The organism is Bartonella sp. AC329YNZD (genome assembly GCF_042196685.1).
GTDB lineage: Bacteria > Pseudomonadota > Alphaproteobacteria > Rhizobiales > Rhizobiaceae > Bartonella.
On record NZ_JBHIQS010000001.1, the window covers coordinates 230,686 to 312,660 of the forward strand.

The window sequence follows — 81,975 nt, forward strand, 5'->3', positions numbered from 1 at the left end:
ATGCCAATTGGCAAAATGGAAAATACGTATGGTTTATTGATTGTGTAGCACCTTATGGCCATACTGCTCATATTGTACGTGATATGCAACGAAATATATTTCCTGATCAGCGTTATTGTTATGCTGTACGACGTAATGAAGATGGTGGAATAAGAAAAATCGCACGCTGGTGTTGTTATAGAGCGCAAAATCCAGCCAAATAGTTTTTCTAAAGCAAGTGCGCATAAATCATTTAAGCCCCACTCTTATAAAGAAAAATCCCTAAAATAACTATTTTGACTATAGTTATAGTAAGAGCCACTCCGCTACAAACGCGTATTTCCCCTCTGACCAATCCGATATGAATGGCTAAAGATAATATAAGAGGTTTAATCCACTCTCAACTCTATGATTTCTCAAGTTTATGATTGATTCATTTCACTAAAGGCTGGCTGGGGTACCTGGATTCGAACCAGGGAATGCCGGTACCAAAAACCGGTGCCTTACCGCTTGGCTATACCCCAAAAAAACACGCTTTATAGCGACTCCTGCACCTTATAGCGATTCCTGTGATTGGACGCAATATCTGAAAATCAAAGACCTTACTTTTTTATCATAAAATTTCTGAGTCTTGTATGGCATTGCCATCGATACAAATTCGTAGCAGAAACTGATATACAATTGTGATTTTAACATAAGTAGCAACCATTTATCCACCAATTATTTTGCTCTTTGTATTGAGGTCTTAGGAACAAAACATGAAAATCTTTCAGTTTACTCATGTATCTAATAAATTTGCATATGATTTACTTTTCTTGATATATTAAAATCTCATCTTGCTCAATTTAAGAAAAAAGCTGTCACCACATTGGCAACCGGTAAGTGTATGATAGTGTTGCTGTGCTCTTGCATTAAGCATAAAGATGGTAATGTCCACTAATTTTTACATTATATTATTCATGGGTAGCACCATAAAATAAAATCAAGCACATTGAAAAATATTTCCTAAAAAATAACACTTAATATTCTGTTGAAAACATTATGATACACCAATAAACTGGAAGAGTTTTGCAAAAATTAAAAACATTTTATATGGTATTTGAAAAAATAGATATACAAAAACAAGGAATAATAGCTATTTCCATTTACTTTTTATTCAAAAGATAATGATATTCATTACCCGCTCATAGATGTAAAAAATCTTCAGAAGCAATCTTTATGTAGACCAATACCCTTTTTGATTGATGAATATACATTTCCTAAAAGCTTCTTTTACAAAAAGAGAGACATTAAAACTATTTCATACAAACTAGGTATTCAACATTTGCTTTTAAATTCGGTAAATGGCAAATTAGGCTTATGAAATAAGCTTAACAATTAGAATCGAGGAGATTTTTAAATGGCTTTTGAATTGCCCCCGTTGCCTTATGATTACGATGCCCTTTCGCCTTATATGTCACGCGAAACGCTTGAATATCATCATGATAAGCATCACCTTGCTTATCTTACCAACACCAATAATTTTGTGAAAGAGTTAGGCTTAGAAAATGAAAGCCTTGAAGATATTGTTAAAAAAAGTTTTGGAAAAAATATTGGTTTGTTTAATAATGCAGCGCAGTATTACAATCATAACCACTTTTGGCTTTGGATGAAAAAAAATGGTGGTGGCCAAAAACTTCCTGAAAAGTTAGCAAAAGCTATTGACGCTGATCTAGGTGGTTATGACAAATTCCGCGCTGATTTTATTGCTGCTGCTAGTGCCCAATTTGGTTCTGGATGGACGTGGGTTGCTGTTAAAGATGGCAAGCTTGAAATTATGAAAACCCCTAATGGTGAAAATCCCTTAGTGCACAATGCTCGCCCTATTTTGGGTGTCGATGTGTGGGAACATTCCTATTACATTGATTATCGCAATGCTCGACCGAAGTACCTCGAATCCTTTGTAGACCATTTAATTAATTGGGACTATGTTTTAGAACTTTATGAAGAATGTGAATTTTAAACTATCTAGATAACTTTTTAGTGTATGAAAGTCTCTATAATCCAATAAATTATCGGAGACTTTCATACAGAAGTATTATGGATTAGCAAAAGTCTTTTCCTGCTATCTTTAGAATATATGCATAGATATAGGCAACTTCTTCTAGCTTTGAAAAACGTCCAGCTGCACCAGCGTGCCCTGAATCCATATTAATACGTAATAAAACTGCATTATCGTCTGTTTTTAGGTCTCGTAATTTTGCCACCCATTTTGCAGGCTCCCAGTAAGTTACACGAGGATCTGTTAATCCTGCCATCACAAGTATAGGGGGATAGTTTTGAGCTTTGACATTATCGTAAGGGGAATAGGAAGCAATAAGCTTATAATCTTCTTCTGATTCAAGAGGGTTCCCCCATTCACCCCATTCTGGAGGTGTGAGTGGCAATGAAGCATCTAACATTGTCGCTAAGACATCAACAAAAGGCACATTCGCTACGATCCCAGCAAAATCCTGGGGAGCTATATTGGCAATGGCTCCCATCAACATCCCCCCTGCTGAACCACCATGGGCAATCAGCCGGTCGTGAGAAGTGAATTTATTGTTTACAAGGTAACGCCCACAAGCAATAAAATCTGTAAATGTATTGTACTTAAAGAGATGTTTTCCTTTCTCATACCACTCTACTCCCTTTTCTTTTCCTCCGCGAATATGAGCAATAGCGTAAATAAAACCTCTGTTTACTAGAGAAAGTACATTACTATTGAAACTGGCAGGAATAGAAATCCCATAAGCACCATAACCGTAAAGCAGACAAGGCGCACCACCATCAAGGGGAGTGTTTTTGTGGTAAAAAAGTGAAATAGGAATCTTCTCGCCATCGTCTGCTATTGCTATAATCCGTCGTGTTACATATGCATCTTTATTATGCCCAGAGGGAATTATTTGCGTTTTTAAAAGCATTCGTTTACAACTTTTCATCTCATAATCAAACACTTGATCAGGTGTTGTCATAGACGAATAGGAAAAACGAATAGTTGGACTGTTATATTCTGCAACTCCTTGCAGACCTAAAGAATAAGCCTCTTCAGTAAAAGCGATGGAATTAACTTGTTTAGTGGTACGTTCCATTACTTTTATACGTGGAAGCCCCTCAAAACGTTCGATCCAGACAAGAAAATCTTGATAAGCATCATGGGATAATATTAGGCACCCAAGCTGATGTGGGACAAACTCAGACCAATTTTCTGATTGTGGAGATGTATATGGCGCTACCATAATTTTGAAATCTTTTGCATTATCTAAATTGGTTAGAATATAAAAGACATCACCACCCTCTGTAAGTGAATATTCAATACCTTGTTGTCGTTTCCGTACACATTGGGGAACAGTAAAAGGCGCCTCAGCAGGAATTAACCAGATCTCGGATGTTTCATGATCATGAATATTAATATAAATAACATCATTAAGCTTAGAACCGCTTACATCTAAGAAAAAACATGGATTGTCTTCACGAAAAATAAGCTTATCTTGTGATTGATCTGTGTTTAATTGGTGATAATAGAGCTCTGAAGGTCGGTGGTTTTTATCCATCTTAGTATAGAAAAAACCTTCAGACCTAGCATCCCATACAATTTGACCAGATGTATCAGTAACTGTGTCCGTACAGTCAGACAATGTCTCAAAATTACGAATTTTAGCTGTATAGAACTCTGATCCTTTGTCATCATAGGTCCATACCACATGTGTATGGTCAGGAGATTCTTGAACTGAACCAAATTTAAAATATTCTTTGCCTTCTGCCAAGACATCACCATTAAGGTACACGTTTTTTTCTCCGCCATTCCTTGGTGTCCGAAAATAATGTGGCTGTTGGCCTCCGGTAACATAAGAGAATCCGTAAGCAAAAGGACCATGTTTTATAGGAACAGAACTATCATTCTCTTGGATCCTGTTTTTCATTTCTGTAAAAAGCAAATCTCGTAATGGTTTTGTATCAGCCATTTGAGCTGATTGATAAGCATTTTCTTTTTCAAGATGCTGTCGAATATTGGGGTCAAGACAGTTAGGATCTTTAAAAACATCTTGCCAGTTAGACGCACGTAGCCAATGATAGGGATCATCACGAAAAATACCATGATATATTTCCTTATGAGTGATTCTAGATGCTTTGGGAGGAATTGCAAAAGTGCGAGTCATACACAATCCTATATTAAAATATGTTAATAGCTTCAGTTATATGTTAGAATCATACTTATTTATGCAAGTGTAAAAATCTATAAGTCCTACTCACTTGCAAAAATAGTGCTATGATAATTTTACAATTAATATCCTTCTATTCATTACATATCACTGCTATTGTTTTCTAGGAATATAATACCATTTTATAATAAAAGAGGTTGGTAAGGTAATTATGCTATAAAAAGAAGAAGTTGATTTTTAAAAAACAGTATAACTGAACACTTTTATAGAAAGATATAAATATAGAAAGATATATATATAAAGATTTTTCATTATATTATGAAATAATGAAAAATATTCCACGCCATTTTAATGAAATAATTTTATATTGTAATATTAATAATTTTTATTTTTAAAATTTAATAACTTATAAATTAAAATAATTATTTATATGGTGTATTTTTATAGTTAACAATTTTATTTTTATTTTCTAAATAAATAATAAATTTTATCCTATATTTTTTTATATTTGTGATATATTAGCTATTATGTAGGATATGTTATAGAATAAAACTATCTTCTAGCATGTAAGGGGGGTGTTTTTCTTATTGTATATTATGACGAAAAAGAGGTATTTATTTGATTTTTTTGTGTTTTGGCAATTTTATAGAATAATTTAATTGACAAAAAAGATTTTTGTACAATATGAAACCCATGTGCATGAGATCTTTATATTATGAGTATATGCACTATATCTCGATTTTGAATTACTCGATTTTAAATTAAAGGAAACAAGAATGGAACATCGTCCAGTCTTAGAGACTGAAAGCAATTTAGTTATTACATTGGTTGCTGATATTGTTGCTGCCTACGTGAGTAATAATTCTATTCGACCGACTGAAGTGCCAAGTTTAATTGCTGATGTCCATGCTGCTTTTCGTAAAGCAGGAAATCTAGAGCTAGCAGAAGTTGAAATTGAAAAACAGAGGCCTGCTGTTAATCCAAAGCGTTCAGTATTTCCTGATTATCTCATTTGCCTTGAGGATGGAAAGAAATTTAAATCTTTAAAGCGTCATCTCATGACACATTATGGAATGCTGCCAGAGGAATATCGTGAAAAGTGGCAATTGGACAGTTCTTATCCTATGGTAGCGCCTAATTATGCAAAAACACGATCAGCTTTAGCCAAAGAAATGGGTCTTGGACGTAAAAGCAAGCGAAAAAAAACTAAATAATCATATTTTGCAAAAAAATAGTTTCGTGTGTAAATTTGATTTTTAGTATACATGTTTCCTGTGAAGCCTTGGTATGTATAGCCCTTTCTAAAGGAGAGGTTATATATAACTTTCGTTACGAATCCGTTTGATCATTGATTTCAGACCATTTGATCGTTGTGGTGTAAGATTTTCATTTAAACCAAGTTTTTCAAAAAGTCCGTGAGCATCAGAATTGCGAATTTCAGAAGCTTTTTTTCCTGAATAAAAAGCAAGAAGAATGTAAATGAGTCCACGCACAATATGGGCATCGGAATCACCTTGAAACGTTAATATTGGATCTTCTGAATTATTACGTGAAGATAAAAGCCACACTTGGCTAACACAACCACGAACTTTGTGGGCATCATTTCGAGCATTTTCCGGAAAAGGTGGAAGTTCGTAACCAAGCTCAATTACATAACGATAACGATCTTCCCAATTATCTAGAAGCGAAAAGTTTTCTATAATATTATCGATTGTTTCCGCCATCATCTTAATCCTGTTTCATTTTAATCATCATATTAAATACACTTATTGGATAGATAAATATTTATTATCCTAATACAAATAACATGAGGAACGTTAAAATTTCTTATTTCAAGATAACATTGTATGGTTGTGTAAGAATTATTTTACTTCCATTTTGCGAGAAACGTTTGGGGAAGGCTCTGTATTATTTTTGTTGCCTAATATGTGCCCAAAATACTCATAAGCAGCTCTTGCACCGTAATATGCGCGTTCTCCAAGTAAACTTAAAAAGGACTTTCCTACTTTGCAGGCTTCTATATTACGGTCACAAAATGTTCCTAGGTCATTTAAAGATTCCTTAAAAGCAATAATTACATCGCTCGTTGTTGTTTCATTATTTTGGGGGCTAGAAGAATGATTATTGCTTGGATTGGCTACAAAAAATGAAATAATGACAAAAACAAAAAACAAAAAAAATGATAATTTAATTAAAAAACGTATCATGAGCAATCAATGTACCGCAGTTGTAAATACAATAAAAGGAGCTTTTTATACGCTGCTTCTTTATAAAAAATTGATACAATGAGCTTTTTATAAAAAATAGAGTATTCATTTATTAGATCTATATCATTGGCTATCTTATAAATATGATACAACGCAGCTGTATAAAAGTGAGATGCATAATCATAATAGTGCATAATGATTGGAAGTGTACAACGCGCATTTGCAACTTTCTATTCCCCAAAAAATGTATCTATAGGATAAAGATTAAACGGATAGTTCAATCTCTTTCCCATTTGTATACATATTTATCTTAAATAATAATTCATCACTCTAAACTTAGCTGAAAAAGCTAAATAGAGTCCAACTCTGTTATTTTGACTCTATCATCTATAAAATTTTTATTAGCATATCATAAACATGATCAACATTCGATCAAAATATTAAACAATAGATGCATCTCTTATAACTCCATCTCAAGGCAAGTTTTTTCTATAACATTGTAAACATCAATTTAATTGATACGAAGGTGTTTACCCTAAAATATAATAACATTAAGAGACTATTATTCTCACCAAACCATTTACGGAAAAGTAACTCTATATATGTAAATTGTAAAGAATATAATGACTGTCATTTTTCTAACGTTATAGGAAAATATTCTTAACTTGATTTTAAATAATTAAGCAAACATATGCGCCAAAAATGAAGAATAACGTGATATTATTATTGAGATGATTATATGTGATAATGCAGTTTGCAAACACTAAAATGGTCTTGAACGTTAATCATTTGATGTTCTCTTTATACGTATTAAAGATTTGTAAAATCTGAAATTGATGAAAGTTGATAAGAGCTCTTGTTGATTGATCAACTTATAAATTGATAGAATTAATCAATTCATTTGAGGAGTTTGAAAGGAAAAAACAATAATGTAAAGGCATTTTTCTTTAGCAAAAAGTAAGAATTAATTTACATTCGTTTCTTTATGAAGAATAAACCCAACTGAAAATAAAAATAATGACAACAAAACGAAAGAAGTCACGAAAAAAAACTGTAAAACACCGTAAATACTATAGTAGTATGGTTATCACACTACTTCTTATAATTTTTCATTTTATTTTTTGGAGTGTAAAAAGTATTTATTTTTATACGCGAAAAAATACTTTATTTTTTATTGGATCTGTTCTTTTTACCATTAGTTTTTTATTTGTTTCATTTAATGCTTTATTTTCGCAAATGACAACGCATCAAGATATTTTAACTCAAATGAAGTTTTCCTCCGCTCAAAGTATAGGGAAGAGCACTACTTTATCCGAAAAAGAAGTAAGATCACAAGAACTCTCTCGTGTGACTTCTCTACATTCTCAAAGTCATCACTACACAAATTTACCTTTCGCCCCTCAATCAGCAAGTATACTGGAAAAGCAAAAAGAACTCGCAAAATTAGGACTTTATGATGGACCTTTAGATGGACTGGAAGGACCTAAAACACGCCGTGCCATCACTCTATGGAAACAACAAACTGCTCAGAAAATGCAAAACAATGTTTTACCTCATCCTACAACAGATGAAATTGCGCTATTAATTAAGCAGAGCGAAATAGAAATGGAAAATAAAACAAAAAGAAATATAACACACTCAAAAGAAGCTGTTTTAGAGCCTTCTGTTGAAGATATTATACGGGTACAAAAAGCTTTACATATTTTTGGTCATGAGGAGGTTATTGTCACAGGAATAGAAGATCAAAAGACGATAGAAGCCTTAAAACAGTTTCAAAAAATGTTTGATCTTCCTGTAACTGGTAAAATTAATCATACAATTTTAATAAAAATGCGTGAAATTGGTTTATTAAATTGAAGATAATCATCAACATTATAAAACAATCTCTTGATTTATAATGATAATTTTCTTGTTGAATACCCTCTCCGAATACAAAAAATTTCCTTCATCTCAAGCCCTCTTATACTCAATCAATCAGAATGGTTTTCTTACATATTACATATTGAGCCATACAATTTATGGCAAGGGGATCGAGGCTTCTAGCAGAAAAAAGAAATCATTGCGAGAAAACAAACGCGTTTATTTTAAAATTTCCAATGCTTCAGATGATAAGGACACGCGAAATTCTATTGTAGCATCACGCCTTCCTTTTATATTCTCGAGCCAAGAATTATCCAGATATTCCCATCAATCTGATCTTCACATAACGCAAAGAATTCGTGCATCTGTAAGAATAAGCAAACGCTAAGCCAAATTGTATCATTGTTATCGTTTGACTGAGTATCTAGACAAAAGACGGAAACCTCTTTCCAATCCATTGCTGGTCTATTTTGCATTTTATGGAGTTGTTTTTCTCAGAAAATATGTGCTTTTGTTGTTGCCTGTAAATCAACATCAAAACCTAACGCTGCAGTATGTTTGAAACAAATATTAAGGTGGTTCAGTGCTTTTTCTGCTGTTGCAGCTTTTGGTATGCCAGATGGGAGAAAAGGTATTGCGTATCTCTGTTTGCCTAATCTCTGAAACGAGGAGGCAGCCTAATTTGGGGAGAATATGAAGTTTTAAAAATAGAAACCACTTCTCACCTTTACCATTTTCTCTTAATTTTGCTTTACGTCTTTCAAAAGCATCTAAAGCAATGTTCTTTTAGATAATGGAGATGACGCATTGCTTCACGCTTTTTTTCTCACTTTCTTTAATGAAGTCACGTCCCTTCATGTAAAACAGAACGCCCCAAACCAAATATACTTGAGTTGCACATTCACGTGCTTTCTTTAAAGAAACAACTCTCAAGGCATCCAAACCTATTTCACAATGATATGCGTGAATGGTATAAATAATAAACCCACTGTGCGCTACCATCTTGACGCTTGAGCAAACCCGCACCATCCACTTTGCCTCTAATGTTGCTCCAACTCTTGGCACTTGAGACAGTTCATTATAGGCATTGTTTAGTCTTTTCTTTAATGTTTTCCCCGCATACATCGATATTCCTTATGTGAAAGCGAATGATTTTGACTGATCCAGCATGGAATAAATTTGAAATGAGAGAATCTTATGATATTCAAAGCTCTCATTCAAGATGAGAAATTAAATTTATTATTATAAATCAATTCTTTGTATAATTATGATATTCCTTCATAAATGTAAAAGATGGTAGCGCACAGTGGATTTTATAAACTCTGAGGGTATAAACTTACGAGAAACTTTACGTAATTCCATTCCACGAATACCAATATGAAATGAGTTTTGCACTGAGAAATGTTTCTTCAAAACAACAGATGAATGTGCAAAACAAATGCATTTGTTTTGAGTGCTCTGTTTTGCGTGAAGAGAGTTCATAACCCTATTAAAAAGAAAACGTGTAAATTAACTGCACACAATAACACGCTGCTCTCTATCAAAGAGGAAGCCCCTCAATACTTGAAAGTGTATTAATAATACATCTTTGTCTATCCTGCTTTATATTTTCTCTCATAAACCTCTAAAAAAACACTTTTTCGCGTAACACAACTTATCGTGCATTTTAGAAGCATTTTTATTCCCTTTATTAAAGAAAATAAAAAAATATTAACCCATTACATCCTTTTTGCTATTGCGGCCTGAGCTGCTGCTAAACGAGCAATTGGTACTCGAAAAGGAGAACACGAAACATAATCTAGGTTATTTTCTTCACATAAAGCAATAGAGGCAGGATCGCCTCCATGTTCACCGCAAATTCCCAATTTTATTTTTGCACGCTTTGAACGTCCACGCTGTGCAGCAATGGTAATAAGTTCCCCTACTCCATCACGGTCAATAGATACGAAAGGATCTTGCTCTAGAAGACCTTTTTGAAAATAGGTTGCCAAAAAAGGAGCAGCATCATCACGGGAAATCCCAAAAGTAGTTTGTGTCAAATCGTTTGTTCCAAATGAAAAAAATTCAGCAGTTTCAGCAATTTCATCTGCTCGAAGCACTGCCCTTGGAAGTTCAATCATCGTCCCAACCATATATTGAATAGTACCTCCCTTTTCTTTCATCACTTCCTCAGCAACCTGATCAATACGCGCTTTTACAAAATCGAGTTCAGATTTAAGCGCAACCAATGGCACCATAATTTCAAGCATAACAGGAGATCCAGATTTTTGGGCAGCTTCTGCTGCTGCTTCAAAAATCGCCCGCGCTTGCATTTCTGCAATTTCAGGATAAGTAATAGCTAAACGGCATCCTCGTAATCCAAGCATAGGATTAAATTCGTGTAACTGCTGAGCACGTTCAGCCAGCACTTCAGCAGAAACCCCCATAGCTGTTGCAACATCAAGAATTTCTGCTTTCGTTTTAGGCAAAAACTCATGGAGTGGCGGATCTAACAAACGAATGGTAACAGGTAAACCACACATAATTTCAAATAATTCACTAAAATCTGAACGCTGCATTGGCAAAAGCTTATCTAGTGCTTTACGACGACCATTTTCATCATGACTTAAAATCATTTCACGCATGGCAACAATACGTTCTCCAGAAAAAAACATATGCTCCGTACGGCAAAGACCAATACCTTCAGCCCCGAAAGAACGCCCCATACGGGCATCAGATGGTGTCTCAGCATTGGCGCGAACTCTTATACGTCGCATCCCATCAGCCCATTCCATTAATTTTGCAAAGTCTCCGCAAAGCTTAGGCTGCAACATTGCAACTTTCCCTTTGAAAATTTCCCCACTTCCACCATCAATCGTGATAACATCGCCTTTTTTAAAGCTTTCTCCTGAAGCAAATAGCGTATTTGTATTATAATCAATCCGCACACTACCAGCACCAGAAATACATGGTTTTCCCATTCCCCGCGCAACAACAGCAGCGTGACTTGTCATGCCGCCACGCGTTGTTAAAATTCCTTCTGCAGCATGCATACCATGAATATCTTCTGGGCTTGTTTCCACACGGACCAAAATAACTTTTCGCCCTTCTGCTGACACAGTTTCTGCCTCTTCCGAAGTAAAAACAATTTCACCGGTTGCTGCTCCAGGAGAAGCAGGTAAACCACGTCCTATAACAAAACGCTCTGCTTTGGGATCAAGTGTTGGATGTAAAAGTTGGTCAAGTGACTTTGCATCAATACGCATTACCGCTTCTTCACGGCTTATTAACCCCTCCTCAACCATTTCAATTGCCATCTTGAGAGCTGCACGAGCCGTACGTTTTCCCGAACGAGTCTGCAGCATCCATAATTTACCTTTTTCAATGGTAAATTCGAGATCTTGCATATCCCGATAATGCTGCTCAAGCTTCTGCGCGATCTGACATAACTTCAAAAAAGCCTCAGGCATAATTTTTTCTAAAGACGGCTTATTTGAACCAGCAACAATACGCGCATTTTCTGTAATATTTTGAGGCGTTCGAATACCCGCCACAACATCCTCTCCTTGCGCATTAACTAAAAATTCACCGTAAAGTTCTTTTTTTCCTGTCGATGGATTGCGTGTAAAAGCAACACCTGTTGCCGAATCTTCACCCATGTTGCCGAAAACCATAGCTTGCACATTAACTGCCGTTCCCCAACTTTCAGGAATGCTATGTAAACGACGATAAGTGACTGCGCGTGCTGTCATCCAACTTGAAAAAACGGCTCCAATTGCCCCCCATAATTGCTGTTCAGGATCTTGTGGAAAAGGAATTCCTAATTTTTCTTCAATATATGCTTTATAAGAAGCAATAACATGTTTCCAATCATCTGCTGTCATTTCTGTATCAATAGTGTAACCATTGCGTTCTTTTACCTCATCAAGAATCTCTTCAAAATAAGAATGGTCTACCCCCAAAACAACGTTAGAATACATTTGGATAAAACGCCGATAACTATCATAAGCAAACCGTTCATTATTAGCTTGTAAAGCAATAGCTTTTACAGTCTTATCATTCATGCCAAGGTTAAGCACTGTATCCATCATTCCTGGCATAGAAGCCCTAGCCCCTGAACGAACAGAAAGCAAAAGTGGTCTTTGCTCATTACCAAATTCACGTCCTGTTTGTTCACCAACGCGTCTTAATGCTTGCTTAACAGATTCCTGTAGCTCTTCTGGGTATGATTTGTCATGTGCGTAATAAAAATTACAAACTTCTGTTGTCAGAGTAAATCCTGGCGGTACGGGCAAACCAAGACTACTCATTTCTGCTAAATTAGCCCCTTTACCTCCGAGAAGATTACGCTCGCTTGCACTTCCTTCTGCGTTTCCATCTCCAAAACTATAAACCCATTTTTTCATTGTACAAATCCTCCCATATCAGCATCAAAACACCATTCAACCTAGGCTTAACTTAAATGATTCAAAATCGGCGAAATAAAAAAGATCGCTTCATAAATGCATAATACCTAACCTTCTTAAACGAGATAATGACCACATCACCATCTATCTTCTAGAAGATTAAGATTCAGTTTTTAAGAAAACTATCAATCACCGAAAAAAAGTCTTCTACTTTCATAGCACCTTCATATTTATTACCATTGATAAAGAAAGTAGGCGTTGCTGTCACACCAAGTTCTTTACCACGCTCAAAAGATGCATTCACTTCATCTAAAATGGTCTGATTTTTCAAACACGCAGTAAAACTTTCATCTGAAAAACCCGCCATTAAGCTAATTTTTTTCAATGGTGTCAGAGCATCTTTTCCCCAAACCCACTCATTTTGTTTTTGAAATAAAACTTCTATCAAAGGGAAATAGCGATCTTCTGGTGCACACCGTGCTAACATAAAACCTGCTGTTGCCCGAGGATCAAAAGCATATTCTCGGAAAATCAGTTTCACTTTTCCTGTTTTGATATATTTTTTACGAATTTGAGGAAGTATATCGTTGTAAAAATGTGCACAATGAACACATGTTAACGAAGCATACTCAACAATGATGACTGGTGCATCCGCCTCTCCCTCAAAGCGATCCTTTACTTTACTTGATTGGAGAAGCTCAGCCATATCAACTGTTGCCACTGGTTTGAGATCACGCGCTAAAGCAACTGTTACACTATTTTGTACAATCGTTATGAAGAGAAAAATTATCCCGAAAGATAAAAAAGAACGAAATTTTACCATAAATAATACTTTTCTGTTGTTATTAAACGAATGGGAATCCAATACTTTCTCATATATTAAAGAAAATATATATAAAATATCTTGCTATTTATTATTTTTTTCCGAGAAAATGCAACAGCCAAGTTTATAAAGTGATTGGCGTAAGCTTTTATCTTCAATTCCTTCAAGCATTTTCTCCACGCATTTTTTGTCTTGTTCACTCAAAGTCGGCTTTAGAGGCAAATGATTCATAAAAACCGACAGACTCCTTTGCTCAATCTTGATGCGATCAATAGCAATATAGCCAAAAAATCCATTAATTTTATGAAGAAATTCCTCTGTTTCATGCATTAATTTCAACGCCGCAAATCCTTCACATGCGACAACAAGTGTTGCTGGCTGAAAAACTTCATCTTGATGTGCACGACGTTTCCAAATAATTTTAAGCGGCATTGTATGTTCACTGATATCATGGCCCACAATTTGTGGCCAATGCTCTATAAGCTCTACATTTAGCCCTGTCCGTTTGCGCAAAACGGGATCAAGTATTTTGAATACCGTCTCAGAAAGAGAATAAAAGATACGTTTTTTTAGTTGTTTTCTCATTTTTAGATCATTGTTCAACCGTTTACTTAATTACAATAATTTGTTTTATCTAAAAATAATTGTCTCCCTAATTTATAAAATATCAACAAAATAAAAATCCACTCCTCACCAGGGTCTCGACAATAAAAGAGCAAAAAAAGAATTACAAAATAAATATTTTTTCTTTTGCATTTTACATCTCTCTATGCTTGAAAACAATCATGTATGAAATTTCTTCGCACCTCCTTTCTTGGTACGATCAAAATCATAGAAACCTCCCATGGCGGATTACCCCCGAAGAGCAAAGACAAGGTATCCGTCCTGATCCTTATCAGGTTTGGCTTTCTGAAATCATGCTGCAACAAACAACCGTTGAAACGGTTAAGCCCTATTTTAAAAAATTTCTGAAATTTTGGCCTGATCTTCCTTCTTTAGCAATAGCCTCACAAGATGATATTATGAAAGCATGGGCTGGACTTGGTTACTATTCACGCGCACGTAATCTTAAAAAATGTGCGAGACAGCTTGTTGAAAACTACGCAGGACAATTTCCACAATCTGTAAAAGAATTGCGAACTCTAGCCGGTATTGGAGAGTATACTGCCGCAGCCATTGCCGCAATTGCTTTTAACCATCCTGTGGCAGTGGTTGATGGTAATGTCGAACGTGTAATAGCGCGCCTTTTTGCTATCGCTTCAATATTACCAAAAGCAAAAGCTGAAATTAAAGAAAAAACACAAAAAATTACTGCTTTAAATCGTCCTGGCGACTTTGCTCAAGCAATGATGGATTTGGGAGCAACCATTTGTACTCCACGCAAACCATCTTGTTATATCTGCCCTCTTCAAAGTTTATGCAAAGCGGCAAAGATGCAACAACCGGAGTCTTTTCCAGTTAAAGCCCCTAAAAAAGAACGCCCTTCAAAAACAGGTAGTGCCTTTGTGGTTCTTAATAAAAACAAACAAATTTATTTGGAAAAACGACAGACGCAAAAACTCCTTGGTGGAATGACCCAAATTCCTAACAATATTGATATAAACAACAAAAATGGGCTCCAAAACGCCCCCTTTCCTGCCAATTGGCAATTCAAAGGGCAAATTACGCATGTTTTTACTCACTTTTCTCTAAAACTCGATGTCTACTATACTGAAGATATTCATGAAATGAATTGTGAAAATGGTTGGTGGTGCAACATTCAACATCTTGCCAAAGAAGCGCTCCCTACTGTTATGAAAAAAGCCATTTCCGTAGCACTTCCCAATTCTTTCAGATTTAAATAACCTTGTTTATTCGTAAACATGTTTGCTAATGGAGACTTTTGTATCCCTAATGACCATTTCTTAATCTTTACAAAGAAAAATTTAAACACGTAGAATGTCTCATTTTTTCTATCAATGAGAATTAAGAAGGAATAGAAATCTTAGATTTAAATTTCAGGATCTATCCTTTGTTCGCTTATGAAGAAGCAAATCGGCACCATCGTTATATTTACCCACCCCCTACGACACCCTTGGCACTTGAAACGGTTCATAAGGGGTACTTTTAGTTCTTTCTTTAACAATTTTTATTCACACGCCAACCCCGCTTATGACATGCAAGTAAGTAATTTTTATTGATTCAATATGAAACAGGTTTGAAATAAAAGAGTTTGACGATATTCCGAGGGAAATTCAATATGAGTTGCACTAAATTATCTTGATAAATCAATATATTTTACGCACTTTATAGATGCACGTACAAAAAAGCACTTAATTTTGAACTTCTGAATGAACCTTTTAATTCTGATATTTCATTTTTATAAGATTATATTGAAATTTTACTATTTTGGAACTAAAATCAGAACATAGAGTAGAAATTTCTCGTTTTAATTTTTTCTACAAGAAGCGAAAAATACTCGCTTGCCGCTTACAAGCGAGGTGAGTATTTCAATATAAAATATCTAAGAAAAGCATAAAACGCGCTTGCATCCATCCCAATCGAGATCAGGTACATTGGTGATTAATAGAATGAAGCGATCAGCTTAGTTCATAAAACACCCGTTTTTAACATTTGTGAACGTATGATCATTCTTAAATGATCTATGGACTTTAAACGTCCATTTTCCTCATAATACCAAAATGTCCAACCATTACAACTCTGCGAATCTTGAGCCTTTCTTCCCATTGCGTGAATTGAACCCGCTTCACCACCATGCATAATCGTACCATCAGCTCTTACAATAGCAGATACTTGCTTTTTTCGATCATAAAGAACTTCTCCAGGATAAAGTAAACCTGCTTCAAGCAAACTGTTGAATGCTATGCGCGGTTCTGCTTTTTTTCTATCTAAAATCGCCAGCTCTGGTTGTCCTAAAGGTTTAACCGCCGCAATCCTTTCACATGCCGCATCAATGTAATCTTGCTCGCGTTCAACCCCAACAAAATCACGCCCTAAAAGCTTGGCAACAGCACCTGTTGTTCCCGAACCAAAAAACGGATCAAGAATAACATCACCAGGTTTACTAGAAGCCATAATAATACGCGCTAATAACGCTTGCGGTTTTTGTGTTGGATGTAATTTACGCCCTGAATCATCCTTTAAACGTTCAGCTCCAGTGCAGAGAGGAAAAAGCCAATCTGAACGCATTTGTAGATCTTCGTTTGCCGCTTTTAAAGCATCATAATTAAATGTATACTTTTTATCTTTTTGATCTCGCACAGCCCAAATAAGTGTCTCATGAGCATTTTGAAAGCGTCGCCCTCGGAAATTAGGCATCGGGTTATTTTTGCGCCAAATAATATCATTGAGCATCCAAAAACCTAAATCTTGTAATGCCGTACCAACTCGAAAAATATTATGGTAAGATCCGATAACCCAAAGGGTTCCATTAGGTTTTAACACACGACGACAAGCAAGCAACCACGCACGGGTAAAAGCATCATAAGCAGCAAAACTCTCAAACTGGTCCCATGCATCATCAACCGCATCAACAAGCGAATGATCTGGACGATATAAAGCACCATCCAATTGCAAATTATAGGGTGGATCCGCAAAAATCATATCAACAGAATGTTTTGGAAGTTTTTCTAAAACGGAAACACAATCTCCTTTAAAAATTTTATTGCGCCATGGCGTCTGGGAGGGATTACGAACGAAATCTTTTTGAAGCTGAATAACTGTCATGAAAAACCCAACAAAATGAACTGAATTTGCCCTATAATCAACCAAAATAGTTTATAGGCCCGCTTTACCAATCCATATTTACAAAATAGAGTAAACGTATCGTTAAAGTTCCGAAAAATTGATTATTATTTTTTGTTTTTTAAAGTAAAAAAACTTCCATCTGAATGAATTTTTCTTTTTTCAATATACTGTTCCCCTATCTTTTATTTCGTAAAATGAATAAGAATCATTTTCAAAATATATTTTTATGAAATAAGATTCTCTCAATGTCGTTTTCATGAAAATTGTTCATCTCGTAACATGTAAAGGAATATTTTATGCCTCAAATAGATCTTATTATTTTTGATTGTGACGGAGTTCTCGTCGACTCTGAATATCTTGCAGCAAAAATTGGATCTCAATTGCTCAAACAAACAGGATATGAAATCTCACCCGAAGAATTGAGTGAACGTTTTGCAGGGCTTATCTTTCGTGATATTCTTAAACAAGTTGAACAGGAAACAGAAAAACCAATTTCTGCTCATCTCATAGATCAGATGTCAAATATTTTTCGTACACAAATAAAAACTGAATTACGTGCTCTTGATGATGTAAGAGAAGCAGTAGAACTTATTCAAACACGTCATCCCTACTGTATCTGCTCTAATGCAAAAAGCGTAGATATAAAAGAGATGCTCACTACGGTTGATCTCTATGACCTTTTTGGAGGTAAAATATTTTCAGCACCTGAAGTTGGAACAAAAAGAACGAAACCGGCCCCTGATGTCTTCCTTTTTGCCGCACAACAATTACAGGCAGAGCCCCAAAACACTATCGTTATAGAAGATTCACTTCATGGTGTACATGCGGCCAAAGCAGCAGGCATGCGTGTCATCGGCTTTACGGGAGGATCACATAGCTATCTTGGCCACTCTAATGCACTTGCAGAAGCTGGTGCAGAAACAGTTATTGCAAAACATGCTCATTTAGGAGAAGTCTTAGAAGCAATGGCAGTATGGCGAGATCTATTATAAGAAATCTCTTGAATATATCAGTTTGTAAACTCTTGTAAGAAGCACTTTTATTCAAATGTCCTTCTCTTCTCGCTGCTCCTTTTATAATAACTTCAATAAATGCGTAATTCACGACACGGGTGAATTGCATCTCAATGTGAAAGAAAAATATAGCACCTCATTGAGATCATAAGTCTGTTAACCATTGCACGTGCTTTAAAAAAAAGCAAAAAACAGGGGTGCAAACTCATAAAAATTAAACCCTGCTTATCTATCTCAAATCCGACATCCCACTCCCAACCACAGCAGCTCATCCTGATAAATTATGAGATTTGTCAAAAAAGGAATATCACAACTCCCTACCGATAAGATGTGAAAATCGCTATGCCTCCTTCATCTGATCAAAGAAATCACATGTCATAGTAAAATTGTATGGTATGTGCGCCTTAATCATGGAGAAACATATTAAAATTCGCAGAACCTATGGAACCAAGAGTTTGTTGAAAACAACAAAAGCACCCCTGCTGAGTTATAAGGGCTTATACTTCCTTAATCTAAATTTAGTAAACTTGTTGAACGTTTATTTATATTGCTGTTTAAACAATATTTTAACTGCATCAATAAGTCCTGCCTCTCTGAAATTACAAAAGATAAAGAAAAGACATCCTAACAAAAGGGTGTTATTGCATAGAAAAATTCCATACCACGCAATTGATAAGCAATATATTGATTTACAACAATAAACTAGCGTTATTTAAATTAAAAAACAAATATCTTAAGAAGCTCTCATTTCAAATCTGGATATGTTGAATCAATGAAAAATAAGGAATTAAAATGCCTCTTAATGAATTATTTCAAGTGCCAAAGACTGTGTTGTAATATGAGGAACGCGCAAAATGTATGATGGTGCCATTTTCCTCCTTTATAAACGTAAAGATGGTGATGCCCTATGACTTTTATATTATAGGGGGTTATCATTATAATACTATAAAAATCATAAGGCATCATTATGAAATAGGCTTAAAATCCTTGAGAAAGTTTTTTTAAACAAGCACATAAATATGAAATAGTATTGAATGACGTAAAGAGATAGCAGCAAGCTTCAAATTTTTTTGAGAGCACTTCATAGACTTTTTTAATAGGCAATGAAACCAGACCTTTTGGAAAACAATCCAACTTTTTAAAAATACTCTTTCTAAAAAATAAAAACATCTTTTCAGGTTGGATAGAAGAAAATGTTGAAAAATATTATCCCTTGCTGGTCTTTCGGCACGCATAAATATGTCTGAATTGATATTCTTCTATACACTGTCTTGCACCGTGGTAATGCTGTTCACCTTAGTGAAAAAGATGAAAGATAATATCATTTATCTCTATCCAACTCACACTCTACTTCACACTATAAGAGAACTGTACATCTTTTAGGATCTATAACATAAAAGTAGATATAATTAAAAATAACTATTGAATAAACCATCTACAGAATACATATTCTATAATAATAACTATTTATAACATTCCTATAGCGAATAAAATTTATAGAATTTTCCTTAATACATTAATTATTAAGAATATCTTCATGAACAAATCACCATTTTTATATATTTTTATTACAAAATAGATAATAAAAATATAATTTATATATTTATTTCATAAAAAATTTTAATAAATTGTATTGTATCTAAATTTATTAAAATAATATCAATTATATTAATTATATTATTAAGACTTATTAAAAATAATATTAATATTATTTTATAATAAGATACGATATTTAGGTATTATTTTATATAATTATATCATAATGAAATATTTAAAATATGTCTTACAATATTATAAATTATATTAATACTATATGATAATTATAAAATAACATATATCAATACATATATAAATTCTAAAAAATATTTTTTGTAATTATCAGTGTTACTTTTTTACAATAATTTTTATAAAAACTATCGTTTTATTTTTAATATGTGTTTTTAATATTGACTAAAAATACATAATGACATAAGATTATTATCTATAAAGTAAATTATGTGCACATATTGTATGTTTAATTGTATATCTAAATTAAAAATATTTGAGGTAAAGTTATGGTAAAATTATTTAAAAATTATGTCTTAAGCATTTTTATAACAAGCGCTTTTTTTCTTTCACAAACCATAAATGTTAATGCAAACTATTTAAAAAAAGAGGTTCCAAAAGAAGAGTTTTCTATTGCCCTAATGGAACAAGTAAAGAATGTGAAATCTGACGCAGTTTCTATGACTGCTTTCCATGTTCCATCTGTAAGTTATGGAACAGAAAATGGGACAACCTTTGAAGGAAAAGTTGAAAAGGTTATTGAACCCATGACTGTAGGAGTGGGACTATTGTTCGCTGGATATACAATAAGTTTTATAGGATCGATAATAAGTTGGATAAAGGACATAGTATTGATGTTCAAGTAATTCAATCTATTGTATAAATATAGAATATATAGCTTCATTATGTTGTTATTAATTATTATAAATTTATTACATAATGAATCTTATATTACTATAACTATAAATGCTGTAAATTACATCAAAAAATCCAAAATATAATTTTACACATATATATTGAATAGTATAAAGTATTTGAGGTAAATGAATGATTAAATTTTTTAAAAATTATATGTTAAGTATTTTTATAATATCTGCTTTTTACATTTCACAGACTGTAAGTGTACATGCCAACTATTTGCAAAACAATATTCATCGTGAGAATAGTTTTATTTCTGTAACAGAACAGAACAGAAAGGATGCAATCAGTACGGTTTCTTTCTATACACAAAATCTAAATCGTGGTATGAAAAATGAAATTACCATTGAAGGAAAATTTGAAAAAGTCGTTGAACCTCTTACACTCGGGACTTTTGGTATTGGGATGGCTCTTGGTTATGCATCAAGTACGGTAGGTATGTTTTTAGGATGGATAATCAGCAAAATAATATCCTATTTTAAATCTCGTTAAAATTGAAATTTTATAAGCATAAGATCTTCTCATATAAAATATAAACTATAGATACATTCTGTTTTTATCTATTATTAATGATAAAAAACTAATGAATTATCACATTAAGCATGAAGAAATCTTTAAATACTTCTGTTTCTTTCAATGGGCACTAATTCTGTCAATGTATCAATTTATCCTAAAACAACAGTAAAAGTATTGGAGGTAAATGATGATTAAAGTATTGAAAAACTACGTATTAAATATTTTTATAGCGGTCGCTTTTTTGCTTTCACAAGTTATAAATGTTCATGCCAATCATTTGAAAAATGATGCTCCATGGGAAGCTATTTCTTTCATGGAACAAGGGGAGACAAAAATGATCAATATAGCTGCTCTTTATGTACCGAGTTTCACTCATAAAACAAAAAGTGAATCTGCCATTGAGGGAAAATATGAAAAAGTATTTGAACCCATTACTCTAGGAGTTTTTTCTACAATGGGAGCTTTGGGATTTGGATTTTTGACCGGATCTGTTATGTCCATATTTAGTGCGATAATCGGATGGGCAATAGGAAAAATTAAAGGCAAATAATTCAAAGCTGCTCAGTTATTTGTTCTATTTTTAATAAGGGTATTTTACAGCCTGCTTCACATCATTTGGCAGGCTGTTTTTATGCTTTCTATGGATAAACTTTAGGTTCCCATATGTATAGCACAAATATAATATCTATTAGTATACAAAATGATCAATTAAACTCAACAAAGATTATTTAAAATATACATTTATGCACGAAATGTCATAAATTTACCTTATAAATCCTCCAGTATGAATCTGGGAATGTATCAGCTCAACATTCATTTTAGAAGATTTATTTTTCATAAAGTATAAAAGCATAAAATAACTATGAACAATTGAATTTTACAAAAAAGTTATTCAATAAATACTATTCTATATATTTGATTTCATTATTGAGGAAGGTACATAAGTGAAAACACGCTGTAAAATTTATAATAGAAAGAAATTTTTCGATTATAACAGATTTTCTGTGAAAATGTGGCGTTTATATCTCAAAAATAAAAATGCTTAAAACTATTTCTTTTCATTATTGAGTTAAAAAGAAGAAAATAAACTTCTATCCATTTAATAATTTAAATATTATGAAAAACGTAAAATGAATGGCTGCATCAATTTGCCAGAAATAAAAAAGGATAAGACTTATGAAATATATCAGCACGAGAGGTGAATCTCCTGCTTTAAGCTTTACGGAAACTATCATGACAGGGTTGGCGAGTGATGGTGGACTTTATCTTCCAGATAAATTTCCGCAATTATCATTTGATGCGTTACGAACACTTCGTGGACAATCCTATACAGAAATTGCTAAAACTATTCTTTGGCCCTTTGTGAATAACGAGATCGAGTATACAGCCTTTGAAAATATAATCGCTGAATCTTATGCAACCTTTCACCATCCAGCAATCTGTCCATTACGACAAACTAAAGCAGATGAATTTATCCTTGAACTCTTTCACGGACCTACTTTAGCTTTTAAAGATGTCGCAATGCAGTTTCTTTCTCGGCTTATGGATTATATTTTGACTAAAAAAAATAGACGTGCAACGATTGTTGCTGCAACATCGGGTGATACAGGGGGGGCTGCAATACAAGCTTTTGCTGGAAAAGAACATTCAGATATTTTTATTTTATTTCCTAAAGGACGAGTCTCACCTGTTCAACAACGGCAAATGACAACCAATCAATGTTCCAATGTTCATGCCATTGCCATTGAAGGAAATTTTGATGATTGCCAAGCTCTTGTCAAAGTAATGTTTAATGATCATAATTTTCGTAAAAAAACAGCGCTTTCAGGTGTTAATTCTATAAATTGGGCGCGTATCATGGCGCAAATTGTTTACTATTTTTCATCCGCTCTTTCCTTAGGTGCACCTGATAGAGCTGTTTCCTTTACTGTTCCTACCGGAAATTTCGGTGATATTTTTGCAGGTTATGTCGCTGCTCGTATGGGATTACCCATTGCTCAACTGATCATTGCAACGAACGATAATGACATCCTTGCACGTACATTGACCAGCGGTACTTACGAAACACAACCAATCGTCCATACAACATCACCTTCTATGGATATTCAAATCTCATCTAATTTTGAACGTTTACTCTTTGAAAGTAGCAATCGTGATCCAATGTGGATTCGCAATGCAATGGAAAATTTGAAAAAAATGGGGGTCTTTTCTCTTGATGAAAAACATCTCAAAAATATTCGTTCCCTATTTTCCGCTGGGACAAGCAACATGGATGAAACAGCACAAACAATTGATAGTGTCTATAAGGAAAGTGGCTATCTTATTGATCCACATACAGCTGTCGCCCTTAAAGTAGCGCGTGAAAACAAAAAACAGCATATTCCAATGATCGTCCTTGCCACAGCTCATCCAGCTAAATTTCCTGATACTCTCAAAAGTGCTTGTGGACTTCATGCCCCATGCCCCCCCCATCTCAATGATGTAATGGAACGCGAAGAACACTTTATAAGTCTTGCTAATGATGAAAAAATAGTAAAAAATTATATTTCTTTAAAATCGCATGCATCTTATTAAAGTTAGCAGCATTAATTTAAATCAAGAATATTCTAATGCCCTTAACAATGAGGTATTTAGCTTTTTAATGGAGTTGTAAATACATGGATGTAGATATCTGTCGCCTAAATAATGGTTTGACTATAGCCACACATACAATGCAACAAATTGATAGTGTTGCCCTCGGAATATGGGTTAAAGTGGGCTCACGCAATGAAACCTCCACACAGCATGGTATTGCCCATCTACTTGAGCATATGGCTTTTAAAGGAACCGAAAATCGTAGCGCTTTTCAAATTGCAACCGATATTGAAGATGTTGGCGGTGAAATTAATGCCACAACCGGTATTGAAACAACAGCTTACTTTGCACGTGTACTTAAAAGCGATATCCCGCTTGCTATCGATATTTTAGCCGATATTTTGATGCATTCAAAATTTAACGAAGATGAACTAGAACGAGAAAAACAAGTCATTTTTCAGGAAATTGGTGCCGCGCATGACACTCCTGATGATATTGTTTTTGATCACTTTACAGAAACAGCCTTTCGTCATCAATCCCTTGGTCGCTCTATTTTAGGAACAGCTAAAACTATTCAATCATTTACATCTACTGATCTCCATGATTTCATCAATAAACAATATAGTGCAGATCGTATGATTGTCGTTGCAGCTGGAGCTGTAAAACACGAAAGTTTCTTGCGAGAAGTTGAAAGTCGTCTTGGTACTTTTCGCTCTCATTCAACCGCACCTCTTATTAATCTTGCAAATTATGTCGGCGGCGACTTTCGTGAGTATCGTGATTTAATGGATACACAAGTTGTTCTAGGGTTTGAAGGGCGTGCTTATCACGCGCGTGATTTTTATGCAGCCCAAATTCTTTCAATTATTCTTGGTGGTGGTATGTCCTCACGTCTTTTTCAAGAAGTAAGAGAAAAACGTGGATTATGCTATTCTATTTATGCTTTTCATTGGGGATTTTCAGATACTGGGCTTTTTGGTGTTCATGCAGCTACTGGACAAGAGGGGCTCAAAGAGCTCCTTCCTGTGATTCTTGATGAACTTTCCAAGGTCGGCAAAAATACTCACGCCAATGAACTTCAACGAGCACAAACACAATATCGTGCTAATCTTGTAATGTCACAGGAAAATCCCTCTAGTCAAGCACATCTCATTGCACGCCAAATACTCCTTTACGGTCGCCCCATTCCAATATCGGAAACAATTGAACGCCTCAATCTCATCACTCCTACAAGATTAACTGATTTAGCGCATCGTCTTTTTACAAATTCCACTCCAACACTAACCGCTGTAGGACCTGTAGGACCCCTCATGAATTTTGATGATTTAACGTCAACTCTTTCATACAAGCTAAAATAAAAAACTACTTTTCAAAGCAGCATCACAATAACATAAACATATTTTATCATAAAATTTACCACAAAAGCTCTCCTCATTAAATAAGTTTTGGAAATATTGGGCAAAGAGGTGTACAAAACTACCCAATTCATACTTCATGTGATAAAGATTCTAATCAGTAAAGATATATCCGTGAAATATGGAAATTCATGGTTTAACTTTGCCCTTTTAAAATATAAAACTTCATTCGCTTCAGGTTCCATTGAAGCAGATGGGTATGTGGTCTATTTGTATATAAAATCACATAACTTAAGAAAAAGTGATAACAATTTATTATGTAAATAAATTATAAAAGGTGGACGTTTTTTCTCAAAAATCGAAATGAAAATTAAACATCCTAAAATATTGAGAGTGGGACATTGTGAAGAGTTTGCGTAAAATAATTGACATCATTTTCATTGTAGTCGTTAGTTCTTTTGTCCATCTTACATTAGCACAAGCAATTGAACCAGTTAAAATTTCTTCTCAGGATGCTGCTCTTGATCTCTCAAAAGCAATTGAAATTCACCATACAAACAATTCTATTTTTCAAACAAGTACAGCACCAGGACCAGATGGTATTGTATGGCGTATTGAAGTGCAGGCAAAAAATGAAAAATTTTCCGGAAATTGGGCCGTTTTTTCTCTTGCAAATCCAACAGATGAACAAGTTGATCGTCTCATCGTTGCCCCCCATTACCGCATGGCACGTTCTGGATTTTTTTGGCCAGACCTTGGATCATCAAGGATTCAATCCATAACGCCAAGCGAAGGTTTTTCCCTCGATCGTCAACTTAGTGCAAACTCTGATATCTTTCGTATTACCCTTAACCCTGGTGCTGTTATTACATTTGTGGCCGAACTTAACTCTGCAAATCTACCGCAAATCTATTTATGGCAACCTGAAGCTTATAAAGATGCAATTAATTCTTATACGCTTTATCATGGTATTCTTCTTGGGATATCAGGTCTTTTAGCGCTTTTGTTAACTGTTCTCTTCGTCGTCCGTGGAACAGGGCTGTTTCCTGCAACAGCTGCTGTTGCTTGGGCAGTACTTTTTTATATTGGTATTGACTTCAATTTTTTAAATAAATTCTTTGCTGTTACACTCACAACCCAACCAATCTGGCGTGCTGGTACAGAAGTAGCACTTACTGCTACACTCTTCATTTTTCTTTTTACCTATCTCAGCCTTAACCGCTGGCATTATCATTTTAGTTACGGGGCTATCGCTTGGACCATTGCCTTTTGCAGTCTAGGAGCCTTTGCTATTTATGATCCCATCAGAGCCGCTGGAATTGCGCGTTTGTCTTTTGGCCTTACCGCTGTGCTTGGTATAATATTAATCATCTATTTCTCAATCAGAAGCTATGACCGCGCCATTATGCTTATTCCAACATGGTTGCTCATTAGCTTTTGGTGTGTTGGAGCCTATGCCTGCATAGCTGGACATTTAAACAATGATATTATCCAGCCAGCATTAGCGGGGGGATTAGTGCTCATTGTTCTTCTCATTAGCTTTACTGTCCTGCAACAAACTTTTTCTAATGACGCTTTCCATGAAGGAATATTTTCCGACCTTGAACAACAAGTACTGGCAGCAAAGGGAGCTGGAAATATTATTTGGGATTGGAATATTGAGCGTGACCGTATTGTTGTACATCCAAACATGGCAACCCTTTTTGGTACTGAAATTCATAACCTCAATGGACCTATGCGCAACTGGATTTCAGCCTTGCACCATGATGATCGTGAACGCTTTCAAGCCGTATTGGATATCATTCTTAAAAATAAAAAAGGGCGCATTGATCAAATTTTTCGGCTTTCTTCCGGTGGTGGTTATTATCATTGGTTTTCTCTTCGTGCACGTCCGGCTATGCAAAAAGATGGAAAAATCACACGTGTCATTGGAACCATTGTCAATATTACTAACCATAAAAAATCCGAAGAACGCTTATTGCATGATGCAATCCACGACAGCTTAACCGGACTTCCTAACCAACAAATTTTCTTTGATAGACTACAAAATTATACCTCTTTAGCGAAAGCAAATATCAAAATTAGACCAACCGTCTTTATGATTGATTTTGATAATTTTCGCCAAATTAATCGCAAATTAGGTATCGCTGTTGGGGATACTGTACTTCTTATAATTGCACGTCGTTTAAATCGTCTCATTAATTTTCAAGATACCTTATCGCGCCTTTCTGCAGACCGCTTTGCAATTATTTTACTCAGTGAAACAGAACCACAAAAAATTGCAGCATTTGCAGATCATTTGCACAAAACAATTTCAGCACCTATTTCACTTTCAGAAAATAAAATAATCCTTTCAACCTCTATCGGATTGGTTACATGGAGTGAAAGTCGATCAACTGCTAAAGATATTTTTAATGATAGTGAATTAGCAATGATTCGCGCAAAACAAATGGGGGGAAATCATATTGAACCTTTTCGTCCTAATTTTCGCACTCTGGGTCTCGAACATAATACTCTGGAGAAAGATGTTCATTATGCAATAAAACGTAATGAGATGAAAATCCTCTACCATCCTATTCTTAATTTATCAGACGGACATATTATTGGTTTTGAAACAATTGTAGAATGGCATCATCCCACTTATGGAAATTTAAATGTCTCTGATTTCATAAAAATCGTAGAAAATGAACAAATTGTTATGGATTTGTCACAATTTATCATTGATAATGCCATTATCGATCTTATAAATGTACAAGAAAAGTTTTCCCAACAATCTTTCTTTATTTCAATTAATTTACCAAGCGCAGAAATGATTCATCCTCGTTTTATCAGTCAATTGCGTGCCGCTTTGCTTCGGCATCCGCTCCACAAAGGACGCTTAATGATTGAAATATCTGAATTTGTCTTAAGAAAAAATCCTGAACAATCAGCGCACTTTCTTGAACAAATTAAAATACTTGGAATGAATCTTGCACTCGATAATTTTGGAACAGGTTATTCGTCTCTGACCTATCTTGTACGTTATCCATTTGATATGGTTAAACTTGATCGCTCACTTATCTCAATCGACTCTCTCAAGAAGAAACTTGTTCTCAAGTCTATCATTAATATGGCAACAGATCTTAACTTGCAAATTATTGCAGAAGGTGTAGAAAGTGAAAAAGAAGCAATCTTCCTCCGTCAAGAAGGCTGTAAATATGTTCAAAGCACACTTGTCACGAAACCAATTACCATAGAAGAATTAATCACTCTCGTTCAGAGCCATTTCCCTTATAAAATAAAAACATAAGGAATAGAATAACGTGTAAAGTTAAAAAACTCAGAAAATAACAAAACTCTATGCATGTCCCATTTCAGAAGCAAGATAGGTTGGATTGATCCCCATGCGCGTTAAGCTTTCGTCATACTTGCGACTTAAATCACTTTCAAAAAGAAAACTAGGTGATGTAGAACTGATTAGCCAACCATTCGTAGAAATTTCAGCCTCAAGTTGTCCTGCTTTCCATCCAGCATAGCCTAATGCTACTAGTGCATGCTGCGGACCTTGTTCACAGCTAATCGCTTTTAATATATCAATTGTCGCAGTAAAACAGACCTTCTCTGCAATAAAAACAGTTTCTTCACAAGCATAATCATCTGAATGAAGGACAAAACCACGTGAAGGATCAACAGGACCACCATAGCGAACTGGAAAATTTTTTATCGGTTCAGAAAGACATTTTTTTTTGCCACTGTCTATTACTCCTAAGTGAAGCAAAAGCTCTGGAAAATCAATATGGTGTAATTGATTGAGAATAATGCCCATCGCACCAGCATCAGAATGCGCGCAAATATAAATAACAGAACGAATAAAGCGTTTGTCATTCATTCCAGGCATTGCTATGAGTAATTGACCATCCAAAAAGCCATTACACTGCTTCATTAATCTGTTATTCTCCATAATTTACATGATAAAAGTTTGTTCATTTAGTACACTAGGAAAATAAAACTCCAATGAAAAAAAGTCATATATTTACAAATTTACAAAATATCGCAACTTTCTTTTATAAAAAGCTTTTAGTTACTTTATGCTTAACATTCTTAGTTTTAAAATTACTTAACATTCCTGTAAATGCTCAAACAGAACAAAAACTCCAGCTTTTCGCAACATCTTGGTATGAATCAGAGGGTGGCCGTATCCGATTAGCAATCACTGAACCTTCTCTTTCTGGAATAAGAGAAGGTATTATTGAAATTGTGCTTAAACCAGGATGGAAAACTTACTGGCGTAATCCAGGTAATTCTGGCATGGCACCATTTTTTAATTTCAATCAACACGTTTCTTATGAAATCTTTTATCCGACGCCACAGCTTTTTGAAACAGAAAATGATTGGTCATTAGGCTATAAAGATAAAGTGACATTGCCCTTCAATCTTTCTAGTTCAAGCAAAAATTTAAGTGGGGCTTTCACTCTCGGACTATGTAATAAAATCTGTCTTCCATTGACTATTAACTTTGATTTTTCGCCATCTGTTCTTAAAAACAAACATCTTCCCCTTTCCTTCTTAAAAAATGCCCAAGATTCTTTGCCTCGCATGATGCAGAATGCACTCAAAATAAGCGCCGAAAAAAATAACAATACTCTTCTTCTAAAAATAAAAAATAACGACAAAACAACTCCTTCCTCTCTCTTTTTAGATGGAGGAGAAATGCAAATTGGAGCAGCAAAAAAAGTCAGTGATAACGCGAAATATACGCTCTTTAGTGCTCCAATCTATTTCGTACCAGAAGAAATAAACCAAAAAATTTTTTACACTGTTTCTTTTAAAGATCACGCCTTAAGTGGAACATTCATATTTCATACGCAGCCCCCCTCTCTTACAACTCCGTGATAAAAGAGAAAGGCTCTCAAACAGCAATTATGCTGGAAAATGTCCATTGTTGCGATATTGCGTAATTGCTTTGCGAGCAAGTGCATCAGCGCGTTCATTTTCTGGATGTCCCGCATGCCCTTTTACCCAGTGCCACCTGACTGTATGACAAGAACAAACATCCTCAAGAGCTTGCCATAGCTCCATATTTTTAACAGGATTTTTTGATGCGGTGCGCCAATTATTCTTTTTCCAATCCTCAATCCACTTAGATATCCCATTACGCACATAAACTGAGTCTGTATAAAGGTCGACCAAACAGGGCTCTTTAAGCGCCTTTAATGCACAAATTGCCGCCATGAGTTCCATTTGATTGTTTGTCGTATGGACCTTACCGCCATAAAGCTCGCGTTCATGACCATTCCAGCGTAAAATTGCCCCCCACCCTCCAATTCCAGGATTCCCTGAGCAAGCACCATCTGTATAAATTTCAACGACTTTTTGTTGAGTTGCCATAAAATTTAAAAACCTAATTCACTTAGCGAATTTACATTACTGAAAAAACAAAGCTTTTGCCAATATTCCCATGGATCTTTCTTAATAACAAAGCTATTAGGAGGTGTATTAAACCAATCATATAGACGTGTGAGTAAGAAACGTAGAGATGCACCACGAGCTAATAAAACCATCTTGTCCAATTCTAAAGGGATCAATGGTCTTATTTTTTGATAATTTTCCAATAACTTACGTGCTTTGGTAAGATTATAGGAATGATCAGGCTCAAAGCACCAAGCATTTAAACAGATCGCTAAATCATAAGCAAAAAAGTCATTACAAGCAAAATAGAAATCTATCATCCCAGAAAGACGATGATTCACAAAAAAAACGTTATCATTAAATAAATCCGCGTGAATAATACCTGTTGGTAAATTTAATGGCCAGTTTTCTTGTAAAAAAACCAATTCCCACTCAATTTTTTGTCCAAATTCTTTTAATAATGCATCTTCTTTTGTTTGACAACGTTGCCACAATACCTGCCAATCCATAACAGAAAGAGTATTTTTACGACTGAGTGTAAAATCCTGTCCTGCTAAATGCAATTGTGCTAATCCCATCCCCACTTCACCACAATGATCTATATTGGGCTGGCGGATCCACTCTCCTTCCAGAAAAGTAATAATAGCAGCAGGACGTCCTGCTAGTTCACTGATCATCATGCCATCATTTTGAATAACGGGTTGAGGACAAGGAATTCCACGCTGTCCTAAATGCTGCATTAAGCTACAAAAAAAAGGTAAATCATCTTTTGAAATACGCTTTTCATAAAGTGTTAGAATAAATCGTCCTTGTGTTGTCTCCAACATAAAATTAGAATTTTCAATCCCCTCCTTTATACCTTGATAAGACAAAAGTGACCCTATTGCGTAACCTGTTAAAAACGCTTTTAAATCATTTGGATGAATATCTGTATAAACGGCCATTATTCTGCTTTCGTTTTAGACATGTCTGTATTTTGATGTTCATTTTTTGTACTATTTTCTTGACCATTAACAAAAGCCATATCTTGAGACGTTAAAATGATATCACGTAATTCGCGACTCACTAAAAATTTTTCCGTTTCTACCACTGTTTCAGCCAATTCTATTGTGACATCATAACGCTCACGAAATGCTGAAATAATTTCATCAATAATAATTTCAGGAGCGGAAGCCCCTGCTGAAAGACTGACAACAGAAAGAGCTTTTAGGTTTTCAAAATTAATTTCATCAGCGCGCTGAACTAAAATAGCTTGTCGCGCACCAGACTTTTCAGCAACCTCGACTAAACGTCGCGAATTAGAAGAATTTGGTGCTCCAACAATCAAAAACAAATCACTCCCTTTTGCCGCGGCTTTAACCGCATCTTGTCGATTCGTTGTCGCATAGCAAATTGACTCAGCCGCTGGGGCTGCTAATGTAGGAAAACGTTGTTGTAATATATCGATAATTCCTGCAGTATCTTCAACAGAAAGCGTTGTTTGTGTCACAAATCCTAATTTATCTGGATCCCTTGGTTGATAATGCAAAGCATCTTCTATCGTTTCAATGAGCGTCACAGCCCCTTCTTCAAGCTGTCCCATCGTTCCTATCACCTCAGGATGACCAGCATGACCAATCAATATAACATGACGACCGTGACGTTGATGCCGTATCGCTTGTTTGTGAACTTTCGAGACCAACGGACATGTTGCATCAAGATAAAACAAATTATAGCGTTGTGCTTCTTTTGATACAGATTTTGGTACACCATGGGCAGAAAAAACAACCGGTTGAGTGCGATATTCTTCTGGAATCTCATCAAGTTCTTCAACAAAAACAGCTCCCCGTTGCTGCAATCCCTCAACCACATAGCGGTTATGTACAATTTCATGACGAACATACACTGGAACACCATACTTTTTTAATGCAAGAAGAACAATCTGGATAGCACGATCAACCCCTGCACAAAATCCACGTGGACCACAAAGACGTATCGTTAAAGGAGGAAGTCCAGACATAAATCATCCTTAATCTCTATAGCTTTAGTATCATAATCAAACAACTTATCCTTATGCACGAATAATCAATGCAAAAAAACGTGCAATACCATCTTTTACATAAAAACATACTTTATAGTATCTTCTTGTAGGAAAGCTCTTTTAAAATTTGTTTTTTATATTTTCACGCTCCTAAAGAGCGATAAAATACCAAACAAGAGATTCAATCAAAAGAACCCCAAAGATAGCTGCCAAATAAAGTAATGAAAAGAAAAATAGTTTTTTTGCCATCAAAATAGTTTCATTATGTGTATCAGCTTTCCACAAACGATAGGCAAAATAAATAAAGATAATGCTTAAAATTGTTGAAAAAATACCATAAAAAATTCCGCTAAGACCAGTAAAGCAAGGAGCAGCAGCACACAATGCCATCAAAATAGCATAAAATAAAATCTGTTTTTTTGTTGAATGTTCACCTCGTACATTAGGCATCATAGGGATACCTGCAGCCTCATAATCAAGAGATGAAAATAAAGAAAGAGCCCAAAAGTGAGGGGGGGTCCACATAAAAATGATTAAAAATAATAAAAAGCTATTAATACTCACTGTCCCTGTTGTCACGGCCCATCCAATCATTGGTGGAAAAGCCCCAGAAGCACCACCAATAACAATATTTTGTGGTGTGATACGCTTTAACCAAATTGTATAGATAACGACATAAAAGAAAATCGTAAACGCAAGAAAAAATGCCGCAAACCAATTAATGAAGCTCCCCATAACCAATACCGAGAGCATAGAAAGAACCATGCCAAAAATAAATGCCCTTTGAGAGCTGATTTTACCCATGGGAATAGGACGCTTTTTAGTCCGTTCCATCACAGCATCAATGTCAGCATCATACCACATGTTCAGTGCTCCCGCACCACCGCCACCAGCAGCAATACATAAAATTGCTAAAAAACCATACCACGGATTGATAGGAACAGGCGATACAAGCAAACCAACCAGAGCCGTAAAGACCACAAGAGACATAACACGTGGCTTTAATAATGTGATGTAATCACCAATACCGGATTTTGGTGGCGTTGATTTACCATTCACAACCGATAACTCTTCTGAAACTGACATTCCACTCAAAGCTCTTTTCCATTTCTGTCATTCACAAACCCAATATTATCTGACAAATATTATCTAGCGTATGGAAATGACCAATTAAGACCAATCGTATTTTTGAGAAAATATGAAATATCTCTTTCGCACGTATCCCCTAAAAGTAAATGGAAATATTGGCAATAAAAATACATTTTTTCAATCAACGTTCTCTCCACATTACAAATGTATCATAAAAATATATCATATGAATTAATATATTTGGGTAAATACTGATTTTGTGTTATGGTTTTTTATGGGGAATTCATTTTTTTATGTAAATCTATGCATGGTTTTGGGTGTTGAGTCGGATAGGATTTTCTGTGATACTTTATAAATTACTCAAAAAAACTTTTTTTATTGGTGCTGTTCTTTACACACTTTATAGTAGTTTTATCAGTCATGCATTTGCACAAACACCCTATGCACAAGATGTCCCTGCTCCACAAACCTATGGTGCATGGACAAAGGTTTGTGCTCTACCACCAGGTACCCCTAATATGCAGTGTGAAGTTGTACAAAACGTCCATACACAAGGTCGTCATGATATTACCCTCCGCGTTACCTTTTATAAACTTCCTCAAAAGCAAGGCGCTTTGATGCGTGTTTTTGTTCCGATTCGCGTTGAGTTACGTCCTGGTGTTGGCATTAAAATTGACGATAAAGATATGGGAAGAATGGAATATCGTCGTTGTCTTGGTGATAATTGTGTTGCTGAAGCTTTTCTGAAAGAAGACATATTACAACTCTTTTTAAAAGGAAAAATGGCAACCTATTTTATCTTCACAACTCCAGAGCAAGGAATTGGAGGTCTGGTTGACCTTCAGGGTCTTAGCGACGCCTATGCAACCTTACCAACATGAATAAAATCGACACACATTGGACAATTAAAATCTCATCGTATATTTTGAGAGCCCCTTAATTTAGATCAATAAAAATCTTCTCATCCCCCGTAAAAATAGGATAATTCTTATGAAATCGCTGATTGATCATTTTGATATTGCTTCCTCTAAAGTGCAGTCTCTTGTACAGGAAACGCTTCATCATGCGGATGATGGCGAACTTTACCTTGAGTATACAGAAAGCGAAGCTCTTTTATTTGATAATGGACAGCTTAAAAACGGCTCTTTCCATCAAGATATGGGGTTTGGTCTGCGTGTCGTTGCTGGAGAAGCTACCGGATATGCACATTCTAATGAATTATCAGCTGCTGCACTCAAGCGTGCTTGTGAAGCAGCTAAAGCTGTTACCTATAATAATCATGCTGGACCTTATAGTGTAGCACCTCAACAAACAAACAAGAGACTTTATCAACCGCATAATCCCCTTGATGCTCCGTCATTTGAAGAAAAAAGTGCTCTTTTGCAAAAAATTGATGCCTATTTACGTACGAAAAATGATAAATTACATCAAGTGACTGTTTCTCTTTCCGGCTCGTTACAACATGTTGAAATTTTACGTGCAGATGGATATTTGGTTCGTGATATTCGTCCACTCGTACGACTTTCTATATCTGTGGTCGCCGCTGAAGGCAATCGACGTGAAAATGGTTTCTATGGATGTGGGGGGCGACAAGCATTTAACCAATTTATTCGTGAAGACAATTGGAAAGAAGCCGCGGATGAAGCCTTACGTATGGCTTTAACAAATTTAGAAGCAGAAGCAGCACCTGCAGGATCTTTTGATGTTGTCTTAGCCAATGGATGGCCTGGCGTTATGCTCCATGAAGCCGTAGGTCATGGTTTGGAAGGTGACTTTAATCGCAAAAAAACATCTGCTTTTGCTGGACTTTTAGGACAACAAGTTGCGGCAAAAGGTGTTACAGTTGTTGATGATGGAACAATTCCACAACGCCGTGGCTCTCTCACTGTCGATGATGAGGGGACGCCTTCAGGATATAACGTTCTCATTGAAGATGGAAAACTCGTTGGTTTTATGCAAGACAGGCTTAATGCACGGCTTATGGGAGGTAAATCAACTGGAAATGGACGGCGTGAATCTTATGCTTATGCACCAATGCCACGAATGACCAATACAATCATGCTAGGAGGAGATAAAACACCTGAAGAAATCCTTTCTTCACTTAAAAGTGGTATCTATGCTGTTTCATTTGGTGGAGGACAAGTTGATATTACTTCTGGAAAATTCGTCTTTGAGTGTACTGAAGCATACCGAGTAGAAAATGGTAAAATTGGTGCACCAATTAAAGGCGCAACTCTTATTGGAAATGGACCGGATGCTATGAAACGTATCACAATGATTGGAAATGATAGTAAACTGGATAATGGTATTGGTATGTGCGGAAAAGCAGGACAAAACGTTCCTGTTGGTGTTGGACAACCTCATCTACGGATTAATAATATGACAATCGGTGGAACTGCGTTGAAGTAAGCTTGCTCATTCCTTCCCAATATTCAATACTGCCCCTTCTCGTTTATCAAGATGGTCTTGTGAAGGATGAATTTTTGCTACAAACATTGATTTATAAAGATAATTGAACGTTATTCATATTTAAATTAGAACCTTGAACACCGTAAGATTCTCTCATTTTAAATTTGTGTCTGTTGAATCAATTAAGATTATTCGTTTGTACGTTACAAGCGGGGGGAGATGCATGGAGTAAAACTGTACAAGAAAGAACTAAAAATACCTATAATGAACCATCTCAAGTGCCAAGAGCTATAGCAACATTAGGAAGTGGCCAATATTACGATGGTGTTTGCTTAAATACACCTTCTTTATGATACATTCGTCTTTTGTATGGAGTAGTGGAGCAACTATCTTTTATGTTTCATAATAAAAAAGTTTAAAATAAAAAACACTTTCTACATTCAGTGCTCGTTAACTCAACGAGAAAAAGATTATTATTGTAGATAAATTTTAGAGAGATTTTATAATAATACTCAAATGAACTATGTCAAAAAAACTTTCAGGCTAAAGCTTCCAACTTTTCTTCTTTTTATTTTTGCTCAAAACAGCAACAACTTCGACATGGGGTGACCATAAAAATTGATCAATTGGTATGATTTTTTCTACTGTATATCCCCCTGCAACAAGAAAAGATAAATCACGAGCAAATGTAACGGGATTACACGAAATTGCCACAACACGTGATATTGTTGCCTTTGCCAGTTCATGTACTTGTTCCTCTGCTCCAGCGCGAGGAGGGTCAAAAACAACGCTTTCAAAACACTCAAGTTCCTTTACAGAAAGTGGATGGCGAAAAAGATCACGTTTTTCACAAGTGACTGTTTTTAAACCAGTTGCAAAACGTGCTGCTGTATTTAGATTTCTTAATGCATCTTCATTATTTTCTACTGCATGAACATTCATCTTTTTTGCCATACGCAAGGCAAATGTTCCTACCCCTGAAAACAAATCAAGAGCATTCTTTGCTTTTTTTAAATGAGTCAAAATAATATTGCCCATTATATGTTCAGCTTCACAAGTTGCTTGAAGAAAACCACCAGAAGGAAATTCAACACGGACATCTCCAAAATAAACCAATGGTTTTTCTTGCTCAACCAAAACTTCTCCGTCAACAGATAAACGTATAATCCCATATGAAAGAGCAGCACTGATCATTTTCTGACGAACACGCTCATCGCGTATAACACAACCGCTTAAAGCGATATCTAAACCGTTTTCAACAGATGTTATCGTTATATGAAACCGTTTGGCATGATTGCTTACAAGAGCACAAAGTGACCTGATATCATCTAGTTTAGACATAATCTCTAAACGCGTCACTGGACATTCTTCAAGAGCTATAATCTCATGAGAGAGATAACGATTAAAACCAACTTTTTGCCCCTGTGGGGTCATGGATGCTGTTAACGTCATCCGACGTCGGCTATAGGGTTTACATTCTATTAAAGGCGCAACAACATTATTAAGTCCATACTTTTTAAGTGCATCAACAACTAATTGTCGTTTCCATACGCAATAAGCATCAGTATGCCAATGCTGAAGAGCACACCCTCCACATTCTCCAAAATGCTGACAAAGAGCATCAACACGTTCTGGTGATTTTTCTTTTAATGCTATACATGTTGCATATTTTCCATGAACAGTAATTTCAGCACACTCTCCCGGTAAAGTAAAAGGAACATAAATAAAACCGTGGGACGTCTTGGAAGTACCATAACCATTTGCTCCAATATAGTCGATTATCACATTATCGTTCACTCTTGTTTTTCTCCGAATAGTAAATATTCCACATTGCCATCACCACCTGTAATGGGTGAAGGAAGTAAACCTTTTGCACGCCACCCTGTTTGAGTATCTAACCAGATAAAAAGTGCCTCAGCGGTTTTTTTAGCACTTGATGGATTTAATATTCCTCCCTTTCCAAGGTGCTTACGACCAACCTCAAACTGAGGCTTTACCAATAAAACAGCTTGAGCACCCTTCTTGGCTAAAGATAAAACGGGAGGCAATGCAAGTTTAAGAGAAATAAAGCTGACGTCGGAAACGATAAGATCAATTTCCCTACCGCCTAAATGTTCCTGTTGAAAATCTCTAACATTTAAGCCTTCTAATAACGTTATAGCCCTGTTGCCCAATAAACGTGCATCAAATTGATGATGCCCAACATCAACAGCAATGACATGGGCCGCTCCACGCTCTAAGAGAACTTGTGTAAAACCACCTGTTGATGCCCCAACATCAATGGCTGTCACTTTATCGGTTACAATCGGAAATGCATCAAGTGCAGAAATCAATTTCAATGCCGCACGGGACACATAATTTTGCGCTGGATCACAAACAAAAATTTCTGCATCATCAAAAACAATTTGCCCAGCTTTAAAAACTATTTTGCCATTAACTTTAACAGTTTTGCGTATAATTGCATCACGTGCACGTGAACGTGTCGTAAAAAAGTTTCTTTCAACTAAAAGAATATCGAGCCTTTTTCTGGAAGCCATCTCATACTTGAATTTTCTATCCCGTTCGAATCTCGCGTCCCAGAGCAGTAAAAACCGTATTTAAAATACCCATAGCATCAAGTCCGACACGTGAAAGAACTTTTTCTGGTGAACCATGACTCAAATATTCATCAGGAAGTTTTAGTGTACGAACTTTCAAACCATGCTCTAAGAGCCCTTCTTGCGCTAAAAATTGTAATATGTGTGCTCCAAACCCACCGATTGCACCTTCTTCAATTGTCACCAAAACTTCATGCTCACGTGCCAAACGACGCATCAAATCCTTATCTAAAGGTTTTGCAAACCGTGCATCTGCAACTGTTGTAGATAATCCTTCAACCTCCAACGCATCAGCAGCTTGCAACACTTCTGACATCCGCGTTCCAAAACAAACCAAAGCAATCCTATTTCCTTCACGCAGAACGCGCCCTTTTCCAATTTCTAATAACTCACCACGTTGCGGTAAATCTATACCAAGACCTTCACCACGTGGATAACGAAAAGAAATGGGACCCTGATCATAGGCTGCAGCTGTACGTACCATATGCATCAATTCAAGCTCATCTGAAGGTGCCATAACAACAAACTCAGGAAGAGTGGACAAAAAAACAATATCAAAACTTCCAGCATGTGTTGCACCATCTGCCCCCACAAAACCTGCTCGGTCAATAGCAAAACGTACCGGTAATTTTTGAATTGATACATCATGAATAATTTGATCATAAGCACGCTGTAAAAAAGTAGAATAAATTGCAACAAAAGGCTTATACCCTTCACAAGCAAGTCCTGCCGCAAAAGTTACGGCATGTTGCTCAGCAATACCAACATCAAACATTTTTTCAGGAAATTTTTCTGCAAAAGCATCAAGGCCTGTCCCTGTTGGCATCGCTGCTGTTATGCCCACAATCTTATCATCATGGCGCGCTTCTTCTGATAAGGCTTCAGAAAATACCTTGGTATAGGGTAGAATATTACTTGATGCTTTAACCTGTTTTCCTGTCGTAACATCAAAACGATTAACACCATGATATTTATCAGAAGATGCTTCTGCAGGTGGATATCCCTTTCCCTTATGGGTGACGACATGCACCAAAACTGGACCATTAGGACATTCACGAATATTTTTTAAAACGGGTAATAAATGCCCTAAATTGTGCCCATCTATGGGTCCCACGTAATAAAAGCCAAGCTCATCAAATAACGTTCCCCCAACCAAAAAACTACGCGCAAATTCCTCTGAACGACGTGCCTTATCCAAAAAAAACTTTGGCAATTTTTCGCTCAACATCTTTACGCGTTCACGCAAATGACGATAAGCAGGACGAGAAACTAGTCGTGCAAGATGTGCACTCATAGCACCTGTAGGCGGTGCAATAGACATATCGTTATCATTAAGAACAACAATCAAGCGCGCATCCAAAGCACCAGCGTTATTCATTGCTTCATAAGCCATGCCCGCAGACATTGCACCATCACCAATAACAGCGATAATATTGCGTCTTGTCTCTGCCTTCAAAGCACTCGCTACCGCCATGCCAAGACCCGCCGAAATAGAAGTAGACGAATGGCCCGCTCCAAATGGATCATACACACTTTCTGAACGTTTTGTGAAACCTGATAATCCTCCCTCTTGACGTAATGTACGTATTTTTTCTCTACGCCCCGTTAAAATCTTATGTGGATAGGTTTGATGACCAACATCCCAAATAATCCTATCCTCTGGTGTATTAAAAACATAATGTAATGCAACAGTGAGCTCAACAACACCAAGTCCTGCCCCAAGATGACCACCTGTTACAGAAACCGCATCAATTGTTTCTGCCCGCAACTCATTAGCCAACTGTACCAAATCAGACTCAGGCAAAGCCCGCAAATCTTGCGGGAAACAAATACGGTCAAGCAATGGTGTTAAGATATGAGACAAAAAAACTCCCTCCTATCACCTTAACTTAAGAGAACGCAACGATAAAAATACATCTTCTCTACTCTTTCATTGACAGTTTTGCATCTTTTTTACTGAAAAATCTCTATTTGAGATGATTTATGATTTTTCTCATTTTTAACTTATTTTATAAAAAAGAAACCAATAAAATTTGCTTTCTATAAATAAGGTTATTGCACTGCTTAATCCCGCAATAAATATCCAAAAATAGTTTAATACTATTGAGCATCAAGTGGTTCTACTCCTTCTGGAGAACCTCCTTCTGAAAGTTGAATTTTTTCAACTTTAGCTTCAGCAACTTTCAAGAGTTTTTCACAATGTTTTTTAAGCGCTTCACCACGTTCATAAATATCTATGGATTGTTCCAAAGGCACATCGCCACGTTCCAAATTTTCAACAATAACTTCAAGTTGCTTCAGCGCTTGCTCAAAACTTAAGGTCGTAATATCCCCCTCTTGTATTTCTTTTTTCATATGAACCTCACAAAATATCTATTCTGGATATACGAATTCCAAAACCTTCTAAATCTAAATAATGACGTTCTTTAGAAGTGTAAACAATAACAGAACTGATTCCTAAATGTTTCAAAATTTGTGATCCTAAACCAATTTGTCGCCATTCTTCTTCACGTTCAATTGCCTGTATATGGTTTTCTGAACCGTCTTTTGCCATTTCCTGAATGCTCATAGCTGATTTTTCATCAATACCAACTGATCCTTCACGTAAATAAACAAAAACACCCCGTTTTTCTTTTTCCATCATACGCTGCATGATAGCGGTAACATCTGACGCTTGACCAAAAACATCATTCATAATGTTTTCACGATGCAAACGTACAGGAATATCTTCACCATCACCAAGATCACCAAAAACGATTGCAACATGCTGAACTGTTTCCCAAGGGAGTTGATAACTCTGAACAATAGCAGGTCCTACTGGTGTTTCAATAGCCATTTCTCCAACATGCCTGATCAACATTTCTTTGCGCTGACGATAAGCGATTAAATCCGCAACCGTTATCATATGCAATCGATGTTCTTGTGCAAATTTTGTAACTTCATCTCCATGTTTAACACTGCCATCATCATTGACCAACTCACCAATAACACCAACTGGCGGTAAACCAGCTAATTTACATAAATCAACAGCCGCTTCCGTGTGACCTGAACGCATAAGAACCCCGCCTTCATGCGCAATCAAAGGGAAAATATGTCCTGGACGAATAAAATCGTGAGCACCAGCATTTGGATTAGCAAGATTGCGAACCGCCAATGTGCGGTCGTGTGCGGAGATACCCGTCGTTATCCCATGTTTAAAATCCACAGTAACAGTAAACTGGGTCTGATGTGCTGAATTATTATCTGGCACCATAGGAGCAAGATGAAACCGTTGTGCTTCTTCTTTTGGCATAGGTGCACAAACAATCCCTGTTGTGTGGCGAATGATGAATGCCATCTTTTCTTCTGTACAATGGACAGCAGCAACAGTTAAATCACCTTCGTTTTCACGGTCATCATCATCTGTCACCACAACAATTTCACCGCGTTCAAAAGCTTTAAGTGCAGAAACAATTTTTTCTTCATCATACACCATTATTCACCTTCTCACTCACCCAACTTGACCGCGATGTCTTAGATAATGGTCCGCAATAGCACAAGCAACCATCGCTTCACCAATGGGAACAGCGCGAATCCCAACACATGGATCATGACGTCCCTTCGTTATAACATCTACATCATGACCATCAACATCAATAGAGCGACGAGGCGTTAAAATTGACGAAGTAGGCTTGACAGCAAAACGTGCAACAATTGGCTGTCCACTCGATATTCCCCCTAAAATACCACCAGCATGATTGGATAAAAAAAGTGGTTTTCCATCATTTCCCATCCGCATTTCATCGGCATTTTCTTCTCCCTTCATGCGGGCTGCCGCAAAACCATCCCCAATTTCAACTCCTTTTACTGCATTAATCGACATAAGGAAGGATGCAATATCTTGATCTAGTTTTGCGTAAATAGGTGCTCCTAAACCTGCCGGAACATTTTCTGCAATGATCTCAACAACAGCACCAACAGATGTCCCCTCTTTACGGAGTTTACTGATATAATCACTAAAAATGTGAACCATCTCTGCGTCAGGTGTAAAAAAAGGATTATTATCAACCTCTGACCAATCCCAACGATCACGATTAATATTATGAGGACCAATTGCTATCACTGCTCCTCGAACCACCAAACCAGGAACAATTTTACGTGCAAATGCACCCGCTGCAACACGTGCTGCTGTCTCCCTTGCCGAAGAACGCCCTCCTCCTCGAAAATCACGAATGCCATATTTAATATCATAAGTATAATCCGCATGTCCTGGACGATATTGATGGGCAATCGAGCTATAATCCTTCGAACGCTGATCTGTATTTCTAATCAACAGAGAAATTGGTGTACCTGTTGTAACCAATGCCGTCCCATTGTCCTGAGCGATAGCTCCTGAAAGAATTTCTACTTGATCCAATTCGCGTCGCTGCGTTGTATATACGGATTGTCCTGGTCTCCGTTTGTCAAGATAAGCTTGAACTTCTGCAAGAGTAAAAATAATTCCAGGCGGACAACCATCAATGACACAACCAAGAGCAGCACCATGACTTTCTCCCCATGTGGTTACACGAAACAAATGACCAAATGTATTATGCGACATGAAAAAAGATCCGTTTCTCTGTCAAATATACGCCAACGACAACATATGTTGAGTTATACACAAGACAGCTCTTTGTTCCAAAATACTCTCAGCCGCTTTTAATTTGGTCAAATTACCGCTGTTCAATAAAACCCTATAAACCAAACTTTATTCTTTAACGACAGAAATGTCTGGTGCATCAACTGCTTTCATACCTATGATATTATAACCCGAATCGACATGATGAACTTCACCAGTAACAGAACGAGACAAATCTGAAAGAAAATAAAGAGCAGAATCACCAACCTCTTCAATTGTTACTGTACGGCGTAATGGAGCATTATATTCATTCCATTTTAAAATATAACGGAAATCACCAATACCTGAAGCTGCTAACGTTTTAATCGGTCCAGCAGATATCGCATTAACACGAATATTTTTGGGACCTAAATCTACCGCTAAATACTTCACGCTCGCTTCAAGAGCTGCTTTAGCAACCCCCATGACATTATAATTGGGAACAACCTTTTCTGCACCATAATAGGTCAGTGTCAAGATTGAACCGCCATCCGGCATCAACTTTTCTGCACGCTTTGTTAGAGCTGTTAGGGAATAAACGGAAATATTCATGGTCATCATAAAATTTGATTCGCTGATATCAACATAACGACCACTTAATTCATCTTTATTAGAAAAACCAATAGCATGAACTAAAAAATCGAGTTTGCCCCATTTCTTCTCTATGGCTCTAAAGACTGAATCAATAGAAGCACTGTCAGAAACATCACAATGTCCACAAACAAATCCCTTTAATTCTTCAGCCAAAGGCTCAACACGCTTTTTCATGGCTTCACCCTGATAGGTAAAAGCAAGCTCTGCCCCTGCGCTACTCGCCGCTTTAGCAATTCCCCAAGCGATGGAGCGATTATTGGCCAACCCTAAAATTAAGCCACGCTTACCGTACAATAAACCATTACCCTTAGCCATTAGCACTGCCCCATTGTTACTTAAAATTAATATTATTCATTTGCCTATGACACAGGTCAACTTTTTCTTCAAGTAATTGGTTTAAAATCAAGCAAAAACTATGCTTTATATATAAAAAAAATTAAAATTTAATCTTTTTGCATTTGCAAAAACTGTTCTAGCGCAACATTTTTACCTTCCGGCAACATAATACGAACATGCACATAAAGATCATCTCTTGTACCACTTTTTAAACGAAGTCCTTTTCCTTTCAACCGTAAAACGCGATCAGAACTTGACCAAGCAGGAATCGTTAAAACCACACGTCCCTCCAATGTCTCAACTTCTTCTTTTGCTCCCAAAACAGCATGTTTAAGAGAAACTGGTAAATCAAGATGAAGTGCCCTTCCTTCAACCCGAAAACGAGGATGTTTTTGAATCTGAATGGTTATTAATGCATCTCCTGCTTGCCCATGAGGAACCTCTTCTCCCTGACCTTTTAAACGAATAGTTTGCCCGTCTTCAATATAATCTGGAAGTTTAATTTTTAACTTTTTTCCATTAGGAAAAACGGCTTCCACCTTTTCTGCGCCAACCATCTGCTCTAATGTTATGGCAAGATTAGCACGAATATGTGCTCCTTGTTGAGGGCGATTATAGTGTGTGGAATTCGAAAAGCTACCGCCTCCCCCAAACAGATCGCGAAAAATATCACTCGCATCAAAACCTGCACCACCTGAAGAGGAAAAATCAAATCCTCTCGCTCTTCCTGAAAAAGGATTTTGTTTATTGTTAAAATTCTCACCAGCACCATAGGCTTGATAAAGTGGTTTTCCTTCCATATCAATTTCACCGCGGTCAAATTGTGCTTTTTTATCTTTATCACCTATAATTTCATAAGCTTGATTAATTTCAGCAAACTTTTCTTTAGCCTTTGCATCATCTTTATTGTGATCTGGATGATACTTCTTTGCTAATTTTCTAAATGCTGATTTAATCTCTTGCGATTTTGCGGTACGTGCCACACCCAGAATCGTGTAGGGATCACGCATATTGCCCTCTTTTCAATTTTTTGGTTTTCAAAATATCAACGGATATGTTTTCAATATCCCTCATAACTTTATCAATCTATTCTAGAGAATAATTTCTTCTTTCTTTATATGTCTATCAATAAACTAAAATACCAGATAAAATGAGATATTTATTTAATATAGCTCATTATCGTCTATGCTAAAGACAAAAATAATGGAACCACTATAAAAATACACGATAGCATTGACTTTTTGAAAATAGGAAAAAATGCTACTTTACTTCGAGATGACAAAGTAAATAAGAAAATGCCTTACCCATGCTCGCTGACATTTGGAGACACTATGAGCAATAAAATCCCAACAGATGATCATTTTATGCAAATGCAAAAACCTTTTGAACTTTTTGCAAAATGGCTTGAAGAGGCAACAATAAGCGAAATAAATGATCCGAATGCTATGGCACTCGCAACAGTAGACGAAACAGGACTTCCTAATGTTCGTATGGTTCTCCTCAAAGACTACAGTCCCCAAGGATTCGTCTTCTATACCAATTATGAAAGCTGTAAAGGACAAGAAATTTTAAAATCAATGAAGGCATCCTTAGGTTTTCATTGGAAATCGCTCCGTCGTCAGGTCAGAATTAGAGGCATTGTTGAAAAAGTAAGTCAACAGGAAGCGGATGCCTATTTCCAATCGCGACCACGTGGGAGTCGAATTGGGGCATGGGCATCTAAACAATCTCAACCATTAGACAATCGTTTTGTGCTCGAAAAAGCAATTGCTCAATATACTGCACGTTATGCAGTAGGCAATATTCCACGACCACCTTATTGGTCTGGTTTTCGTGTTAAACCCCTTTCTATAGAATTCTGGTGTGATCGCCCATTTCGTTTACATGATCGTCTGCTTTTTACGCGTGATTGTGTTGAACACAGCAATTGGAAAAAACAAAAACTTTATCCCTAATCCTTCAAGCTTTATCGTTATGAAGACTTTGTCTTCCTAAGGGTTCAATGACTATTTTCTATTTGCAAATTTCTAAAACAAAATGATTAGTTTCCTTTCAATAGAAAAGTTTTATTTTCACTATAAAAGTTGGTTGATAATATCTCCTACTGCATTGCTTGAAGACAATAGATGCGCAACAAGCTTTTTTAAGAGAAAACACAGTATTCAGCAAAAATTATGATTTTACTTTTGTAATTTCTGATAAGAGAAAGTGCACTTTCAATTAAAAAAGTTGTTCATTCCTCCTAAAGTCTATTTTTATTTCAATAAAATTTGAAAAAATCGTTATTTCAAACCAGAAAGATCTGGAATAAAACTAATCATAAAATACAAAAAGCTTTGAACATGAAAAAATAATACACTTTAAAATTAATGAAAGTATCTTTGTATTTTCATTCCTCTCCTCATCATCAGAATATATGATTTTATCTAATTTGTTGTTAAGCTGCAGGATAAAACATCATCCATATACCACCACATACTAAACCAGCAAAAATCACAAGACCAATAAGCGAATTAGATTTGAAAAGCCTGAGGCATTGCGCACTGTCATCTATATCAATAACTTTAATTTGAATAAACATATGGATACTTGCCACAAAAACCCCAAAAAAACTAAGAACAGGGACTTCAGCTAAATAAAATGCTAAACTCGCGAACAGTACAAAACCACCATACAAAAATACTAAAGCACGCTTGGTTTCTTTACCAAAGAGAAGTGCTGTAGAACGCACACCAACCGTAGCGTCATCTTCTTTATCTTGATGGGCGTAGATTGTATCATATCCTATGGTCCACAAGATTGATCCCACATAAAGCAAAATCGGTGACCAGCTTAAACTTCCAAAGACAACAGCCCACCCCATTAATGCCCCCCAATTAAATGCAACGCCTAAAAAAAACTGCGGCCAATATGTTACGCGTTTCATAAAAGGATAAAATGCAACAGCTATCAATGACGAAATACCTAGAAAAAAACTAAACCTATTAAATTGTGATAAAACGCCTAAACCAACCAAACATTGCACAAGTATAAAAACTCTTGCTTGAAACCGACTCACATGACCTGTCGGCAATGGGCGAGAACGTGTTCTTTCTACCTGAGAATCGATTTTATGGTCAATAAGATCATTCCAAGTACATCCTGCCCCTCGCATAGCAATGGATCCTAGAAAAAAAAGAAAAAGATACCAGCCCCAATAAAGCAACATTGATGAAAGAGTATCATAATGCATTTCATAAGAGAGAAAAGCCATTGTTGTTGACCAAAAACAAGGCCACATCAACAATTGCCATCCGATAGGCCGATCCCAACGCGCTAATTGCGCATAAAACCATAAAGAACAGGGAAGTAAACTGTAGACCCATTGTTTGGAAGATGCATCCATAACCCGTCCTTGGCTATTATAGGACTGAACAGGTGCGATATTTTTATTTTTTTTCATCAAATGATTTACCTTTAGTCTTGCGATAGAGACATTTCATTCTTATGAGAAGGAGATGAAATTAATCATCTTCTATGAGAGGAGCAAGCAATGAATATTCTTCTTATTGGCTCAGGTGGACGAGAACATGCTTTAGCATGGAAAATAGCAGCATCACCACTGCTAACAAAGTTATATTGTGCTCCTGGAAATCCTGCAACAACAGAATTTGGTGAAAATATTAATTTAGACATTGATGATCACCCCCTTATTATTGATTTTTGTAAAGCACATTCTATTGATCTTGTGATTGTAGGACCAGAAGCACCATTGGTTGCAGGTATAACAGATTCTCTTAATAGCGCTAACATCTGTGTATTTGGTCCTACTCAAAAAGCTGCTCAACTAGAAGGTTCAAAAGCTTTTACAAAAGATTTATGTCATAAGAATAACATTCCTACAGCAAGTTACCAATGCTTTAATGATGCAGCTAGAGCCAAAGCCTACATTCATCAACAAGGTGTTCCCATTGTTATTAAAGCTAATGGCTTAGCTGCCGGCAAAGGTGTCGTGGTTGCAACAACTATAGAAGAAGCATTTAACGCTGTTGATGCCTGCTTCAAAAGTGCATTTGGGGATGCAGGAAACAAAATTGTTGTAGAATCTTTTCTGGAAGGTGAAGAAGCAAGCTTCTTCTGCCTTTGTGATGGTAAAGTTGCTCTTCCCTTTGGATCTGCTCAAGATCATAAGCGTGTAGGAGATGGAGATACTGGAGCAAACACCGGTGGTATGGGTGCTTATTCACCAGCGCCCATCATGACCCAAGAAATAGTGAATCGTACCCTTAAAGAAATTGTTGAACCAGCTTTAAAAAGCATGAACGAAATGGGCGCCCCCTTTAGAGGTATTCTCTTTGTCGGCTTGATGATAACGCAAAAAGGACCCGAATTAATTGAATTTAACGTACGATTCGGTGATCCTGAATGTCAAGTTTTAATGATGCGCCTTAAAGATGATATTCTACCAATTTTTCTTGCCGCAGCTCAAGGAAATCTTGAAAATAAACCTCTTCAGTGGTCTGAAAAGACTGCTCTCACCGTTGTTATGGCTGCTAATGGTTATCCAGACTCTCCCCAAAAAGGGACTGTTATTCGTAACGTTGATAAAATAGATACTCTTCCCGATGTGAAAGTTTTTCAAGCTGGTACAGCATTACAAAATGGACAACTCATTGCAAATGGTGGACGTGTTCTCAATATAACAGCAACAGGAAAAACGATTACGCAAGCACAAAAACGTGCTTATGAAGCCGTTGATTATATTGATTGGCCAGAGGGTTTTGTTCGTCGCGATATCGGATGGCGAGCTATTGCGCGAAAAAACTAAATCCTTTGACTATTCTTTTTTACGATTTGATGATTTCACGTAAGAGCATGATACACAAATTTTCTCACTGTTTTACGTTGACCATAATTTTGAAAAAATGAGTGTGCTTTACTTTGAACAATCAAATATTGTAAATAGGATACTTACTCATGATAAAATAGGAAAAATTTCTGAATCTGGAAATGTAATATAAAATGATCATTTTACTGTTGTATTTACTTTAAACGTATTTTCTCATCATTTTTATAAACACTTTCTTTCTTATAAAAATCCTGAAGAAAAACATATATACTATCATTTCTTTTATCTATCGCGTTTTTTAATGAAATTCCGCTTTTACGAAAAATAAAATGCCCAAAAAAGATAGTTATGTTATTCACATACAAATTCTTAAACAATATCTCTCATGCTCATCACTCCCATTTTACGACACTACCTGCAAATAGTATAAATCCATTCTGCCATCTTTCTGGAATAAAAATAAAAACCGATACCATCTTTGTATTTTCCAACTCTCAATATTACGATAACCCTTTCTATCTAAATGATTTTGATTATAAAAGAGAGATGAAATAAGAATGTTCTGCAATATTCAAAGCTCTCATTCAAAATGGAGAAATGATTTATTAAAAAAAATTTAAAAACACTTCCAGTAATTTTCTGATGTTTTAATAATGTGGCAAAAACCCAAAATTATACCGCAAAAAACAGTTTCTATTGTTACAAAAGCCGTTTTCACCTCTCCGAAAAAAGCGTTTTACATAATAGATTCCTGCTGCCAATGTATGGTGTCAAAAAACTCTCATTTACAATCATTGACTTCCTCTTTGTTTTCAAGAACCAAAAGTCACACCAAATCCCGTCTGTAAAAGTCTGGATTCTCATTGAGCGGGGTCCTCTTGCTTTCCACTCATATGCTGCACTTACACAAAGACCTACAAGCAAACTTAAGAATATTCGCCATATCTTCTAAAAACACTTCATGTGTGAAGTTTACACCCCTTATGTTACCGCCCCAAACAACGATGTTTTACGGCACAACAAGATAAATGCTGATGGTAGTACAACAATGAATGCATATTAATATCACTGGAGTGCGATTCGATTCGCAATCACCAAACGCAAGCCTAACGGATTGCTATAACGAAGTAAAAAACGCTTTTGTCTAGAATACGATGTTGTACTAAAAAATCGATGTAAATCAGAACGATCTTTTACAACCAGAATGCGATTATCTTCATTGATCATAAGCATGGGAAGGCCATAAGTATCCGCCCATAACCGCCAATCCAGAAGAACATTATTCAAATCTCTGGAAACCAAAAGCGGTATACAAGCTTCCTCATCTGCATGAAGTAATTCTAATGCAACAGCTCTTTCTCCTGAACGCGTTTTTACGGTACGTGCTGCAATTCCTTTGAAATGATAAGGAGGTATTAAATGCGATAAGCTTGAAGGCATATCCGTTTTAAAAGAAACACCACGCTCATTTAACGAACAAATTACCTTATTGCCTGTTTTGGATGAAAAATATGTCGTAGTTTGTGGCAAATGGCACGGATCTAACCGAAATTCAAGCACCGCTTTTGCCTGATTAAAGCATTGATTAGCCATATACATTATCCCAATTTATCTTAAATAACATACACCCTTTAGCAGCTTTTTCTCATTGGATTATTAAAAGTTTGAATAAAAAACAACTGGTTTCTTTTTTGGTTATTAAAATCTAAACAAATTAGCAGCTTTTTCTCATTGGATTATTAAAAGTTTGAATAAAAAACAACTGGTTTCTTTTTTGGTTATTAAAATCTAAACAAAAATGCATGATCACCATTCTTGAATTATAATACTTTTCCAGGATTCATTATCCCTAAAGGATCGAGCGTTTTTTTAATCCCTTGCATAATATCCAATGCGACAGGCGATTTAAAAGAACGAAGTTCTTCGCGCTTAAGCTGACCAATTCCATGCTCAGCAGAAAATGCACCTTTATAATTCATCACTAAACTATGAATGCGATGGTTCATTGTTGACCACAACTGCAAAAATACTGTCGTATCAGCCCCTACAGGTTGTGTAACATTATAATGCAAATTTCCATCACCCATGTGTCCAAAACAAACCACCCGTGCTCCTGGAGAAATATCTTCAACAATAAGTGCAGCTTCAGCAATAAAATCAGGAATGGAAGCAAGCGGTACTGCAATATCGTGCTTAATAGATCCTCCCGCCAACTTTTGTGCCGATGATATACTTTCTCGCAATTGCCAAAAAAAATCTTGCTGTTTTAAAGATTGCGCAATAACTGCATCTTCTATCACCGCATTCTTTAAAGCTTCTTCTAAAATACTACTCAATACCGATAACGCCTCATCATTGCCTTGCAACGATGAAATGTTCATTAATACATACCATTCATGTTTCTGCTGGAGAGGAGGCTTCTCACACATCTTATAATCTAAAGCCATTTGCAAACTGAGCTTTGACATAAGCTCAAAACCTGTCAACATCCCTCCTCCATATTCTTGAGCCAGAGATAAAAACTCTAAAGCCTTCGCCGGACTATATAATCCCACCAAGGCAACTGCTTTTCCTTTTATTTTTGGAAAAATCTTCAAAACAGCTGCGGTTATAACGCCTAATGTGCCTTCTGCACCAATAAAAAGATTTTTTAAATCGTAACCGCTATTGTCTTTTTTAACAAAACGCAAATCATCTAAAATACGCCCGTCCGGTAAAACAACTTCCAAACCAAGGCAAAGATCACGCATATTGCCATAAGCCAAAACAGCTGTCCCTCCAGCGTTCGACGAAAGATTTCCCCCTACTTGGCAAGAACCTTCAGATGCCAAAGAAAGAGGGAAAAAACGACCTGATTCATCCACTTTTTTCTGCAAATCCTGTAAAATAACACCAGCCTCTACAACAACAAAATTTCCTTCAAGATTTATAGCTCTAATCTTATTTAATCGCTCCATGGATAAAAGAACACCCTCTCCTCTTTCATCTGGTTGCTGTCCCCCCACAAGCCCTGTATTCCCCCCCTGTGGTACAATCGGTGTGTGCGTTTTGCTCGCTAACTGCATAATCGATGAGACCTCTGCGCAAGAAGATGGACGTAAAAGTAAAGGTGTTTTTCCATGAAAAAGCCCACGCTCTTCAAGCAAATACGGTGCAATCAACGTCTGATCTGTTATAGCATACTTGGCTCCAACAATTTCCCTAAACCCCTCAATTAATTCCTGCTCCATATTCATTTCTCCTTTGGAGCCGCAGCCCGTATAAGACGATCATTGATAGCCTCCCCTAATCCGTATGATGGAATAGGTTCTACTGCGATACATCTCACTTTAAATGAATCTAATTCCTTCATATATTGAAATAAATGAGAGGCTGCCTCTTCCAATTTTCCATCTTCGCTAAGGTTTAAAATAGAAACAGCATTTTCAGCCCCCATAACACGCTTTGAACCAAATGCTAAAAGCGCTTCACCACTTTCCACCTTTTCTACATTCAAACGAACCGTGGCATTGGGAGCATAATGCGACTTTAACATCCCAGGAGCTTCAATTGCCGCCCTTTGATCTATCCGTTTTAAAGGCTTCCCCACAACTTCTTCAATTTCATCAGCCGCAAGCCCCCCTGGACGCAAAAGATAAATATTTTCACCACAAATCTTAATAATCGTTGATTCAAGCCCTATTCTAGAAAATCCTCCATCCAATATCAAAGAAACAGATTCCCCCAAAGATGCAAAAACAGCCTCAGCGGAAGTAGGACTAAGACGTCCTGATTGATTCGCACTAGGAGCAGCAAGTGGGCGTCCAAAATATTGTACAACTTCTGCAAAACGACTGTCTGGAAAACGAATAGCCAATGTATTCAAACCGGCAGTCGTTAAAGGATGGATATTATGCTGTTCCTTTAAAGGCAAAACCAATGTCAAAGGCCCTGGCCAAAATTCCTCCATTAATTGGCGTGAAAGAAAGTCGATTTTAACATAACGTTCCGCCATTTCGATGCCGCTGACATGCGCAATAAGAGGATTAATTTGCGGACGACCCTTTGTAGAATAAATAGAAGAAATTGCCCTCCCATTGGTCGCATCGCCTGCTAATCCATAAACAGTTTCCGTTGGTAACGCTACTAACTTTCCTTGTTCAAGAAGCGCTATTGCCTCTTTTATTGAAGCGCTATTGAGTGGTAGAATCGTCATGATACATCATTCCTATAACGTTCTTTTAGTGGTGCAAAACTATAACGATGTAATCCTACGATTGGACCATATTTATTAAGAGCCGTACGATGAACTAACGTTGCATATCCTACATGCTTCTCTAAACCATAGCCTTTATAAACTTGTCCTGCACATTCCATCATCCGGTCACGCGTTACCTTCGCAATAATAGATGCGGCTGCAATTGAAACCGAACGCTGATCGCCCTTAATCAACGCAATTGCGGGACAAGACAACCCAGAGGGAATATCACGTCCATCAACAAGTACATAGTGGGCTGAAACAGCTAATCCTTTAATACAGCGACGCATTGCTTCTAAAGTTGCTTGTCTAATATTAGATTGATCAATTGTACGAGCGCAAACACTAGCAACTGAAACCGCCAATGCACTTTGCAAAATTTCATGATAAAGTCTACTTCGTTGAAGAAAAGAAAGTTTTTTTGAATCATTTAATCCATCAGGAATATGACCTTTATCCAAGATAACTGCTGCCGTTACCACCGGTCCAGCGAGAGGTCCTCGTCCTACTTCATCAACACCAGCTATATGAAAAAAACCCTGTTTCTGCAAATTCAATTCACACAAGAAATTTGGCTGAAGCGGCAAATTAAACATCTTTGATAAATCACAAATACAACAAATATACACTTATTTCTGTAACCTGCTTATTTTTTGCAAGCATTACAGTTTTAAATGGCTTTTCAAACATTCTGCGAATTCTTACACAAAAGATAAAAACAAACCATGAGATAAAGAGTATCCTATTGTCCATTTTTCTTCTAAAAAATTATTCTAGCATGTATTCATTTTGTTTAAAAAACAAAAAGTAGATTTCTTTAGTTACCCTTTTCATTATGTATAGTAGAATCAAGACAAAATAAAAGTTTTTATTTCTCAAATAGTTCCTAAAGTCATGATCGGTTTTACAAACCAATTTGGGTACATTGATTTGATAAAAAGAGCTGCCTTTTGCGCTGCTTGTTGATTTTTAAAAATGCCAAAACAAGTTGCCCCCGTTCCAGACATACGAGAAAAAAGAGACCCACATTCATCTAATACAGATAACACTTCGGCTAACTGAGGTGCCATTTTTAATGCCGGAGAAAAAAGATCATTACGCGTTTCTTGTAAAACCTCAACCAATGAATCAACAGTCTTTAAAGCGACTGAATCAATTTTTAAAGAAGGATGATGACGCTTCTCTAACGCTTTAAAAACAGCTTGTGTTGAAATTTCTTGTCCATGATTAACCAATACCATTGCCAGTGAACAAGCCTCTTGTAATCGTATAATCTTTTGACCAATCCCTTTAACCAAAAGGGGCTGCTGATATTCTAATGCAAAAAGACACATGGGTACATCAGCACCAAGAACTAAACTCATTTTTGCTAATTTTTCATAAGGGCAATCAAGATTCCACTGTTGATACAACATGCTTACAACCCCAGCAGCATCACCTGAGCCACCACCAATACCTGAGGCAACAGGTAATGTTTTTACAAGTCGAAAAAACGCAGGTTGAGCACTTTCAGGAAAAGTCTTATGCATAAAATCTCGTGCACGAATAACCAAATTATCTGAATGAGAAACAAGCCCTTTTGCAAATGGCCCCGTTAAAACAAACTGGTCACTTTCACAAGACGCATAGTGTAAGCAATCACCGCTAAGACTAAAATAAACCAAACTTTCTATTAAATGATAACCATCAGCACGTTGCCCCACAACATGCAAAGCCAAATTCAATTTAATGGGTGTAAATACATAAGAATGTCTTTGGATCGAAGCTTTTACATGTGATATCATATGACGTAATATTAACCTATACAGAGTTCTTTTATAAATATGCCCCTTTCATTCATACCTGTAGCATAAACCCTATAAACAGCTTGAAATATTCTTAATTGTTTTCTAAATAAGTAATAAATATGGAGAATTCTTATACAAAATAAACTTTCGTATCATTTCAAGCTTTTTTTTCTATCATCTGTTTTTAGATAAAATCTCCTCTCGAATGATTTTTGGCCTCACAAACCGTAACGCTGCCAAAGTGCCCGCTCTTCTGCTGCCATCAACGCACTGTCAACTGCTGTATAAACTGTATGAGCAGTCACTCCTGAATGCGTTTTAGGGCTTAAAAAACTTTTTGGAGGCATAATAAGTCGAAGTTTTGCATCATTACCAAAGCGCTCCTTAATAACAGAACGTACATCATTCAATCCGTCAATCAAACCAAGTTCAACGCCTTTTTTTCCACTCCAAAACATTCCTGTAAAGAGATTCAAATCATTTGATAATTTTGTAGAACGCCGCTCTTTAACTAAATCGATAAAAGTTTGATGTACTTCCAGTTGGAGAGATTTCAAATGCTCAATATCCGCCTTTTTTTCAGGCTGAAATGGATCTAGTGTAACCTTGTTCTTTCCTGCTGTGTAAACGCGCCGTTCCACACCAATTTTCTTTAAAAGTTCCGGAAAACCAAAGGAAGCTGAAACCACCCCAATGGAACCAACAATCGAAGAAGGATCTGCAAAAATTTCATCTCCTGCACAAGCAATCATATAACCACCGGATGCTGCTATATCTTCAATAAATACAAGAACCTTTTTATTTTTTTCTTCTGCCAAATCACGAATACGCTTGAAGATTAAACGCGATTGTACAGGTGAACCTCCAGGAGAATTGATAATAAGGGCAATAGCCGGTGCTTTTTTGTACGCAAAAGCCTTCTCTAAAAGACTGGCACATCTACTGAGGGAAAGCGTACGAGATATAGATGCTGATGAATCTATAATCGCCCCTTGAAGGCGAACCACAGGAATTTCTAATTTATTGGAAGAAAAACGATGGGGAACAAGTTTCTTGATAACGTCAATCAAAACAAAATCTCCTTATAAGTTAAGAAAAATTAAAGAGGACAGGACAACAAAAAGGAACAACGCGATACCATCCAAAAGCGCCAATCAATCCCCACATTACAACCAGAAATATAATTTCATACAAAAGCTAAACCTCCCTAGTAACAAAGTGTAGACTTTAAAGAATAAACTGAAAAACACAAGATACCATTACAAAAGTTCCCACAAGCTTATATATCCATTATTAATTGCATCAATCCGTGGTGAAAAAGTATGACCATTATCTTCATGTATCACCAATGCCGGTAAAATAGATAAAGCTGCTCTGCTTCCTCGTTTTGCGTAAAATAAAAGACGAATTGCTGCTGTCTTTGCACGTGCATGCACAGGAACGATGCAAATACCACCAAAGCGCCCTTCTAAAGCACGCAAAATATCTGCCAGTGATTGTGGTCGTGCAATGAGCCCTAAGTATCCACCTGGCTTGACAATCGCTGCTGCACTCCGCAACCAATTATCAAACATCGCTTCAGGCATAACGTGTGCTTCAGATTTTTGTTGATCAGGTGTCTTGCGATCAGTAGGATTATTAAAAGGTGGATTCATAATCGCAAAATCAAAGCTATTATCTATCAAACCTGCTTTTATACGTTCATTCCCCTTGAAAGTAACATCTGCTTCTAGCAAACAAATGCGGCCAGCAAATTGTTTATTTTGTTTTAGCATAAGCGTTTTTTGAGCGTAAGATATCATAAAAGCCGAACGTTCAACTAAGGTAACATGAACTTTCAGACAACGCGAAGCAACAGCTAACCCTGCAGCTCCAGCACCAGCACCTAAATCAACAACCTTGCCCTTTAAATCACTTGGAACCAAACTAGCTAATAACATCGCATCCATTCCAGAACGATGGCCATATTTATGAGGTTGAACCAAATAAAATTTCCCGCGATGAAAACTGTCTATTGTTTCACCACTCTGATTCGTTGCTTTATCCATTTAAAAGTCTAATGTTCACCTTGTATAAATTGCACTTTCGCTATTCAGCTACCATTTTAATTTTTTTTACCATTTTATAACAACAACATTACACTTATTAAAGAACATTTCTTGACAAGATCATTCAAAGCTTACATTTCAAAGCCACATCAAAGGCTTGAGTCAAAACAAAACCCCCTTTATGCTAACCAATAAAATAGAATTTATATATGTCCATTGAAATACTCTAGGAGTAAATACATTGAGTGCAGCCATCAAACCAGAACAAATAAGAAATAATCAAATTTCTCTTCAATCTCTTATCAATCTTACTCAACAAGATATGAAGCGCGTAAATCAATTTATTCTCTCTATGGCAAAATCAGAGGTTGAGATGATCCCTGAAATTTCTAACCATCTTATTTCATCAGGGGGAAAGCGGTTACGACCAATGATTACGCTCGCTTCTGCTCATATGTTCGGTTATCAAAGTGACGGGCATATAAAACTTGCAACAGCCGTTGAATTTATGCATACAGCAACATTACTGCACGATGACGTGATTGATGAAAGTAATTTACGACGTGGAAAATCTACGGCACGGATGATTTGGGGAAATCAAGCAAGTGTGCTTGTTGGTGATTTCTTATTGGGGCAAGCTTTTAAAATGATGGTTGATGTCGGCTCTATAGAAGCGCTCTCTGTCCTAGCAAACGCTGCTGCAATTATTGCCGAAGGAGAAGTTATGCAACTTTCTGCTGCAAAAAATATCAAAACCAGTCCTTCAGACTATCTCAAAATCATCAATGCAAAAACAGCGGCACTTTTTTCAGCAGCCGCCGAAGTAGGACCCATTGTTGCTGGCTATGGAGATAAAGAGCGTTCTGCATTACGTGAATATGGAACATCTTTAGGTTTAGCTTTCCAATTGATTGATGATGCACTTGACTATAGTGGTAGTGTCCAAAACTTAGGAAAAAATATAGGAGATGATTTTCGAGAAGGAAAAATCACGATGCCTGTTATTCTTGCCTATAAGCGTGGAAATACGGTAGAAAAAACTTTCTGGAAACAAACACTTGAAGAGGGCAATGCCAATGATGAATCCTTCGCATACGCGCAACACTTAATGGAAAAGTATGATAGTATCACAGATACAATAAAACAAGCACGTATCTATGGAAAGTATGCAGTTGATGCTCTTGTTCCCATGAACGAAAACCTTGCTTACAATGCTCTCGTTGAGACTGTTGAGTTTTGTATTGCACGTATAAACTGATTCTTTGCAAGAATCGCAATATTTTTCAACAAAGTAATGAGATATGATTTATAAACTACATTATCGATTGATTATCTTGAAAAGGATTAGCTCCATGTGCTCTGCAACGGTATCCCGACTTTTTACCCTCTTTATTGTGGGTATCATGATGATACCATCCCCCACCTATAGTAAAATAAGCTCTGCAATTCATACAAACTCATTTACAGGTGCTTATTTAGCTGGAAGGGTTGCAAATCATGAAAATAAAACAGATCTCGCCATTCATTATTTTAAACAGGCACTCGTTTATCAACCCGATAACGTTGAAACACAAAAAGAGCTCCTTGAAGCTATGCTCTCTGTTGGAAACTTTAAAGAAGCGGTACAACAGGCAAAAAAACTCAAAAAGCAAAATGTTATAACACCTTTTGTTTCCTTAACGTTGTCAGTAGAAAGTCTCATCAAAAAAGACTACAAAAATGCCAAGCTTCTTCTGCAATCAAAAGAACTTCCTACATCCAATAATCCAATACCTGAATTAATTAGTGCTTGGATTACATTTGGATCTGGACACAAATCTCAAGCAATCGCTGATCTTAAAAAGCTCAAAGGTCCTATCTGGTATGACCTTTTTATATCTTATCATTTAGCACTTATGAACGACCTTGCAGAACGACCACAGGATGCAAAAAGATATTTCATTAAAGCACTGAATAACAAACAGGGAACTCTTATAGCTCCTAATACCTATGAACGTATTATCATAGCCTATGCCTCATTCCAATTGCGCCGTAATATGCGCAACCAAGCTCTGCAAACAGTCCAGCATGGCGAACAAATGTTGTCAGGTCGAGAAGTCCTTAAAAATTTTCGAGAAAAAATTGAAAAAAATACTTTCTTAGAGAGAGTTATTAAAACACCCCAACAAGGAGCAGCCGAGGTATTGTATAATTTTGGAACTGCCCTAAACTATAAAAATTCAGGACGAATTGCACGTATTTTCAAACAGTTAGCTTTCGCTTTATACCCTCAAAATGACGCAACATTGTTTCAGCTCGCACATATTTCTGCTAAATTAGGTGACCCTTATCAAGCAATGAAACTTTATCGCGCTTTATCCCCCAAATCTCCCTATTATAAAGATGGGCAACTGCATCTTGCATTCCTACTTATCAATAACAATAATTACAAAGAAGCAATAAAATTACTTACATTGTTAAATAAAAAATTTCCCAACGATCGTAACATTTTGATAACACTCGTTGCTTTCTATATGCAGGACAATAAATTTCTTGAAGCCACTAAAACTCTAGACCACGCTATTGCCCAGATAAAAAACTTTCAACAAGACGATTGGAAACTCTTTTATCAGCGTGGTATTGCTTTTGAACGTTTACAACAGTGGCCAAAAGCAGAACTTGACTTGCGAAAATCACTTGAATTTTTCCCAAATCAACCGCAGGTTCTTAATTATTTGGCCTATTCCCTTGTGGAACGTGGTGAGAAACTTGAAGAATCTCTCCATATGCTGCAAAAAGCTTCTGCTTTGCAAGCGCAAAACAGTCATATCCTTGATTCTCTAGGATGGGCTTATTATAAACTAAAAGAATATAACAAAGCGGTCCAAATATTAGAAAATGCTATCAGATTACAACCTGAAGACCCAACATTGAATGATCATTTAGGGGATGCCTATTGGAAAGTTGGACGTAAACGTGAAGCAATCTTTCAATGGAACCACGCAATTGACGGAAAACCAGAAAATTCTAAACAAATTCAAGAAAAGTTGAAATTTGGTTTGCAATAAACAATGCTTAACCGTAAACCACATGAAATAATAAATAGAGAAACTAAAATTACTTTGGTTTTTTGTTTAGTCCAATATAAAGAGTATAAAGCGTGAAACTGCCTGAACATCTTAATCCCACACGTTCTTTTCAGGGACTCATATTAACTTTGCAAAATTATTGGGCGCACTATGGATGTGCGATTTTGCAACCTTACGATATGGAAGTTGGAGCTGGGACTTTTCATCCAGCAACAACATTACGCTCTCTAGGTCCACGCCCTTGGAAAGTTGCTTATGTCCAACCCTCTCGACGTCCAACAGATGGCCGATATGGTAAGAATCCAAATCGTTTACAACACTATTATCAATTCCAAGTGCTTCTCAAACCCTCTCCGCTCAATCTACAAGAACTTTATATAAAGTCGCTACAAGCTATCGGACTTGATACAAAACTGCATGATATTCGCTTTGTTGAAGATGATTGGGAAAGTCCAACTCTCGGTGCTTGGGGGCTTGGATGGGAATGCTGGTGCGATGGAATGGAAGTCTCTCAATTTACTTATTTTCAACAAGTGTGCGGCATTGAATGCGCTCCAGTTTCAGGGGAACTTACATACGGTCTTGAGCGTCTAGCGATGTATATCCAAGGGGTTGATAACGTCTATGACCTTAACTTTAATGGTTTGGAGGGAGAAAACAAAATAAGTTATAGAGATATTTTTCTACAGGCAGAACAGGAATACTCATATTACAACTTCGAATTTGCTGATACAAAACTGCTCCATCAGCACTTTATCGATGCAGAACGCGAATGCAGCGCACTTCTTGATGCTGGAAAACAAAATAAAGAAAATGCATTCCATCGCTGTGTTTTTCCTGCATATGATCAATGTATTAAAGCGAGCCATATCTTTAATCTTTTGCAAGCACGTGGCGTTATTTCTGTAACCGAGCGGCAAAATTACATTCTGCGCGTTCGCGATCTTGCACGCCGTTGTGGGGAAGCCTTCTTACTCACAGAAGCTGGACAAATATACACGGGAGAAGCCTAATGTCTGATCTTCTTCTTGAACTTTTCAGTGAAGAAATCCCCGCACGCATGCAACGAAAAGCTGCTGCTGATCTTAAAAAAGCTGTTACGGATCAACTTGTGAATGCTGGATTAACCTATAAAGCCGCTCGTGAATATTGGACACCTCGTCGACTAACATTGGACGTACGCGGACTTTCTATACGCTCAAAAGATATCCATGAGGAACGCAGAGGTCCCAGTACAAAATCACCACAGCATGCCATTGATGGTTTCCTGCGTGCAACGGGGCTCAACGATATTTCTGAAGCATATCTTGGACATGATGATAAAAAAGGCGATTTTTATATTGCTAAAATTGTTAAAAAAGGCCAGCCTGCAGAAAAAATTATTGCCGATATTTTACCAGATATTATCCGCAACTTTCCGTGGCCGAAATCTATGCGTTGGGGAAAGGATTCCGCAAAAAGTGGTGTTCTGAAGTGGATTCGACCTTTACAAAATATTCTTTGCATCTTCGGACCAGAAATTGGCGAAACACGTGTTGTTCCGTTTACAATTGGTTCTCTTAAGAGCAATAATCTAACTTATGGTCATCGTTTCTTAAGTGACGGAAAGCCATTCCAGGTGCGTCGCTTTGATGACTATGTTACTCAACTTGAAACACATAAAGTCATTCTGGATGCAGAAAGACGAAAGAATATTATTTTAGCTGATGCTCAAAATCTTTGCTTTGCAAACGGTTTAGAACTGGTTCAAGATAATGCCCTCCTAGAAGAAGTTTCTGGCCTTGTTGAATGGCCTGTTATCCTTATGGGTGATTTTGACAAATCATTCCTTGATATTCCTCCAGAAATTATTCGCTTGACCATTCGAGCTAATCAAAAATGTTTTGTCACCCGTAAACAAGGGGAAAAGATAAAACTTTCTCATCATTTTATTCTCGTTTCTAATATTCTCGCCAATGATGAAGGCAAAGAAATTTCTAAAGGAAATAGTAAGGTTGTCCATGCTCGTCTTTCTGATGCACTCCATTTTTGGAAAACAGATCAGCGTGATTTGCCCGATATTAAACAATTGGAATCTTCTGTAAAAAAATTTGATCTTTATATAAAAAAGCCTCTTGATCAAAGAATGGCGCGACTTGATCATTTGAATGTAACTTTTCACGCCAAATTAGGTACACAAGGTGCAAGAGTAGAACGCATCGCTACACTCGCACAAAAAATTGCACCTTTGATACAAGCAGATCCTCTCTTAGCGAAACGTGCAGCAGTTCTTGCAAAAGCTGATTTACAAACAGAAATTGTCGGAGAATTTCCTGAACTGCAAGGAACAATGGGGCGAAAATATGCCCTTCTTCAAGGGGAAGATCCTCACGTCGCTGTCGCAATCGAAGACCATTATAAACCTCAAGGACCAACAGATCGTCTTCCGCAAGAACCACTCGCTATAACAATTATGTTAGCCGACAAAATTGATATGCTCGTTGGCTTTTGGCTCATTAATGAAAAGCCAACGGGTTCAAAAGATCCCTATGCGTTAAGACGAGCAGCACTGGGAATTATTAGGCTTGTACTTTCGCGGGATTGTAAAATCAATCTTATGCCACTGTTTCAATTGGCAACGAATCTTTTTTTACAACAAAGAAATAAAGATGAAAATTCTCAATTGCAGAATCTGCTTCCAGAAAAGACAGAATATATTTTATCAGATCTGTTATTCTTTTTTCATGATCGTTTGAAGATCTATCTAAAAGAGGAAGGTGCTCGTTATGATGCCCTTGAAGCAGTTTTAAACAAAGACTCTGATGATTTTTTATTGGTTGCACGTCGTGTCGAGTCGCTTATTGCTTTTATCAATACAAATGACGGAATGCGCTTTGCAACCTCTGTAAAACGTACTGCCAATATTCTTGAAAATGAATTTCAAAAAAGCACAACAATAGCGAATGAAATTAATCCTGAACTCCTTATTGAGGAAGAAGAAAAGCAGCTCTACCGTGCAGTCTATGAGGTAGAAAGAAAGATTCTTGCCCCCATCAATACAACAAATTTATCGCTCGCTCTTAGTGCGTTAGCGCCACTTGGAAAATTGATTGATCTATTTTTTGAAAAAGTATTGGTGAATGATAAAAATCCAAATGTTCGTGCTAACCGTCTTGCTCTTCTCAAACGTACTCACACTATTACACAAGAGGTTGCAGGCTTCTCAAAACTTGTCATCTAAAACTAAACTATCTTATCAATTGATAAAATCATGAAGTTGCTCTCCTCCCACACCTCAAAGGATGGAGTTTCCGACCAGCTACTGGTCTGTCAACAGTCCAGCTCCTCACGGCGGGTTCCACCTGCTAACCACTCATGCGGTTCATTTCATAGGCGAAACAGACAAGCCCTACCCTGAATACTGATCACGATATCTAAAACACTCAATATGTAAAGATTTTCATGCCTTATATCACCCCTCTAAACAACAGTGTTTTATGGCATAATAGAATAAATTCATTGGATACAAGACCATTACCTTTAGATAAAATAGAGCGGCATTCTTTTTGCCAACTTTAAAATATTGTATATCCCCTCTTTTTAACACAATTCACAAAAATCTATGAACTCTTTTCTTCAACAATTTTTTATCCACCTGCCAATCCACCTTGTGATATGCAAACGAATGCTTTTTATAGATTCATTACAAGCGCAATATTGGGAGGATTCTCATTAAAAATATCTTTATCAATCAGTTCCTTATAAATAATATAAAAATCATTATAAACTACACATTCTACAACAATAACTGAAAAACGTATTAAACTTCTCAAGAAAAACAAAAAAATCCAACCAGAAAGCATCTTAAAGATATGCAAAGTCACTCTCTGTAAAAATGTTATAACAATAAAACGAATAAAGAACGAGAAAAAGCCACAAGTATATCTTGTGGCTTTTTCAAAGATTTAGTAAAAATAGAAACAATGCTAGAAATGATAACGCAATCCACCAGAAAAACTCGTTCCAGAAAAACCAGCTTTCGTTAGCTTGTGCTGATAAACCAAATCACCGTGAAGCGCAAATTTTTGAGACAATTGGGCATTAAAACCTAATCCTGTTTCTAATGAAGAACCAAAAGCGCCTAACTCAAAAGCATCTTTAAAATGCACAAATTGCTTTGCTGCAAAACCGTGCGCAAGATTAAGCTTGCCATAAACAGAAACAACTCGAGCCTCATCCGCTGCAACCAACCTCTTTGTTAAACGCCCTCCAACACGTGCTGTCCACTGATGAAGCTTTCCTAAATCAATATCAAAGCCGTCCACATCATGTACCTTATTAAATTGAAGATATTGATAAACAACCTGAACTTGCGGATCAAAAACAAAACCATCATCCCCTACCATAAATGTTTTACCAGCAGTCAATGAAGCACTTAAAGGATTTCCCTTTAATGTTGCCGTCTTTCCCCGTGCAGTTGTCAGAACATCACCCTTAAACAAACCATAAGACACAAGACCATCAACATAAAAACCCGCATCATGTTGCATCCCACCGTATGCCGCAACTGACCATTTATCAAATGTACTTTTTTGACTCTGTTCAACCTTCAAAGGTTGCAAAGAAAATTTCTCGTAAGACCCGATAATTCCAAAAGAAGTGGTCCCATACATATTTTCAATTGCTTTTAGTAAAACACCTGCCTCTAGTGCATTATAATCAAACTCGCCGCCATAACCATATTCAAGCGCGGAAAGATTTGAAGTATAACGATGACTGCCGCCATAACCGCTTACAAAAAAGAGAGGATTTTCACGATTTTCTAATAAGTTCCCAGAAGCAATGCGCAAAGCTTCTAGCCGCTTATTTTGATTGCTAACATTCATCAAGCCAATATGAAATAAGGCATTGGGTAAAATGAGATACGTCGGAACCTGTGGAACAACAGCCTTAACGCCCGGCTTAGGACGAGGCTCCGGAGCTGGTCCTGGAGGAGGTGTTGGACCAGGGGGAGGTGTTGGACGAGGATCTGGTTTAGGTTGAATATCAGAATCTATAGATCGACTTTCAAGACGAAAATCCCAAAATTCTCCGCTCCCTTCAACTAATCTTTGATCCATGCTTGCTTTTCCAAACTCAGACCCTGGACCATAACTATAAAGCTTATACTGATAAGGTAATTCGTTTAACGCTACATAATCACCTTCCAACTGAAAAGAATCTTGCTCTGCTTGTCCAGAAACCTGAATGATTGAAATACCTTCATCATTCCTTCCCCTTCCCGTGTATCCTCCTGGGCTTCCTTCAACACCACTCACACGAAGCATTGTTTTTCCCGAAACATCACCATGAATTAAAATACGATCAGTCTTTTGGTGATTAAGATCACCACCACTATTCAGGTATGTATTAAGAGAAATAGATGCACCGCCCCGTGCTCTATAAACTTCACCCTTTCCATTTCCAATACGAAGGGTTTGATAATCATCAACAGAAGAAGATTCTTGTCTTTTAAAGTTAATAGAGCTATCATCCATAAGACTAACGAGTGAAATAGAAGAATCATGTACAGATTCATTTTGATCTTTTTGCAACGGTTGTTGTAAAATCCATTTAGAACGGCCTCCCAAATAAAGTTCGGCATTAGAATTTTTATCAACATGTGTGCGACCTTCAAGAGTGGAACCATCAGCCAAAACTGTTATAGAAGCACCTTCCTCAGCTTTTAATAAAAAATTCCCTGAACGAAGAGTGCTGTACACCAACCCCACCGCACCAGAAATAATGTTTCTACCATAAAGAGCCGCATCGTCTAAAACAGAAAACTCTGTTTTATCCAAATTAACAACTTCTAATCGTGGTAAAGCTTCTTTTTCCTCTGATGAAATCTCTTCTTTTTTATCCCGCCCTTCACTCCATGGTTTCTTTCCCCGAAAATAGATCCCATAAGATTCCTTACCCTTTACGGTAACAGAAGAGGATTTCATATTAACTTCAGTCACAGGAATTTTTGAATCAGAATCCTCATTTGATAAATCTTTAACTTCCTGCAAAGGAATAGAATCGACTGTATTTTCTAATAATATGCCATGAATACCCCTATCAGTACTAACAATAGTGCCTTCTAAATTAACAGCCCCCCCTAAATCCATATGCACAACCGCACGATCCTTACCTTTGTCACCCTTCCCAGTAATTTTAACATTCTCGAGATTTACTTTTCCACCTAACATCGAAGAAATCCCATGGCTGTTCATAAAATCAACCGCCCCACCTGACATCCAAACTTCTGAATGATCATAACTTAAAAGGCTTGCGTTCCCATTAGCGGTCTTAATTTCTGTATCTTCTAAAAGAACAAACGATTTCTCTGCTGCATCAACACCTTCATGATTTTCCTCAATCTTTCCATTTTTTACTTCAATCACTCCATTACTCGCACGAAGGCCTATAACTGTACCTTTGATAATCGGATCATCCAAAATAATCTTACCGTTCTCTAGTACGTGCACACCCATTAGAAAAGTCTCATCGGCAATTTCACTGCTAACCGTTACATTCTTCCCGCGAACTTCTGTACCTATTCCTTTCACCGTTATAGCAGTGAGATTAGCAGGGTAGTTGGAAACATTTTCTTTCGCAATTGTATAAGATTTATTATCAATTTGATCTTTTTCACAATTATCGCATATATAATATGTACCATCGTGTAATATAAGCCTATTATTTTCATATATTTCACGGGCATATTTACTTCCTTTTTCCTCGCTCCCTCCACCCAAAAAGCCAAAGCTATGACTATCATTAAACTTATCAGTATAGATAGGATGCCCCTCAACAATAGGATGTCCCTCAACACCACTGATAAGATAATTTCTATTTGAAATGGGTGAAGCAATTGGGAGGACATAAATATCAGTCTCGATACCGCTAACGCTAATACCATAAGAAGACGTATTATGACGCTCCTCTGCACTTGCATCAACCACTATTCCATTTTGTAACAAAGAAAGGATAGCTGTTGTACAAACATATAAACATACATGATTTCTAAAAACTTTAATCATAGTTCCCTCGAAACTTTCCTACCCCTCTCATTAAAAACAAAAGCACTTACAAAACACCCCTTTGTGCCCCTCAAAATATGAAAGGCGTAACAAAAGGACATACCTCATGCTCATTTGAACCGTGCAATGAATTATCCCAATAAACCTAGCAGAAGCTCTACGCGCAAAACCATCTATAAGAGAATAATAACACAACACAATTTATAAGTGTATAATGCATTCTGTATTTCGTGTAAAGAAAAAATAAAACCGGTACGTGTAATTAATTAAAAATACAATCTGCCCTTGTGAACTTTAAAAATTAATCCACAAAGAGATGAATGAAAAAATAATTTAAATCCGTGAAAAACAAGCTCTCAAAAACGAGCTTTAGAAAGCATCAATATGGTACCTTAATGAAAATTATTTATTGCCTCACGCTTTTGTTTGTCACACTCTTTAATGGAGTCACGTCCCTCACGCAAAACAGAAAACCATTGCTTTGCATATTCATGTACTTGTTTTAAAGAGATATCTCTCAATGCTCCCAAGCCCATTTCACGACAACGCCCATAAATGGTATAATGATAAAATCATTGAGCCGCCCCATCTTTATGCTTATGAAGAAGCACGCCGACACCATCACATACTTTGCCAGCTCGTGGGTTTTACGACAACCATTAACCTTTGAAACAGTGCATTATAAGCACCTTTAGTCTTTTCTTGTACAATTTATATCCACATGTTAATTTCGTTTGTAACGTGCAAACGAATGATTTTGATTGATTCAACATAGAGAAATTTGAAATGAGAAAATCTTACGATATTCAAGACTCTTATTCAACATGCAAAATAAATTAAATTATCTATATAAATAAATACATTACCTAAAAATACAATGTAACGCATGGCATACCCTCTGCACTCTTAAAAAGCCCATAAAAGTGAGTCACTCTATTGCACCATCAACAGCAAAAATTTTATGAAAATTCACTTTAGCGTAGAAAAACGCTCTCATGCGTAAAACAAACTATGTCTTTTTTTGTTCACATCAAGAAGACGAGAAGCTTTTAAGAACAACACAAGTTGTTATAAAGAAAAAAGGCAGCACATTGTGCTGCCTTTTCCAAAAAGTACATCCTGTACCTTATATTAAAATTGATAACGCACTCCTCCGGAAAAACTTGCTCCCGAAAAACCAGCCTTATTCAGCTTATGTTGATAGAGAATATCAGCATGCAGAGAGAACTGTGGCAACAATTTGGCATTAAAACCTAATCCAGCCTCTAGAGAAGAACCAAAAGCTCCTAACTTGAAAGCATCATTGAAATGCACAGACTGTTTTTCTCCAAAACCATGGGCAAGATAAAGCTTACCGTAGAAAGCAACAGCATCCACTCCTTCAGAGCCTGTAGCAGCCTTGGTTAAGCGTCCACCAACACGGGCCACCCACTGATCAAGTTTACCCATTTCAATATCAAAATTGTCAATATCACGGGCCTTATTAAACTGAAGATGTTGATAAACAACCTGAACCTGTGGATCAAAGACAAAATCCTTATATCCTGTAGCAATTGTCTGACCACCCGATAAGGAAACACTCAAAGGATTACCTTTCAATGTTGCTGTCTTCCCCCGTGCAAGGGTAAGAACATCACCTTTGAACAGACCATAGGATAAAAGACCATCGACATAGAAGCCAGCATCATGCTGCATGCTCCCATAGACTGTAGCCGTCCATTTATCAAATGCACTCTTCTGACTTTGGTCAACATCCAAAGGTTGCAGAGAAAGTTTTCCATAAGTCCCCATAACACCAAAAGACATAGCAGTATCAGCATTTTCAATAGTTTGCAGCAAAACACCTGCCTCTACACCATTGTAACTAAGATCACCTGCATAACCATATTCAAGTGCAGAAAGATCTGAAGTATAACGGTAACTTCCACCATAACCGCGCAAGTATAAAGCAGGATTCTCACGAACATCGACCATTCCATTAGAAGTTGTCCGTAATGTCTCCAACTGCTTGTTTTGATTACTGATATCCATCAAACCAGCGTGGAATACGCTATTAGGCAAGACAAGATAAGTAGGCACTTGTGGAACAACAGACCTGACAAATTGTTCAGGAAGTCCAGCAGATCCCACAGACTTCACATACTGATTTTCTAAACGGAAGTTCCAAAATTTGCCACCACCCTTAACAAATTTCTGCTGAACATGCTCCTGTTTCGAAGTCGCTTCTGGAGCATAAGCACGGAGAGTGTATTTGTAAGGTGAGTTGATGAGTGCAACATAATCGCCATCAAGTTGGAAAGAATCTTTCTTTGCTTGACCATAGACCTGAATAATTGAAACACTGTGGGCAATCTTAGCATTCTCCTGACCATTTCCTACATTGCCTGCATCACCTCGTACATGTATTTTTGTTTTTCCAGAAACATCGCCATGAATAACAATTCTATCCGTTACTTGTTGATCGCTTGGATCATGAGGATTTAAACGGGCATTGAGATGAATTAAAGCATCCCCCTGCGCCTCATAAACTCTGCCTGTTCCATTTCCAATATGGAGAGTCTGATATTGTCCTTGAGTTTTCGAAGCTCTAAAATCAATAACACTATTTACAAGACTCACAGCAGAAATACATGAATCCACGCATCCTGAATCTAGAACACCCAAATTCCTCTGTGAACTTCTTTTTAGAATCCACTCTGAACTATTGACCAAGTCCAATTTTGCATAAGAACTTTTATCAACGCGAACATCACCTGTAACAATAGAATTATTAACCGAAACCAATATATTAGAATCATTCTCGGCTTTCAATAAGAAGTCACCCGCAAGAGTTGTTTTATTTTCTAATGAAACACGACCACCAGAATGATTACCATAGATCGCTATACCATTTGCAACTTCAAACTTAGTTTTTTTCAATGAAATCGCCCCTGTTACGCCTATAGGTGTTTTCTCCTGTGTGGATACAGCGCTCCGTTTAACAATTGCCTTCTCAGTTGCTAAATCTTTACCTCGAGTTTGTTTATTTCCGTCTTTCTGTGTTACTCCATCAAAGTATATACCATAAGTCCCATCACCTTCCACTTTAACAGTAGAGGACTCGATATTTGCGTGATTCATAGCAGAACGAACGTCAGAGGCTCTCTTTTTCCTAGGAGAATCCGCCTCGTTCCCACCACCATTTACAATCCACAAAGCATGAGCGTCAGTAGTAACATTTCCGTTCTTAAAATCAACAGAACCATTATCAGTCAACAGAAAAGCTGCACGTCCAAAGTCATCTGCAGCATCTAACTTACCCTGTTGTTTTTTCGCAGTAATTCTCACTTTGTCTAACTTAATACTGCCCCCAGATTCTGACCTTACTGCCACGCCTCTTGCAATAGCAATATCTCCAGAATCCATGGTTATCTCACCAGCCTTACTTGCCAAAGCAGCTGCAACAAAATCTCCTGTCATATTAATTTTCGTATTACTTAATTGAATAGACGATTCAGAATCTGCAAAAGCAGCCACATACTGGGCATTGACCGTTCCATCATTCATCTTAACCTTTCCGCCACTTTTAGCTTCAAGCCCAATCACAGAAGATTGAATCGTTGAGTTTTTACTCAAAACAATTTCTGCTTTTTCCTCTGCAAGTACAGCACTCACAGGATTTGACGGAGTAAGATCAAGACTATTTTTATCATCAGAAGAATCCACACCACTAATGGTAACACTCTCTAACGTAATAACCGTATTCTGCTTCTTTGCATGCATAGAATGTTGAGATTTATCCGTTGCCTTCAGTGTAAGACCTTCCATTGTATATGGTTTTCCATCACTGCACAAATAAGCAACTTGCGACATACCCGCACTATTTTGCTCCGCATTACCACACTGAGAAGAAACACCTCCATTACCAGAACGATCAAGCAGAAGAACACGCCCAACAGGTCCAGAAGGTTTCCTCAAATCCACAGAAGTAGCAGAATTTATAGGTGTAATGCTATTAGATACAGTAACAGGTAGAGGCATTAGAGAAATCCCACCTGTAGATATTATAGAATCGTCATCACCTGTATCAGACCTTCCAAAAGAGTTCAGTAAAGTAGTGACTAAAGATCCTGAGTATATTCCATTCTCTTCATCATCATCTTCTATTATATCACCCTTACTTGAATTATTAGGAAGAGAAATATTCGGAGTTTTATCATATCCAGCTGTTGTTCCCAATAATGTACCTTCTGTTTGCGAATCCATACTAGAATCATCTGTATCAGATCTCAGCAATAAACGTCCCTGCCCAGACGATGAAGAGCTTTCTGTATTTTCTCCACCAGAAGAAACAACATTCTCACTTTCTAAAGAAAAATTCCAAAATTCGTTCCCCAATCCTACCAAACTAGAAATGAAAGGGTCATTTTTTGTTTTCTCAGCACGAAGAATATATTTATAAGGCGTACCCAGTGTTACATAAGAACCTTCTAGCTTGAAAGAATTCTGTTCTGCCTGCCCATAAACTTGAATAAGCGAAACACTATACTTTTGATCTGAATCCGTATTCCCCTTCCCACCTGAAGTATCATTCACATGCACTATAGTTCCATTTTCTCCGCCAACATCACCATTAATTATAAGCCTATCAGATATTTGAGAGTTTTTCGTACCAATCGGCGCTAAATTTACATTGAAGTAAATTTTAGAAGTCCCAGAAGCTGTGTAAACGACACCATTTCCCTTTTTATTTCTATCTCCAATGAGAAGGGTTCGATATTCAACATCCTCAGCATTTCCATTTTTTAAAGAAGTGAAAAATCTAATATTACTATTAGCAAGTTTCATAGATGAAATACATGAATCCACACAAATGTTATCTGAACTTCTCAAATCACGACTATATAGATCCTTTGTTACATACCACTCCGATCCGTGAGATAAAAAAAGCTTAGCATGGGAACTTTTATCAATACGAGCACCTCCCTTAATTAAAGAATCTTGAACAAAAACAAACAGGTTGGAATCCTCTTCAGCGTTCAATAGTAAACCACCAGAAAGAGTTGATTCGTCTTTTATAACAACGCTTCCCTCTAAACTATCACTATAAATGGCCACGCCCTCAGGAACTTTAAGACGTGTACCTTTCAAAAGAACAGCATGCAATCTATCTTTGTTTATTGTTGCTCGATATTCTTTTGATTTATCATCACTCTCCCCATCAAAATATATACCGTAAGACTCGCCTCCTAGTTTAATCGTTGAATTTTGAATATCAGAAATCATTAGATGGGTAAATTTAGGAGATACACCATTACCTATAGAAGATGAATTTTCCTTTAAAGAATTCTTTATAACAGAAACAACCTGTCCAATAGCAGAACCGTTAGCATGAAACGTACTTATTATCTTTTCACCCAATCTCATTGTTCCACTATTATCTTCTGCATCATCATCATCATCATCTTCATTATCTTCATTATCTTCTCCTTCATCAAAACCGCCAGACCACTCATTATTAAAAGCATCCATTCCAAACTCATTATTTATCAACAACGCAAAGGCTTTGGAGCCCTCAAGCTTTCCATTTTGGAAAGAAATACCACCCCCAGACGATAATAAACCAGCACTATATTCGCTTAAACCATTGCTACCTTTTATCCCAGAAACTCTGACCGTCGTTTCATCTAATACAACAGTTCCCCCTGTTTCCGATATAACGCCTATTCCACCCTCTATTATAGTCATCTCTCCAGAATTCATTACGATAACTGAGTTTCCAGAACTCCAAAGACCAATCCCAAGAACATCAACCTTTACTCCATCTAAAGAAATTGCCCCACCCTTTTTAGTCAAAGCAGCTATATGTGCACCCTTGATGCTCCCCCCTTTCATAGTAATACTTCCAGAATCTTTAGCTTCAAGTCCAGTAAAAAAACCCTTAATATTTGAATTAATTAAATTAACACTTCCATTTTCTACCAGCACAGCAACATCAGAGAGCTTAAGAGCTTTACTAGCATCCTTCTTTTGATTTTGAGGATTACCATTAGAGACACCTTGAACTAATCCCGTAATATCCGCTATATTTTCAAAACTGTAAAAACCATTTTCGCCCTTTACATGCATAATAGATACAGCGTCTAAACGAAGATGAGTTTTTTCTGGAGATTCCCCTGTATTACCCTTCAAGTGTACAGCACTCTCACCGTCTTTTGCTATAATATTTTTCCCTTGCACCTTATAGTTTCCAGCATTGCTGCAAGAAATAGCTCCATATATAGCATCATTAAAACTGTCTGAACCAAGGATTTTACTACCCTGTAGCCCTCTTACCCCCATACTCGCATCTCTTGCATTTCGAGCCTGTCTCCCAGATTGAACACCCACCCCACCTGGGACAGCAGGGAGTAAAGTACCAGATGCTCTTTGTGAATGAACTCCAGCACCGTTTTCAGCCCCCCAAATACCACCCGGAATAGCAGCGTCAAAACTATTAGGAACAGCAATATGCGAAGGACGACCTGCAACAGCACCTGCAACAGCACCTGGAATAGCACCTGCAACAGCACCTGGAATAGCTCCTGGAACAATTTCTACACTATTCATTAGATTACCAAGAGTAATAGTACCATTAAATTTAGTAGAATGACAGCTAGTAATAGGTGAATACACCCGTACAGGTTCCTTATCAGCCCCATCATTAGAACCGATTGCCTTTTTCCCCTGAATTTGCAATTCTCCAGATAAAACGTCATTAGATCTATCCTCAGAAGGTGGAGTTTCTGGATTAGGTGTAATTGCATTTGCGTATGATAAAGATGCTCCGAAGTTCGGTAATGGCAACCGATTACCCATCACCTCCATAGAAACATCTACACCTTGTAAAAAGAAGAAAGCACTTGTTGTCAGTGCATACAGACTTGTACGCTTTTTAAATACATTGATCATATGTCAAACTTTCTAAATAATGTTGCAAAAACACTAGAATTAAGTGAAAATGAGGTAAGTGAACGATTTGTAACATATGTCAGTCAACTTTACAACATAGTGTTATTTATTTACGCTTCATTTTGTGCATAAAAATACCAAAGTTAAGTTTTTAAGTGCGCAAACCTTTGTAATATTAGATAAAAGGATAAAATCACGATGATAAAATATATGAAATGGATGACTTCTGTTTTACTGGTTGCAATTAGTTTTGCAACGATTTTGTGGACGCATACGAGTATTGCAAATACGAGTACCCAGACAAATATAACAATTGATCATGTTTCAGGCACGACTTCTGTTCCCACTTCTCCGCAAAAGGTTGTTGTGTTTGATCTTGCCTCGCTAGATAATATGAATCGCCTTGGTATCCAAGCAGTTATCGGCGTTCCTGAAGGAAAAAAACCTTCCTATCTGCAACAATTTGACGATGCAAAATATGAAAGAATAGGGACCGTTTTTGAGCCCGATTATGAAAAAATTGCCACTCTTCAACCCAATTTGATTATTATTTCCTCCAGAACCCAAGCAAAATATAAAGACTTATCCAAAATAGCTCCAACAATTGATCTAACAGTAGAAAACGAAAATTCTCTTGAAGATATTAAACGAAATGTGTCTATCCTTGGAAAAATTTTTGGCAAAACACAAGAAGCAGAAAAGGAAATTGCAAAACTCAATGAAGCTTTTGCTGAAGTCCATAAAAATACCCAAGGAAAAGGCACCGGGCTCATACTCATGACCTCTGGTGGAAAAATCAGTGCTTTCGGACCAAAATCACGTTTCGATATTTTTCACTCCGCTTTTGGAATTGCCCCTGCAACCGATAAACTTACCGTGCAAAAACATGGACAACTCATTTCTCCTGAATTCATTCTTGAAACCAATCCTGATTGGTTGTTAGTGATTGATCGCGATGCAGCCATTGGGCGGGAAGGACAATCCGCAGCACAATTGCTCAACAATGAGCTTGTTCACCGCACAACAGCAAGCAAACAAAACCAAATTATTTATTTGGACTCTTGGAGCTGGTATCGTGCAAATGGTGGTTTAACGGCACTCATTGAAACCGCACAGCAGATCAATGAAGCCTTTACAAAGAGCAAATAAGCGCACGAAAGAGCTTGCTTGCTATATAAATAAAATTTAAAAGCAGAGGTTGTTTATAAAATAACCTTTGTTTTTTTATTAAATTTTGTTAGAAAATGATTTAGCGTGAAGAATTACTGGATAACCATAACACTTCTAATTTTCCTATCTATCCTCAGCATTTTTGTTGGTTATTCTGATGTCTCACCTTCTAACCTTTTCGCAGCCGATCCCCATGCGTGGCTTATTTTTTGGCAAACGCGTCTTCCTCGTACCATTGCAATCATTTTAGTAGGCGCAGCACTTGCACTTTCAGGTATGATTATGCAACTATTAACACGCAATCGCTTTGTCGAGCCATCAACCGTCGGAACCGTTGAATCTGCTTCCCTTGGCATTCTTTTTATTATGATTTTTTTGCCCGATGTTCCTGTTTTAGGAAAAATGGTCGTTGCGACAATCTTTGCCATGGCAGGCACTTTACTTTTTATGTTTTTATTGCAACGCATTCCTCTAAAATCTGCTCTCATTGTCCCCCTTACAGGGATTATGCTAAGTTATATTATTGGCTCTTTAACCAATGCCATTGCAGATTATGAAATGTTACTTCCTTCTCTTCAAGCTTACTTATTTGGCAGTTTTGCGATGGTTCTTGAAGGAAAATATGAGCTTTTATGGTTATCCCTTCCCCTTTGTATTCTGGCCTATTGTACGGCTGATCGCTTTACGGTTGCAAGTTTGGGAGAAGATTTAACCAATAACCTTGGATTGAATTATCGTGTTGTCATGTTTTTTGGCCTTTTTATTGTCGCCTCAATTACCGCTGTTGTCGTCTGTACCATTGGCCGTATTCCTTTTGTTGGGTTGATTATTCCAAATATTGTTTCAAGTTTCATGGGAGATAATATGCGCTATACCGCTCCTTGGGTAGCAATCAGCGGCGCAGGATTGGTCTTGATTTGTGATCTTTTAGGACGAATCATTCAACCTTCTTTTGAAATTCCCATCAGTACCATGATGGGCGTGATCGGTAGTTTTATTTTTATAATACTCCTTTTACGCTGGAGAAAGCATCTTGGATAGAAAAAAAACAACAATATGTGTATTAACGACGCTTATCATCATGGCATGTACTGTCATTAGTCTTTACATGGCGTGGAATATCAATGTTTATACATGGACATTTCGCCTTACAAAACTTATCTCTCTGCTCCTTATTGCCTATGCAATAAGCGTTTCTACGGTTTTGTTTCAAACAATTGTTAACAATCGTCTTCTTACCCCTTCACTTATGGGATTTGATCAGCTTTATATTTTAATAAAGACTATCCTGCTGTATTTTGTAGGCTCTCTTTCTTTGCCCTTTTTGAATGAAGAAGGGCAGCTCATTCTCGAAGCCCTCATTCTCATTATCTTTTCAACAAGTCTTTTTCGCTGGCTCTTTTCAGGAAGCTTAAAAGGGCTTCACTTGACGCTTTTAATTGGTGTTGTTTTAGGCGGCTTTTTTTTCAGTTTACGCATGTTTATGCAATTGCAATTAAATCCAGACCAAATGATGAATTTAACGGATATCATGTTTGCAAATTTTAATAAATTCAATACGTCATTAATAAGCTTTGCCACAATCATTGTCTTCATTGTAAGTTTGATTGGATGGCGTTCACGTCATCTTCTTGATATTTTGGCTTTGGGACGTGAAAATGCTCTCAATCTTGGCGTTAATTACCACAAAAGTGCGACAGCTGTCCTTATTTTTGTTTCCATTCTTGTATCCATTTCCACCGCATTGGTAGGCCCCGTCACTTTTTTTGGACTGTTAGTTGCCAATCTTTCCTATGAACTTTCTCCTCAAACAAAACACAGTGTTGTTGTCCCTATTGCAATATTATTAGCGATTATTTGTTTGGTGGGGGGACAATTTATTTTAGAGCAAATTTTTCATATGGCAGGGCGTTTAAGTTTTATCATTGAGTTTTGTGGAGGTATCGTCTTCTTAATGTTATTGATGAAGGGAAAATTAAAATGATTGAGATCAATCATCTTTCCAAGGCGTACGGAGCACGATTGATTATCGATAATTTATGCCTTCATCTTCCAAAAGGGGGGATTATTTCTCTCATTGGGCCCAATGGTTCGGGAAAATCAACTCTTTTAATGCTGATAAGACGTCTTTTACCGCACCATCAAGGGACAATTAACATTGACGGCTTTGATATTGATAAAATTCCTCACGATATTTTGGCTCAAAAACTCTCAATTTTACGTCAAGATAATCCTTTATCCTTCCGTTTAACCGTGTATGATTTAGTAAGTTTTGGGCGCTATCCTTATTCAAAAGGCTGGTATACACATGAAGATAAACAATTTATCGACAGTGCACTACGCTATCTCGGCTTACAAGATTTACAAGACCGTTTTTTAGATGAACTTTCTGGCGGTCAGCGTCAACGCGCTTTTATAGCAATGGTTATCTGCCAAGACACTGATTATCTTCTCTTAGATGAGCCATTAAACAATCTGGATATGAAACATGCCGTTTCTATGATGAAGCAATTACGCCGCACAGCTGATGAACTGAAAAAAACCATTCTTATTGTTATGCACGATATTAATTTTGCCTCATCTTACTCAGATATGATTGTTGCACTGAAAAATGGAAAAGCAGCCTATTGTGGGACTCCAAAAGAAATCATGCAACCAAAAATTCTTAAAGACATTTATGATGTCGATATTCAAATCAAAACAATTAATGACATCCCTATCGCTCTTTATTATCGATAATCATAAAATTTTTTTCGCTTACATGCACCGTAGAATCTGCTAGGGATAGTAAAATTGGCTTATTGGGGAATAGTTTAATGGTATAATAGCTGACTTTGACTTCGTCAATCTTGGTTCGAATCCAAGTTCCCCAGCCCGTATTTAATGATTGTAGCTTGTCATCGGGTTTTGTATAATTTGAAAGTAGATTTTGCATCAATTTATTTTTTTCAAAGGATCTTCAAAAACTTTCAAGGGTTATTTAAAATCCCTTTAATGCATATTTTCTCTTCCTCTAAAAATTGCAATTTGAGATGATAAGCTCTTGAGCCGGTGCGGATTCTTTGAACCACATGTATAAGATGTGCCAACCCCTTTTATCTTAAATTGGCTAAAGATTTTTCGGATCTGAAGCACATAGTTGAGAGAGAAGAAACTTTCCCTTTAATTGCACAAGCAAAGCAAACATCGTCTGGTAATCCTCTCGCAAATAAATCCTTTCCATAATAATACACGTATATCTGTCTCTGTTTATGGGAAAGCCTTATCTAATAGCTATAAACCTATCTAAAGAGAGAATTCAAAAAAGAAAGCCGAGCCAAATGACATGACGCGGCTTTCAGATATTGATTATAAGATTCAAATGAATCATCCACAATGGAGTAATGAATGCATATATACAAAACGTATCATATTGCAAGGGCTCTATTTAGAAATATGAAAACTTATCAAAAGAAACGTAAATGATCGCTATGATTTTGATATCATTCATTAGCATTATAGAATCTATAAACGCTTGGTAACTTTATCAATCCAATCAAAAGAAAATGCATCTTAAATGAATGTCTTCTCAATAAGAATTTCATAAGCATTTTTTCATTTTGCACTCAAATGTAACTTCTTTGCAAATTAACCAGCTCAAATTTGAGTTGGCAAAATTAACCAATCCAATTTTGGAGGTATTATCTTTAGAATAGCCACCTTTAAACATTATAGCTTTTGACTCAAAATTGAGTAAAATCCCATGCCTTAGATGTTACAATGGTTTTGAATTTTTCTGCCTCATCTTTTTTTCAATAGGTGCCCCCAAATTTTGAGAGAGCTCATTTGGTTTTGTATTTTTAAACTGTAACTTTTAAAACGTTTTTTCTCGCTTGCTTGCGTTATATCATTGAAATGCTTTCGGTTTGATAAGACATAACATTGTGATTTTCATTCTATATTGTGATGATAGTATCTATATAATGCCTGCCTATCATTTACTAAATTTTTAGCAAGCGTTTTTAAAAACGTATCATAAAATTTATGACACGTTATGAATAATAACCGCTTTTCATTTCATTTGAATGCACCCATGCGTTATAGTATTTGCATCATGATTTGCTTTTTATAATCTATACATCCATGGCAATCCTATATAAAAAATGATCAATTCAAACATGCATAAAAGTATGGATTCTTAAGTGGATTCATATAAAATAATTGCACTTAATATATTTATTTTATTAGTTTTTGTACAATGCCTTTTTAACTTCATAAAGATATCAATTTCCTTGTAAAGAATATTCCTCCCATTCCAATAAAAGGCTCAATATAAGTGCGATGAGGGATAGCTTTTATGATTTTACAAGTACTGATCACTGGCCATGCAATAACGCCGACTGATCTCCAAACCAATTAGACCACCTGTGGAAACAGGCAGGCTGTGGGGCTGAATATAAATGGAACAGCACCGAACGAATAAGCCACGCGCCGCAAGTAAGCCTCTTAGCGTGCATAGCTTATAGGTTTTGGAAACAGATAATTATTATAATTGAGGTACTATAATTTAGGCGATTAAAGATCGGATCTCAAACTTTTTAATCCAGTGGACAAACACGAATAATGTGTCCGTCCGGATCTTTGATTAGGAAGGTACGTCCAAATACATCAGTATACGGTTCCTTCAAAACATTTATCTCAACAGTGGTTTGCTCTTGCCATTCCGCATATAGCTTATCTACGTCCTCTCCTGTTGGCAACATAATGCCGATTTCTGAAAAACGAGGCACATTCTCCTCAGGCGTATCGCCCCCTGACCAGAGAGCAAAGAGTGCATCCCCCGAAGAAGCAAATGCAACATAGCGTGGCGAGGTAAACACAGGTTCTTTCTTGAAGATGAATTTGTAAAAAGCTGTAGAATACTCTATGTTTGAGACATATACCAACTGTAGGTTTGGGGTAACAGGATAAGTGGAAATATTACTCATTAATTCTCCATGATTTAGTAGCAACTGCCTGACAGGCTATACCTATATAGAGGATATTTCAATAAGAGTTTGTGATGCTTCCATTCGCGGTGTGCTCTATTTATATGTTTTTACTCACTTATTGCTATATGCTAAAATATCGAGGCCGCCACTACTGGGATTGTAATGATATCCTATCGCTCTTTATTATTGATAATCTAAAGATTTTTTGCACTTGCCTACACTATAGAATCTGCTAGAAATGGTAAAATTGGCTTATTGGGGAATAGTTTAATGGTAGAACAGCGGACTCTGACTCCGTCAATCTTGGTTCGAATCCAAGTTCCCCAGCCAGTTGTATTGTATGTATGTAGCTTGCCAGCAGGTTTTGTATATTTTGCCACTAGGTTTTGTACCAATTCATTTTTTTTCAAAGAGTTTTAAAGGTGTAGCTTGCCAGCGGGTTTTGTATATTTTGCCACTAGGTTTTGTACCAATTCATTTTTTTTCAAAGAGTTTTAAAGGTGTTCTCAAAGGGTCTTCAAAGGCCTTTCAAAGATCATTTAAAGCCCCTTTCGTGAATCGTTTTCTCTTTTCCTAATCACAATTGGTAATGATGAGCTCCTTACCAGCAATTGTGTTATTTAAAGAGTTACACGAATAAACTGTTTTCACATCTCTTATATGGAATTGACTGAAACTTTTTCGAACTTCTGGCACATCATTGAGAGACAAAAGAAACTTCCCTTTTAATTGCGAAAGAAGTGCAGACATCGTCTGATAATCTTCTCGCTTAAACAAATCCTTTCCATAATAATCCTCAACACCCCAATAAGGCGGATCAAGATAAAATAAGGTGTTTGGTCGATCATAATGCATAATAAAATTAGACCAGTCTAAATGTTCAATGGTAACACTCGCTAAACGACGGTAAATAAGCTTTAATAAGCCTTCAAGTTTCAAAGGATTAAACTGTGCACTACGGTCTTTTTTAGCTCCAAACGTACGGTCGGCTACCTTCCCGCTAAAACTTAAACGCTGCAAATATAAAAACCGCAAAGCCCGTTCCAAATCCGTGAGGCTATTTGGATCTTGTGTACGTAATCGTTCAAACACCTCACGGCTACTGATCTGGAACTCCAATAGATCCATAAAAGGGTGATAATGGCGTTGTAACACCCGAAAAAAATTCACCACATCTCCTGAAAAATCATTGATGATTTCAACAGAGGGAATCAATTTTCGTCTAAAGAATATTCCCCCCATACCAACAAAAGGCTCCGCATAAATGCTATGTGGAATATCCTCGATCATTTTGACAATGGTTTTGGCTAACCTGACTTTACCTCCAATATAAGCAGCAGCTGGTGAAATAGGTTCAACAGATTTTAATTTTTCCTTATGAAGTATATCCATTATTTTTTAACACTCTTCCATCTATATTCGCCGTCTTCTCATTGCTTTAAGTGAGAAGAAGTGGCTGCGATGTTGAGTTGAGTTGCATCGGACGGGTTGGTCGCTAAACTTCTCCCGTTGGCTGGGCAACCAGCCCAGCTTCTATTCTTTGTTGCTTTCTTTTCCCTTGTTTGGTGCCTCAAAGGTGATTTCTGTTGTGTATCCGCTTTGTTTTTCATAACGATGTGTGACAGTAGCGGCTTTCCATGGTCCATTGATTTGCCCACGAAACCCTTGAAGGATGAGAGGTTGATCCGCCATGATTTCAGGGCGTCCTGCAAGAGACAA

General features: G+C 36.8%; 57 protein-coding genes, 3 tRNA genes and 5 pseudogenes (1 of these 65 only partly in view). 27 read left to right on the forward strand and 38 right to left on the reverse strand.

Annotated elements, in window-relative coordinates; translation table 11 throughout:
* A protein-coding gene (locus ACFIMW_RS00935) for a toxin-activating lysine-acyltransferase (protein ID WP_375607790.1) crosses the window boundary here: on the forward strand, positions 1 to 203 show its end. Its footprint begins 262 nt before the window's first position; the window shows 203 of its 465 coding nt (coding positions 263-465); its start codon lies off the left edge, out of view; its stop codon occupies positions 201 to 203.
* A 225-nt stretch (positions 204 to 428) separates the two neighbouring features.
* On the opposite strand, the gene ACFIMW_RS00940 is transcribed toward ACFIMW_RS00935, so the two are convergent.
* A tRNA-Gln gene (locus ACFIMW_RS00940) sits at positions 429 to 503 on the reverse strand.
* An 875-nt stretch (positions 504 to 1,378) separates the two neighbouring features.
* Here ACFIMW_RS00940 and ACFIMW_RS00945 point away from each other — a divergent pair.
* Positions 1,379 to 1,981, forward strand: a complete 603-nt coding sequence (locus tag ACFIMW_RS00945; RefSeq protein ID WP_375606385.1) for a superoxide dismutase — start codon at positions 1,379 to 1,381, stop codon at positions 1,979 to 1,981.
* An 82-nt stretch (positions 1,982 to 2,063) separates the two neighbouring features.
* Here the strand turns inward: ACFIMW_RS00945 and ACFIMW_RS00950 are convergent, their stop codons facing one another.
* The gene (locus tag ACFIMW_RS00950) at positions 2,064 to 4,157 is read right to left on the reverse strand and encodes a S9 family peptidase (protein ID WP_375607791.1); all 2,094 of its coding nucleotides are present in this window, start codon (positions 4,155 to 4,157) and stop codon (positions 2,064 to 2,066) included.
* 779 nt (positions 4,158 to 4,936) lie between these two features.
* Between ACFIMW_RS00950 and ACFIMW_RS00955 the strand changes: the two genes are divergently transcribed.
* A complete protein-coding gene (locus ACFIMW_RS00955; protein WP_375607792.1) occupies positions 4,937 to 5,374 on the forward strand; it encodes a MucR family transcriptional regulator in 438 nt (145 codons plus the stop codon).
* Between the two features lie 99 nt (positions 5,375 to 5,473).
* Here the strand turns inward: ACFIMW_RS00955 and ACFIMW_RS00960 are convergent, their stop codons facing one another.
* Positions 5,474 to 5,884 carry a SufE family protein gene (locus ACFIMW_RS00960; RefSeq protein WP_375607835.1) on the reverse strand — a complete coding sequence of 137 codons (411 nt, stop codon included), beginning with the start codon at positions 5,882 to 5,884 and terminating at the stop codon, positions 5,474 to 5,476.
* Positions 5,885 to 6,022: 138 nt separating this feature from the next.
* A complete protein-coding gene (locus ACFIMW_RS00965) occupies positions 6,023 to 6,367 on the reverse strand; it encodes a DUF5330 domain-containing protein (RefSeq protein ID WP_375607793.1) in 345 nt (114 codons plus the stop codon).
* 1,017 nt (positions 6,368 to 7,384) lie between these two features.
* Between ACFIMW_RS00965 and ACFIMW_RS00970 the strand changes: the two genes are divergently transcribed.
* On the forward strand, positions 7,385 to 8,224 hold the full coding sequence (locus tag ACFIMW_RS00970) for a peptidoglycan-binding domain-containing protein (RefSeq protein WP_375607794.1): 840 nt from the start codon (positions 7,385 to 7,387) through the stop codon (positions 8,222 to 8,224).
* Between the two features lie 139 nt (positions 8,225 to 8,363).
* Here ACFIMW_RS00970 and ACFIMW_RS00975 read toward each other — a convergent pair.
* The 4 genes and pseudogenes from ACFIMW_RS00975 to ACFIMW_RS00990 all read right to left on the reverse strand — a co-directional run.
* A pseudogene (locus ACFIMW_RS00975) lies at positions 8,364 to 9,272 on the reverse strand (tyrosine-type recombinase/integrase); the annotation flags it as partial.
* A 673-nt stretch (positions 9,273 to 9,945) separates the two neighbouring features.
* Positions 9,946 to 12,612 (reverse strand): pyruvate, phosphate dikinase, encoded by a 2,667-nt coding sequence (gene ppdK, locus ACFIMW_RS00980; protein WP_375607795.1) that lies wholly within the window; start codon positions 12,610 to 12,612, stop codon positions 9,946 to 9,948.
* Positions 12,613 to 12,778: 166 nt separating this feature from the next.
* Positions 12,779 to 13,435 (reverse strand): DsbA family protein, encoded by a 657-nt coding sequence (locus ACFIMW_RS00985; protein ID WP_375606390.1) that lies wholly within the window; start codon positions 13,433 to 13,435, stop codon positions 12,779 to 12,781.
* 84 nt (positions 13,436 to 13,519) lie between these two features.
* Positions 13,520 to 14,020 carry a DUF721 domain-containing protein gene (locus ACFIMW_RS00990; RefSeq protein WP_375607796.1) on the reverse strand — a complete coding sequence of 167 codons (501 nt, stop codon included), beginning with the start codon at positions 14,018 to 14,020 and terminating at the stop codon, positions 13,520 to 13,522.
* A gap of 200 nt (positions 14,021 to 14,220) precedes the next feature.
* Between ACFIMW_RS00990 and mutY the strand changes: the two genes are divergently transcribed.
* The gene (gene mutY, locus ACFIMW_RS00995; RefSeq protein WP_375607797.1) at positions 14,221 to 15,279 is read left to right on the forward strand and encodes an A/G-specific adenine glycosylase; all 1,059 of its coding nucleotides are present in this window, start codon (positions 14,221 to 14,223) and stop codon (positions 15,277 to 15,279) included.
* A gap of 745 nt (positions 15,280 to 16,024) precedes the next feature.
* Here mutY and ACFIMW_RS01000 read toward each other — a convergent pair.
* Complete coding sequence (locus tag ACFIMW_RS01000; RefSeq protein ID WP_375606393.1) at positions 16,025 to 17,161, reverse strand: site-specific DNA-methyltransferase; 1,137 nt, start codon at positions 17,159 to 17,161, stop codon at positions 16,025 to 16,027.
* 317 nt (positions 17,162 to 17,478) lie between these two features.
* On the opposite strand from ACFIMW_RS01000, the gene ACFIMW_RS01005 reads away from it, so the two are divergent.
* From ACFIMW_RS01005 to ACFIMW_RS01035, 7 genes are all read left to right on the forward strand, one after another.
* A complete protein-coding gene (locus tag ACFIMW_RS01005) occupies positions 17,479 to 18,174 on the forward strand; it encodes an HAD family hydrolase (RefSeq protein ID WP_375607798.1) in 696 nt (231 codons plus the stop codon).
* 2,075 nt (positions 18,175 to 20,249) lie between these two features.
* Positions 20,250 to 20,606: a hypothetical protein gene (locus ACFIMW_RS01010; protein ID WP_375607799.1), complete on the forward strand. Its 357-nt coding sequence runs from the start codon at positions 20,250 to 20,252 to the stop codon at positions 20,604 to 20,606.
* Positions 20,607 to 20,787: 181 nt separating this feature from the next.
* Positions 20,788 to 21,150, forward strand: a complete 363-nt coding sequence (locus ACFIMW_RS01015; RefSeq protein WP_375607800.1) for a hypothetical protein — start codon at positions 20,788 to 20,790, stop codon at positions 21,148 to 21,150.
* A gap of 211 nt (positions 21,151 to 21,361) precedes the next feature.
* On the forward strand, positions 21,362 to 21,724 hold the full coding sequence (locus tag ACFIMW_RS01020) for a hypothetical protein (RefSeq protein WP_375607836.1): 363 nt from the start codon (positions 21,362 to 21,364) through the stop codon (positions 21,722 to 21,724).
* Between the two features lie 626 nt (positions 21,725 to 22,350).
* The gene (thrC, locus tag ACFIMW_RS01025) at positions 22,351 to 23,748 is read left to right on the forward strand and encodes a threonine synthase (protein ID WP_375607801.1); all 1,398 of its coding nucleotides are present in this window, start codon (positions 22,351 to 22,353) and stop codon (positions 23,746 to 23,748) included.
* Positions 23,749 to 23,831: 83 nt separating this feature from the next.
* Positions 23,832 to 25,106: a M16 family metallopeptidase gene (locus ACFIMW_RS01030; RefSeq protein WP_375607802.1), complete on the forward strand. Its 1,275-nt coding sequence runs from the start codon at positions 23,832 to 23,834 to the stop codon at positions 25,104 to 25,106.
* Between the two features lie 400 nt (positions 25,107 to 25,506).
* The gene (locus tag ACFIMW_RS01035; RefSeq protein WP_375607803.1) at positions 25,507 to 28,392 is read left to right on the forward strand and encodes an EAL domain-containing protein; all 2,886 of its coding nucleotides are present in this window, start codon (positions 25,507 to 25,509) and stop codon (positions 28,390 to 28,392) included.
* A 48-nt stretch (positions 28,393 to 28,440) separates the two neighbouring features.
* On the opposite strand, the gene ACFIMW_RS01040 is transcribed toward ACFIMW_RS01035, so the two are convergent.
* Positions 28,441 to 29,025, reverse strand: a complete 585-nt coding sequence (locus ACFIMW_RS01040) for a YqgE/AlgH family protein (RefSeq protein ID WP_375607804.1) — start codon at positions 29,023 to 29,025, stop codon at positions 28,441 to 28,443.
* A gap of 71 nt (positions 29,026 to 29,096) precedes the next feature.
* Here ACFIMW_RS01040 and ACFIMW_RS01045 point away from each other — a divergent pair, with 71 nt between their 5' ends.
* Positions 29,097 to 29,975, forward strand: a complete 879-nt coding sequence (locus tag ACFIMW_RS01045; RefSeq protein WP_375607805.1) for a protein-disulfide reductase DsbD domain-containing protein — start codon at positions 29,097 to 29,099, stop codon at positions 29,973 to 29,975.
* A 27-nt stretch (positions 29,976 to 30,002) separates the two neighbouring features.
* Here ACFIMW_RS01045 and rnhA read toward each other — a convergent pair whose 3' ends face one another.
* The 4 genes from rnhA to cyoE form a co-directional block, all read right to left on the reverse strand.
* Positions 30,003 to 30,470: a ribonuclease HI gene (rnhA, locus tag ACFIMW_RS01050; RefSeq protein WP_375607806.1), complete on the reverse strand. Its 468-nt coding sequence runs from the start codon at positions 30,468 to 30,470 to the stop codon at positions 30,003 to 30,005.
* A 5-nt stretch (positions 30,471 to 30,475) separates the two neighbouring features.
* A complete protein-coding gene (locus ACFIMW_RS01055) occupies positions 30,476 to 31,435 on the reverse strand; it encodes a homoserine kinase (protein ID WP_375607807.1) in 960 nt (319 codons plus the stop codon).
* Positions 31,435 to 32,490 (reverse strand): 4-hydroxy-3-methylbut-2-enyl diphosphate reductase, encoded by a 1,056-nt coding sequence (gene ispH, locus ACFIMW_RS01060; RefSeq protein WP_375607808.1) that lies wholly within the window; start codon positions 32,488 to 32,490, stop codon positions 31,435 to 31,437. Before ispH ends, ACFIMW_RS01055 begins: the two co-directional genes overlap by 1 nt.
* Before the next feature lie 171 nt (positions 32,491 to 32,661).
* Entirely contained in the window at positions 32,662 to 33,597 is a 936-nt protein-coding gene (gene cyoE / locus ACFIMW_RS01065; RefSeq protein ID WP_375607809.1) for a heme o synthase, read from the reverse strand.
* Positions 33,598 to 33,941: 344 nt separating this feature from the next.
* Here cyoE and ACFIMW_RS01070 point away from each other — a divergent pair, with 344 nt between their 5' ends.
* Positions 33,942 to 34,481: an invasion associated locus B family protein gene (locus ACFIMW_RS01070; protein WP_375606408.1), complete on the forward strand. Its 540-nt coding sequence runs from the start codon at positions 33,942 to 33,944 to the stop codon at positions 34,479 to 34,481.
* Positions 34,482 to 34,590: 109 nt separating this feature from the next.
* Positions 34,591 to 36,009: a metalloprotease TldD gene (gene tldD / locus ACFIMW_RS01075; RefSeq protein WP_375607810.1), complete on the forward strand. Its 1,419-nt coding sequence runs from the start codon at positions 34,591 to 34,593 to the stop codon at positions 36,007 to 36,009.
* Between the two features lie 543 nt (positions 36,010 to 36,552).
* Here the strand turns inward: tldD and ACFIMW_RS01080 are convergent.
* The 8 genes from ACFIMW_RS01080 to ACFIMW_RS01115 all read right to left on the reverse strand — a co-directional run bounded on the left by ACFIMW_RS01080 (position 36,553) and on the right by ACFIMW_RS01115 (position 45,182).
* Positions 36,553 to 37,806: a class I SAM-dependent RNA methyltransferase gene (locus ACFIMW_RS01080; protein ID WP_375606410.1), complete on the reverse strand. Its 1,254-nt coding sequence runs from the start codon at positions 37,804 to 37,806 to the stop codon at positions 36,553 to 36,555.
* Complete coding sequence (locus tag ACFIMW_RS01085) at positions 37,803 to 38,546, reverse strand: TlyA family RNA methyltransferase (RefSeq protein ID WP_375606411.1); 744 nt, start codon at positions 38,544 to 38,546, stop codon at positions 37,803 to 37,805. Before ACFIMW_RS01085 ends, ACFIMW_RS01080 begins: the two co-directional genes overlap by 4 nt.
* Before the next feature lie 16 nt (positions 38,547 to 38,562).
* Positions 38,563 to 40,470: a 1-deoxy-D-xylulose-5-phosphate synthase gene (gene dxs / locus ACFIMW_RS01090; protein ID WP_375606412.1), complete on the reverse strand. Its 1,908-nt coding sequence runs from the start codon at positions 40,468 to 40,470 to the stop codon at positions 38,563 to 38,565.
* Positions 40,471 to 40,706: 236 nt separating this feature from the next.
* Positions 40,707 to 40,961, reverse strand: coding sequence for an exodeoxyribonuclease VII small subunit (locus tag ACFIMW_RS01095; protein WP_375606413.1), 255 nt, complete (start codon positions 40,959 to 40,961; stop codon positions 40,707 to 40,709).
* 7 nt (positions 40,962 to 40,968) lie between these two features.
* Positions 40,969 to 42,081, reverse strand: coding sequence for a 3,4-dihydroxy-2-butanone-4-phosphate synthase (ribB, locus tag ACFIMW_RS01100; RefSeq protein ID WP_375606414.1), 1,113 nt, complete (start codon positions 42,079 to 42,081; stop codon positions 40,969 to 40,971).
* Positions 42,082 to 42,096: 15 nt separating this feature from the next.
* Positions 42,097 to 43,185 (reverse strand): chorismate synthase, encoded by a 1,089-nt coding sequence (gene aroC, locus ACFIMW_RS01105; RefSeq protein WP_375606415.1) that lies wholly within the window; start codon positions 43,183 to 43,185, stop codon positions 42,097 to 42,099.
* Between the two features lie 147 nt (positions 43,186 to 43,332).
* Positions 43,333 to 44,151, reverse strand: a complete 819-nt coding sequence (gene fabI / locus ACFIMW_RS01110; protein ID WP_375606416.1) for an enoyl-ACP reductase FabI — start codon at positions 44,149 to 44,151, stop codon at positions 43,333 to 43,335.
* Positions 44,152 to 44,279: 128 nt separating this feature from the next.
* Positions 44,280 to 45,182, reverse strand: coding sequence for a DnaJ C-terminal domain-containing protein (locus ACFIMW_RS01115; RefSeq protein ID WP_375606417.1), 903 nt, complete (start codon positions 45,180 to 45,182; stop codon positions 44,280 to 44,282).
* Between the two features lie 321 nt (positions 45,183 to 45,503).
* On the opposite strand from ACFIMW_RS01115, the gene pdxH reads away from it, so the two are divergent.
* Positions 45,504 to 46,127: a pyridoxamine 5'-phosphate oxidase gene (pdxH, locus tag ACFIMW_RS01120; protein WP_375606418.1), complete on the forward strand. Its 624-nt coding sequence runs from the start codon at positions 45,504 to 45,506 to the stop codon at positions 46,125 to 46,127.
* 482 nt (positions 46,128 to 46,609) lie between these two features.
* On the opposite strand, the gene ubiA is transcribed toward pdxH, so the two are convergent.
* Entirely contained in the window at positions 46,610 to 47,614 is a 1,005-nt protein-coding gene (gene ubiA / locus ACFIMW_RS01125; RefSeq protein ID WP_375607811.1) for a 4-hydroxybenzoate octaprenyltransferase, read from the reverse strand.
* Between the two features lie 90 nt (positions 47,615 to 47,704).
* Between ubiA and purD the strand changes: the two genes are divergently transcribed.
* Positions 47,705 to 48,979 (forward strand): phosphoribosylamine--glycine ligase, encoded by a 1,275-nt coding sequence (purD, locus tag ACFIMW_RS01130; RefSeq protein WP_375607812.1) that lies wholly within the window; start codon positions 47,705 to 47,707, stop codon positions 48,977 to 48,979.
* Between the two features lie 1,086 nt (positions 48,980 to 50,065).
* On the opposite strand, the gene ACFIMW_RS01135 is transcribed toward purD, so the two are convergent.
* The 7 genes from ACFIMW_RS01135 to ACFIMW_RS01165 all read right to left on the reverse strand — a co-directional run bounded on the left by ACFIMW_RS01135 (position 50,066) and on the right by ACFIMW_RS01165 (position 57,072).
* A complete protein-coding gene (locus ACFIMW_RS01135; RefSeq protein ID WP_375607813.1) occupies positions 50,066 to 50,593 on the reverse strand; it encodes a DUF6101 family protein in 528 nt (175 codons plus the stop codon).
* Positions 50,594 to 50,820: 227 nt separating this feature from the next.
* On the reverse strand, positions 50,821 to 52,230 hold the full coding sequence (locus tag ACFIMW_RS01140; protein ID WP_375607814.1) for an FAD-binding oxidoreductase: 1,410 nt from the start codon (positions 52,228 to 52,230) through the stop codon (positions 50,821 to 50,823).
* Between the two features lie 2 nt (positions 52,231 to 52,232).
* Positions 52,233 to 53,195, reverse strand: coding sequence for an L-threonylcarbamoyladenylate synthase (locus ACFIMW_RS01145; RefSeq protein ID WP_375607815.1), 963 nt, complete (start codon positions 53,193 to 53,195; stop codon positions 52,233 to 52,235).
* The gene (locus ACFIMW_RS01150) at positions 53,192 to 53,833 is read right to left on the reverse strand and encodes a ribonuclease HII (RefSeq protein ID WP_375606424.1); all 642 of its coding nucleotides are present in this window, start codon (positions 53,831 to 53,833) and stop codon (positions 53,192 to 53,194) included. Before ACFIMW_RS01150 ends, ACFIMW_RS01145 begins: the two co-directional genes overlap by 4 nt.
* A 279-nt stretch (positions 53,834 to 54,112) precedes the next feature.
* The gene (locus tag ACFIMW_RS01155) at positions 54,113 to 55,021 is read right to left on the reverse strand and encodes a 4-(cytidine 5'-diphospho)-2-C-methyl-D-erythritol kinase (protein ID WP_375606425.1); all 909 of its coding nucleotides are present in this window, start codon (positions 55,019 to 55,021) and stop codon (positions 54,113 to 54,115) included.
* A 221-nt stretch (positions 55,022 to 55,242) separates the two neighbouring features.
* Complete coding sequence (locus tag ACFIMW_RS01160; protein ID WP_375607816.1) at positions 55,243 to 56,094, reverse strand: S49 family peptidase; 852 nt, start codon at positions 56,092 to 56,094, stop codon at positions 55,243 to 55,245.
* Positions 56,095 to 56,283: 189 nt separating this feature from the next.
* Positions 56,284 to 57,072, reverse strand: a complete 789-nt coding sequence (locus ACFIMW_RS01165) for a tRNA1(Val) (adenine(37)-N6)-methyltransferase (protein WP_375607817.1) — start codon at positions 57,070 to 57,072, stop codon at positions 56,284 to 56,286.
* Positions 57,073 to 57,313: 241 nt separating this feature from the next.
* On the opposite strand from ACFIMW_RS01165, the gene ACFIMW_RS01170 reads away from it, so the two are divergent.
* The 4 genes from ACFIMW_RS01170 (at position 57,314) to glyS (ending at position 63,360) form a co-directional block, all read left to right on the forward strand.
* Positions 57,314 to 58,330 (forward strand): polyprenyl synthetase family protein, encoded by a 1,017-nt coding sequence (locus ACFIMW_RS01170; protein ID WP_375607818.1) that lies wholly within the window; start codon positions 57,314 to 57,316, stop codon positions 58,328 to 58,330.
* Between the two features lie 94 nt (positions 58,331 to 58,424).
* On the forward strand, positions 58,425 to 60,119 hold the full coding sequence (locus ACFIMW_RS01175) for a tetratricopeptide repeat protein (protein WP_375607819.1): 1,695 nt from the start codon (positions 58,425 to 58,427) through the stop codon (positions 60,117 to 60,119).
* Between the two features lie 92 nt (positions 60,120 to 60,211).
* Positions 60,212 to 61,153, forward strand: a complete 942-nt coding sequence (locus ACFIMW_RS01180; RefSeq protein WP_375607820.1) for a glycine--tRNA ligase subunit alpha — start codon at positions 60,212 to 60,214, stop codon at positions 61,151 to 61,153.
* Complete coding sequence (gene glyS / locus ACFIMW_RS01185) at positions 61,153 to 63,360, forward strand: glycine--tRNA ligase subunit beta (RefSeq protein ID WP_375607821.1); 2,208 nt, start codon at positions 61,153 to 61,155, stop codon at positions 63,358 to 63,360. Before ACFIMW_RS01180 ends, glyS begins: the two co-directional genes overlap by 1 nt.
* Positions 63,361 to 64,105: 745 nt before the next feature.
* Here glyS and ACFIMW_RS01190 read toward each other — a convergent pair.
* The 3 genes and pseudogenes from ACFIMW_RS01190 to ACFIMW_RS01200 all read right to left on the reverse strand — a co-directional run bounded on the left by ACFIMW_RS01190 (position 64,106) and on the right by ACFIMW_RS01200 (position 74,116).
* Positions 64,106 to 67,186, reverse strand: coding sequence for an autotransporter outer membrane beta-barrel domain-containing protein (locus tag ACFIMW_RS01190; RefSeq protein WP_375607822.1), 3,081 nt, complete (start codon positions 67,184 to 67,186; stop codon positions 64,106 to 64,108).
* Positions 67,187 to 67,581: 395 nt separating this feature from the next.
* Positions 67,582 to 67,797: pseudogene (locus tag ACFIMW_RS01195) on the reverse strand (integrase); the annotation flags it as partial.
* A gap of 520 nt (positions 67,798 to 68,317) precedes the next feature.
* On the reverse strand, positions 68,318 to 74,116 hold the full coding sequence (locus tag ACFIMW_RS01200; protein ID WP_375607823.1) for an autotransporter outer membrane beta-barrel domain-containing protein: 5,799 nt from the start codon (positions 74,114 to 74,116) through the stop codon (positions 68,318 to 68,320).
* A gap of 198 nt (positions 74,117 to 74,314) precedes the next feature.
* Here ACFIMW_RS01200 and ACFIMW_RS01205 point away from each other — a divergent pair, with 198 nt between their 5' ends.
* The 5 genes from ACFIMW_RS01205 to ACFIMW_RS01225 all read left to right on the forward strand — a co-directional run bounded on the left by ACFIMW_RS01205 (position 74,315) and on the right by ACFIMW_RS01225 (position 78,159).
* Positions 74,315 to 75,265, forward strand: coding sequence for a siderophore ABC transporter substrate-binding protein (locus tag ACFIMW_RS01205; RefSeq protein WP_375607403.1), 951 nt, complete (start codon positions 74,315 to 74,317; stop codon positions 75,263 to 75,265).
* A gap of 105 nt (positions 75,266 to 75,370) precedes the next feature.
* Positions 75,371 to 76,327, forward strand: a complete 957-nt coding sequence (locus ACFIMW_RS01210; RefSeq protein WP_375607824.1) for an ABC transporter permease — start codon at positions 75,371 to 75,373, stop codon at positions 76,325 to 76,327.
* Positions 76,320 to 77,270, forward strand: a complete 951-nt coding sequence (locus ACFIMW_RS01215; protein WP_375607825.1) for an iron chelate uptake ABC transporter family permease subunit — start codon at positions 76,320 to 76,322, stop codon at positions 77,268 to 77,270. Before ACFIMW_RS01210 ends, ACFIMW_RS01215 begins: the two co-directional genes overlap by 8 nt.
* A complete protein-coding gene (locus tag ACFIMW_RS01220; RefSeq protein ID WP_375607406.1) occupies positions 77,267 to 78,025 on the forward strand; it encodes an ABC transporter ATP-binding protein in 759 nt (252 codons plus the stop codon). Before ACFIMW_RS01215 ends, ACFIMW_RS01220 begins: the two co-directional genes overlap by 4 nt.
* 63 nt (positions 78,026 to 78,088) lie before the next feature.
* Positions 78,089 to 78,159, forward strand: a tRNA-Gln gene (locus tag ACFIMW_RS01225).
* A gap of 140 nt (positions 78,160 to 78,299) precedes the next feature.
* Here the strand turns inward: ACFIMW_RS01225 and ACFIMW_RS01230 are convergent.
* From ACFIMW_RS01230 to ACFIMW_RS01235, 3 genes and pseudogenes are all read right to left on the reverse strand, one after another.
* Positions 78,300 to 78,510, reverse strand: a pseudogene (locus ACFIMW_RS01230) (DNA adenine methylase); the annotation flags it as partial.
* A gap of 1,030 nt (positions 78,511 to 79,540) precedes the next feature.
* Positions 79,541 to 79,630 (reverse strand): annotated as a pseudogene (locus tag ACFIMW_RS09570) (DNA adenine methylase); the annotation flags it as partial.
* A 233-nt stretch (positions 79,631 to 79,863) separates the two neighbouring features.
* On the reverse strand, positions 79,864 to 80,253 hold the full coding sequence (locus ACFIMW_RS01235; protein ID WP_375607407.1) for a VOC family protein: 390 nt from the start codon (positions 80,251 to 80,253) through the stop codon (positions 79,864 to 79,866).
* 259 nt (positions 80,254 to 80,512) lie between these two features.
* On the opposite strand from ACFIMW_RS01235, the gene ACFIMW_RS01240 reads away from it, so the two are divergent.
* A tRNA-Gln gene (locus tag ACFIMW_RS01240) sits at positions 80,513 to 80,586 on the forward strand.
* A 243-nt stretch (positions 80,587 to 80,829) separates the two neighbouring features.
* Here ACFIMW_RS01240 and ACFIMW_RS01245 read toward each other — a convergent pair.
* Together ACFIMW_RS01245 and ACFIMW_RS01250 are read right to left on the reverse strand one after the other, a co-directional pair.
* Positions 80,830 to 81,648, reverse strand: coding sequence for a DNA adenine methylase (locus ACFIMW_RS01245; protein ID WP_375617353.1), 819 nt, complete (start codon positions 81,646 to 81,648; stop codon positions 80,830 to 80,832).
* Positions 81,649 to 81,789: 141 nt separating this feature from the next.
* A pseudogene (locus tag ACFIMW_RS01250) lies at positions 81,790 to 81,975 on the reverse strand (late control protein); the annotation flags it as partial.

What these genes read in the sequence shown, in the direction of transcription:
- ACFIMW_RS00945 (WP_375606385.1), top strand. Translation starts at nt 1,379, where the DNA reads ATGGCTTTTGAATTGCCCCCGTTGCCTTATGATTACGATGCCCTTTCG.
- ACFIMW_RS00950 (WP_375607791.1), bottom strand. Translation starts at nt 4,157, where the DNA reads ATGACTCGCACTTTTGCAATTCCTCCCAAAGCATCTAGAATCACTCAT.
- ACFIMW_RS00955 (WP_375607792.1), top strand. Translation starts at nt 4,937, where the DNA reads ATGGAACATCGTCCAGTCTTAGAGACTGAAAGCAATTTAGTTATTACA.
- ACFIMW_RS00960 (WP_375607835.1), bottom strand. Translation starts at nt 5,884, where the DNA reads ATGGCGGAAACAATCGATAATATTATAGAAAACTTTTCGCTTCTAGAT.
- ACFIMW_RS00965 (WP_375607793.1), bottom strand. Translation starts at nt 6,367, where the DNA reads ATGATACGTTTTTTAATTAAATTATCATTTTTTTTGTTTTTTGTTTTT.
- ACFIMW_RS00970 (WP_375607794.1), top strand. Translation starts at nt 7,385, where the DNA reads ATGACAACAAAACGAAAGAAGTCACGAAAAAAAACTGTAAAACACCGT.
- ppdK (WP_375607795.1), bottom strand. Translation starts at nt 12,612, where the DNA reads ATGAAAAAATGGGTTTATAGTTTTGGAGATGGAAACGCAGAAGGAAGT.
- ACFIMW_RS00985 (WP_375606390.1), bottom strand. Translation starts at nt 13,435, where the DNA reads ATGGTAAAATTTCGTTCTTTTTTATCTTTCGGGATAATTTTTCTCTTC.
- ACFIMW_RS00990 (WP_375607796.1), bottom strand. Translation starts at nt 14,020, where the DNA reads ATGAGAAAACAACTAAAAAAACGTATCTTTTATTCTCTTTCTGAGACG.
- mutY (WP_375607797.1), top strand. Translation starts at nt 14,221, where the DNA reads ATGTATGAAATTTCTTCGCACCTCCTTTCTTGGTACGATCAAAATCAT.
- ACFIMW_RS01000 (WP_375606393.1), bottom strand. Translation starts at nt 17,161, where the DNA reads ATGACAGTTATTCAGCTTCAAAAAGATTTCGTTCGTAATCCCTCCCAG.
- ACFIMW_RS01005 (WP_375607798.1), top strand. Translation starts at nt 17,479, where the DNA reads ATGCCTCAAATAGATCTTATTATTTTTGATTGTGACGGAGTTCTCGTC.
- ACFIMW_RS01010 (WP_375607799.1), top strand. Translation starts at nt 20,250, where the DNA reads ATGGTAAAATTATTTAAAAATTATGTCTTAAGCATTTTTATAACAAGC.
- ACFIMW_RS01015 (WP_375607800.1), top strand. Translation starts at nt 20,788, where the DNA reads ATGATTAAATTTTTTAAAAATTATATGTTAAGTATTTTTATAATATCT.
- ACFIMW_RS01020 (WP_375607836.1), top strand. Translation starts at nt 21,362, where the DNA reads ATGATTAAAGTATTGAAAAACTACGTATTAAATATTTTTATAGCGGTC.
- thrC (WP_375607801.1), top strand. Translation starts at nt 22,351, where the DNA reads ATGAAATATATCAGCACGAGAGGTGAATCTCCTGCTTTAAGCTTTACG.
- ACFIMW_RS01030 (WP_375607802.1), top strand. Translation starts at nt 23,832, where the DNA reads ATGGATGTAGATATCTGTCGCCTAAATAATGGTTTGACTATAGCCACA.
- ACFIMW_RS01040 (WP_375607804.1), bottom strand. Translation starts at nt 29,025, where the DNA reads ATGAAGCAGTGTAATGGCTTTTTGGATGGTCAATTACTCATAGCAATG.
- ACFIMW_RS01045 (WP_375607805.1), top strand. Translation starts at nt 29,097, where the DNA reads ATGAAAAAAAGTCATATATTTACAAATTTACAAAATATCGCAACTTTC.
- rnhA (WP_375607806.1), bottom strand. Translation starts at nt 30,470, where the DNA reads ATGGCAACTCAACAAAAAGTCGTTGAAATTTATACAGATGGTGCTTGC.
- ACFIMW_RS01055 (WP_375607807.1), bottom strand. Translation starts at nt 31,435, where the DNA reads ATGGCCGTTTATACAGATATTCATCCAAATGATTTAAAAGCGTTTTTA.
- ispH (WP_375607808.1), bottom strand. Translation starts at nt 32,490, where the DNA reads ATGTCTGGACTTCCTCCTTTAACGATACGTCTTTGTGGTCCACGTGGA.
- cyoE (WP_375607809.1), bottom strand. Translation starts at nt 33,597, where the DNA reads ATGTCAGTTTCAGAAGAGTTATCGGTTGTGAATGGTAAATCAACGCCA.
- tldD (WP_375607810.1), top strand. Translation starts at nt 34,591, where the DNA reads ATGAAATCGCTGATTGATCATTTTGATATTGCTTCCTCTAAAGTGCAG.
- ACFIMW_RS01085 (WP_375606411.1), bottom strand. Translation starts at nt 38,546, where the DNA reads ATGGCTTCCAGAAAAAGGCTCGATATTCTTTTAGTTGAAAGAAACTTT.
- ACFIMW_RS01095 (WP_375606413.1), bottom strand. Translation starts at nt 40,961, where the DNA reads ATGAAAAAAGAAATACAAGAGGGGGATATTACGACCTTAAGTTTTGAG.
- ribB (WP_375606414.1), bottom strand. Translation starts at nt 42,081, where the DNA reads ATGGTGTATGATGAAGAAAAAATTGTTTCTGCACTTAAAGCTTTTGAA.
- aroC (WP_375606415.1), bottom strand. Translation starts at nt 43,185, where the DNA reads ATGTCGCATAATACATTTGGTCATTTGTTTCGTGTAACCACATGGGGA.
- fabI (WP_375606416.1), bottom strand. Translation starts at nt 44,151, where the DNA reads ATGGCTAAGGGTAATGGTTTATTGTACGGTAAGCGTGGCTTAATTTTA.
- ACFIMW_RS01115 (WP_375606417.1), bottom strand. Translation starts at nt 45,182, where the DNA reads ATGCGTGATCCCTACACGATTCTGGGTGTGGCACGTACCGCAAAATCG.
- pdxH (WP_375606418.1), top strand. Translation starts at nt 45,504, where the DNA reads ATGAGCAATAAAATCCCAACAGATGATCATTTTATGCAAATGCAAAAA.
- ubiA (WP_375607811.1), bottom strand. Translation starts at nt 47,614, where the DNA reads ATGAAAAAAAATAAAAATATCGCACCTGTTCAGTCCTATAATAGCCAA.
- purD (WP_375607812.1), top strand. Translation starts at nt 47,705, where the DNA reads ATGAATATTCTTCTTATTGGCTCAGGTGGACGAGAACATGCTTTAGCA.
- ACFIMW_RS01135 (WP_375607813.1), bottom strand. Translation starts at nt 50,593, where the DNA reads ATGGCTAATCAATGCTTTAATCAGGCAAAAGCGGTGCTTGAATTTCGG.
- ACFIMW_RS01140 (WP_375607814.1), bottom strand. Translation starts at nt 52,230, where the DNA reads ATGGAGCAGGAATTAATTGAGGGGTTTAGGGAAATTGTTGGAGCCAAG.
- ACFIMW_RS01145 (WP_375607815.1), bottom strand. Translation starts at nt 53,195, where the DNA reads ATGACGATTCTACCACTCAATAGCGCTTCAATAAAAGAGGCAATAGCG.
- ACFIMW_RS01150 (WP_375606424.1), bottom strand. Translation starts at nt 53,833, where the DNA reads ATGTTTAATTTGCCGCTTCAGCCAAATTTCTTGTGTGAATTGAATTTG.
- ACFIMW_RS01155 (WP_375606425.1), bottom strand. Translation starts at nt 55,021, where the DNA reads ATGATATCACATGTAAAAGCTTCGATCCAAAGACATTCTTATGTATTT.
- ACFIMW_RS01165 (WP_375607817.1), bottom strand. Translation starts at nt 57,072, where the DNA reads ATGGATAAAGCAACGAATCAGAGTGGTGAAACAATAGACAGTTTTCAT.
- ACFIMW_RS01175 (WP_375607819.1), top strand. Translation starts at nt 58,425, where the DNA reads ATGTGCTCTGCAACGGTATCCCGACTTTTTACCCTCTTTATTGTGGGT.
- glyS (WP_375607821.1), top strand. Translation starts at nt 61,153, where the DNA reads ATGTCTGATCTTCTTCTTGAACTTTTCAGTGAAGAAATCCCCGCACGC.
- ACFIMW_RS01190 (WP_375607822.1), bottom strand. Translation starts at nt 67,186, where the DNA reads ATGATTAAAGTTTTTAGAAATCATGTATGTTTATATGTTTGTACAACA.
- ACFIMW_RS01200 (WP_375607823.1), bottom strand. Translation starts at nt 74,116, where the DNA reads ATGATCAATGTATTTAAAAAGCGTACAAGTCTGTATGCACTGACAACA.
- ACFIMW_RS01205 (WP_375607403.1), top strand. Translation starts at nt 74,315, where the DNA reads ATGATAAAATATATGAAATGGATGACTTCTGTTTTACTGGTTGCAATT.
- ACFIMW_RS01220 (WP_375607406.1), top strand. Translation starts at nt 77,267, where the DNA reads ATGATTGAGATCAATCATCTTTCCAAGGCGTACGGAGCACGATTGATT.
- ACFIMW_RS01235 (WP_375607407.1), bottom strand. Translation starts at nt 80,253, where the DNA reads ATGAGTAATATTTCCACTTATCCTGTTACCCCAAACCTACAGTTGGTA.
- ACFIMW_RS01245 (WP_375617353.1), bottom strand. Translation starts at nt 81,648, where the DNA reads ATGGATATACTTCATAAGGAAAAATTAAAATCTGTTGAACCTATTTCA.